This window comes from Alteromonas mediterranea DE, from assembly GCF_000020585.3.
GTDB lineage: Bacteria > Pseudomonadota > Gammaproteobacteria > Enterobacterales > Alteromonadaceae > Alteromonas > Alteromonas mediterranea.
The window spans coordinates 1,092,944-1,208,286 of sequence record NC_011138.3; the positions used below are offsets into that span (position 1 = coordinate 1,092,944).

At 45.3% G+C, this 115,343-nt stretch carries 114 protein-coding genes, 1 tRNA gene and 4 pseudogenes (2 of these 119 running past the window's edge); 92 read left to right on the forward strand and 27 right to left on the reverse strand.

Features of this window, described 5'->3' with window-relative positions; translation table 11 throughout:
- Positions 1-1,232, forward strand: the 3' portion of a protein-coding gene (locus MADE_RS04970) for a monovalent cation:proton antiporter family protein (RefSeq protein ID WP_080663257.1). 736 nt of this gene lie to the left of the window's left edge; the window shows 1,232 of its 1,968 coding nt (coding positions 737-1,968); its start codon lies off the left edge, out of view; the stop codon is at positions 1,230-1,232.
- 47 nt (positions 1,233-1,279) lie between these two features.
- Here MADE_RS04970 and MADE_RS04975 read toward each other — a convergent pair whose 3' ends face one another.
- A complete protein-coding gene (locus MADE_RS04975; protein ID WP_012517583.1) occupies positions 1,280-1,507 on the reverse strand; it encodes a hypothetical protein in 228 nt (75 codons plus the stop codon).
- A 409-nt stretch (positions 1,508-1,916) separates the two neighbouring features.
- Between MADE_RS04975 and tadA the strand changes: the two genes are divergently transcribed.
- Positions 1,917-2,588 carry a tRNA adenosine(34) deaminase TadA gene (gene tadA / locus MADE_RS04980; RefSeq protein ID WP_012517584.1) on the forward strand — a complete coding sequence of 224 codons (672 nt, stop codon included), beginning with the start codon at positions 1,917-1,919 and terminating at the stop codon, positions 2,586-2,588.
- A 70-nt stretch (positions 2,589-2,658) separates the two neighbouring features.
- Here tadA and MADE_RS20660 read toward each other — a convergent pair whose 3' ends face one another.
- Both MADE_RS20660 and mltF read right to left on the reverse strand, forming a co-directional pair.
- A complete protein-coding gene (locus tag MADE_RS20660; protein WP_012517585.1) occupies positions 2,659-2,814 on the reverse strand; it encodes a hypothetical protein in 156 nt (51 codons plus the stop codon).
- A 160-nt stretch (positions 2,815-2,974) separates the two neighbouring features.
- Positions 2,975-4,366, reverse strand: coding sequence for a membrane-bound lytic murein transglycosylase MltF (mltF, locus tag MADE_RS04985; RefSeq protein WP_020743009.1), 1,392 nt, complete (start codon positions 4,364-4,366; stop codon positions 2,975-2,977).
- Between the two features lie 176 nt (positions 4,367-4,542).
- On the opposite strand from mltF, the gene purL reads away from it, so the two are divergent.
- Together purL and MADE_RS20665 are read left to right on the forward strand one after the other, a co-directional pair.
- Positions 4,543-8,430 (forward strand): phosphoribosylformylglycinamidine synthase, encoded by a 3,888-nt coding sequence (gene purL / locus MADE_RS04990; RefSeq protein WP_012517587.1) that lies wholly within the window; start codon positions 4,543-4,545, stop codon positions 8,428-8,430.
- A 258-nt stretch (positions 8,431-8,688) separates the two neighbouring features.
- Positions 8,689-8,829 carry a hypothetical protein gene (locus MADE_RS20665; protein ID WP_012517588.1) on the forward strand — a complete coding sequence of 47 codons (141 nt, stop codon included), beginning with the start codon at positions 8,689-8,691 and terminating at the stop codon, positions 8,827-8,829.
- Between the two features lie 157 nt (positions 8,830-8,986).
- Here MADE_RS20665 and smrA read toward each other — a convergent pair whose 3' ends face one another.
- The 5 genes from smrA to MADE_RS05010 all read right to left on the reverse strand — a co-directional run bounded on the left by smrA (position 8,987) and on the right by MADE_RS05010 (position 12,429).
- Positions 8,987-9,574, reverse strand: coding sequence for a DNA endonuclease SmrA (gene smrA / locus MADE_RS04995; protein ID WP_012517589.1), 588 nt, complete (start codon positions 9,572-9,574; stop codon positions 8,987-8,989).
- Between the two features lie 160 nt (positions 9,575-9,734).
- A complete protein-coding gene (locus tag MADE_RS21075) occupies positions 9,735-9,860 on the reverse strand; it encodes a hypothetical protein (RefSeq protein WP_012517590.1) in 126 nt (41 codons plus the stop codon).
- 132 nt (positions 9,861-9,992) lie between these two features.
- A tRNA-Arg gene (locus tag MADE_RS05000) sits at positions 9,993-10,067 on the reverse strand.
- A 213-nt stretch (positions 10,068-10,280) separates the two neighbouring features.
- Positions 10,281-10,643, reverse strand: coding sequence for a hypothetical protein (locus tag MADE_RS05005; protein WP_023559537.1), 363 nt, complete (start codon positions 10,641-10,643; stop codon positions 10,281-10,283).
- Entirely contained in the window at positions 10,609-12,429 is a 1,821-nt protein-coding gene (locus MADE_RS05010; RefSeq protein WP_023559538.1) for a retention module-containing protein, read from the reverse strand. Before MADE_RS05010 ends, MADE_RS05005 begins: the two co-directional genes overlap by 35 nt.
- Before the next feature lie 260 nt (positions 12,430-12,689).
- Between MADE_RS05010 and MADE_RS20825 the strand changes: the two genes are divergently transcribed.
- From MADE_RS20825 to MADE_RS05025, 6 genes are all read left to right on the forward strand, one after another.
- Positions 12,690-13,274, forward strand: coding sequence for a TolC family protein (locus MADE_RS20825; RefSeq protein WP_023559539.1), 585 nt, complete (start codon positions 12,690-12,692; stop codon positions 13,272-13,274).
- A gap of 33 nt (positions 13,275-13,307) precedes the next feature.
- On the forward strand, positions 13,308-13,562 hold the full coding sequence (locus tag MADE_RS20830; RefSeq protein ID WP_023559540.1) for a TolC family protein: 255 nt from the start codon (positions 13,308-13,310) through the stop codon (positions 13,560-13,562).
- Positions 13,563-13,601: 39 nt separating this feature from the next.
- Positions 13,602-13,943, forward strand: coding sequence for a TolC family protein (locus MADE_RS20835; RefSeq protein WP_470207093.1), 342 nt, complete (start codon positions 13,602-13,604; stop codon positions 13,941-13,943).
- Between the two features lie 19 nt (positions 13,944-13,962).
- On the forward strand, positions 13,963-14,619 hold the full coding sequence (locus tag MADE_RS20840) for an OmpA family protein (RefSeq protein ID WP_012517593.1): 657 nt from the start codon (positions 13,963-13,965) through the stop codon (positions 14,617-14,619).
- Positions 14,620-14,621: 2 nt separating this feature from the next.
- Positions 14,622-16,721: a type I secretion system permease/ATPase gene (locus tag MADE_RS05020; protein WP_012517594.1), complete on the forward strand. Its 2,100-nt coding sequence runs from the start codon at positions 14,622-14,624 to the stop codon at positions 16,719-16,721.
- Between the two features lie 388 nt (positions 16,722-17,109).
- Positions 17,110-17,913 (forward strand): Tn3 family transposase, encoded by an 804-nt coding sequence (locus MADE_RS05025; protein ID WP_012517595.1) that lies wholly within the window; start codon positions 17,110-17,112, stop codon positions 17,911-17,913.
- A 169-nt stretch (positions 17,914-18,082) separates the two neighbouring features.
- On the opposite strand, the gene MADE_RS05030 is transcribed toward MADE_RS05025, so the two are convergent.
- From MADE_RS05030 to merR (MADE_RS05055), 6 genes are all read right to left on the reverse strand, one after another.
- Positions 18,083-18,520, reverse strand: a complete 438-nt coding sequence (locus MADE_RS05030) for a MerR family transcriptional regulator (RefSeq protein ID WP_008110853.1) — start codon at positions 18,518-18,520, stop codon at positions 18,083-18,085.
- Between the two features lie 113 nt (positions 18,521-18,633).
- Complete coding sequence (gene merA, locus MADE_RS05035; protein ID WP_008467329.1) at positions 18,634-20,073, reverse strand: mercury(II) reductase; 1,440 nt, start codon at positions 20,071-20,073, stop codon at positions 18,634-18,636.
- Positions 20,074-20,093: 20 nt separating this feature from the next.
- The gene (merC, locus tag MADE_RS05040) at positions 20,094-20,513 is read right to left on the reverse strand and encodes an organomercurial transporter MerC (RefSeq protein WP_012517596.1); all 420 of its coding nucleotides are present in this window, start codon (positions 20,511-20,513) and stop codon (positions 20,094-20,096) included.
- Complete coding sequence (merP, locus tag MADE_RS05045) at positions 20,513-20,797, reverse strand: mercury resistance system periplasmic binding protein MerP (RefSeq protein WP_008110847.1); 285 nt, start codon at positions 20,795-20,797, stop codon at positions 20,513-20,515. The genes merC and merP overlap by 1 nt, the downstream gene beginning before the upstream one ends.
- A 46-nt stretch (positions 20,798-20,843) precedes the next feature.
- Positions 20,844-21,191, reverse strand: a complete 348-nt coding sequence (locus tag MADE_RS05050; protein ID WP_012517597.1) for a mercuric transporter MerT family protein — start codon at positions 21,189-21,191, stop codon at positions 20,844-20,846.
- 190 nt (positions 21,192-21,381) lie between these two features.
- Complete coding sequence (merR, locus tag MADE_RS05055) at positions 21,382-21,753, reverse strand: Hg(II)-responsive transcriptional regulator (RefSeq protein ID WP_033011277.1); 372 nt, start codon at positions 21,751-21,753, stop codon at positions 21,382-21,384.
- Between the two features lie 350 nt (positions 21,754-22,103).
- On the opposite strand from merR (MADE_RS05055), the gene MADE_RS05060 reads away from it, so the two are divergent.
- The 7 genes and pseudogenes from MADE_RS05060 to MADE_RS05090 form a co-directional block, all read left to right on the forward strand.
- Positions 22,104-22,727 (forward strand): recombinase family protein, encoded by a 624-nt coding sequence (locus tag MADE_RS05060; RefSeq protein ID WP_008467336.1) that lies wholly within the window; start codon positions 22,104-22,106, stop codon positions 22,725-22,727.
- 344 nt (positions 22,728-23,071) lie between these two features.
- A pseudogene (locus tag MADE_RS21155) lies at positions 23,072-23,329 on the forward strand (DUF4158 domain-containing protein); the annotation flags it as partial.
- A gap of 85 nt (positions 23,330-23,414) precedes the next feature.
- Positions 23,415-23,699: an IS66 family insertion sequence element accessory protein TnpA gene (tnpA, locus tag MADE_RS05070; RefSeq protein ID WP_012516875.1), complete on the forward strand. Its 285-nt coding sequence runs from the start codon at positions 23,415-23,417 to the stop codon at positions 23,697-23,699.
- Entirely contained in the window at positions 23,699-24,034 is a 336-nt protein-coding gene (tnpB, locus tag MADE_RS05075; protein ID WP_012518757.1) for an IS66 family insertion sequence element accessory protein TnpB, read from the forward strand. The genes tnpA and tnpB (MADE_RS05075) overlap by 1 nt, the downstream gene beginning before the upstream one ends.
- A 23-nt stretch (positions 24,035-24,057) precedes the next feature.
- The gene (gene tnpC / locus MADE_RS05080; RefSeq protein WP_023559543.1) at positions 24,058-25,635 is read left to right on the forward strand and encodes an IS66 family transposase; all 1,578 of its coding nucleotides are present in this window, start codon (positions 24,058-24,060) and stop codon (positions 25,633-25,635) included.
- Positions 25,607-26,002, forward strand: a complete 396-nt coding sequence (locus MADE_RS05085; RefSeq protein ID WP_023559544.1) for a hypothetical protein — start codon at positions 25,607-25,609, stop codon at positions 26,000-26,002. Before tnpC ends, MADE_RS05085 begins: the two co-directional genes overlap by 29 nt.
- Before the next feature lie 20 nt (positions 26,003-26,022).
- Positions 26,023-27,741 (forward strand): annotated as a pseudogene (locus MADE_RS05090) (DUF4158 domain-containing protein); the annotation flags it as partial.
- On the opposite strand, the gene merB (MADE_RS05100) reads toward MADE_RS05090, so the two are convergent.
- Positions 27,735-28,367, reverse strand: coding sequence for an organomercurial lyase MerB (gene merB, locus MADE_RS05100; RefSeq protein ID WP_012517599.1), 633 nt, complete (start codon positions 28,365-28,367; stop codon positions 27,735-27,737). The pseudogene MADE_RS05090 and the gene merB (MADE_RS05100) overlap by 7 nt on opposite strands.
- 205 nt (positions 28,368-28,572) lie before the next feature.
- On the opposite strand from merB (MADE_RS05100), the gene MADE_RS05105 reads away from it, so the two are divergent.
- The 5 genes from MADE_RS05105 to merR (MADE_RS05125) all read left to right on the forward strand — a co-directional run bounded on the left by MADE_RS05105 (position 28,573) and on the right by merR (MADE_RS05125) (position 31,162).
- A complete protein-coding gene (locus MADE_RS05105) occupies positions 28,573-28,926 on the forward strand; it encodes a mercuric transporter MerT family protein (RefSeq protein WP_007106067.1) in 354 nt (117 codons plus the stop codon).
- Between the two features lie 13 nt (positions 28,927-28,939).
- A complete protein-coding gene (locus MADE_RS05110) occupies positions 28,940-29,266 on the forward strand; it encodes a heavy-metal-associated domain-containing protein (protein WP_012517600.1) in 327 nt (108 codons plus the stop codon).
- A 364-nt stretch (positions 29,267-29,630) separates the two neighbouring features.
- Positions 29,631-29,978 carry a mercuric transporter MerT family protein gene (locus tag MADE_RS05115; protein WP_007106065.1) on the forward strand — a complete coding sequence of 116 codons (348 nt, stop codon included), beginning with the start codon at positions 29,631-29,633 and terminating at the stop codon, positions 29,976-29,978.
- Between the two features lie 99 nt (positions 29,979-30,077).
- On the forward strand, positions 30,078-30,479 hold the full coding sequence (gene hisI, locus MADE_RS05120) for a phosphoribosyl-AMP cyclohydrolase (RefSeq protein ID WP_007106064.1): 402 nt from the start codon (positions 30,078-30,080) through the stop codon (positions 30,477-30,479).
- A gap of 296 nt (positions 30,480-30,775) precedes the next feature.
- On the forward strand, positions 30,776-31,162 hold the full coding sequence (gene merR, locus MADE_RS05125) for an Hg(II)-responsive transcriptional regulator (protein WP_012517601.1): 387 nt from the start codon (positions 30,776-30,778) through the stop codon (positions 31,160-31,162).
- 223 nt (positions 31,163-31,385) lie between these two features.
- Here merR (MADE_RS05125) and MADE_RS05135 read toward each other — a convergent pair.
- The 3 genes and pseudogenes from MADE_RS05135 to MADE_RS05140 form a co-directional block, all read right to left on the reverse strand.
- Positions 31,386-34,364 (reverse strand): annotated as a pseudogene (locus tag MADE_RS05135) (Tn3-like element ISShfr9 family transposase).
- Positions 34,365-34,493: 129 nt separating this feature from the next.
- Positions 34,494-34,640, reverse strand: coding sequence for a MerR family DNA-binding protein (locus tag MADE_RS20135; RefSeq protein ID WP_470207099.1), 147 nt, complete (start codon positions 34,638-34,640; stop codon positions 34,494-34,496).
- 93 nt (positions 34,641-34,733) lie between these two features.
- Positions 34,734-35,783, reverse strand: coding sequence for a DNA-binding protein (locus MADE_RS05140; protein ID WP_012517603.1), 1,050 nt, complete (start codon positions 35,781-35,783; stop codon positions 34,734-34,736).
- A gap of 205 nt (positions 35,784-35,988) precedes the next feature.
- Here MADE_RS05140 and MADE_RS05145 point away from each other — a divergent pair, with 205 nt between their 5' ends.
- From MADE_RS05145 to MADE_RS05200, 12 genes are all read left to right on the forward strand, one after another.
- Positions 35,989-36,999, forward strand: coding sequence for a site-specific integrase (locus MADE_RS05145; RefSeq protein ID WP_012517604.1), 1,011 nt, complete (start codon positions 35,989-35,991; stop codon positions 36,997-36,999).
- Positions 37,000-37,134: 135 nt separating this feature from the next.
- The gene (gene merR, locus MADE_RS05150) at positions 37,135-37,530 is read left to right on the forward strand and encodes an Hg(II)-responsive transcriptional regulator (RefSeq protein WP_012517605.1); all 396 of its coding nucleotides are present in this window, start codon (positions 37,135-37,137) and stop codon (positions 37,528-37,530) included.
- 148 nt (positions 37,531-37,678) lie between these two features.
- Positions 37,679-39,082, forward strand: a complete 1,404-nt coding sequence (gene merA / locus MADE_RS05155; RefSeq protein ID WP_023559547.1) for a mercury(II) reductase — start codon at positions 37,679-37,681, stop codon at positions 39,080-39,082.
- 13 nt (positions 39,083-39,095) lie between these two features.
- A complete protein-coding gene (merB, locus tag MADE_RS05160; RefSeq protein WP_023559548.1) occupies positions 39,096-39,731 on the forward strand; it encodes an organomercurial lyase MerB in 636 nt (211 codons plus the stop codon).
- A complete protein-coding gene (locus MADE_RS19960) occupies positions 39,721-40,143 on the forward strand; it encodes a MerR family transcriptional regulator (protein ID WP_012517608.1) in 423 nt (140 codons plus the stop codon). The genes merB (MADE_RS05160) and MADE_RS19960 overlap by 11 nt, the downstream gene beginning before the upstream one ends.
- A gap of 77 nt (positions 40,144-40,220) precedes the next feature.
- On the forward strand, positions 40,221-40,451 hold the full coding sequence (gene merE, locus MADE_RS05170) for a broad-spectrum mercury transporter MerE (RefSeq protein WP_008295681.1): 231 nt from the start codon (positions 40,221-40,223) through the stop codon (positions 40,449-40,451).
- 95 nt (positions 40,452-40,546) lie between these two features.
- The gene (locus tag MADE_RS05175; protein WP_012517609.1) at positions 40,547-40,999 is read left to right on the forward strand and encodes a DoxX family protein; all 453 of its coding nucleotides are present in this window, start codon (positions 40,547-40,549) and stop codon (positions 40,997-40,999) included.
- Between the two features lie 78 nt (positions 41,000-41,077).
- The gene (locus tag MADE_RS20140) at positions 41,078-41,332 is read left to right on the forward strand and encodes a transposase (protein ID WP_008295683.1); all 255 of its coding nucleotides are present in this window, start codon (positions 41,078-41,080) and stop codon (positions 41,330-41,332) included.
- Positions 41,308-41,703, forward strand: coding sequence for a group III truncated hemoglobin (locus tag MADE_RS05185; protein WP_008295684.1), 396 nt, complete (start codon positions 41,308-41,310; stop codon positions 41,701-41,703). Before MADE_RS20140 ends, MADE_RS05185 begins: the two co-directional genes overlap by 25 nt.
- Positions 41,704-41,791: 88 nt before the next feature.
- Complete coding sequence (locus tag MADE_RS05190) at positions 41,792-43,093, forward strand: Glu/Leu/Phe/Val family dehydrogenase (RefSeq protein ID WP_008295685.1); 1,302 nt, start codon at positions 41,792-41,794, stop codon at positions 43,091-43,093.
- A gap of 68 nt (positions 43,094-43,161) precedes the next feature.
- Positions 43,162-43,908 (forward strand): sterol desaturase family protein, encoded by a 747-nt coding sequence (locus tag MADE_RS05195; protein WP_201767779.1) that lies wholly within the window; start codon positions 43,162-43,164, stop codon positions 43,906-43,908.
- Positions 43,909-43,999: 91 nt separating this feature from the next.
- On the forward strand, positions 44,000-46,972 hold the full coding sequence (locus MADE_RS05200; protein WP_012517612.1) for a Tn3 family transposase: 2,973 nt from the start codon (positions 44,000-44,002) through the stop codon (positions 46,970-46,972).
- A 35-nt stretch (positions 46,973-47,007) separates the two neighbouring features.
- On the opposite strand, the gene MADE_RS05205 is transcribed toward MADE_RS05200, so the two are convergent.
- A complete protein-coding gene (locus tag MADE_RS05205) occupies positions 47,008-47,709 on the reverse strand; it encodes a DinB/UmuC family translesion DNA polymerase (RefSeq protein ID WP_023559549.1) in 702 nt (233 codons plus the stop codon).
- 121 nt (positions 47,710-47,830) lie between these two features.
- On the opposite strand from MADE_RS05205, the gene MADE_RS05210 reads away from it, so the two are divergent.
- Together MADE_RS05210 and MADE_RS05215 are read left to right on the forward strand one after the other, a co-directional pair.
- Entirely contained in the window at positions 47,831-49,198 is a 1,368-nt protein-coding gene (locus MADE_RS05210; protein ID WP_012517615.1) for an HlyD family type I secretion periplasmic adaptor subunit, read from the forward strand.
- The gene (locus MADE_RS05215; protein WP_012517616.1) at positions 49,199-49,795 is read left to right on the forward strand and encodes a response regulator transcription factor; all 597 of its coding nucleotides are present in this window, start codon (positions 49,199-49,201) and stop codon (positions 49,793-49,795) included.
- On the opposite strand, the gene MADE_RS20145 is transcribed toward MADE_RS05215, so the two are convergent.
- Both MADE_RS20145 and MADE_RS05225 read right to left on the reverse strand, forming a co-directional pair.
- Positions 49,770-50,153, reverse strand: coding sequence for an EAL domain-containing protein (locus MADE_RS20145; protein WP_080653170.1), 384 nt, complete (start codon positions 50,151-50,153; stop codon positions 49,770-49,772). The genes MADE_RS05215 and MADE_RS20145 overlap by 26 nt on opposite strands.
- Positions 50,154-50,425: 272 nt before the next feature.
- Positions 50,426-51,610 (reverse strand): flagellar assembly protein T N-terminal domain-containing protein, encoded by a 1,185-nt coding sequence (locus MADE_RS05225; RefSeq protein WP_012517619.1) that lies wholly within the window; start codon positions 51,608-51,610, stop codon positions 50,426-50,428.
- Positions 51,611-51,908: 298 nt separating this feature from the next.
- Between MADE_RS05225 and MADE_RS05230 the strand changes: the two genes are divergently transcribed.
- Positions 51,909-52,394 carry an LPP20 family lipoprotein gene (locus MADE_RS05230; RefSeq protein ID WP_012517620.1) on the forward strand — a complete coding sequence of 162 codons (486 nt, stop codon included), beginning with the start codon at positions 51,909-51,911 and terminating at the stop codon, positions 52,392-52,394.
- A 46-nt stretch (positions 52,395-52,440) separates the two neighbouring features.
- Here MADE_RS05230 and flgN read toward each other — a convergent pair whose 3' ends face one another.
- The 3 genes from flgN to flgA all read right to left on the reverse strand — a co-directional run bounded on the left by flgN (position 52,441) and on the right by flgA (position 54,051).
- Entirely contained in the window at positions 52,441-52,872 is a 432-nt protein-coding gene (gene flgN / locus MADE_RS05235; protein WP_012517621.1) for a flagellar export chaperone FlgN, read from the reverse strand.
- Positions 52,873-52,902: 30 nt separating this feature from the next.
- Entirely contained in the window at positions 52,903-53,232 is a 330-nt protein-coding gene (gene flgM, locus MADE_RS05240) for a flagellar biosynthesis anti-sigma factor FlgM (protein WP_012517622.1), read from the reverse strand.
- Positions 53,233-53,334: 102 nt separating this feature from the next.
- The gene (gene flgA, locus MADE_RS05245) at positions 53,335-54,051 is read right to left on the reverse strand and encodes a flagellar basal body P-ring formation chaperone FlgA (RefSeq protein ID WP_015066430.1); all 717 of its coding nucleotides are present in this window, start codon (positions 54,049-54,051) and stop codon (positions 53,335-53,337) included.
- Between the two features lie 271 nt (positions 54,052-54,322).
- Between flgA and MADE_RS05250 the strand changes: the two genes are divergently transcribed.
- The 30 genes and pseudogenes from MADE_RS05250 to MADE_RS05400 all read left to right on the forward strand — a co-directional run bounded on the left by MADE_RS05250 (position 54,323) and on the right by MADE_RS05400 (position 85,360).
- Positions 54,323-55,252: a chemotaxis protein CheV gene (locus MADE_RS05250; protein WP_015066431.1), complete on the forward strand. Its 930-nt coding sequence runs from the start codon at positions 54,323-54,325 to the stop codon at positions 55,250-55,252.
- A gap of 15 nt (positions 55,253-55,267) precedes the next feature.
- Positions 55,268-56,098, forward strand: a complete 831-nt coding sequence (locus MADE_RS05255) for a CheR family methyltransferase (protein WP_012517625.1) — start codon at positions 55,268-55,270, stop codon at positions 56,096-56,098.
- Between the two features lie 196 nt (positions 56,099-56,294).
- Complete coding sequence (gene flgB, locus MADE_RS05260) at positions 56,295-56,729, forward strand: flagellar basal body rod protein FlgB (protein WP_012517626.1); 435 nt, start codon at positions 56,295-56,297, stop codon at positions 56,727-56,729.
- Between the two features lie 2 nt (positions 56,730-56,731).
- Positions 56,732-57,154 carry a flagellar basal body rod protein FlgC gene (flgC, locus tag MADE_RS05265; RefSeq protein ID WP_012517627.1) on the forward strand — a complete coding sequence of 141 codons (423 nt, stop codon included), beginning with the start codon at positions 56,732-56,734 and terminating at the stop codon, positions 57,152-57,154.
- 31 nt (positions 57,155-57,185) lie between these two features.
- Positions 57,186-57,872 (forward strand): flagellar hook assembly protein FlgD, encoded by a 687-nt coding sequence (flgD, locus tag MADE_RS05270; protein ID WP_012517628.1) that lies wholly within the window; start codon positions 57,186-57,188, stop codon positions 57,870-57,872.
- A gap of 14 nt (positions 57,873-57,886) precedes the next feature.
- Positions 57,887-59,272, forward strand: a complete 1,386-nt coding sequence (gene flgE, locus MADE_RS05275; RefSeq protein ID WP_012517629.1) for a flagellar hook protein FlgE — start codon at positions 57,887-57,889, stop codon at positions 59,270-59,272.
- A gap of 224 nt (positions 59,273-59,496) precedes the next feature.
- Positions 59,497-60,240: a flagellar basal body rod protein FlgF gene (locus tag MADE_RS05280; protein ID WP_012517630.1), complete on the forward strand. Its 744-nt coding sequence runs from the start codon at positions 59,497-59,499 to the stop codon at positions 60,238-60,240.
- Positions 60,241-60,286: 46 nt separating this feature from the next.
- Positions 60,287-61,075 (forward strand): flagellar basal-body rod protein FlgG, encoded by a 789-nt coding sequence (gene flgG / locus MADE_RS05285; protein ID WP_012517631.1) that lies wholly within the window; start codon positions 60,287-60,289, stop codon positions 61,073-61,075.
- An 11-nt stretch (positions 61,076-61,086) separates the two neighbouring features.
- The gene (gene flgH / locus MADE_RS05290; RefSeq protein WP_012517632.1) at positions 61,087-61,767 is read left to right on the forward strand and encodes a flagellar basal body L-ring protein FlgH; all 681 of its coding nucleotides are present in this window, start codon (positions 61,087-61,089) and stop codon (positions 61,765-61,767) included.
- A gap of 20 nt (positions 61,768-61,787) precedes the next feature.
- On the forward strand, positions 61,788-62,900 hold the full coding sequence (locus tag MADE_RS05295; protein ID WP_012517633.1) for a flagellar basal body P-ring protein FlgI: 1,113 nt from the start codon (positions 61,788-61,790) through the stop codon (positions 62,898-62,900).
- 60 nt (positions 62,901-62,960) lie between these two features.
- Complete coding sequence (gene flgJ / locus MADE_RS05300; protein WP_012517634.1) at positions 62,961-63,911, forward strand: flagellar assembly peptidoglycan hydrolase FlgJ; 951 nt, start codon at positions 62,961-62,963, stop codon at positions 63,909-63,911.
- A 16-nt stretch (positions 63,912-63,927) separates the two neighbouring features.
- On the forward strand, positions 63,928-65,970 hold the full coding sequence (gene flgK, locus MADE_RS05305; RefSeq protein ID WP_012517635.1) for a flagellar hook-associated protein FlgK: 2,043 nt from the start codon (positions 63,928-63,930) through the stop codon (positions 65,968-65,970).
- Positions 65,971-65,977: 7 nt separating this feature from the next.
- Positions 65,978-67,192, forward strand: a complete 1,215-nt coding sequence (gene flgL / locus MADE_RS05310; RefSeq protein ID WP_012517636.1) for a flagellar hook-associated protein FlgL — start codon at positions 65,978-65,980, stop codon at positions 67,190-67,192.
- Between the two features lie 529 nt (positions 67,193-67,721).
- Positions 67,722-68,681: a flagellin N-terminal helical domain-containing protein gene (locus tag MADE_RS05315; RefSeq protein ID WP_012517637.1), complete on the forward strand. Its 960-nt coding sequence runs from the start codon at positions 67,722-67,724 to the stop codon at positions 68,679-68,681.
- A gap of 487 nt (positions 68,682-69,168) precedes the next feature.
- The gene (locus MADE_RS05325) at positions 69,169-70,128 is read left to right on the forward strand and encodes a flagellin N-terminal helical domain-containing protein (protein ID WP_012517639.1); all 960 of its coding nucleotides are present in this window, start codon (positions 69,169-69,171) and stop codon (positions 70,126-70,128) included.
- Between the two features lie 73 nt (positions 70,129-70,201).
- Positions 70,202-70,717, forward strand: a complete 516-nt coding sequence (locus MADE_RS19965) for a flagellar protein FlaG (protein ID WP_012517640.1) — start codon at positions 70,202-70,204, stop codon at positions 70,715-70,717.
- 28 nt (positions 70,718-70,745) lie between these two features.
- Entirely contained in the window at positions 70,746-72,161 is a 1,416-nt protein-coding gene (fliD, locus tag MADE_RS05335) for a flagellar filament capping protein FliD (RefSeq protein WP_012517641.1), read from the forward strand.
- Between the two features lie 36 nt (positions 72,162-72,197).
- Positions 72,198-72,626, forward strand: coding sequence for a flagellar export chaperone FliS (gene fliS, locus MADE_RS05340; RefSeq protein ID WP_023559551.1), 429 nt, complete (start codon positions 72,198-72,200; stop codon positions 72,624-72,626).
- Positions 72,619-72,915 (forward strand): hypothetical protein, encoded by a 297-nt coding sequence (locus MADE_RS05345; RefSeq protein WP_012517643.1) that lies wholly within the window; start codon positions 72,619-72,621, stop codon positions 72,913-72,915. Before fliS ends, MADE_RS05345 begins: the two co-directional genes overlap by 8 nt.
- An 11-nt stretch (positions 72,916-72,926) precedes the next feature.
- Positions 72,927-75,029, forward strand: coding sequence for a motility associated factor glycosyltransferase family protein (locus tag MADE_RS05350; RefSeq protein ID WP_012517644.1), 2,103 nt, complete (start codon positions 72,927-72,929; stop codon positions 75,027-75,029).
- A gap of 302 nt (positions 75,030-75,331) precedes the next feature.
- Positions 75,332-75,994: a PIG-L deacetylase family protein gene (locus MADE_RS05355; protein WP_012517645.1), complete on the forward strand. Its 663-nt coding sequence runs from the start codon at positions 75,332-75,334 to the stop codon at positions 75,992-75,994.
- Positions 75,991-76,659, forward strand: a complete 669-nt coding sequence (locus MADE_RS05360; RefSeq protein WP_012517646.1) for a formyl transferase — start codon at positions 75,991-75,993, stop codon at positions 76,657-76,659. Before MADE_RS05355 ends, MADE_RS05360 begins: the two co-directional genes overlap by 4 nt.
- A gap of 655 nt (positions 76,660-77,314) precedes the next feature.
- Entirely contained in the window at positions 77,315-78,358 is a 1,044-nt protein-coding gene (gene pseI, locus MADE_RS05370) for a pseudaminic acid synthase (protein ID WP_012517649.1), read from the forward strand.
- Between the two features lie 218 nt (positions 78,359-78,576).
- Positions 78,577-79,620, forward strand: a complete 1,044-nt coding sequence (locus MADE_RS05375) for an IS110 family RNA-guided transposase (RefSeq protein ID WP_012517650.1) — start codon at positions 78,577-78,579, stop codon at positions 79,618-79,620.
- A 468-nt stretch (positions 79,621-80,088) separates the two neighbouring features.
- Entirely contained in the window at positions 80,089-81,723 is a 1,635-nt protein-coding gene (locus MADE_RS05380) for an IS1634 family transposase (RefSeq protein WP_012516695.1), read from the forward strand.
- 335 nt (positions 81,724-82,058) lie between these two features.
- Entirely contained in the window at positions 82,059-82,211 is a 153-nt protein-coding gene (gene tnpB / locus MADE_RS21160; RefSeq protein WP_417871231.1) for an IS66 family insertion sequence element accessory protein TnpB, read from the forward strand.
- A 48-nt stretch (positions 82,212-82,259) separates the two neighbouring features.
- Positions 82,260-83,329 (forward strand): IS3-like element ISAma2 family transposase gene (locus MADE_RS05395; protein ID WP_088123849.1). Its coding sequence is split into 2 segments (ribosomal slippage): positions 82,260-82,512 and positions 82,512-83,329, totalling 1,071 coding nucleotides; the frame shifts between segments, so codons are not numbered across the junction.
- A gap of 75 nt (positions 83,330-83,404) precedes the next feature.
- A complete protein-coding gene (gene tnpB, locus MADE_RS21165) occupies positions 83,405-83,536 on the forward strand; it encodes an IS66 family insertion sequence element accessory protein TnpB (protein ID WP_080663259.1) in 132 nt (43 codons plus the stop codon).
- A gap of 140 nt (positions 83,537-83,676) precedes the next feature.
- Positions 83,677-84,536, forward strand: a pseudogene (locus MADE_RS20845) (integrase core domain-containing protein); the annotation flags it as partial.
- A gap of 179 nt (positions 84,537-84,715) precedes the next feature.
- Positions 84,716-85,360, forward strand: a complete 645-nt coding sequence (locus MADE_RS05400) for a formyltransferase family protein (protein WP_012517655.1) — start codon at positions 84,716-84,718, stop codon at positions 85,358-85,360.
- Between the two features lie 793 nt (positions 85,361-86,153).
- Here the strand turns inward: MADE_RS05400 and pseF are convergent.
- The 3 genes from pseF to pseB all read right to left on the reverse strand — a co-directional run bounded on the left by pseF (position 86,154) and on the right by pseB (position 89,094).
- The gene (gene pseF, locus MADE_RS05405) at positions 86,154-86,858 is read right to left on the reverse strand and encodes a pseudaminic acid cytidylyltransferase (protein ID WP_012517656.1); all 705 of its coding nucleotides are present in this window, start codon (positions 86,856-86,858) and stop codon (positions 86,154-86,156) included.
- Positions 86,859-86,926: 68 nt separating this feature from the next.
- Complete coding sequence (gene pseC / locus MADE_RS05410; RefSeq protein ID WP_012517657.1) at positions 86,927-88,096, reverse strand: UDP-4-amino-4,6-dideoxy-N-acetyl-beta-L-altrosamine transaminase; 1,170 nt, start codon at positions 88,094-88,096, stop codon at positions 86,927-86,929.
- Positions 88,096-89,094, reverse strand: coding sequence for a UDP-N-acetylglucosamine 4,6-dehydratase (inverting) (gene pseB / locus MADE_RS05415; RefSeq protein ID WP_012517658.1), 999 nt, complete (start codon positions 89,092-89,094; stop codon positions 88,096-88,098). Before pseB ends, pseC begins: the two co-directional genes overlap by 1 nt.
- A 226-nt stretch (positions 89,095-89,320) precedes the next feature.
- On the opposite strand from pseB, the gene MADE_RS05420 reads away from it, so the two are divergent.
- The 25 genes from MADE_RS05420 to MADE_RS05540 form a co-directional block, all read left to right on the forward strand.
- Positions 89,321-90,118 (forward strand): flagellin, encoded by a 798-nt coding sequence (locus MADE_RS05420; protein WP_012517659.1) that lies wholly within the window; start codon positions 89,321-89,323, stop codon positions 90,116-90,118.
- 204 nt (positions 90,119-90,322) lie between these two features.
- Positions 90,323-91,786: a sigma-54 dependent transcriptional regulator gene (locus MADE_RS05425; protein ID WP_012517660.1), complete on the forward strand. Its 1,464-nt coding sequence runs from the start codon at positions 90,323-90,325 to the stop codon at positions 91,784-91,786.
- Between the two features lie 136 nt (positions 91,787-91,922).
- Positions 91,923-93,065, forward strand: coding sequence for a sensor histidine kinase (locus MADE_RS05430; protein ID WP_012517661.1), 1,143 nt, complete (start codon positions 91,923-91,925; stop codon positions 93,063-93,065).
- Positions 93,066-93,081: 16 nt separating this feature from the next.
- Positions 93,082-94,419 carry a sigma-54-dependent transcriptional regulator gene (locus tag MADE_RS05435; RefSeq protein WP_012517662.1) on the forward strand — a complete coding sequence of 446 codons (1,338 nt, stop codon included), beginning with the start codon at positions 93,082-93,084 and terminating at the stop codon, positions 94,417-94,419.
- A gap of 245 nt (positions 94,420-94,664) precedes the next feature.
- A complete protein-coding gene (fliE, locus tag MADE_RS05440) occupies positions 94,665-95,000 on the forward strand; it encodes a flagellar hook-basal body complex protein FliE (RefSeq protein WP_012517663.1) in 336 nt (111 codons plus the stop codon).
- Between the two features lie 12 nt (positions 95,001-95,012).
- A complete protein-coding gene (gene fliF, locus MADE_RS05445; RefSeq protein WP_012517664.1) occupies positions 95,013-96,707 on the forward strand; it encodes a flagellar basal-body MS-ring/collar protein FliF in 1,695 nt (564 codons plus the stop codon).
- A gap of 12 nt (positions 96,708-96,719) precedes the next feature.
- Positions 96,720-97,760 carry a flagellar motor switch protein FliG gene (gene fliG, locus MADE_RS05450; protein WP_012517665.1) on the forward strand — a complete coding sequence of 347 codons (1,041 nt, stop codon included), beginning with the start codon at positions 96,720-96,722 and terminating at the stop codon, positions 97,758-97,760.
- Between the two features lie 54 nt (positions 97,761-97,814).
- Complete coding sequence (fliH, locus tag MADE_RS05455; RefSeq protein WP_012517666.1) at positions 97,815-98,597, forward strand: flagellar assembly protein FliH; 783 nt, start codon at positions 97,815-97,817, stop codon at positions 98,595-98,597.
- Positions 98,590-99,924, forward strand: a complete 1,335-nt coding sequence (gene fliI, locus MADE_RS05460; protein WP_012517667.1) for a flagellar protein export ATPase FliI — start codon at positions 98,590-98,592, stop codon at positions 99,922-99,924. Before fliH ends, fliI begins: the two co-directional genes overlap by 8 nt.
- A 72-nt stretch (positions 99,925-99,996) precedes the next feature.
- Positions 99,997-100,443, forward strand: a complete 447-nt coding sequence (gene fliJ / locus MADE_RS05465; protein ID WP_012517668.1) for a flagellar export protein FliJ — start codon at positions 99,997-99,999, stop codon at positions 100,441-100,443.
- 347 nt (positions 100,444-100,790) lie between these two features.
- Positions 100,791-103,097 carry a flagellar hook-length control protein FliK gene (locus tag MADE_RS05470; protein WP_012517669.1) on the forward strand — a complete coding sequence of 769 codons (2,307 nt, stop codon included), beginning with the start codon at positions 100,791-100,793 and terminating at the stop codon, positions 103,095-103,097.
- A 221-nt stretch (positions 103,098-103,318) separates the two neighbouring features.
- Positions 103,319-103,858 carry a flagellar basal body-associated protein FliL gene (gene fliL, locus MADE_RS05475; RefSeq protein WP_012517670.1) on the forward strand — a complete coding sequence of 180 codons (540 nt, stop codon included), beginning with the start codon at positions 103,319-103,321 and terminating at the stop codon, positions 103,856-103,858.
- 27 nt (positions 103,859-103,885) lie between these two features.
- Positions 103,886-104,944 (forward strand): flagellar motor switch protein FliM, encoded by a 1,059-nt coding sequence (gene fliM / locus MADE_RS05480; protein ID WP_012517671.1) that lies wholly within the window; start codon positions 103,886-103,888, stop codon positions 104,942-104,944.
- Positions 104,945-104,961: 17 nt separating this feature from the next.
- Complete coding sequence (fliN, locus tag MADE_RS05485) at positions 104,962-105,369, forward strand: flagellar motor switch protein FliN (protein ID WP_012517672.1); 408 nt, start codon at positions 104,962-104,964, stop codon at positions 105,367-105,369.
- A gap of 28 nt (positions 105,370-105,397) precedes the next feature.
- On the forward strand, positions 105,398-105,850 hold the full coding sequence (fliO, locus tag MADE_RS05490) for a flagellar biosynthetic protein FliO (protein WP_012517673.1): 453 nt from the start codon (positions 105,398-105,400) through the stop codon (positions 105,848-105,850).
- Positions 105,843-106,598, forward strand: coding sequence for a flagellar type III secretion system pore protein FliP (gene fliP / locus MADE_RS05495; RefSeq protein ID WP_012517674.1), 756 nt, complete (start codon positions 105,843-105,845; stop codon positions 106,596-106,598). Before fliO ends, fliP begins: the two co-directional genes overlap by 8 nt.
- A gap of 8 nt (positions 106,599-106,606) precedes the next feature.
- A complete protein-coding gene (gene fliQ, locus MADE_RS05500) occupies positions 106,607-106,876 on the forward strand; it encodes a flagellar biosynthesis protein FliQ (protein WP_012517675.1) in 270 nt (89 codons plus the stop codon).
- A 12-nt stretch (positions 106,877-106,888) separates the two neighbouring features.
- Complete coding sequence (fliR, locus tag MADE_RS05505) at positions 106,889-107,668, forward strand: flagellar biosynthetic protein FliR (protein ID WP_012517676.1); 780 nt, start codon at positions 106,889-106,891, stop codon at positions 107,666-107,668.
- Positions 107,669-107,756: 88 nt separating this feature from the next.
- Positions 107,757-108,881, forward strand: coding sequence for a flagellar biosynthesis protein FlhB (flhB, locus tag MADE_RS05510; protein ID WP_012517677.1), 1,125 nt, complete (start codon positions 107,757-107,759; stop codon positions 108,879-108,881).
- A gap of 189 nt (positions 108,882-109,070) precedes the next feature.
- Positions 109,071-111,170 (forward strand): flagellar biosynthesis protein FlhA, encoded by a 2,100-nt coding sequence (gene flhA, locus MADE_RS05515; protein WP_012517678.1) that lies wholly within the window; start codon positions 109,071-109,073, stop codon positions 111,168-111,170.
- Positions 111,171-111,199: 29 nt separating this feature from the next.
- Entirely contained in the window at positions 111,200-112,633 is a 1,434-nt protein-coding gene (flhF, locus tag MADE_RS05520; RefSeq protein ID WP_012517679.1) for a flagellar biosynthesis protein FlhF, read from the forward strand.
- A 5-nt stretch (positions 112,634-112,638) separates the two neighbouring features.
- Entirely contained in the window at positions 112,639-113,505 is an 867-nt protein-coding gene (locus MADE_RS05525) for a MinD/ParA family protein (protein WP_012517680.1), read from the forward strand.
- A complete protein-coding gene (locus MADE_RS05530) occupies positions 113,502-114,233 on the forward strand; it encodes an RNA polymerase sigma factor FliA (RefSeq protein ID WP_012517681.1) in 732 nt (243 codons plus the stop codon). Before MADE_RS05525 ends, MADE_RS05530 begins: the two co-directional genes overlap by 4 nt.
- A 36-nt stretch (positions 114,234-114,269) precedes the next feature.
- A complete protein-coding gene (gene cheY / locus MADE_RS05535) occupies positions 114,270-114,653 on the forward strand; it encodes a chemotaxis response regulator CheY (protein WP_012517682.1) in 384 nt (127 codons plus the stop codon).
- Positions 114,654-114,687: 34 nt separating this feature from the next.
- Positions 114,688-115,343 carry the 5' portion of a protein phosphatase CheZ gene (locus MADE_RS05540; RefSeq protein ID WP_012517683.1) on the forward strand. Its footprint extends 100 nt past the window's final position, so only the first 656 of its 756 coding nucleotides appear in the window; the start codon lies at positions 114,688-114,690; its stop codon lies off the right edge, out of view.

Here is a 115,343-nt window from a genome sequence, read left to right on the forward strand (position 1 = left end):
TAGCGGGTATGATGCTCGGGGAAAGTCAGTATAAGTATCAGCTCGAGGCGGATATACGTCCGTTCCGAGACATATTAATGGGGCTTTTCTTTGTTACCGTGGGAATGCAGCTAGAACTGACCGTACTGTGGGATAGCTTGTTTGAGATTGTGTGTGGTGTGTTTGCACTTATGGTGGTGAAAGTCATTTTAGTTAGGGGCGCCTCATTATTAGTAAAAACTGACCCTATAGACGGTTGGTCTGCTGGTGTAAAACTGTGTCAAATTGGTGAATTCAGCTTTGTTATAGCCGCCTTGGCGACGACCCACGGGGTGTTAACTAAAGAGCAGTCTTCATTGATTGTTAGTATGGGGGTTATCAGTATGGCGCTTACGCCATGGCTCATGAATAACAGTGTGACTATAGCCAAGCGGTTAGTGAATAACGATGTCTCTTTTGATGATAAGGCTAATTTGGGTACCGCTGGTACGTTAACGAATCACGTGGTTATCTGTGGGTTTGGCCGTGTCGGACAATCTGTGGCGCGCATGCTGAAAATGGAAGGTATTCACTTTGTAGCCATTGATATGGACCCGGTGCGGGTGCACGAAAGCCGAAATGCTGGCGAGCCGGTTATTTTTGGAGATGCGAGCCAAAAAGATATTCTCACTAATGCGAATGTGGAAGGGGCGAGACTTGTACTGGTTACGTTCGATCAAGTGGATAAAGCGAAGCAAGTTATTACACAAACTCGAAGCCTCGCAAGTACGACCGATGTCATGGTGCGTACCAAGCGAGACTACCAGCTAGAAAGCCTATACAGTGCTGGCGCGAATCAAGTGGTCCCCGAGCTTCAGGAAGGAAGCTTAATGCTAGTATCACAAGTGTTGCACTATGCGGGCGTGCCCATGTCGCGAATTTTAAAACGAGTCCGCGCTGAGAGAAAAGGGCGCTATGATCACATGCATGGCTTTTACCCGGGAGAAACCACAGAGATAACTTACGGCACGGAAGACAAATTAGAATTTATTCACGCCGTGGTGTTGTCAGAACATGCGTCTTGTATTGGTAAAGCCATTAAGGATATCGACTTTTCTAGAATGCGGGTGGCTATTAAGGGGTTACGGCGCGATGGGAACGAGGTCAAAGAACCAGACCAAAATGCTATTTTGCAGGCCCACGATGTTTTGGTTATTGCAGGCAAGCCGAGAAGAGTGGAACGCGCCGAACGCAAGTTACTAGAAGGCAACTAGCGCGCTTACGGATTAGCGCGCTGGCGGTGGAACTAGTGTAATATGGCCTACGCGACGCGGTCTTTTTCTAAATCCGCAAACTGCTTCTTTAGGTCGTAACGTTCATCGGTAACAATTTTTTCCAACACCGACACACGCTCTTTTAAGTCAGCAATTTCTTTTTTGTAGGCGTCCGTCTCTTTGCTGCTGAGCTTCTTTTTACTTTTGTCTTTTGCGCTGTCGACAATGGAAACTAATGCCCAAGCACAAATGGCTACTATCGCTATCGCGGTCATATTCACGGTGGTATCCCTCACAAATGGCTTTAAAACAGTGTAGGTGAAAATGTGGCCAATTGCCTAGTTCACCTTGCATTTAGGTTCTTTCGCGTTTCACTAAGACACGTTTAATAAAAGTACGCTAAATACTTGTTGATAAAATTACTGCTACGCTTAAGGTAATATAACGGTTATCTATCGTTATTTTAGATAAAAAATGTAACCAATTAAGTCCTATTCGTACCAGACTTGTCAGCCCTTGATTTTCAAGGAAGGCCAACATGCCTTAGCAGTGATATAATGAGAGTTTGCAAATAGGTTGCCAAGTGACAAAAGTCATTAATTATTATTGCCTTACGTTATTTTTCTTGGCTAATCAAAAACGAAAGTTAATAAATTTCACCAAGTAAAATAGCAAATTTGACGAATGAGTGACGAAAATAACAACCCTTCACCCATGCCTTCTGAACTGAATCACCAACAAAGCGTTAGGAGAGATCGGTCTCAGTCAGGTAGTGATGTGGCTAATATCAAATCGTTGAGCCACATGCATGAAAGTGACGTTAGTAACGTGGCCGTAAGTGATGAGGAGTTGGAGCAGCACATTCGTTGGATGAAGCATGCTTTAGCCCTTGCCGATAGCGCTGAGTCCATCGGGGAAGTGCCAGTTGGCGCTTGTGTGGTATTAAATGGCGAACTTATTGGGGAAGGGTACAATACACCGATTAGCGATCACGACCCTTCTGCTCATGCAGAGCTGCGCGCTGTCAAACAGGCTGCTTCCAAAGTTCAAAACTATCGGCTTATCGATGCAACGTTATACGTTACGCTAGAGCCTTGCTCGATGTGTGCGGGAATGTTGGTGCATGCTCGAGTGAAGCGCGTGGTATTTGGCGCTAAGGATGCGAAAACGGGGGCGGCGGGCTCTGTTATGAATTTGCTGCAACACCCTGCGCTTAACCATCAGGTTGATATTGTCTCTGGGGTATTAGCGTCGACGTGTGCTAATAAATTGTCAGATTTTTTTCGTAAGCGCAGGGAAGAAATCAAGGCTGCCAAAAAGGCGAAAAAACGGCTTGAAGGCAAAATGCCTGATTAAAAAGATAGTGCAGTGAAAGGGCTGAATGGAAGAACCACTATCGTACAGCGCACTCAAATCGGCCCTTTGATTAACTTGGTTTACGCGTGAGTTGAGTAAACATATCGCTGGTAACAAAAAGCTTGCGGCGTTGTAGCACTTTCTGATGGCAACGCTTTAGCATAAGACGACGTCTATTGTTATTTTTCAATTTTATTCCTTTCTTCATAAAACGGTTTTTTTTCATTTATTCTCCTTTCTCTTCTCTTTCGTTAAACATCGTAAATGTTTTTAAAAATGACGTATGTCGAGAAAGCGAGTCAGCCTTTGGCTGACTCATTCTTAGGGTAGGCTATAAAGATGACATCGAAATGACAGTTTTCAAGAGATCTACCAGACGACGAGGGTTAAATTTTTCCTTGTTCGTCTAACCACACTAAGCTGTCGTAATAGCGGCGAATGTTCTCAACATATTGCAATGCTTCATCGCCTCTAGCGTAGCCATAGCGGGTAGTGCGGTAGTACTTTTTTTGACGCAATTGCGGCAGGCGGCGTTTAACGTCAACCCAAAGATCGGGGTTACCCCCTTGTTGTTCTGTTAAAATGCGCGCATCTTCTAAATGACCCATACCGATATTATACGATGCCATCGCCATCCAGGTTCTGTCTGGTTCACTGATACGCGCAGGTATTCTATTTAATAAACTGGCGAAATAGCGCGAGCCTCCTCGAATACTTTGTTCAGGGTCGGTTCTATCGTCTACATTCCAGTCGCTGGCGGTAGCTAATGTAAGCATCATCAGCCCCCGCACCCCTGTTCTTGAAATCGCATCACTGTTCCAATGGCTTTCTTGGTAGCTCATTGCGGCTAGAAGGCGCCAATCTAAATCGCCTGCATACTTTTGAAATAAAGACTTATATTGAGTAAGGGTAGACTCTGCGGCGTAATTGAACGCTCGGCTATCTACATAATCAAACTGGCGAATATGACCAAAGTACTTATCCTCTAACACGGTAAACCATCCAGATTGGTGCACTGTGCCAAAATATTCAATTAACGCCGCTTTAACTGAGTCATCTTGTTGTAAAGGCAACGCCCATGCCATAGGCATATTTTCATTAAGCGTTCGTGCGACAGCCAAATTTGGATAACGTCTGCGCTGTAGGGCTAAGCGATTACTATCTGCAACCGTATAGGCAATATCACCGTTGGCGACCTGTTGAAGTAGTTCTTCTGAATCTGAGTCCTCAGTGGTAATTAATTGAGTCTGAACTGCTTCATCCTCTTCTTCACTTAAACGTTTAAAGAGATTAGATAAAAGGTGAGCCTGACTGCTTCCTGCTACCGCAATAATAGGAGAGTCTAGCTCTGCCAAGTCTCTAGGTCTGGTGGCGCCAGCTTGAAACACGAGTTCCTGCTCTACACGCTGGTAGGCAGGTCCATAAGCAAAACGACGTTTTAGCGCTGGCGTAACGGCGTCTCCGGTAGCGACGATGTCTAAATTGCCTTCTTCGAGTTGTTCAAGCATGACCTCGTAGCTGTAAAAAGGGTACAAATCGAGTGTTACCCCAAGATAATCGGCGAAACCAGCCAGTAATTCGTATTCGAACCCCTGCGGCCCTTCTGCACCATTGTAAAATGTGCCCGCACCGTAAACCGTGCCTACACGAATAGATTCCCTTTCTAATAACGAAGACAGAGCAGTGGGCACGTTTGGCACCCCACAACTCATTACAGCAATAGATAATATGATTATTATTTGTAGTTTTAATCGTTTTTTATAGTCTTGTGACTGCATAGACCTTTACTTAATGTCATTAAACCGTCTAAGTTTAAAAAAAAGTTCATGTAAGCGCGTTATGAGGTTACTTACTGCGCATATTTACTCTATAATCCGCGCCGAAATACTCATCAATCCAAGAGGCAACGCGTCGCATTGGTGGTCGTTGTTTCTAACAAACCAGGTAAATCAATATGTTGGTCCTTCGAGGCGCTCCTGCACTATCAGAGTTTAACCAAACTAAACTGATTGCAAAGCTGGGTCAATCCGGCGTTAGGGTTAAAAACCTATATAGCGAATATGTTCACCTAGTAGACTCCCAAGGTGACTTGTCTAAGCAGCAAATAGAGATTCTCGAGAAGCTGCTCACTTACGGCCCCGCGAGGCAAGCACAAACACCTTCTGGAACCCTCTTCCTTATTACTCCTCGCCCCGGCACTATTTCTCCCTGGTCTTCTAAAGCCACCGACATCGCTCACAACTGTAGTCTAAAAAATATCAATCGTATAGAACGCGGTTGCGCGTTTTATATCGAGACCGACGCTACATTGAGTGATGAAGATTTTGCACTTGTTGCTAGCTTCTTACACGACAGAATGACCGAGTCAGTGTTCACCCATACTGACGATGCGGCGGTGCTGTTTGCTCACACCGAAGCCAACACCTTTACCAGTGTCGATGTGTTAGGTGAAGGCAAAGAGGCACTGGTTAATGCAAACGTGTCGTTAGGCCTTGCATTAGCCGATGATGAGATTGACTACCTATTTGATAGTTTTACCAAGTTAGGCCGAAACCCTACCGATGTAGAGCTATACATGTTTGCCCAAGCAAACTCGGAACATTGTCGCCATAAAATCTTTAACGCTAGCTGGACCATTGACGGCGAAGACCAAGAAAAATCGCTGTTTAAAATGATCAAAAACACCTACGAGTTGTTGCCTGATCACGTGTACTCAGCTTACAAAGATAACGCAGCAGTAATGGAAGGCTGGGAAGCAGGGCGCTTCTTCCCGAACCCTCAGTCGCATCAATACGAATACCATCATGAAAATATCGATATTTTAATGAAGGTAGAAACTCACAACCACCCAACGGCAATTTCACCTTTCCCTGGTGCAGCAACAGGCTCAGGCGGTGAAATTCGTGATGAAGGTGCTACAGGCCGTGGCTCAAAACCTAAAGCAGGCTTGGTTGGTTTTACTGTATCTAACTTACGTATTCCTGGTGCTGAACAGCCGTGGGAAGCAGAATATGGCAAGCCACAGCGCATTGTCAGTGCCCTTGATATTATGCTTGAAGGCCCACTGGGTGGTGCTGCGTTTAACAACGAATTTGGCCGCCCAGCGCTACTGGGTTATTTCCGTACCTACGAGCAAGAAGTCAATAGCTTTAACGGCGTTGAAGTGCGTGGTTATCACAAGCCCATCATGCTTGCGGGTGGCTTAGGCAATATTCGCCGTGATCACATCGAGAAAGGCGAAATCACCGTAGGCGCTAAGCTTATTGTGCTTGGCGGCCCTGCCATGAACATTGGCCTTGGTGGCGGTGCTGCGTCTTCAATGGCCTCTGGTCAGTCGAATGAAGATTTAGACTTTGCCTCCGTTCAGCGTGATAACCCAGAAATGGAGCGTCGCTGTCAGGAAGTGATCGATGCATGTTGGCAGCTAGGGGATAACAACCCTATTCAGTTTATCCACGATGTGGGCGCGGGTGGTCTTTCAAACGCACTGCCAGAGCTTGTAAACGACGGCGGCCGAGGCGGTAACTTTGAGCTTAGAAAAGTATTGTCTGATGAGCCTGGCATGACGCCACTAGAATTGTGGTGTAACGAATCGCAAGAGCGCTATGTTATGTCGGTTGCGCCTGAAAATATGCCTGTGTTCGAAGCGATTTGCGCCCGCGAACGCGCGCCGTTTGCGGTGGTAGGTGAAGCGACTGCCGAGCAGCACTTAAACCTGAACGATAGCCAGTTTGAAAATAAACCCATCGATATGCCGCTAGATGTGCTTTTAGGTAAGCCGCCTAAAATGCATCGCGATGTGAGCTCCAAAAAAGTAAGCTCGCCTGCACTAGATGACGCGGGTATTACATTAAGTGATGCAGCGACGCGCATTCTGTCGTTACCCACAGTGGCTGAAAAAACATTCCTTATCACCATTGGCGATCGCTCGGTAACGGGCCTTGTAAGTCGTGACCAAATGGTAGGTCCATGGCAGGTACCGGTGGCCGATGTAGCGGTAACGGCAACGGCGTTTGATACCTATCACGGCGAAGCCATGACAATGGGCGAGCGTACACCCGTTGCATTGTTGTCGCACGGCGCGTCTGCACGCCTAGCAGTAGGTGAAGCGTTAACTAATATTGCGGCGGCAAATATTGGCGATATTAAGCGTATAAAACTTTCAGCCAACTGGATGACTGCAGCCGGTCACCCGGGTGAAGATGCGGGCCTTTATGAAGCGGTGAAAGCCGTGGGTGAAGAGCTTTGCCCCGAACTTGGTTTAACCATCCCAGTGGGTAAAGACTCCATGTCGATGAAGACCGCATGGAATGAAAATGGAGAAGATAAGGCCGTAACTTCACCGCTATCTTTAGTTATTTCTGCTTTCGGTGCAGTCAAAGATATTCGCAAAACGGTAACGCCACAGCTTCGCACAGACAAAGGCGCAAGTCGCTTATTGTTGCTTGACCTAGGTGAAGGTAAAAACCGCTTGGGCGCGAGTTGTTTAGCACAAGTATATACACAGCTTGGTGATAGCCCAGCTGATGTGGTGTCTGCTACGCGCCTTAAAGGCTTCTTCGATGCCATGCAGGCCCTTATCGAAAAGGGATTGGTGCAGGCTTACCACGACCGTTCAGACGGCGGTCTATTTACCACGGTCGCTGAAATGGCCTTTGCTGGTAAAACAGGTGTAAGTATTAACCTTGATAGCCTTCAAGGCAACGACATCGCTGTACTGTTCAATGAAGAATTGGGCGGCGTAATTCAAGTGCTTGAAAGCGACCTAGACGCAGTTAACGCTGTATTAGCTGAATTTGACTTAACTGAATTGACGCACGATATCGGTACGCTTAGTAGCACGGATATGATTGAGTTTAACCGCGACGGCGTTGCTGTACTTGCGGATAGCCGTGTATCCATGCGTACTACCTGGGCAAAAACTACGTTTGAAATGCAAAAGCTTCGTGATAACCCAGAGTGTGCAGAGCAAGAACACGCTGCGAAGCAGGATGCTGCAGACCCTGGTTTACATGTAGCACTGTCTTACGATGTTAACGAAGATGTAGCCGCGCCTTATATTGCCAAAGGCGTTAAGCCGAAAGTGGCGATTTTAAGAGAGCAGGGCGTTAACTCCCACCTTGAAATGGCGGCTGCATTTACCCGTGCAGGTTTTGACGCTATCGACGTGCACATGAGTGACGTGTTGGCGGGTCGTATTACTCTTGAGCAGTTTGCGGGTCTTGCTGCTTGTGGCGGTTTCTCTTACGGCGACGTATTAGGCGCAGGTGAGGGTTGGGCGAAGTCTATTTTGTTCAATAGCATGGCGCGCGATCAGTTTGAAGGCTTTTTTACCCGCAACGACACCTTTAGCTTAGGTGTATGTAACGGCTGTCAGATGCTATCGAATCTTAAATCATTGATCCCTGGCACAGAACACTGGCCGCATTTCGTGACTAACCAGTCGGCGCGATTTGAAGCCCGTGTCGCTATGGTTGAAGTGATGGAGTCTAAGTCTGTGCTGCTAGATGGCATGGCGGGCTCGCGTATGCCAATTGCGGTGTCGCACGGTGAAGGTCAGGCTGAATTTGCTAATGATAATGCGCTATCGCAAGTAGGCGAGCAGGTGGCTATGCGTTATGTAGATAACTACGGCAAGCCAACAATGCAATACCCAGCTAACCCGAACGGTTCACCGCAAGGTATCACTGGTTTAACGTCTGTAGATGGGCGCAGCACTATAATGATGCCGCACCCTGAACGTGTATTTAGAGCCGTTGCAAACTCATGGTGCCCAGACGATTGGCAAGAAGACGGTGCGTGGATGAGAATCTTCAGGAACGCCCGTAAATTCGTTGGCTAGGTAAATTGGCTATTGAGTAAAACAGGGGGAAACCCCTGTTTATTTACCTTAAATATACCGATTAATAAATGTTCATACTTTAGAATGACGTCAAACCTTTGGCAAAGTGTCAAAAATCTGATTTTTGCCCTTGTCATCAAGTTGTCACTGATCTATTGTAGTGCAAGCAAGGAATGCGGCTTGGTTACAGGAGTTGAATTAGGGTTGTACTGGCTGAAGTATCATTGCTTCGCTGGTTTAAATAATAAGAGACGACCAATGAATCGTTCTTCAAAAGGGTTTGGCTTAACCGGAGTGGCTGTAGCTGTAGTGCTGATGTTCGTAACTGCTGTTTTTAGCACATCTGCGAAATCTGCCGAAGCTCCAACAACGCTAAGTGTGCTGTCTTCAGTTAAGTAGTCTGAAAGAAAAATTCTAACGCCCGTATCAAGTCACTTGATACGGGCGTTAATCATTGGGGCTATTAAAAAGCTTTTTGCGTATTGTGTCGCATAAAAAAGCTTAAAACGAGACGAACGAAATGCACAGCCGAAGCCTGCAAAACTTGTCTCTCACTTTATCCTTTCTTATTTTTTTCTCGGTTAATCAGTTTTTGCTGAGGGTGCTTTTTCAGCAACACATAAGTAGCACCAAATCCGCCATGCATAGGCTGTGCGGTATGAAATGCAATCACTTCATCTAGCTCTCTTAGCCAGTGATTGACATAGCTTTTCTTGAGTGCTGGAAAAGGCTTGCTATTTTCACCGGTTCCATGTTTTATGAGCAGGGCACGAACCCCACGTTCGTGACTTGATTTAATGGTGCTATAAATTAGGTCGCGGCTTTGCTCCAGTGTCTTTCCTGATAGCGTTAGGTTGGTTTCCAACGGATATTTACCAAGACGCAGTTTTTTAAACACACCATCTTGTATGCCTGGCTGCTGGAAATGTATAAAGTCATCAGGCGGTATTGGCTTTACACCATCCATGCTCAGTGGATTAGCGAGTTTGTCGCGAACGCTTAACTTCAAGGCTGCTCGCTTTTGTTTTTCGGCGAGCGCCTTTTCAGGGTCGTGTAATAAAGCCTTGTCATCTGAAGTAATAGGTTTTACATCTTGCATTTCAGCAAAAAACGAATCGATATCGTCGTTTTCAAAGTGGCTCATATTAACCCCCACACTAACTACTATAATGCTATTTATATGTTATTTTGTGCCTTATGATCTATTGCAATGAGTGCTTACTGGAAAGCTAAACGCACAGAAAGAATGTCTTCTAAAAAGGCAACGGCTATAAAAGTGGGGATTAATTTTGAAATTTCATCGTTTAGAAGATGGCTCCGGGCTCAGATAGTGCCTCTATTGCATACCATTCCTCTTCGGTAAATGCTGAATCGATAGGTGTTTCAGCATCATCGCCAGTTTCTTCTTGGGGGGACGAATTGAAAGTCATTATGCTCTCCTGTTTGGAAGAGTATTGCTTAATTCGATTAAATTACAACCAAAGTAGAAAAGATAAACATGATGATAGGGGAGCGAAATGTATAGGAAGGTTTACTTTATTTCTAGTTTAAGCCAGCCAAAATGGCGTCCCCAGCTGGAATCGAACCAACATCTAAGCCTTAGGAGGGCCTTGTTTTATCCATTAAACTATGGGGACCTAATGCGTGACACCTACATTATACGTAGTTCGATAAAATACGAAACCCTTATATTAATCAATGATGTGCAGCTGCTTCGAGGGAAATCTTTTATACCTTTTAAATTCGGTGGTTGTACAGAGAAGACAAACGTTATCGGTTTATCATTTCACAAGCAAAAAAAAGCCCTGATGCAATGACATCAGGGCTTTAAGGTTTAAACGTAGGCTACGTTAAATGTCGGTAGGCGGTAGTTTATCAATGGCTGTCTTGAGCACGTCTGACTCCGTAGGTGAAGCCGTTCCAATATCGCTGCCACTTTCTTTAGACGTATCACCAACAACGGTCTCAGTCCCACTTAAGGAAGTGCTATTGCCAGTTGCGTCAGCAGACGTTGGCTCGGTAGCAGGTAGAATTAAATCTTCAGGTGGAAGATCGATATCGACTACATCAACCGTAACTTCAGTGACAGGACCTCCCGAAACAATATCACCTTCTTCAGGAAGGGTGATTGTGTCTTCCGGTATTGTTCCTGAAGTAACAGGCTCAGGCGCTGTAGTTTCAGGCGTTGTTGAAACAGGGTCGCCAATATCCACAGTCGTTGCTGGTGGTCTCTGGCGGGTTCACCGTCACCACAGGCTCACCCATATCAACGGCGTTACCGTCGTTTATAGCATCGAGGGCCTGAACGACGACATTTTGACTTGCCGTGCTCGCCGAATTACCGACCTCATCTGTCACTGTCGCCACTACGGCATAGGTGCCTGCTGGTAGCGGTGTGCCAGTTAAATCCAGGCTCCAGTTGCCGCTGCCATCAATAGTAAGTTCAGGGTCAGTGCCAAAGGTATAGGACGTTCCATCAACGGTAACAGTTAGGGTAGTATTGTCACCAAGGTCCACCGTTCCATTAAAGATAAGCGTGCTATCGCTAGTTATAAAGTCTCCAGCCACGCCAGAGTCGTTTGAAATACTATCGAACGTCACCGTTTGGCCATTATTGTTTTCATCAATACTGGTATCGATAACAATCGAACCTGTAGCTGAGTCAGAATTACCCACAGCGTCCGTAGCGGTAACCGTTGCCGTATAATTACCTTCAGCGAGTAATGCGACAATATTGTCAGCTAATGTCCAGGTACCGTTACCATTATTGGTAGCGGTGTAGTCATTCCCGTCAATAGTCACCACTACAACCGCGTTCGGATCGTTTACCGTACCGGTAAGTTCTGGCGTGGTGTCGTTGGTGGTTAGATCGTTAATGGCTACCGTAGGTGCAGTGGTATCAATTACTAAAGTACCTGTGTCGGTATCGGTATTACCCGCCTCGTCGGTCACGCTGGCATTAATCGTAAATTCACCTTCGGCCAATTCAGCCGGTACGTCTGCGCTGTAAGTTCCGTCAGCCTGCACAATGGCGGTCACGGTTTGCGTGTTGCCCGCGCTATCAGTAATGGTAAGGGTAACGGTACTGCCCTGCGTCGCGTCAGTGGTACCGGTAAGGGTTGGCGTGGTATCGTTATCCGAGCCTGGCGCATTTATAGTGATTGTCGGTGCGGTAGCGTCTATTTGGCCAGTCGTTGAGCCATCAGCGGTGTTGCCAGTTGGCTCAAGCACAGTAGCGTCGACAGTAAAATCACCGTCTGCTAAGGCATTAGGAACATCTGCGCTGAACGTACCATCATCTTGAACAATCGCCGTGAGTGTTTGAGTGTTTCCTTCACTGTCTGTCACTGTAAAGGTTACCGTGCTACCAGGAATGGCAGAGGTGATACCTGTAATGGTCGGCGTTGTATCGTTGGTTAATCCAATAGGGTCTAAGGTTAGCGATATATCTTGGGCTTGCTCTCCGGTCCCCGAGAATTCAGTTGGGGTTATGTCACCGTCATTGTTGTTATTTTGTTCAAATTGAAAGCCTACGGGGTCAACGTCTTCATTGATGCGATCTACGCGTACAAAGTTACTACCACCACCGGTACCAGCGCCGCCATCAAGACCTGCCGCTGTCGCTTCTAACGATTCCAAGATATCGCCTTCTCCGGCAAGTACGTCTAAAAAGTCACCGTTCTCTTGAGAGGCGTTCTCAGTGCCTTCAACGCCGTCGAGCAGTGCTGCAAGTTCATCCACGCTTTCATCAAAAACTGCAAACTCGTCGTCGGTATTGCTGTCCGTAAAGTCTAACTGTAGAGGGAACGATACGGTCTGCCCTGCTGGCAATGTGCGAAGTTCACCGTTTACGCTAACGGTAACGGTGGCATCTGGTGAAATATTTAAAACATCGCCCTCGTTAACCGCCATACCTGACACTGCGTTAATTTGCTCGCCTGTTTCACTACGTACTAAAGAAGCTTCACCATTTACTTCTACAATGCTTACCTCGGCCATAAGTCCCTCTCAATAAAAATAGATATTTACGCTATATAAAAAGCGTAGCAGGGCTTTTCAATCTCGTTACCGGACCGTAGTACGGATAGGCTTTAGCCATTGGTATAAAGGCGTGAGGAAAACTAGGTAATTCCCCCTAATTTATTAATTTTTCGTCTAATAATACGTAACTGGGTTTGCAGAAAATTTTACAGCGTCTACTTTTTTAAAGTAAGAAACGGCACAAATGTCGTGAAGAATTTATACAGTGAGATGCATATATGAAGTTTATTAAAACAGTGCTTTCTAAAGTTGTAATAGGAACAGCTGGCGCTGTATTGGCTCACGGCGCTTTTGCTCAAACTAGTGGTGAGGGAAGTGCCTCAGCGAGTCTAGAGAGTTACGTTCGTAAGGTTGTTAATCAAAACCCTGAAGTGCAAGCCAGCTGGCGTCAGCTTCAAGTTGCAATGTCAGATGTTGATATCGCTCGCGGAGGCTTTAGGCCCCAGGTAGACGTATTGGCGACGAGTGCCTACACAGATAGAAATTATGGTTTAGACCGAGAGTACATGGGGCACACAGCTGAAATCGCCCTAACCCAAATGCTTTATGACGGGTTTTTAACAAGTAGCGAAGTTAAGCGGTTCAAACAAGCGCAAGTGGTAAGGTACTTTGAATTACTGGGCGAGGTGGAGCAAAAATCGCTTGATACTGCGCTTGCTTACATGGACGTACAGCTGTTTAGAGAATTATTAAGACTGGCCGAAGAAAACCTTATTACTCACGTTGATGTTTTCAAACAGATTGAAGAAAGCGTTGAAGTGGGGCTTGGGCGACGGGCCGACCTAGAGCAAATCAGTGGGTGACTTTCTCTTGCTGAATCCAATGTATTAACCGAGTTGTCTAACCTTCACGACGTCACCGCACGTTTTCTTCGTTTAGTGGGAGAGAAACCTGCAGATAGATTAACGCCTGTAACGTTAAGCTCTGCTTATGTAGACGCCAGTGTGACAGATGTTAAAACGTTATTGACCAATGCCTATGGCACTAACCCGCAATTTAACGCGGCAATTTACAATATAGATGCACAACGTTATGGAGTAGACAGTGCGAAAAGTCTGTATCACTCTCAAGTTAATTTGACGGCGAGCTAAGGTGCACAAACGCGAGATCAAGCGGCACTGAATAATACAATCACTGAGGCTAGCGTAGGGGTTAATTTCTCGTACAATCTGTATAACGTGGGCTCTGACCGCGCAGCAATTAGGCAAGCATTGTCTCAGGTGGATCTTGCAAAAGATTTAAGAGACAAAGCGTGTATCGATATGCGGCAAACGGTGCAAATTGCTTACAACGACATTATCAACATTACCGAGCAGCTTCCTTCACTAAACGCGCATAGGCTGTCATCAGATAGAGTGAAGTCAGCTTACATGGATCAGTTTACTATCGGTGAGCGTTCGCTATTAGATTTACTTGATTCTGAAAACGAATACTACGAGTCGAGCTTATTTAGAGGCTCAGTATACCCTTGAGAAAGCGCGGGTTAGGCTTTTGGCTGCCTCGGGCAGTTTGGCGCAAACATTAGGTATTACAAAAGAAGGCGTACCTGACGTACTTGACATGGCAGAAGAAAAAATCAGCTATGACCCCAACTATGTTTGCCCTGTCGTACGCACTAACTTTGAAGATGAGCGAAACATTCTTAAGCGGGATTCTGATGGAGATGGCATTGTAGATTTGTGGGACGACTGTGTAGACTCAACGCCAGGGGCTATGGTTGATGATTTTGGCTGTGAGGCAAAAGAACCAGAGCCGAGCGCTGCCGATTTCACTCTTGACGACGCTCAAATAATCGACTCTTTTAAGGTAAACATAGAGTTTACATCTAACTCCACAGACGTGTTGCCAGAATACGAAAACAATTTGCAAGACGTCATTGACGCGCTAAATGCTAATCCAAATTCAGGGGTGATTATTCATGGTCACGCCTCACTTGATGGCGATGCAGCATACAATCAGCGCTTGTCAGAGCGAAGGGCCAAGGCTGTTGCGTCTCTTCTTATGACGAAAGCTGATATAGCGCCTCGTAGAATTACCGCTGTTGGCTATGGCGAAAGCCGCCCCTTGGTTAATGAAGAGTCTGAGGCTGCCAATGCGCGTAACCGTAGAATTGAGGCGGCTATTATCCAGCTTCCCTCTAACGAATAGTGATGCGGCAGACCTATATGAAGGATAAAAAGGTCGTACACGACGTATCTTATTTAGAGCAGCAGGGCGGGGTGTTGATGGATTGTTTAATGACAATCTGTCACGCACATCATTTAGATGTATCACGTGTAAGCTTACTTAGTGGGCTACCGTTAGACCACGGTGAGTTATCTCCCACGGGGTTTGAACGGGCCGCTAAAAGAGCTGGGCTTGCTAGCCGGACAGTTAAGCGTGATATTGATCACATTAACACGGCTCTATTGCCCGCTGTTTTAGTGTTAAACGAAAAGCAAGCATGTGTCTTACACGGTTTATCTCCGACGCATGCAAGGGTGTCTTACCCTGAGCTGGACGACGCTGTTGTTGAAGTGGCAAGGGAAGAGCTAAGCGCTAGATATACTGGCTACATTATTTTCGCTCGCCCTGAAATGCAGGCGCAAGAGACAAATGCAAACATTGATAAATCGTCGGTAGGGCACTGGTTGTGGTCGTCTATAAAGACTGCGAAAGGGCTATACCGAGACGTGCTGTTAGCGTCGGTTTTTATCAGTCTTCTTTCTATTGCGCTGCCTTTATTCGTGATGAACGTGTACGACAGGGTCGTACCTAACGCGGCGCTGGAAACCCTGTGGGCACTAGCAATTGGCGTTTTGATGGTATTAGCAGCCGACTTCCTGCTGCGCATGCTGCGTCAATATTTTGTGGAGCTAGCGGCAAGCCGTTTAGATGTAACTCTTTCTGCAAAAATCATGGAAAAAGTGCTATCGATAAACTTAGCGAATAAGCCTGCTAAGAGCGGCGCGTTTATCAACAGCTTACAGTCTTTTGAAAGTATCAGGCAGTTTTTTGGCTCGGTAACGCTGGTTGCTTTAGTGGACCTACCCTTCGGACTTTTATTTGTCGTCATTATTGCAATGATCGATATCTACCTGATTATCCCAATGCTTATTGGCGCTACTCTCTTATTTCTACACGCAATGAAAGCACAGCGAGTCATGCGCTCGTTGTCTGAAGAATCGATGGAAATAAGCTCGCGTAAGAGCTCGCTTGTTACTGAAAGCGTAACGTCTTTGGAAGACATAAAAGCATTTGGTTATCAAAGTCGAAACCAGAGCGCGTGGGAAAAACAGACCATATTTCTTGCTAAAGTTAATGCGAAGCTTCGCTTAGTTTCCATGTCGGTAAATAACGCCGCACTTTGGATTCAACAGTCGGTAGGCGTGGTCATTATTTTAACTGGCGTCTATTTAATTATCGAAGGCGTAATTACGCAAGGTGGTTTGATTGCCGCTTATCTTTTATCTAGCCGCGCGATGGGGCCTGTTTCACAAGCCGCATCGATGTTAGCCCAGTTCCATCACGCGGAAACCGCCAAAAATGCCCTTGATGAAATTATGGCAATGCCTAGTGAATCGGGCAGTAATAAGCAGATTAAGAACAACGTTGTACTGAACGGCAATATAGATGCAAACCAACTCTGCTTTAAATATCCCGATGAAAATGTACTTGCACTTAAAGACATTAACTTCTCGATTAAACAAGGAGAGCATGTTGCCATTTTAGGGAAAAATGGCTGCGGTAAATCTACACTTAATAAACTCATTATGGGTTTTTACCGGCCTGAATCGGGACAGCTCTTGATGGATGGTATCGATTTACAACAATACGATCCTACGCTGTTGCGCAAGCAAATTGGTTATGTTCCCCAAGAAGTGAGCCTTTTTTATGGAACGCTTAAAGACAATATCATGCCTGAAAACTTGAACATGGATGATAGTGATTTCTGGGAAATATTAAGCCAATGTGGTTTAGCAAAATTGGTCAATAGTAGCGCGAATGGGGTAGAGCAAATAGTTGGCGAGCGAGGCTCTCTACTCTCGGGCGGACAGCGACAAGCGGTCGCTATGGCAAGGGCGCTTGTTCGCGATCCATCTATATACATTATGGACGAACCTACCTCAGCGATGGACTCGACTAACGAAGCGCAAATGAAAGAGACCATAAAAGCCGCGACCGCAGGTAAAACTCTTATTATAAATACCCATCGTACGACCTTGCTTGACCTTGTAGAGCTCGTACAGTTGGCTAAGAATTCCCGCTAAAAATAGACGAGTAAGTGAGCAACCATTCTGCCGCATGGGTTGCTGGCGTCTAACACCAGAAAAATCACCCAGCCCAACCCGCTGTCTATTTTTTAAGGTGGGCATTCATCTACATGTCTAATTTTTTACCAATTTGATCGCTAAGATGTACTAATTTGATTACCGAGGGAGACTGACGGACTAATTACTTAGGGGCTTAATCGTACAATCTCCACTCGACACCACACAACTCACTTCTGGACATTTCTGAGTTGCATTTTAGCTAATTTAGAAAAACATGAATTAGATAAAGTATGGAAATTTCAAATCAATATGAGGCGGACATGAAGAAATTGAAAAAAGTAGCTTAACTGGGTTGGTCAATTTTGGTTGACCACGTCATGTTCCGGTGAGTACGCAAGTCATTGGCGCTAACGAATATGAAGGTCACTTTGCTTTTGACTTACTCTATAACAACTCTTCAGATATACAGCCTAATACCTTATCGACCGATACGCATGGTACCAATAATGTTAACTTCGCTATATTAGATTTCTTTGGTTACACATTCGCCCCTCGATACGCGAAAATGAAAAAGGTGTTTTTTGAGCTATTTGAAGTGACTGAAGAGAACGGAGGCCGTATTCAATTAAAGAAAGATATTAATCATAAGCTAATTGCTGAAGAATGGGACAATATTCAGCATATTGTTTGTTCATTGAGTCGTAAAACCACCACTCAAAGCACAATCATTAGAAAGTTGAGTAACGGCAAGAGCCGAAGATTGTCAGCATTGCATGAGTACGACCGTTTAATTAAATCTATTTATGTTTTGGAGTATGTTGATAATTCAACGTTGCGTCATTACGTCCAGCAAGCCTTGAACAGAGGTGAAGCATACCATCAGTTAAAACGTGCTATTACTTCAGTTAATGGCAATAAATTTCGTGGGGGGAATGATTACCAAGTATCACAATGGAACGATTGTGCTCGACTCATTTCAAATTGCATTATTTATTATAATTCCGCGTTACTATCGGCATTTTTACAAATCCAAGAGAGGAACGGTAGGCAAGATGTGGTTGATGTTATTTCTCGGCTTTCACCTGTTGCTTGGCAACACATTAATCTAAATGGGGAATATGCCTTTAATAAAGACCGCAAAGAAATCGACTTAGCTGGTTTACTTAGTGATGTAGAATCAATAAGTTAAAGAATGCCATCTGTTTGTATTTCTAATTCAAAAGGTACTGCGCATCAAAGTGCCATTAAAAATTGGAGGTGTTGATATTCTATATGCTTGATATATACAAGCTAACATTGATAGAAAACAGATAAGCTAACAAGTTTTTAGTCGAGCCATGAACTGTTCTATAATTGTTCTAATTGCAAAACTCTTCAATTTGGTTTGTTACTAGATTTAAAAATACTTTTCTATGCTCGATTTTAGTAAGTAGCAGCTTTTGGATGTCTTCAGGAACTTTTCTTTCTCCTGCATCTATTGCCATTAGTAATGGCTTGATATCAACTACAAGAAGACCTGCCGCCCTTGCTGCTCGAATGAACTTTAATCTCTTTAATGCACATAAGCCGTAAAGTGAATGGCCTGACTTAGTTTTTTCTTCGCAGTGTACTAAGTTCTCAAGAACATAATTTCTTACCGTATGGACAGATGTTTGTGCAGCTAGTGCCAGTTGAGAAATACTCAAAGGAAAATCCAACGCATCATCATCACTACTAATGAACTTATTGATGTCAGGTATCTCTGTCAAAAAACTGACTTCACCAACAGGAATGTTTTCAACCTTAGATTTAATCATGATTTAGCATGCTTCCAATTTGTGTTGTTAATGGAATGCCTTAAGATATCTTGATTACATTCAATCAATTGGCACTCCATTAACATTTCTGTAAGTACATTACCGTTAAATGATTACCCTGCGCAGCAAGATAGCTCTTTAACGTCTTTGCTAAAGGTTTGAGCGCATAACTTCAATCCTTCAACCATCGTCAAATACGGAAATAGTTGACCTGCCAATTCTTCGACTGTCATTTTATTATGAATAGCAAGAGCCGCACTTTGAATCAGTTCTCCGCCTTCATGGGCTAAAATTTGTGCGCCTATCAGTTTTCCCGTGGATTCTTCAGCTACCAACTTGATAAAACCATCCGTTTCAAAATTTGCTAAAGCTCTTGGTACGTTTTCCATATCAAGTACACGACTTATCGTATTTATTCCTACCGCTGAAGCTTGTACTTCGGTTAGACCTACCGTAGCAACTTGTGGGTCGGTGAATATAACAGCAGGCATGGTAGATAAGTCGAGTTGCGCATTTCCACCTGTCATATTAATTCCAGCCCTACTTCCGGCAGCAGCAGCAACATAAACAAATTGTGGCATATTGGAGCAATCTCCAGCGGCATAAATGTTAGCTGTTGATGTTTCCATCATACTATTAACAACAATGGCACCACTTTTATCTGTTTCAACACCAACATTTTCTAAACCAAGCTTTCCAGTATTTGCATGGCGACCCGTAGAGATAAGCAATTTTTCAGCGATTAATGTTCCTTCGTTAGTTTCCAATGAAAAACCATTGCTATCATAAGAAACATGACTTGCTTGCGTATTATTAAGTACCCTAATACCTTCTTTTTCAAAGCACTCTGCCAGTTTTTCACCTAATAACGGATCTTCAGCATATAAAAGGGTATGTCTGGCTAGAATTGTCACACGGCTACCTAAACGGGCATAAGCTTGCGCAATTTCCAGAGCAACAACGGAGGAGCCGATGACAACTAGACTACTCGGTAACTCTTCTGCAAATAAGGCTTCTGTTGATGTCCAATAAGGTGTATCAACTAAACCCTTAATTGGCGGAATGCTTGGTGTAGAGCCTGTTGCAATTAAAATGCGATCTGCAACCAGCTCTTCTTCACTACCATCAGACTTGTGAACTAGCAAGGTATTTTGATTTTTAAAACGTGCATAACCTTTAAGTAAAGATAGCGCGGGATTACTCTCTAAAATACGTTGATATTTAGCATCGCGTAGTTCTTCGACGCGAGCGTTTTGCTGATGTGCTAATAAGGAGCGGCTAAGTTGTGGCTGAATATTTTCTAAACCATCAAACGGGTTAGTACGTTGCTGATGCGCTAATTGCGCAGCACGGATCAATATTTTTGAAGGAACACAGCCGACATTTACACAGCAACCTCCGATTACATCGGCTCCTTCAATGATAGTAACTCTTGCTCCGCCTTCTGCTGCTTTAATCGCACTGGCAAAGGCCCCTGAACCACTACCAATAATGGCTACATGTAATTGTTCTGGCTGGATGTCATTTGACGAGCAACAACTATTCGTTGACATATTTTATTCCTCTAAAAAAGTTAAGCGGTACAAGTTTCATCATCACAGCGTTTATTCGCAGGAGAAACCATGTCCCAAATTGATACAGCAACCATTAGTCCTAGCCCCGTATAAGTAACGTATGAACTCCACCCGTACTGGAACCAAGGGTATAAAGAGAGTAAAACCAAAATGGGGCCAATTGAACCGATAAAACTACGGTACCATTGACGATGGCTAAACCAGCCTAAGATATTCATTGCCAGCGCTAATACTGCAAACAGTGGTAACAACGTATTGATAAATACCCCTTCCCACTGACTAAGAAATCCCATCCCAATTGCCGCACCAAGACTAGCTATCGCGGGAAAACACATGGCGCATCCCATTGCCGAAACAAGTGCACCTATAGAGCCTGCTTTATCTCCGATACGCGTAACTAGTTCTAAGGGGCTAAACATTACTTATTTTCACTTTTTAAATTTGAAGGGTAGCCAGCGTTGGTAGTCGCTGCAATTAATGCATTGATGTTGGTTTTAGTGTCATCAAAAGAAACAACAGCTAGCTTAGGCTTGTAGGTAACTTTCGCATTTTCAACGCCATCAACATTTTCTAATGACTTTTTAACTGTGATTGGACATGTCGCACAGTTCATCGTTGGCACTTCCAGTGTAACTGTTTTTACTTCAGCAAAAGCACCAAAACTAGAAAGTGAAAGCAGTGCGGTTAATAATAATTTTTTCATAATTAGCTCCAAATTTTAAAATGTTATAAATTTCTTGATCTGTATATTAAGCAAACAAAAGTATCCAATAATTACTGGTCACTAAAATTGTCGCAACTATAGCGCTCAGCCAGAAAATGACTTTTCGTTGTTGCTGTTTCTTAGGAATTGCACAGGCCGTTCCCGGCTCACACTCTTCTACAGGACGGTAAATTTTCCAACCTGAGTAGCCAAACAACAACACTACAAATGCGATAAATAATGGCCTATAGGGTTCAAATGCAGTTAAATTACCAATCCATGAGCCACTTACCCCAAGTAATAACAGGAGCAAAGGACCTACACAGCATACGCCTGCGCCTAATGCTGCTATGATGCCTCCTATCATTGGAAGGTTTGATTTTTTTTGATTCATATAGATACCTCATTAAGTGATAATGCAAGTGTATTGCATGTACCTAAGTACGGAGTCAAGGGTGATTTATAAAAAATTTATCTTTGATAATCTGCTACGACAGATACGGGGAATAAGCTAACTTGAATTAAGGCGCAGAAGTAAAATTGGATATGCTGTTTTAGTGGGAAATGGTAGTTAAGTGAATCATTTACTTCGGTTGCAACGAATCAATTATTGGGCAGTGGCTATCGTCATCATTATTTTGGCATTGTCCTAAATGTTCTTCCAAAGCGTGTTCTAACAACAACAAGTCAGCCATCTTTTTTTGTACTGCGATCAGTTTTTTATTAGCTAATTCTTGTACTTTACTACATGGACTATCGTTTAACGCAAGTAACCCTTCAATCTCATTTAGCGTAAAACCTAATTCTTGAGAACGCTTGATAAAATGTATTCTATTTACCGTTTCTTTCGGGTAATGTCTATAGCCCTGCATAGGCTTTGGTGGTTGTTTAATTAAGCCTTTGCGTTCATAAAAGCGAATTGTTTCGACATTTACACTCAGTTCTTTAGCCAACATACTTATGGTTCGTTTAGACACGTTATCAATTACCTTACTGACTTTTTGTTTACTTACTTTATATCTAATTAAAGTGACCATCAATGAATACCAGTTTAAACATCGCTAATTGATTTTGTTTTTTCTTCTATTAAATAAGTAAAGTTACCGTTGTTACAACAATATTAAACCACAACAATGTATGGTTTATCCTTTTTCATTATCAAAGTCCAAATTAGTGTTATTACATGCAGTTCTACATGAGTACACCCTAAAGATACTGTTAATATATCACAGGCAATTACGTAATGACACCACTTAAATAAACCTATATGATATGACACCATCTAAATAGACCTAATTAGGCAAAAATGTTCATAAGAGCATATTTACGAGCATCAACTTCTGAGCAAGATGCAAATAGAGCAAAAAGCTCATTAAAAAAATTCGTTTCTGGCTTCAGCAAACGAATTGCTTCTTTTTATATAGAAAATAAATCTGGTAATTCTTTAGATAGACCAGAGCTAATTCGTTTATTGGATGAATCAGAGTCCGGTGATGTTTTGTTAGTTGAATCAATCGATCGTTTAACAAGGCTAAGCCCTGATGATTGGAAAACTCTTGTAGCCTCAATAAATGAAAAAGGAATTAGTGTTGTTAGTTTAGATCTACCAACCAGTCATTTAACATTTGGCAGTTTTCCAAGTGATGATTTTATGAGATCAATACTTAGTGCTATTAATAATATGCTGTTAGAAATATTAGCGGCCAGTGCATATAAAGAATATCGAGAACGTGAACGTAAGCAAAAAGAAGGTATTGTAAAAGCACAGCAAAAGGGACTTTATCACGGTCGTCAGCCTGATTTAGAGGCTCATGATAGGATTGCCTCGTTTACTGAAGCTGGATTTAGTATTAATAAAACGGCTGAAGCAGTTGGAGTTAGTCGAAGTACGGTAATTAGAGTTAGAAAAAAGCTTAAAAACTTAGACTAAGGTTAATTTCGAGGGGATGGGCGCAAAACCCCTTAGAGCAACCTGTCGGACCTAATTGCATCGTGATTTGAATTTGACAGGTTGAGTCCAGACTAATCCAGCTAAGAACATAAGTCTCGGAGCTAATCTAGCTTCTCTCGCTTTTTGAATTCTAGAACGTTGCCTGTTGCCCCCGTTGTTTCCACATCGATCATTAACTCAATATGGGGTTCTAGGGATTTTCCCCTCTAAAAAGACTTAATCCTCTGTAGACCACACCAATAAATGGCTGCGGAGGTGGGTTACTACTTATAAGTGTGGCAAATTAGGTAAATATCGTACATTTAATACGGAACAGCCCTGATATGGCCATCAAAAACGAAATTACTATTCTCACGAGAGCAGAACAGGCAGATCTTTATTCCCCACCCATTTTTTCAATCGAAGAACAACGTCTGTACTTTTCTCTGAACGATGCGGAATTGGCAGTTTTTCGGTCAATTCGTCTCAGAGCTCATAGATGTTACTTTGTCGCGATTTTGGGATACTTCAAATCAAAGCCCGTCATCCTAGATATCGCTTACTCGCAGGTTTCTAAGGATTTAATGTTCATCAGTAAAGAGTAAGCGATCATTTTAGACTGTCTTTTCCCTGCGGTGCTACTCCGTAAAATAGCCTCCGTAGATTTTACTAACGGAGACTTTACTGATGGCAACAAAAAGACGTACACGTGAGCAATGGCAAAGATTGGTTGACAAGCAAGCAGCAAGCGAGCTGACAGTCAGTGAATTTTGTGCACAGCATGCGTTAACAGTATCAAATTTTTATCTGTGGCGTAAAAAGCTGAGCGATGATAGTCAACCGTTTGCGCAGCAGGATAACTGGCTTGCTTTTGATATGCCAGCGAGCGGAAACCAGAGTATAGATTCAGCGTGGGAGATAGAACTGGTATTACCCGGTGGTGTGGTGCTGCGGATGAACCGAGCCGTCTGATGTTACCCTTATCTAATGGGCGTATTTGGTTGTACACCGGCAATGCCGATATGCGCAAACAGTTTGATGGGTTGGCAGCGCTGGTACAGAGCAAGTTGGGCATGCAGGCGCATTGTGGTGACTGGTTTGTGTTTATCAATAAACGCCGCACCCAGCTAAAGGTATTGTATTACCATCAGGGCGGTTATTGTTTGTGGAGCAAACGTCTAGAAAGAGGTACCTTCGCCAAAGTCACTGACGGCACAGCAAAAACACCATTAAACAGCGCTCAGTTACAGTGTTTGATTGATGGGATTTACTGGCAAAAAGACAAACAAAACAGGCGATTTAATTAACTGATTTTGTTATAATTTAGCCCATGAAAACACGCTCTATTAGTCACCTTTCACCGTCTGAAATTGAGGCTGCCTTTGCTCATCAAGCCGATGAAATTGCGCAACTCAAGCAGCAACTCGACTGGCTTAAACGTCAGTTGTTCGGGCGTAAGTCTGAAAAGGTGTTAGCGGATAATCCGGCGCAGAGCAGTTTGTTTGATGAGGGGGAAACCCTCACCTTACCGGCAGAAACAAAACCGGTGAAGGCACATACTCGTTCCTCACAAAAGCAACGTCGCGACTCGGATTTGAATGATGAAGGCCTGCGTTTTGATGAGACAGTGCCGCAACAGATTATTGATATACCTGCGCCAGAATTACAGGGGGCGGATGCCGACCAGTATGAATTAGTGGATACCAAAGAAACCTGTCGCTTAGCACAACAGCCTGGCAGTTATGTGGTATTGAGATTCCGTCGACAGGTCGTGCGTCATAAAACCACGCAAACCATTAAGGAGACGCCTGCCCCCACCAATGTGCTGGAAGGCTGTTACTGCGATGTCTCACTGCTCGCCGGACTGATGGTTGATAAAGCGGTGTATCACTTACCGCTTCACCGCCAACATCAACGGATGCTGGATAGCGGTATTACCCTTAGCCGGGCCACCTTAATCAACTGGATACAAAAAGGCATTGAGCTGCTTCGACCCATCGCCAAAGCCCAGTGGCAACACATTCTGCAAAGTAAAATACTGGCCATGGATGAAGTGCCCATTAAAGCAGGTCGCACTAAAGGCGCTGGCCGAAAACCCGGACACATGAAACAAACCTACTTCTGGCCCCTGTACGGTGACAGTGATGAAGTGGCGTTTACTTGGAGTAACAGCCGGGGTATGTTGCATGCCCAAGCACAGTTACAGGACTTTACCGGTACCTTGCTCACCGATGGCTATGCCGCTTACACCAAAACGGTAGCGCAGATAAACCAACAAGAACAACAGATTGTGCACGCAGCCTGTTGGGTACACATGCGCAGGGGCTTTGAAAAAGCCCTCGACAGTGAGCCGCAAGCCGCACAGCAGGCACTGGATATTATCGCTGCGCTCTACCGACATGAAAAACACATCAGGCATAAACAATTAGACCTAGCCGATATCCATGCTTACCGGCAACAACACAGCGAGCCACTCGTTACCGACTTCTTCCGGTGGGTCTATCAACAGCGACAACGCACTGATTTACTGCCCAAATCTCCCTTCGCCAAGGCACTCCATTATGCGCATGAGCGAGAAAGCCAACTCAAAGTGTTCCTGGGTAACCCCGCCTTACCCATGGATACCAATCATCTTGAGCGGGCACTGCGTGTTATTCCCATGGGGAGAAAAAACTATTTGTTCTGCTGGTCTGAACTTGGCGCTGAACAACTGGGCATACTGCAAAGCCTGATGGTGACTTGCCGCCTGCAAGGCGTTAATCCCTACCATTATCTGGTGGATGTATTACAACGCGTGGCATTACATCCGGCCAGGGACGTAATCGACCTCACGCCGCGGCTCTGGAAACAAAAATACAATCAAAACAGGTTAGTCAGCGATGTCAAAATACTCACTTCCCAACACTAAAATCTCAGCCACAATTATGGAGTTCGGTAAAGGAGTGTTAAATGCACTCCCTGCTGATTACAGCCAGGCAGAAATGGAAGATGCTATGCTGACGATAATAACCGTGTGGAATGCCATCGTACTGGACACTTGGCACAACACAGACAAAAATGAAAAAATGGTGCTTGATGCACTCTCTCAAGCGCCTAAAGAAGGACAACTTCAAGTAAAACGATTGATAAAAAGAAAGAAGACCAAGTTTAGCGATGATATCCGCGCGGTTGGAGATCACTGGATAAGAGAAGAGCAAGGGGACTTTATCTTCGGCTGTGAAGCACGGTTAGATATAGAACGCACCTCCTTAAACGAAGATAGCCTCAAACACTAAACGAATCACAACGGTCTATATTGATCGCTTACAGTAAAGAGCTGCTTGGCGGCAAGGGGCTCAGACCATTCACTCCCTCACAAAAACAAAAAGATCGACTCTACGCAAAAGTATTAGACCTTGCTGGTTATCACAAATGGGACGAAAGTCAGCACTTCAATTCTCTTTTCGACCACCTTGTTCAGGTGGGCAATGCCTGGCTGGAGCCGCGTTACCTCTTTGATACTGCTATTGAATTCCTAACCAGTCACAGCATTGCTATCCCTAGGTACACCGTACTCCAGAGACTGATAAGCAGAGCGATGCAGCAGGTCAGAAAAGACCTGGCGCACCAACTTAATCAACTCACCAGTCCTGAACTTCACGTCTTTCTGGACAGCATAACAGCCATTGATGACGGACTAAGCCTGAACCAGCTCAGAGGCGGTGCAAAAAGTCTGACCGTACCTGAACTTAAAAAAGAGCTTGCCCTTTATCATCAGTTAGCGCCATGGCGCACGCAAATCAATGGCGTTATCGATGGGCTTAATCTGTCTCTTAAAAATCGACAACACTTCGGTGAGCTCATCAACTATTACGGCAGTAAACTCAAACGATTCAAACGCGCACAGCAGCATCTATGGTTGCTATGTCACCTGACAGAGCGGATACAACTGGCACTGGAACGGTTAACTGATGGGTTCATTTACCATATCCGCAAGCAACAAGAAGCTGCCAACACCTTTGCACAACAAGCAGTGTTCCTGTCCTGGCAGTCAGCCGCGGACAATGTCACAAAAGCGGCAGAGTTACTGCATCTGTTTGTGGATGAGAACATTGATGATAATCAACCCTTCTCAGTAGTCAGACAACAGGCATTGAAGGTCATGAATGACAGGGATATCCAGACGCTCTGCCTTTACCTGAAAAAACAGAAACGGACCGTGGAAGAGTACCAGTGGCAACATTACGATGAACAATGCAATCTCCTGGAGCAACTGTTAAGGCAGGTGTTTTTGTGCCTTGAATGTGAGGCCGGTAAAGGCTCAGAAGCCGTCGTCGCCCAACTTCAACAGATGCAGACGGAAATCGCATTCGGTGGACCACTGAAGACGATGGATACGTCGCTCATCCCGAAAAAGCACCTCCCATGGTTGGTTAAACAGGATAACGTTAACCCGCAACGTTACGAATGGCTGCTCTANCNGCAGNTAAACCCACGACTGAATGGACGCATTTATTTCACGACTGATGACGCATTATTGCAAATGTACTAATACGCGCACTGAGACGACTGATCCCCAGACATCGCAGGATACCTTGCTGCCTCATCAACACTGGACAGACTAAAACAGCCCGCAGAGTTATTGTTACAGGAGAAACAACACCGGCTGGAAAGTGCACTCAAAGACGTTGCTCTCCATATTGATGAGGGAGACAATCGAAATGTGATCATGAAAAATCGTACCGGTACCCGCTGGCGTCTGCCGACCAAAAGCGCTACATCTCTGGTCAACAATCCCTTTTTTAAGCGAATGCAACCGGTCGGTATCGCGGATGTACTGCGGTATGTAGAGCGCGAAACCGGGTTCATGAAATGTCTGACTCATGTACTTCCGATACAAAAACAAGGGTTCACTCATCAGGATGATTTACTGGCCATTCTGATTGCCAACGCCACTCACCGTGGTGTGTATGGCATGGCGCAGATCTCCGATCGAAGCTATGAACACCTGAGTACGGTGCAGGCCAACTATATCTGCAGCAGATGTCGATTAAGCTCTTGGCCCAAGCGGAAGCCATCTTGGACGCTTACGATCTCCACTCCTTCATGCTTGGAGGCCCAATCTTTCGCCGTCACGGCCGATGCAAAGAAATGGACGTGGCAACAGAATGACCGACGAATGTCCGCTGTTTCCTGCGGCAGTACCAACGACACTGCGGCGTCGGTCGGTGCGATATCCCGGATTTCGTTCGGCGAAACCGTGAGGGAAACTGGCGCCCCGGTTGCAGCGCAATGCGACGTCACGCGCGCCGTCTGGCCGATGAGGGCCGGAAGCATCAGAGTGTCCAGTGCGCACCAAGCGTATAGACGGCGGCCGTCAATCTCAAAGATATGCGAAGTCTCGCGCAAGGTGAGGACATAACCAACAATATTCCCATCACTATCGTACTCGGTACTAGTCGTCCGTTCGAGTACCGCATTCACTTGCTGAGCAGGCCAGTCGAGAGACTTGGCAAGCGTCGTTCGTGAAACTGGACGCCCCTTGGCAAGCTCACGCAGCAGCACGACGAACAGTTCCCCGAAGCCTTGGGGCTGATTGGCTGGCGTCAGACTTTCTGCAATCTTGGTGAGGTAGCGGGTATGTTTCATACTAATTTTCATACTAATTTCCTTTAAGAATGGTTAAGTTTGATTGTTACAAACGTGCGTGAATATAAACTCGGTACCACGGTACTGAGTCAAGTATCCCAGAGCATTAAAATAGAAAAAGGTCACTCTGGCAGTGAACTTTCAACCCAAATAATTGACTAAGAACCTACAAAGCTGTACCAATCTTACTGAAGGAAATAACGATGGAATTCTATTTATGATACAACGCAGTGAATCCAAAAAGTCACTTTTGGTAGCCAGTCTAACTGCAATAGGCGCTTCAGTTTGTTGTGTTGGCCCATTGGTTTTGCTGACGTTAGGTGTTGGTGGAAGCTGGGCGAGTACCTTGACTGCGTTTGAGCCCGTACGACCTATATTTATTTTGATAACGCTTGGTTTGTTAGTGTGGACGTTCAGAAAACTATATATCGCACCACGTCAATGTAATGAAGGTGAGCTATGTGCAATTCCGAGAGTACAGCGGAATCAACGTATTATTTTTTGGGTCGTGTCAGTACTAATTATGCTGTTGCTGACTTTCCCCTACTATGCAGAATTTATTATCACTTAACTTGGAGATTTTTATGATGAAGATAACGACTGATTTCGTACGGTACCTTAATATTTTTATATTTGCCGTTCTTCTTGGGACGTCTTTCAATGCCGCTCAGGCAGAGGAAAGTGTTAGTACGGACGTTAGAACTGCAACATTAGCGGTTGAAAATATGACCTGTGCCATGTGCCCAATTACAGTGAAAAAGTCATTAACCAATTTAGAGGGCGTAATAGATGCCGACGTGAATTTTGACCATAAAACGGCGAAGGTTGTCTATCATGAGAATAGTGTCAGTATTGAACAGCTAACCAAAGCGACAACAAATGTAGGCTACCCCTCGGTCGTATCAAAATAATAGGAGTTCCGTGAAAATAGGAAGGTTAAGAGAGGCATTGCTTTTTTCATGATCTCTATTAAAGCAACCTCGGCATTTTAGGTCGATGTGTACATTTGCATGACTTATGAATTTGAATTTCTTGCCACGTGAGTATGGGTAATAAAATTCTGCCGGCAGTAGCACCGTCCAAAGCAGAAGACTTCAAACGCATTACAAAGGCACTTGAAGTCTTTATTTGTAATAATATAATCTCAGCTAGAAGCAATTTGTTCCTCGTTCCCTTCACAGTACTAACTTGAACCCCAATCACCAAAACACTTGACAGCGTACATTAGTACGGCATTTAGACTTTCTCCATCAACTAACACTCGAGGAGTAAGTTATGTCCCAAAAAGAAACAAGTCTACCACTTATTGGCGGATTTATTGCTGCCGTAGGCGCAGGCATTTGCTGTGCAGGACCACTCATTTTACTCATGCTGGGTGTCAGTGGTTCCTGGATTGGCAGTCTAACGTTCTTTGAACCATACCGGCCCATCTTTATCCTGTTCGTTATATTATTACTTGGTTTTGCAGGATGGAAAGTCTATCGCCCTGTTGAGGATTGCAACCCAGGTGATGCATGTGCCGTGCCTCAAGTTCGCAAGCGTCGACAGTATATTTTTTGGTTAACCGTATTATTTGCCATAGTGTTAGTGACTAGTAACTATTGGGTTGTCTTGCTTGCCTAATAAAAATTGCACAGCAAGCAATGTACTTTGAGAGCCGAGAGAGATACTCGCGCAACTTCTCTTGCTGGCCACTTTTAAGAACGCACACGAGTAAGTAGTATGAAACACTGGTTTAAATCCATTGAAAACGATGTGGCTGGTACGAGCTATTCCTTAGACAAGGTGATAGCAGAGCTAAACTTTGATGCCGATGGGCTCATTCCTGTGATTGCTCAAGATGAGAAGTCAATGAAGGTACTTATGTTTGCCTGGATGAGCAAAGAGTCTTTAGATGAAACACTGAGAACAGGGAAAATGTGCTACTGGTCACGTTCAAGACAAGGCTTGTGGCGAAAAGGTAGCAGCTCTGGCCACTCGCAAACCGTGAAATCCATTGCAGCCGATTGCGATGGCGATGTTCTTCTCGCCGAAGTAAGCCAAGTTGGGTTTGCATGCCATACAAGGCGCCATAGCTGTTTCTATCTAAGGTTTTGGGAAGATAAGGTGACACTGATCGAGTAGTAAGCCCTACAGGGTTTAATTTAGTCACTTTTAATGTGGTGATAGCTCACATTGAGCATCATTGGAACAACCAATAATTTTCCTAACTAATCAGAAGCCCCAGAATTTAGTACTTTTCATTGAGGGAAAACAGATATCGGTCTAACTAACACCTGCCTAGTTTTCTCTTTCAAATACCGGTTAACAAGGACTAAGCTATATAGTGGGAGGTCAATTGTCGACAATAATACCATCCAAGATTTTTGTGGGTGTAAAAATAGCTCATAGGTACCGTTTGTGAAAAGAGGAGGTGAAAAATGACACGAAGTATCAGCAAAGTTGCCAAAGAGCTCGATATAAACGTTGAAACAGTTCGATTTTATGAGCGTAGAGGCTTAATTCTGCAACCGACTAAACCCGAAGTGGGATACCGCCACTATCCCGATGACACAGTGAGTCGAATTCGCTTTATCAAACGCGCACAAGTGCTTGGATTTACGCTAGATGAAATTGCCAACCTCTTGAGTTTGAATGATCACCCATGTGGACAGGTTCAAGAGCTTGCAGAATATAAGTTGAGCACCGTCAAAGAAAAGATGGCAGACCTGAAACGGTTAGAAAGTGCGCTAATGGAGTTATTAACACAATGTAATAGCAATGACGATGATAGTTATTGTCCTATTATCGACTCCCTACAACCCTAGTGACTTTTTCTTATTTTGTCACAAATAACGCTTGACTCCGTACATTGGTACGGCTCATAGACTTATTCAATCGACAACTAATACGAGGAGTAAGCAGTGTCAAAAAAAGAAACTAACCTACCACTTATTGGGGTTCTAGGGATTTTCCCCTCTAAAAAGACATAATCCTCTGTAGACCACACCAATAAATGGCTGCGGAGGTGGTTTACTTTCAGCTTGGAGCCTAATCATCCACTATCGGCCTTGTTATTTCGCCAATATTGGGCAATTTCCCAGTATTAGTGAAGTTATACGTTCCGCTTAAGTTGATATTTTGCCACGCAACGGGCGAAACAGCACGAGTGATACCCGCTTTCTCTTCATCTCCTCTCGCTTCAAAGTGTCCCAGAAGATGACTCAGTATCGCGGAGTTGAAGTAGATGATCGCGTTGGCAAGCAATCTTGCGCATTCATTCCAGATAGCGATTTCAGACTCGTTTTTGCCACGGAACTGATCACCATTCACCGACGCAATGGCTCGTCTAAGGAAGTGCCATGCTTCTCCCCGGTTCAGGGCACGTTGCACATACTGCCGCAAACTGGCATCGTCGATGTAGTCAAGTAAATATTGCGCTTTAACCAGTCGATTATACTCCGTCAGAGCCTGTAATATTGGGTGTCCAGAAGGGTAACCAGACAACTTTCTTACCAGCATTGCCTGTGTCGTTCACTTTGTCTGAAGTGACAGAACAATGCGCCTAATATCCTGCCATCCCGTTTCGATGACATTCGTCCTGATGGGCTTTTTCAGGGCAAGGTTGGTGCCGCCGTGTTCATTTTCAGTTACGTCAAACAGATCATTGATGACACTACTGAACTGCGCGTATCGCGGTGCAAAACTGTAACCGCATAGATCCAGTAAGGCGAAGTTAACATGATTGACACCGTGTGTATCTGTCGAGAGTACGTCAGGTTTGATTTCACTGCTGTTGGATTGTAACAGGTCATAAATATAGTGTGATTCGTGCTCGTTGGAACCGATGATCCGAGCATTGAGGGCGCTGTGGTTGGCCACCAGTGTCATGGCCGTGATCCCTTTGTTGGTGCCGAAATACTTAGAGGAGTACCGGGTTTTAAAGGTTTCCAGATGGGTTTCGAATTTCTGACCATCCGCACTGGCATGCAGCTGGTCCTCCTGAATATGGTAGTGGCGGAAGATGGGTAGCGCTGCAACCGCATTATTGATCACGTCGCTGGCGTCATGCAGCGTTTCAGGCCGGATATAGTTGGCCTGCACCGTACTCAGGTGTTCATAGCTTCGATCGGAGATCTGCGCCATGCCATACACACCACGGTGAGTGGCGTTGGCAATCAGAATGGCCAGTAAATCATCCTGATGAGTGAACCCTTGTTTTTGTATCGGAAGTACATGAGTCAGACATTTCATGAACCCGGTTTCGCGCTCTACATACCGCAGTACATCCGCGATACCGACCGGTTGCATTCGCTTAAAAAAGGGATTGTTGACCAGAGATGTAGCGCTTTTGGTCGGCAGACGCCAGCGGGTACCGGTACGATTTTTCATGATCACATTTCGATTGTCTCCCTCATCAATATGGAGAGCAACGTCTTTGAGTGCACTTTCCAGCCGGTGTTGTTTCTCCTGTAACAATAACTCTGCGGGCTGTTTTAGTCTGTCCAGTGTTGATGAGGCCAGCAAGGTATCCTGCGATGTCTGGGGGATCAGGTCGTCTTCCAGTGCGCGGTATTTGGTAACATTTGGCAAATAAATGCGTCCATTCAGTCGTGAGGTTAACTGCCGGTAGAGCAGCCATTCGTAACGTTGCGGGTTAACGTTATCCTGTTTAACCAACCATGGGAGGTGCTTTTTCGGGATGAGCGACGTATCCATCGTCTTCAGTGGTCCACCGAATGCGATTTCCGTCTGCATCTGTTGAAGTTGGGCGACGACGGCTTCTGAGCCTTTACCGGCCTCACATTCAAGGCACAAAAACACCTGCCTTAACAGTTGCTCCAGGAGATTGCATTGTTCATCGTAATGTTGCCACTGGTACTCTTCCACGGTCCGTTTCTGTTTTTTCAGGTAAAGGCAGAGGGTCTGGATATCCCTGTCATTCATGACCTTCAATGCCTGTTGTCTGACTACTGAGAAGGGTTGATTATCATCAATGTTCTCATCCACAAACAGATGCAGTAACTCTGCCGCTTTCGTGACATTGTCCGCGGCTGACTGCCAGGACAGGAACACTGCTTGTTGTGCAAAGGTGTTGGCAGCTTCTTGTTGCTTGCGGATATGGTAAATGAACCCATCAGTTAACCGTTCCAGTGCCAGTTGTATCCGCTCTGTCAGGTGACATAGCAACCATAGATGCTGCTGTGCGCGTTTGAATCGTTTGAGTTTACTACCGTAATAGTTGATGAGCTCACCGAAGTGTTGTCGATTTTTAAGAGACAGATTAAGCCCATCGATAACGCCATTGATTTGCGTGCGCCATGGCGCTAACTGATGATAAAGGGCAAGCTCTTTTTTAAGTTCAGGTACGGTCAGACTTTTTGCACCGCCTCTGAGCTGGTTCAGGCTTAGTCCGTCATCAATGGCTGTTATGCTGTCCAGAAAGACGTGAAGTTCAGGACTGGTGAGTTGATTAAGTTGGTGCGCCAGGTCTTTTCTGACCTGCTGCATCGCTCTGCTTATCAGTCTCTGGAGTACGGTGTACCTAGGGATAGCAATGCTGTGACTGGTTAGGAATTCAATAGCAGTATCAAAGAGGTAACGCGGCTCCAGCCAGGCATTGCCCACCTGAACAAGGTGGTCGAAAAGAGAATTGAAGTGCTGACTTTCGTCCCATTTGTGATAACCAGCAAGGTCTAATACTTTTGCGTAGAGTCGATCTTTTTGTTTTTGTGAGGGAGTGAATGGTCTGAGCCCCTTGCCGCCAAGCAGCTCTTTACTGATGAACATTAAATCCTTAGAAACCTGCGAGTAAGCGATATCTAGGATGACGGGCTTTGATTTGAAGTATCCCAAAATCGCGACAAAGTAACATCTATGAGCTCTGAGACGAATTGACCGAAAAACTGCCAATTCCGCATCGTTCAGAGAAAAGTACAGACGTTGTTCTTCGATTGAAAAAATGGGTGGGGAATAAAGATCTGCCTGTTCTGCTCTCGTGAGAATAGTAATTTCGTTTTTGATGGCCATATCAGGGCTGTTCCGTATTAAATGTACGATATTTACCTAATTTGCCACACTTATAAGTAGTAACCCACCTCCGCAGCCATTTATTGGTGTGGTCTACAGAGGATTAAGTCTTTTTAGAGGGGAAAATCCCTAGAACCCCACACTGGCGAGCTTCTGCTCGCCCAGTACCCGTGCTTCATCGCAATGGGTGCCGTCTTGCAGTGTTAGCAGTCCTCCGATTTCATCCAGGCTGAAGCCCAACCATTGGGCCGTTCGAATGAACTGAAGACGCGCCAACGCCTGATCGTCGTAATGGCGGATGCTTCCATAGGGTTTGTCAGGGGGCCTGTGGAAGAACCGACAAATTTGACAAGTTTGGCTCTAACGCGATCACAGCGAGCCCTGTAGTTGTTTGAACTGTCCCAGGATCATCGCCTTTTCCTGAAGTATTACCTTGTTCTCGTCAGTCAGAAATGCAATTTTGTCCTGACAGACTTTTAGTTCGGCTTTGGTGGTCTCCAATGCTTGAGTTAACACAGCCACTTGCTTATCGACATCTGCTTTCTGAGTGGTAATCACTGCCGCGTTTTCCGCCAGTTGTTCATTTTTATGCTGAAAATCCCGGCACTTCGTTAAGGCATCTTCAAGATCACGCTTCAGATTTTGAATATCCTCTATCTTTCCGTTTAGCTCCCTGTTTAGCGTTGCATTGGCCTGTTCAAGTTTACCAGCGTCACTTTGTAACTGAGCATTGGCATCAAATAACTCGGACGCTTTGAACTCGGCCTGGGTGAGCCGGTGTTGCAGATCCCGAACCTGGTCTTTTAATCCCTGAGTAACTGTACGAAACTGTTCGCGCTCCTGCTGACGGTCTTCCGCTGTGCGCTGCTGATAGTGTTCAAAGTGTTCTCGAATATCCTTGTTTTCCTGCTTGAGTTCAGCAACGCTTTCCTTCAGTTCAGTGGTCCTCGCAATCGCTTCGTCTCGTTGGGACTCGGCTTTAACCAGGCTAATACGGACATCTTCCAGAGACTTTTCTGTCTCACCTTTTTCTTTGTTTTGCCGCTCAATCTGGCTATCAAGGTCTTGCTGTCGGGCAGTTAGCTGCACGATGGTGTTTTTGGCATCGGACAACTCTTTGCGAAGCGCTTTATTGAAACCTTCAAATTCCTGACGGACCTGCTCGATACGATGGTCGGCCATTTGTTGTACCCGCTCATGCAGTGACTTTACCACTTCGATCAAATCGTTCGGTAACCCGCCGGTATCGACCGCCTCTCCGTTATCGGATCGCCAACGTTTGAGCAGTGGCGCGATGGTGCTTTTGCTGCCGGTGCCGAGATGTTCACGCACCCGGTCTACAGTAGGTTCTTGGCGCTGACTTTTGATGGCCTCAGCGGCTTTGGCAACGTCGTGGTAAGTGACACCGGCACGGGCCATGGTGAATTCCTCATAGATTATTTAATAACGTATTACGTATCACGTAATATAACATTATATATGTGAAATTCAACTGCACTTGAATTGCAATTATTAACCCTCGATAATGAGTATTATCGTTGGTTATAATAGTCAGACAGAATTTTTCCACTTGTAACGCCGGTACATAGCCGCCTTTTGAGCGACTCCGGTAGGAATCCGATACATGATCAATAAACCGACCAAATTAGCTACTGACTTATCGTTACGTAATGATGAGCCAGGTCAGATTGCCCGCCAGGACTCCGAAGCGCTGCGTCATTACCTCCAGGCAGCCACCTCCGACAACACCCGCAAGGCGTATCGGTCGGCCATCCGACAGTTTGAAAAATGGGGTGGGCGTCTGCCCACGGATCGGGATACGCTAATTCGTTATCTGCTGGCCCGTGCGGAGTCGCACAACTCTCGAACCCTGGATCTCCATTTGACGGCTATCAGCCAGTGGCACCACTACCAGGGCATCATTGACCCGGTGAAAGATCCGCTCGTTCGAAAAACAATGGAGGGCATTCGACGTACCCATGGCCTGCCCAAACGCAAAGCCAAGGCACTGCGCCTGTCGCACATTGCGCAGATGGTGGATCACCTGAGGCATTTGCCAGACTGTAAAAAGAAATGTAGAGATATTGCATTGGTGTTGACTGGCTTTTTCGGTGCCTTTCGCCGCAGTGAACTGGTCAAAGTGCAGGTTAGTGATCTGGTGTGGGAACCGGAGGGGCTGATCATCAAGTTACCCCGTTCCAAAACTGACCAACAGGCGATGGGTTTGATACGAGCTTTACCCTTTGGTGAGCAAAGCTGCTGTGCTGCGACGGCAGTTAAAGTGTGGATGGAAACGGCAGGCATTGACGAAGGGCCACTCTTTCGACCAGTAAACCGATGGGACCAGGTTCAAGCAAGACAACTAAATCCGGGCGCGATTAACGACTTGCTCAAGTCTTTGGGCAAAGCCTGTCGCTTCGATTTTGTGCCGGATCTAAGCAGCCATAGCTTTCGTCGAGGTTTGTCCACCTCAGCAGCTCGCGAGCGTATAGACTTTGAACTGATCAAAAAGCAAGGTGGCTGGAAAAGCGATGCCACCGTGTGGGAATACATCGAAGAAGGACAGCAATTGTCCGAAAATGCCTCTTTGATACTTATGGAAAAGATGGCAGCGATGATTTCAACTGATAGCTAAGCGAATCAGACCCTCCACTTGACTCCGTATCTTAGTACAGAGTTTACTATATTCTACCCTTTCCACTAATCAGCATGTTGAACAGGGTTTCTCAAACGAATTGCAACCTTAGTCACGAGGAATAATAGAGCACGAATGAACAGAACGATCAGCAAATTGGCCAAAGCACTCAATATAAATGTCGAGACGGTTCGTTTTTATGAGCGCCGGGGGTTAATCACACAACCACCCAAACCGGATACTGGTTATCGTCATTATCCAGAAGAGACGGTTAATCGCATCCGCTTTATCAAGCGTGCGCAAGAGCTTGGTTTTACCTTGGATGAGATCTCCAACCTGTTAAGCCTGAATGATTACCCCTGCAGCCAAGTGCAGGATCTAGCCGAGCTCAAGCTCATCGCCGTGAAAGAAAAAATGGCCGATTTACGGCGTTTGGAAAAGGCGTTAAAGGCGTTAAAGGCGTTATTAGCGCAATGCCAAAGCAATGACGACGACAGCCATTGCCCCATCATCGATTCCCTACAACCCTGATCAGATCGACCGATAATAAAATTCCACTTGACTCCGTACATTGGTACGGCGTTTAAGCTTTACGATATGCAACGCTCGCCCAATTGTTGATGCGCAACAGTGGAGGCATCTTGCATACCATTTACCAATGAACCTAGGAGTAACGTTTATGAGTGACAACAACCTGCACATTGCGGTGATTGGCAGCGGTGGCAGTGCCATGGCTGCGGCCCTGAAAGCGACGGAGCGCGGTGCCCGGGTGACGCTGATTGAGCGCGGCACCATCGGCGGAACCTGCGTCAACATTGGTTGCGTACCGTCCAAAATCATGATCCGGTCGGCGCATATCGCCCACCTTCGCCGGGAAAGCCCGTTTGACGACGGACTGAGTGCCCAGGCACCGGCGGTGAATCGTTCAGCCCTTCTGGCTCAGCAACAGGCCCGGGTGGAGGAGCTGCGCGAGTCCAAGTACCAGAGCATTCTCAACGACAATGCCGCGATTACCGTCCTCAAGGGCGAGGCGCGGTTCGTGGACGAGCGCACACTGACGGTTACGCTCAACGACGGCGGCGAGCAGACGGTGCACTTCGACCGGGCCTTTATCGGCACCGGTGCCCGGCCCGCCGAACCGCCTGTTCCGGGGCTATCCGAGACGCCCTATCTCACGTCCACCAGTGCGCTGGAGCTGGATCACATTCCCGAGCGCCTCGTTGTGATTGGTGCCTCGGTGGTGGCCATAGAGCTGGCTCAGGCCTTTGCCCGCCTTGGCAGTCGGGTCACCATTCTGGCCCGCAGCCGGGTGCTGTCTCAGGAAGACCCGGCGGTGGGTGAAGCCGTGGAAGCGGCCTTCCGTCGCGAGGGCATCGAGGTGCTCAAGCAGACCCAGGCCAGTGAGATTACCCACAATGGCCGGGTGTTCACCCTCCAAACCAACGCCGGCACCCTGGAGGCGGAGCAACTGCTGGTGGCCAGTGGCCGCACACCCAATACCGAGAACCTGAACCTGGAGGCCGTCGGCGTGGCTACCGAGCGCGGCGCGATCCGGATCGACAACCACCTGCAAACGACCGCGTCCGGCATTTATGCAGCCGGGGACTGCACCGATCAACCCCAGTTCGTCTACGTGGCTGCCGCCGGTGGTAGTCGGGCCGCCATTAACATGACCGGCGGTGACGCCAGCCTCGACCTCAGCGCCATGCCCGAGGTGATCTTTACCGATCCACAAGTGGCCACCGTCGGTCTGTCCGAGGCGGAGGCCCAGGCTCAGGGATACGACACCGACAGCCGCACCCTGACCCTCGATAACGTGCCCCGGGCCCTGGTTAACTTCGATGCCGGGGGCTTCATCAAGATGGTCGCTGAGCGTGGCAGCGGACGATTGCTGGGTGTCCAGTCCGTCGCGGGCGAAGCCGGTGAGCTGATCCAGACGGCCGTCATGGCGCTGCGTGCGCGTATGACCGTGAACGACATTGCCGATGAGCTGTTCCCGTACCTGACCATGGTGGAGGGGCTCAAGCTCTGTGCCCAAACCTTCACCAAGGACGTGAAGCAATTGTCGTGCTGTGCGGGATAAGACGGTGCCGCCAATGTATAACATGGATGAGATCGTGGAACGGCTGGGTCTGACCGGCGAAAGGGAAGCCGCGCTTCATGTGACGCTGTTGCGCGAGCTTGCCCTGGGACAACCGGTCACTGTTGAGCGGCTCGCGAAGTCGCTCAACTGGACGACTGATGAGGCAGAGTTGGTGCTGGAAAAACTGCCCTGCGGGACCATCGAGTACGACGGCCAGGGACGGCTGATCGGCTCCGGCATCACACTGCGAGAAACCCCGCATGCATTTGTTGTCAACGATCGGCCACTTTATACCTGGTGTGCACTGGATGCCTTGATGTTTCCAGCTGTCATCGGCGAACGGGCGCAGGTGCAATCGCGTTGCCCGCAGACGAACAACCCGGTCACCTTGACGGTTACGCCACAGGGAGTGGTTTCGCTTGAGCCGGAGGACGCGGTCGTCTCTTTAGTCTCGGTGGCCGCAGCGGGAGACATTCGAAGTGCGTTTTGTTGCGACGTCCATTTCTTTGCTTCACGGCAGGCCGGGGAGGCCTGGGGGCGGGATAAAATGCATGTGCACATGGTGAGTGTTCAGGAAGGTTTCGAACTGGGGCAGCGGATTGCGCACCTTATACTCAACAGGGCAAGGAGTGACCAACATGGGAGCTAATACCCGAATGGTAAACCCCAACCTTGAAGGTGGGCCGGGGGCGCAAAAAGAAGGCTGTGTCATTTCCGAAGCGGCCCGTCTCTGCGGCCTGTCAGTGCATCAGATCCGGACTTATCTGGACATGCGATTGGTGTACGCCTGTGGCACCACTCAGGGGGGCTCTCGCTTGTTCGATGACGGCTGCCTGCAACGGTTGGCGTTGATCCGCTCCTGTCGTGAAGCCGGTCTCGGTCTCCCCGAGATTGCCGAATTTATACAGGCGCTCGACAACGGGGATAAAGGGCAGTGTCGAGCCGTCGAACGGCAAATTCAACACACAATTGCTGTTAAACGAGCCGCACTGAATCGCTGCACCCAGGCACTCACCAAGGCGGCGCATGGAGTGAAGTTGAGCGCTCTCAAAGGGCCGTAAGTTGAGGTGGCACCGGACAGTGGCCGAATTGGGCTTTTGCAGGGAGTCGTAACTCTTCAATGCATTGGAGGTGGTTTATGACGAACAATGAGCGCGAACCGACAGAAGTATCCCGGTCGCGCAATGGTTACTTGTGGGGGATATTGGCCGTGCTCAGTTGCCCCTGTCATTTGCCGATTCTCGCCATCGTGCTGGCTGGCACGAGCGCCGGCGCTTTTCTCGGGGAGCACTGGGTAATCGTGGGTATCGCGCTGACCGGCCTGTTCGTGCTGTCGCTGAGCCGACTACTAAGGGCCTTCAGCAAGTAACGGTCCGGTGTCGTATCCGGTATGGATCGCGGCCCACTGTATGTCAGATGCTAATCACGCGAGTTTACATTTACATAATAGCTGGAGAAAACTAAATGAATTTCGACAATCAACTGTTAAGTAAAGAGAAATACATACCACTTATACTCCGGGTCATTGTTGGCCTATTGTGGGTTTGGATGGGCATCGTTCCCAAGCTAATTTATCCTGAACCGAGAGTTGCGATGGTGAGTAAAAGCTGGGTAATTGATTTGCTACCCATGAGTCCGGCGCATTTCATCTTTATTCTGGCAATAGCCGAAATAATAACTGGAGTAATGCTTCTCTTAGGCCTGTTCACAAGACTTGCTTCAATAGCACAAGCATTAATGATTATTATGATTATTGTCGGTGTTTGGAATATCGCTGCGATGCATGGCATTACTTCTCCTCATGCACATTTGCTTATGAAAGATATTCCATTATTCGGGATAAACATGGTGTTAATAATTACTGGCGGAGGTCTGTACTCCATAGACAATTGGAGAAAACAGAGTAAGGGTGTTTAAAACTCTGAAGACTCTGATTGAAGTGTTCGACATAGGCGATAATATAGCTCTCGTCAACCGCATAGGATCGTTGCCGCCATGAACCAGTTAACCCTCTCCGAAGCCGAGTACCAGACCAAGAAGAGCAAAATTCGCCGCGAAATCTTTCTCGAACGAATGGACACGTTGATTCCCTGGAAACAGCTGGAGAAGAACGTAGCGCATTATTACCCAAAAGGTCAGGACGGACGGCCTCCTGTCCCGTTGTCTTCCATGCTGCGCGTTCATTGTATGCCATTGTTCTATAACCTGAGCGATCCGATCTTGAAATGCAGTCAACGCCGCGCGATCTAGACTCGCCCGAGGCTATCGCCGAAATGCTGGACGCCTTCTACCGGAAGGTCCTGGCCGATGATCGCCTGCGTCCGCTGTTCTTGGATGTGGCAGAAATTGACCTCAGAACGCACCTGCCGTGTATCCGCGCCTATTGGTGCAAGCTGCTGCTCGGCGAACGCGACGGCTACCAGAGCAACATGGTCGCCCGCCACTTGGCGTTGCACGAGCAACACCCTTTGCAGCTAGATGACTTTGAGCGCTGGCTGGAGCTGTTTCGGGAGACCGTGAACGCAGATTTTACAGGGCCGAGCGCAGACCGCGCCAAGACATTAGCAACACGGATCGCGGGGAATCTTGTGCGACTTACACGTTCACCTATCAGCACGTAACGGACGATCGCACAACCCACTTGCATCGGGAAGCTGAATCATAAGACATCGCAAAACACTTTTTCGGGTTCGATAAGGAGTCACAACCATGAGTCATTCCAACGACCAAAGCTTCGGTGACGACGGTCACCTGAACGGGATTTTTGACCAACTTGACGTCCCTGAGGACGTTCGCAGGCGTCTGGCCCAGGCGCAGCAAACCGTACAAATCAACATCCCGATCCGCATGGACGACGGCGCCTTGCAATTCTTTCCGGCCTGGCGCATTCGTTACGACGACACGCGTGGGCCGGGCAAAGGGGGCATCCGTTTCCATCCGGACGTGAGCTCGGAAGAAGTCACTGCGCTGAGCTTCTGGATGACCATCAAGTGCGCCGTGGTGGACCTGCCATTCGGCGGTGCCAAAGGTGGTGTTCGGGTCGATCCCAAGGCGCTCTCCCGACTGGAACTGGAACGTCTGTCGCGTGGCTATATCCGCGCTTTTCATGACCTTATCGGGCCGAACAGTGACATCCCGGCACCGGACGTCAACACCAACGACACCATCATGGGCTGGATGGCCGACGAATTTGCCCAGATCGAACGCCGTCAGGTACCGGCCACCATCACCGGCAAGCCTTTAGGGCTGGGCGGTTCCAGGGGACGCACCGCGGCCACCGGACGTGGCGCGCTGCAGGTGCTTGATCTGTGGGCCGAGCGCCGCGGCAAAACCCCTGAAGAACTCCGTGTGGCGGTCCAGGGTTTCGGCAATGCCGGTTATCACTTCGCCCGACTGGCCCGCGAGCGCGGCTATCGGATCGTCGCGCTGTCGGATTCCCAGGGTGCCATTCATGCCGCTGACGGACTTGATCCAGACCCGATCTGGCGCCATAAACACAAAAACCGGGAGCTCAAGGGCATGGTTTACTGTGATGAATCGATCTGCCAGGAAGCCGACGTCGAGCAACTGACCAACGACGAGCTGCTGGCGATGGATGTCGATGTACTGGTACTAGCCGCACTGGAGGACGCCGTCACCGAGCAAAATGCCGCGACCGTGAACGCCGCCACGATCCTGGAAATCGCCAACGGGCCCGTCAGTAATGAGGCCGATGATCAACTAGCCAAACGCGGCGTCGAAGTGCTACCGGATGTATTGGTCAATGCCGGCGGTGTGATCGTCAGCCATCTGGAATGGGTGCAGAATCGCATCGGTGATACCTGGTCCGAAGACGAAGTCAATCGGCGCCTCACCGAACGCCTGGCCCGCGAGGCCGCCGCCTGTTTCGACCGGGCGGAGGAAGATAACATAACGCTGCGGACTGCGGCCTATACACAGGCCATCGGCCGCATCGCCGAGGCCATGACCCAACAAGGCACTCAGGGCTATTTCAACCATCATCAAGGATAGACGGTAAAGTCGTGCTCGGTAATGAGGTGGTCATACGGCTCGGGGTCTTCACGGGCATTCTGTGTGTCATGATACTTGCCGAAGCCGCCGCGCCACGTCGCGACCAGCGCTACACTCGCCGGCAACGGTGGCCACATAACCTCTTGATGGTCGTGGTGGATACCCTGGTGGTTCGGCTATTGTTTCCCGTGGCCGCCGTCGGAGCGGCGGTGATGGCGAATGAGCAGGCGTGGGGACTGTTAAATCTGGCCAATCTGCCAGTTTGGTTGTCGGTCCTTCTGGGGACGATCGCGCTTGATCTCGCAATCTACTTTCAGCATCGCATCTTTCATGCCGTGCCCTGGCTCTGGCGCTTGCATCGTATGCACCACGCGGATCTGGAATTTGACGTAACGACGGGCCTGCGTTTCCATCCTCTGGAAATTGTGCTTTCCATGGTCATTAAAATCTCCGTCGTGGTTGCGCTGGGAGCACCTGCGATCGCGGTACTGATTTTCGAGGTGATTCTCAATGCGACCTCAATGTTCAACCACGGAAACGTACGATTGCCTCAAGGACTGGAGCAAAAGTTGAGACCGGTGGTTGTTACGCCGGAAATGCACCGCGTGCACCATTCGATTGTTCCTGAAGAGACAAATAGCAACTTTGGTTTTAATTTGCCTTGGTGGGACCGGCTTTTTGGCACCTATCGCGATCAGCCTGCCGCTGGCCATATTGGAATGATCATCGGCATCGAGGATTTTCGCGAGCCGCAGGACCTCCGGTTGGATCAGATGCTGATTCAGCCATTTCGTCGGACCCACCGACGGCCTTGATTGTAATGGGCAATAGGATTTTCAGGAATTATTGATCTTTTATTCGGCCAGAGAGGTCCCTTAAAAGGGCCGAAATATCAAGGGATTGTCCATGAGTAGCCTCCATGAAACCGCCTATCCAAGATTGAAAGCGGCCGTCTCCGACCAGGAACTGGCAGAAATTTATACACCCACGGTCAAGGAACGATCTTTTGCCAGACAACATGGTCGAACACCCGCTGCTCGGGGCGCTCTGCTCATTCTCCTGAAAACAGTTCAGCGTTTGGGCTACTTTGTCAGTCTCAAAGCCGTTCCCAAATCGATCACATCACACATTCTCGCCTGCGACGACCTCTCACATCTCGCACTAAGCCGACTCAGGGAATACGACCGCAGCGGCGGCGTCCGTCAGCGGATGTTGGACGCGATTCGTCAACAGGTGGGCATCAAGGCGTTTACCGTCGAAGGCAAGGCGGTCGTGCGGGACTTGGCACGAGAAGCGGCGACCACCAAACAGGATCTGGCAGACATTATCAATGTGGTGATCGAAGAGCTGGTGCGCCAGCGTTTTGAGCTACCCGGTTTTTCAACGCTGCAACGGACAGCCCGTCAGGCTCGCAGCCAGGTCAACACGGGGTTCTTTCGGACACTCAATGCGGCTTTGACGGAGCAGCAAAAACAGGAATTTGACCGGCTGCTGCGTGTGCCTGACGATTCACCTCATACCAGTTGGCATAAACTGAAACAGGAACCCAAAAAACCGACCAATACAGAAGTGAAGAAGTATCTTCAGCATCTGGAGTGGCTTCAGGGCTGGTGTCAACGATTGCCCGCTGTTGATCACATTCCAGCCGCCAAGTATCACCACTTCATACTGGAAGCGCGCGCGTTGGACGCAGCCAACATCAAGGCCATGCAGAGCACCAAACGCTATGCCTTGATGATTCTGCTGGTCCATGCTCAACTGCGTCGCGCAATGGACGATGCCGTCGACATCTTTGTCCGCAAGATGCGCAACATCAAGACCAAGGCGGAAGCGAACCTGAACCAGTATCACCTGGATCACATGAAGCGGATGGACAAACTGGTCGCACAACTGCGTGACTTGCTGACCGTCGTTCAGGAAGCGCCGACGGATTCCGAGCGAGGTGCCCGTGTCGCGGCCGCCATCCAGGGCGATCCTGATGAATTGCTGGCCGAGTGTGAGGAACACATGGCCTATGCCGGCAATAACTTCATCCCGTTCATGCTGCACCCCTATCGCCCGTTACGCCCGCTGTTATTCAATTGCCTTGAACTACTGGACTTGACGGCGACCAGCCACGACCAGTCCTTGGTTGACGCGATTGCTATCTTGAAAAAGCACCGGCACAGCCGTAAAGAATGTCTTGTTCTGAGCACTCATCCTATTGATGTGGCCTGGTTACCAGAGCGCTGGCGCCGTTTGATTTTGGGTACTGGGTCAAGCCTGCTACCACCGGGCATGGTCTACCGGAAGTATTTTGAGCTGGGCGTATTGATGCAGGTGAAGCGTGAACTGATGTCCGGCGACCTCGCGGTTGCGAACAGCGACCAGTACAGCGATTACCGAGAGCAACTGGTGAATTGGAGTATCTATGAGGCGCAAATAGCCGACTACAGCAAGATGGTCGGCATTGCCTCCGAGCCCGCTGCATTTGTGGCGCAAGCCCGCTCACGGTTGAGCGCAACGGCAGAGCGCATCGACCGTGACTTCCCGGAGAATGAACACGCCGTCTTCAATGGCGAAGAACTGGTGATCCGGAAGCACCGTCGTACAGCACCTCCGGATGGGTTGGCTGAGATTGATAAGCAGTTATCCCTGAATCTGCCCGAAAAGAATATTCTCGACATTCTGGTGGAAGCCGAAAAATGGCTCGGGCTCCATAAACGCTTTGGGCCACTGTCCGGCTACGAAAGCAAACTGGAGGACCCCCGTACCCGTTTTGTTTCGACCCTCTTTTGTTATGGCTGCAATCTTGGGCCGACCCAGACCGCTCGATCCATCACAACGCTTAATCGCCGGCAGGTGTCCTGGCTCAACCTGCGGCACGTCACTGAAGAGCGCTTGGAGCAGGCTATTGCGCAGGTCATCAATGCCTACAACCGCTACCGGTTACCGCGACACTGGGGAACCGGACAACATGCCGCCGCCGATGGCACAAAATGGAACCTGTACGAACAGAACCTGCTATCGGAATACCACATACGGTACGGCGGTTATGGCGGGGTGGGCTACTACCACGTTTCGGACAAATACATCGCGCTGTTCAGCCACTTCATTCCTTGCGGCGTCTATGAGGCCATTTACATTCTTGATGGGCTGATCAAAAACGATTCCGATATCCAGCCTGACACCCTGCATGGCGATACCCAGGCGCAAAGCGCGCCCGTCTTCGGGTTGGCCTACCTGCTGGGTATCAACCTGATGCCCCGAATCCGTAATCTGAAGCAGTTGGTGTTCTACAGGTCCGATAGACGCCAACGTTACGAGCACATCGATGCCTTGTTCAGCGAGACCATCAACTGGAAACTGATCGAAACCCATGTGCCGGACATGCTCCGGGTGGCGCTATCGATTAAGGCTGGAAAAATCGCACCGTCCACCATATTGCGACGCCTGGGTACCGCAAGCCTCAAGAACAAGCTCTACTTTGCTTTCCGGGAACTGGGGAGGGTCGTTCGAACAACCTTTCTTCTGGACTACATTGGCAGCGTGCAGTTGCGGCGAACCATTCATGCGGAGACGAACAAAACCGAAGAGTTCAACCAGTTCGTGAAATGGCTGTTCTTTGGCGGCGAGGGGGTGATCGCCGAGAATATCCGCCACGAGCAACGGAAAGTGATCAAATATAACCACTTAGTGGCCAACCTGGTCATTCTTCATAATGTGGAGTCGATGACGTTAACCCTTAAAGATCTCAAGGAGCGCGGCCATCATATTGATCACGATATTCTCAAAGGATTGGCTCCATACCGCACGGACCATATCAATCGATTCGGCGATTATACGCTTGATGTTGAACAGCAAGTTTCACCCATGAGCCACCATATAAAAATAATTTAAAGCCAATAGGTTAGTTCACTTTTTGGAGGATTTCGTCAGAATCGTTGCCGACCCTCGAACTGGTGATACGCTGATTTCCGGTAGAACGCGGTATCATCATGCGGTGAGTTTGAAGCAAAGACGGTCATCGCACCGGCTAAACTATTTTGCTTTCGTAATTTAGCCATTGCCGCCTCACAATGGCCTACAAGCGCTCTATGTAACTCATTGCTGCTGGTCACGCGCTCCCCAAATGTTCTGGTGCTGTATATTTGCTGCTTGTCTGGCCTTACATCGTCCCACGCTATTCGAACTTCACCATTAAGCTCTCTGATAGTATTTTCCACCAGAATAGAAAACTGTTTGCGCATATACGTCGGCGATTTTTTAGAGAGTTCATAAGCACTGTGGATACCCATAAATTCAAGTTTTTTCCCCAATCGGCTTCCAATGCCCCAGACGTCCGTCACTGCCATTTGTTTAAGTATGGCCACTCGCTCTTCATCTGAAGAGATAACGGCAACGCCGCGGTATCCCTCAATGCGCTTTGCTGCATGACTGGCTGCTTTCGCTAATGTTGGTGTTGGTCCTCCACCGGCGCCAACGGGTAGGCGCACTTCTTTCCAAACGGTCTTTCTTATCTCGAGGCCTAGGGAAAGCCAGCTTTCATGATTTAGTGGTTTATCAAAACGTGCGAACAGTTCGTCAATCGAGTAGATATGAACGTCATCTGCAAACCGAGCAATCGTATCCATCATTTTATTACTCAGTGACTGATAGAGCGATTGTGGTTGAAAACGGAAAAGTCATTGCAGATGGTAAAAAGGAAGACGTACTTGTGCAATTTAGAAAGCCAAGTCAAACACTTAAGAGGGCACCATGATTTTAAAAAGTGGTGGTGAGAAAAAAGACTGGCTTCAACGATTAATGCGCGGGTGGCTTGCGCCACCTCCGGGGCAAGATTGGGTGTTAGAAGCCGAGTGGTCACGGATTATGCAAACGCCAGTAAAGGCAAAGGGGCTATTGTACCTCGTATCCATCGTACTTTTTCTTTTAGTGGTTTGGTCGTATTTTGCCGAAATCGACGAGGTGGCAAAAGGCGACGGGAAGGTTATATCGTCTCAACAGCTTCAGGTGCTGCAATCGTATGATGGCGGAATTGTTCAAGACATTTTAGTGGCAGAGGGGCAAACCGTAAAAGCGGGGCAAGTTTTGCTTAGGGTTGACCCGACGCGATTTCTATCCAGCCTTGAAGAGAACACCACACAATTTGCTGCGCTCGCAGCAAAAGTGCAAAGACTGTCGGCGCTTACTCAAGGTAAGGCACTGAGGTTTAATAAAGAGTTGCAAGAGCAGGCCCCCAGCATTATCGAAAACGAGCGCAAGCTTTATAACTCGAATCTGGCGGAGCTTGACGAAGTAGCCGCTGGCTCAGATTCACGTATTATGCAGCGCCGCCAAGATGTGGAAGAGGAACGTGCAAACCTTTCCCAATATCAAAATGTACTGTCTCTAACGAGAAAAGAGTTATCCGTTACAAAGCCGCTGCTTGCTTCAGGTGCCGTTTCGGAAATCGAAATTCTCAGGTTAGAGCGACAAGTGGTAGAACTTGAAGGCAATATCACGAAGTCTAAGGTGGCCATCGAACGCGGACTTAATGCCATCGAAGAAGAAATCATAAAAAAGGAAGAAAGCCGATTAAGATTGGTAAATCGTTGGAATCAAGAGCTTACTGATGCTACCGGCGAGATGGCTACTTTGCAGCAATCCCAAACCAGCTTAGAGGATGTGGTATCACAAGCTGATATCAGATCACCCATTAACGGCACGGTTCAGCGGTTACTCATCAATACGGTTGGCGGTGTTATAACGCCAGGTAGTGCCGTGGTTGAACTTGTACCCCAGGATGACCAACTTATCGTAGAAGCCAAAGTTTCGCCGAAAGACATCGCGTTTATTCGACAAGGCCAGCCAGCTATTCTTAAGTTCAGCGCTTACGATTTTACCATTTATGGTGGCATGTCAGCAGAAGTACAACATATTAGTGCCGATGCTATTACTAATGATAAAGATGAAACTTACTACTTAGTAAGATTGGAAACAAAAAGGAGCATAGCAGATGAATCCCTCGACATTTTGCCGGGGATGATAGTTCAGGTTGATATATTGACGGGGAAGAAAACCGTGCTTAATTATATATTATCGCCATTGTTCAACGTAACAGCCTCTGCGCTGAGGGAGCGTTAAATGAGACATTTTATTGCCGAAAAAGATTTACAAGGCGCGCTAACTCAGTACTCATGGACAAAATATAATACCGTTACCAGTATTGAGTGTAAGGAAAGTGACTGCATCTGGATATTAGCTACCGACGACGACTGGCGCCAGCAACTTATCGCCGCAAAACAGAAAGTTTCTCAGGTGGTATTACTTACCTACAAGTATGATCGTTTAGAAATGCAGACAGCGCTGGTGCTAGGAGCAAGAGCGTATTGCCATGCCCTTGGCGCTGAATCTTTATTAGCATCGGTTGCTCGCGTTATAGAAGCCGGAGGCATGTGGCTACCTAACGAGTTATTGTCTGTTACGACGTCAAACGTTGCTTCAAACCTCCAAACGAAGCGAATACTACCAACCCTTAAAAGCCTAACAAACAGAGAAAGGGATGTATTAAGCTGTATCCTAGATGGGCTTAGTAATAAGGAAATAGCGCGGGAACTCGGTATCACCGAGCGTACCGTCAAAGAATATGTCGGTACGCTGCTCAACAAATTCCAAGCTAAAGACAGAATTAGTCTGCTGCTTCGCTTAGGTGAGTTTAGTCATCTAAAAGATGCTCTATAACCTCAATATGAGAAACCACCCCGTCAATACCAAGCTCGATAAATAAATCTTGGTGATCAGCACGTTTAACGCCATCAGCGTATACATTAATACCAAAGGTGTGAGCTAACGAGCAGAAGCCTCTGATAAATGCGTGATTGGCGGGATTAAAGTCGATGTCCGCCATAAAAGCAGAATCAATCTTCACATAATCTAAGCCCATCTCTTGTACGTTTAATAATTGAGAGAAAGACTCGCCAACGCGCTTAAGGCCAATCATGCAATCTTTGGCTTTTAGCGTGTTACAAAAATCTTTAAATTCATCTGGGAAACGCGTGGCGGTAGACTCACGTACTTCAAAACATAATCTGCTCCAAATTTTTCTTTAACTTCCTGTTCGAGTTTTGGAAACTCGATAATATAGTGATCCTTGATTTGCTGGCCAGCTAGTAGCAGAGCTACGAAAGCTAAGCAGTGCGACGCAAATAGGGAAAGGGTCATGGTTTTTGATTATTTTTAGACTAAAGTATAAATGAGGTTACTAGGACGAACATTAAACTTAAGTATTGATTGTTATACGTTGTTATAGATATAGCACGGCTATGCTGATAAACCAACCATGAATTTGCTAGGGGATTTATTTGTTAGAGGTTATTTTTTTACTACAAAATCGTTTTCTTGGATGTTCGCGATAACGCCTGTACCTGTGTTTACCACCGTTGATGAATTGCCAAAGGCACGGTCGACAATAAACGTGCCAGGGTAGACAGCATACTGAAGGTACGTCCTGCCAAGGTTATCTATTACTTCTTTAGCTTGATAAAGATATAGTTCATCTTTCTCAGAAATGCCATTATCTCTCCCTAAAGAAATTGAAATTTTGTTGTTCGCAACGCTAATTACCCTACCTGTTATAGGCTGGCAAGCAGTGGATTCTTTGATGTCTTCTATTGCCTCGCTGATGCTTACGTCAATGGCTTGACCATAGCGGGACTGCCAAAAGGTTGACGAAAACTCATCAACATCTTCGAATCTGTCAAACGTCCATTCTTCTTGGTTTCTATACGACGAGGTATAAAGCAGGCCCCCATTTATTCCATCATAAACCTGAAGTGACATTGAGAACGCGCGCTCTGGTGTACTATCACGCCACGGTGTAAACACAGGCGGGGTATCTTTTGGGCCCATACTTAAATCGTCGATAACACCAATAATCACAAACTGAGTGTTACTTTGGGCCGATAGGGTGCGTATATTCTCTGCGGTAAACCGGCTGTCAAATTTTGCCGTATGAGGTGCAACATAAGTAATGCTAAGGTTGTTGGTTTGAGCTTTCATTGCCTCTACGAGTCGCTGAGTGAAAGCTTTGTCGAAATTAGGCATATTGCCATGGGTCAAATGACCTCTATTTCTAATTCTAAAGTGTGTAGTGGCGAAGTGTTTCTCATCAAGCTGTGCATCGCACGTCTTACCTTTAGGAAAAATATCGGCTCGGACACGCACGGTAATTACCTCACCGTTAAAGGTTTCGTTAACTAGCTCAAGCTGATTAACTTCGCCGGTAGAGCGGATTGTCATTTCTTCGTTTTTAAGCAATCCATTGGTGAGTTTGGCAACACTGTGCACTGAAGCGCCGGCAAACAGCATTGCTTGTTTTAACGCTTCTTGCGTGGCCGTGCGTTTAGCTGCTTCTTTATTACCATCTAGCACAACTGCTTGCCCCGTGGCCTCATACCACGCGGCATGCGCTTGCCCAATAAAAAAAACTAATAGGCAAACTACCGCCACAGCAATATTAAAAAATTTCGCCAGAGTTGTTCTGCTTATGCGTTGCACCACACACTCCTATTGTTGCTCAGTCTATGCGCCAGATTAATACCACGAACTATGCGAAAAAAGTGCCAAGTGATGTGGGTTTTCTATAATAAGTTAAAATGGGCGCACATCTTGCTTTCTTTGGGCTATATCAGCGAGTAAATGCGTGCCTGATGTAGGCAGGCGAATCGGTGAATACCGAAAAATTAGGCGTTAGGTCAAACAGGCCATCGAGCGTTGTCATAGCGTATCTAATAGAAGCTAACAAATAGTTAAGCCGTCAGTAACCTGTTATTGATGCAAATTGAGGTTTAGATTCATGTGCTTGAATAAATTGAAAAAATCGAAAGTGTTTATTCAGTCTTCCATTCTCGGTTTCGCTCTCAGTATAAGTGGCTGTGGCATTATTGATAAACATGTCGAGTGGGAGACGGTTGAGCCAGAAAGCTATCCCGTTCTGAAGGCCATTGGCTATGCGCCGATTTCATCTCAGCGAGGTGAAAGTGATAGTATGAAATTGATAATGGCAATGAAAGCGTCAAAATTAGATGCATACAGAGAACTCACAGAACAAGTTTATGGTCAAAAAATTGAAGGCAGCCAATCAGTTTCCCATCTTGTTGTAGAGTCGGAATCGTTGCGAGCCTCAGTTGAAGGCGTGATAAGAGGCGCTGAAGTCGTCAAAACTTATCCGGTAGGGGAGGACACCTACGTGACAGAACTCTCTTTAGATATGCAGCAAGTTTATGATATTTATTTATCTACCGCGAAGCCAAGAAGAGTCAAAGACGTAAAATACTATTAGGAATGGGGCGATATAAAGCAGCGCAGGCTACCTTGGTATATAGGGCCTAAGCGCTGACGCCAGAACCTAAGGTTCCGCCTTTTGGCTTTCCCTTCTTATCATAAGTAAGCGACTCTTTCGCACGCACTTCCATCATCAAATTCCGCAGGTGTGTGAGGCGTAGCTGTCCTTGCTCCACGGCTTTTTGATTGACTTGTGTGCGGTACTTGCAATCGTCAAGTAGACGCTTTGCTTGCTCCATTAAACCTTCATCGTATTGGGACAATGAGGCAGAGCCGGCAAGAGTACGTTCAATATCACTATCAAGTGTCTGAATGGACGTAAGTAGCTGCGTTTTTTCGTCTAGTACTTTCATCAACGATTCAGCGTCACGAGAGCTTATAAGCTGAAGCTCCTTCTCAAGCAAGGCAACAAGTGTAGAGAGTTGCTCTACTTGCTTAGCTATTGCTTGTGATAATGGGCTGTTTTGTTCAGTCACTCTTACGCTCTACTATTCACTTGATTATTTTTATTTGGTACCGAAAATTTCACCTTCAAGTTTCGCTATTTTGTTAGCGAGCACTTCTGGATTCACTTTATATTCGCCACTTTGAATCGCTTTCTTTAAACGATCTACTTTGTCTTGATTAACAGGCGCTTCAGTTCCTTTTTTCTGCACTTGATTTAGCTGCTGTGCAGATTGAGTCAGCGACACTGAGTCTTGACGTGGCGCTGGAGCCGTCTGCGCGCTTTGTGCCGCAGCCTGTTGCTGAGACTGCTGCGTCTGGTTTTGTTGCGCAACCTTCCCATTATCAACGGGTGTTTTAGGTAACCCATTGTTTATATTATTAATAGCCATAATAAGTCCTCACTACTTTTTTGCCTCTGTAAAGTATATCGGCCTTTACGCTTATTTCTTTAGCCAAATTATGCACAAAAAAGTAGATATTTACTGCCTCAATTACAAGTGTATCACGACTTCTTCAGGGCTTGCGACTCTAGCGATTACTGCTTTTCTGCTGCTTGCGTTTAAAACCTTAATATTATCACCCACGACGCCGTCTTGTTGCGCAATACCGGCAGTCTTAACTTCCATGCCAGCTACCTCAGCAGTAATAGTAATTCTATCGCCTTTGCAGACAAAGCATAGCATATTCGATTGGATTGCTTGTCCGTTAGTTACTCGGCGCTTCATTCTAGCGCCAATAAGGGCTTCTAAATCGGTAAAAGCGGTATGCCGCAATCGTCTAACGTCAACTTTTGCCAGTGTTAAATTAGAAGAAGTAAGAACCGTGCCAGGACTGACGGCTCCTTGGGTAACAACGATTTCTTTTGTGCGTGTAACTTGGCCGCTGGTAAACAGATACCACTCATTATTTTGACAGCTAACGCGCACCGATATATACGACTGACTTAGCGCTTCTTGCGAAGCATTATACTGAAAACCGGTGGGGCAATCTGGAATATTTATCCTATCGTCTATCTTCACAATAGCCACATCAATGCTAGTATCCTGCGCATTATCAGTAAGTTGAGAGAGCAAATATTGCTTTGCGCCTTCTTCTACGCGTACGTGATTAGTCATTGCCGCTAAGCAACTTATTGAAATCACACTAAGTACCACGCATAGAAGTAAGCGAGTAAGTGATTGGTGCATTGTAGCGTTATTTGGTTTCATAGTGACTTTTCGTGTTCAGTTTACGAGTTATTGACTATGCTTAGTAACACCAGTGTAAATCCGCATTGGATTTAATTGCAAAGCGTACAGTAAGGTCAATAGGTGCTAGTCTCAACGCAGGCTTATTAACGCTGTAATAATTGGCTATTACAAAAACAAAAATGACATTAAGTGTCATTTTTCTGTCGTTTGACCTGCAAAAATTTAGTGATATTGTCTATCTTTATTATCAGAGGCAATGATCATGCCCAGTATTATTTAGAGGTGACCTATGTCGGGGATTTTAGATTCAGTAAACCAGCGCACGCAGCTTGTTGGGCAGAATCGCTTGGAGCTGTTGCTGTTTAGACTGAACGGCCGCCAACGCTTTGGGATCAATGTTTTTAAAGTGCGGGAAGTGCTGCAATGTCCTCCGCTAACCGCTATGCCAAAACTCAATCCTCTGGTGCGGGGGGTGGCACATATTCGTGGGCAAACTATTTCAGTTATCGACTTAAGCATGGCAACGAGAGGCCGACGGATTGAGGACCTTTCTAATGCCTTTATCGTTATCGCAGAATACAATCGTTCGGTGCAGGGGTTCTTAGTGGGCGCTGTGGAACGTATTATAAATACCAACTGGGACGCAATTATGCCTCCTCCACAAGGTACGGGGCGAGCAAGTTACTTAACCGCGGTTACTGAAGTTGAAAATGAATTGATTGAGATCCTTGATGTAGAAAAAATTCTCAATGAAATTTCGCCGCTTAATGCAGAAGTAAGTACTGAGGTAGCTGAAGGCTTAACCACAGAGGGCCAAGAAAATAAGATTATCTTTATTGCAGATGATTCTTCAGTGGCTCGAAATCAGGTTAAAAAAGCATTAACGTCGCTTGGCCTTGAAATTGAGCTTGCGAAAAACGGCTTAGAGGCTTTGAAACGGTTGAAAGAAATCGCTGAAGAGTATGGCGATGTAACTAACCGTGTTGGGGTTTTAGTGTCTGATATTGAGATGCCGGAAATGGATGGTTATACGCTGACGGCGGAAATAAAAAATACGCCGGAATTGCAGAAGCTTCACGTCGTGCTCCACACTTCACTTAGTGGTGTATTTAACCAAGCAATGGTACAGAAAGTCGGCGCTGATGACTTTATCGCAAAATTTCATCCTGATGAGCTTGCGACCGCAGTACAAAAATGGCTAATGACAGAGTGCGAATAACGGAGCAATATAGGATTGGCTAATAAAGACGTTTCGCCAGCAAGTTACCTGAAGTTCAGAGAATTCTTAGAAAAGCAGTGCGGTATAGTACTAGGTGATAATAAACAATATCTAGTGCGCAGCCGCTTGGCTTCTTTGCTCTTCAAATATAAATACGAGTCGGCTGACGAACTGATTGATGTCGTTGTACGAGGTTTTGACAGATCTTTACTTCAAAGCGTTATAGATGCAATGACGACCAATGAGACCCTTTGGTTTCGCGACAACTATCCTTTTGACCTTCTTGTTAAAGACCTGCTTCCTAAGTTATCGGCAAAGAACCAAAAGATACGGATTTGGAGCGCAGCATGCTCTTCCGGTCAAGAGCCATACTCCATCGCTATGTCTGTACTTGAGTATCAGCGTCAGCGTCCCGGCGCTTTGCGTGCGGGGGTTGAAATTGTTGCCACTGACTTGTCCTCTGAAATGTTGCAAAAGTGCGAATCGGGCATCTATGACGAGCTGTCGTTGGCTCGGGGTTTATCGCCCCAACGACGACAAGCATTTTTTCAAAAAAATGAAAGCGGTTTGATGCAGATAAAGCCTGATGTTCGCCGAATGGTAAACTTCAGAAGCCTTAACCTTCTTTCAAGCTATGCCGCCCTTGGCCGCTTTGACATCGTTTTCTGCCGCAACGTGCTCATTTATTTTTCAGCAGACATCAAGCAGCGCATACTGCAACAAATTGCCGGACAACTGCAGTCTGAAGGCATACTTTTCCTTGGCGCTTCTGAGTCTATCAGCGCGGCAAGCGATACATATAATATGGTGAAGTGCCACCCTGGCCTCTACTACCAGAAAAAATGATCTCACTTATCGGTCTGATAAATAATAATTTTTTATCGATCAGGTCGACCACTATTTAAAAAACCTCCGTCAAAAACTCATTATGGCATCTGCCTTGCTAACTATTTTCATAGACGACATTTAACGGAAACCGTCACATCTTAATTCCGTCAAATTGTCACCATGAAATGTTTATAAGTATGTCAGAGGTCATGTTATGGCTATTAACCTAGATAAACTGGTTGGCTTTAACGAGTCGGCGCTCAAGATACGCACAGAGCGTATGGAAGTTATTTCAGGGAATCTAGCAAACGCAAATACGCCAGGCTACAAAGCGAGAGACATCGACTTTAATAAAGCGATGCAGTCGGCAATGCATGAGGCATCAAGCAGCTCATCAAGCCGGGCTTCTTCAGGTCTAGTGCGGACAAATGATCGCCACTTAAGCGGCAATTCTACGTCAGTAGCGGCAAACTTTGACATGCAATACCGCATCCCAACACAACCAGACACTGGCGACGGTAATACGGTTGAAGTTCAAGCGGAAAGAAATCGGTTTTTAGACAATGGATTGCGCTACCAAGCCAGCCTAGAATTTTTGAACGGAAAAATTAAAGGCATGAAAAAAGCGCTTAGCTCAGGAGGTCAGTAGTCATGAGTTTATTTAATGTAATGCAAATTTCGAGTACGGGTATGGAGGCGGAGAATGTACGTCTTAATACTACGGCAAGTAATATTGCCAACGCTAACTCGGTTAGCAGCAGCTATGACGAAACATACCGAGCTCGCCATCCAGTTTTCGCTACGGCGTTGCAAGATGCAATGCGCGACCAGTCGAAAGGTGCAGGTGTTCAAGTAAAGGGTATTGTAGAAAGTGATGCTCCTTTGCAAGTGGAGTATTCACCTAACAACCCGATGGCAGATGAAAACGGCTACATCTATAAACCCAACGTGAACATTGTGGAAGAGATGGCGAATATGATGTCAGCGTCCAAAGCGTATGAAACTAACGTGCAGGTTGCGGACACCACAAAGCGTATTTTCCGTCGCGTACTGCAGCTAGGTCAAGGGCAGTAACTTGCCGCTTGAATAATGTGAGGATTACTCAGTGAATACCATAAACAATACTGGCTTAAATACTGATCTGTATTGGCAAGAGGAAACCGTCAAAATAGCTGACGGCACCGAGCAGCAGTTAACCCAGGAAGATTTCTTCTCAATGTTAACTGAGCAGTTAGCCAATCAGGATCCCACTGCACCCGTTGATAACGATCAAATGGTAGCGCAGATGACATCATTTACGATGGCCGACGGTATTTCCCAGCTTAACGAAAAGTTTGAGTCGTTTGCAGCTTCAATGACATCGAATCAAGCGTTACAAGCTTCTAGTCTTATCGGGCAAAACGTGCTGGTTCAAGGTAACGTGGGTTATATGGCCAATGAAGGCGATGGCATTTCGGGTGTCATCGTGAATGAAAAAACAGTTCAGAATATGACGATCACTATTGAGAACCAGTTTGGTGAAGTCATAAAAACCATTGATGCAGGCACACAAAGCGCTGGCAACATTGAGTTTGAATGGGATGGCAAAGATAAGCATGGCAACCAGATGGCACCGGGTGAATATGTTATCAGTGCCACTGGCGAGTTGAATGGAGAAGGTGTTCAGCTGAATACCGCCGTTAATCGCCATGTTGGAAGTGTAAGCTTGGCTGGTAGTGGTCAAGGCGTAATTTTGAATTTGGATGGTGATGTCAGTATCAATCTTGATGACGTCATTCAAATCGGCAGTTAGTAGGAGAATCAATAATGTCTTTTAATATTGCACTGAGTGGCGTATCGGCCGCACAAAAAGATTTGGATGTAACCGCCAACAACATCGCAAACGTAAATACTGTTGGCTTTAAAGAATCTCGTGCTGAATTTGGCGATGTTTATGCGGCATCACTGTTAGCAGGTGGTAAAACGAAAGTGGGTGACGGTGTACTAACTCAGGAAGTTGCACAGCAATTTTCTCAAGGTAGCCTTCAGTTTACGAATACGTCGTTAGACCTTGCGATTACAGGTAACGGTTTCTTTGCGACAGTACCTGAAATTACATCACGTGACTTTTCATTTACTCGTGCCGGCCAGTTTAAGCTCGATAGTGACAACTTCGTGGTAAACAGTAATGGTGACAACCTTCTGGGCTTCCCGGTAAACGCTGATGGAACCAGTGCATCTGTTGCGCTAAGTACTACCGAGCCTGTTCGTATTCCTGACTCTTCGGGTTCACCGCAACAAACCTCAGAGGTTGATATTCGTATGAACCTTCCTGCTGGCGACGCTGGTCTAGACCCACAAGACTTCAACCCTGAAGATCCGTTGACTTATAACGCAGCAACCTCGGTAACTGTTTATGATTCACTGGGTGATAGCCATGTTATGACCTATTACTTCATAAAAGACGGTTCACCAGGCGTTGATAACGAATGGTATGTCGCTACCGCGATTGACGACACACTTGTTGATATGACCGACTCTGCTGGTAATGATACCGACCCAGCTACAGCGGTTAACTCAGTAGGTGGAAATACAGGTAATGCAGTAACTGCGTCTAAGCTTATCTTCTCTCAAGGCGGTGACTTTTCTGGTATGGAAACACCAGACGGCAATGCTACGTTAGACTTTAAAATGCAAACTGAAGCGCTAGGTGCTGGCATATTGGCAAATGGTTCTGACCCAAATCAACAAATTAGCATCGATTTTAACTTGGACGTGAACAGCGCCACACCTAATGAGCCGACTCAGTTCGCCTCTGCGTTTGAAGTTACTTCACTAGAACAAGACGGTTTACCTGTAGGTCGATTAACGGGTATCGACATTGGTCCGGATGGCTTGGTTCGTGCAACGTTCTCTAATGGTACGTCTGAACCTATTGTTCGTGTCGCTTTGGTTCGCTTTTCTAATGAACAAGGCCTAACTCAAGAGAGCAGTACTCAGTGGAAGGAAAGTATTCTTTCAGGTGAGGCACTAGCAGGGGAAGCAACAACCGGTACTTTCGGTGAAATTAACTCTTCGGCGCTGGAACAAGCCAACGTTAACCTTACCACTGAGCTCATCGACATGATTATCGCTCAGCGTAACTTCCAGGCAAACTCGCGTGCGCTTGAAGTGAACAACTCGCTAAACCAGACTATCCTTAACATTCGATAGTTTGCAGTAAGCCACATTAGCAGATTGCTAAGCGGCAAATTTTAGGCGCGGAAAACCGTACCTATTTGACCCGATTTAGAAAGGTCGCAACAATGCGACCTTTTTATTTTTCTATATATATCAATTCAATACCGCCCTTATTTTTCAATTGCACTAAATATCCACAGATTGGCACTGCCTTTGCAAAATCTTGTTTAAGGTTTAATCAGAGTCAAAAGTCAGTCATGGACAAACTTCTCTATATTTCAGCAAGTGGTGCCTCCCAAGACCTACTAGGAACAGGGATTAGGGCCAATAACTTGGCTAATGCACAGACAACGGGATTCAGAGCGCAGTTAGAGCAGGCAAGGTCAATGCCGGCCTACGGCGAAGGTTTGCCGACTCGCGTGTTTTCCATGACAGAAAGCCCGTCGAATAATTACGAGTCGGGTCCGATGATTAAAACAGACCGCGATTTAGACGTAGCCATTCAAGGTGATGGTTGGTTCGCTGTACAAGATCAAAATGGTCAAGAAGCTTACTCGCGTGATGGAAATTTCAAGTTGGGCGATGACGGAATTTTGACAGATATCCACGATCGCGTCGTGCTTGGTGACAATGGGCCAATATTCCTTCCTGTTCCTTTAGATAATCTCAATATTGCGGCCGATGGCACGTTGTCAATGAGACAGCTAGGTGCCCCTGCCAATGTTATTGAAGAAGTGGGGCGACTTAAATTGGTTAGCCCAAACTATGCAGACATGGAACGTGGGAACGACGGCTTATTTAGAATGGAAGATGGCTCAATAGCGCCAGCCAATGCCAACGTAAAAGTAATGTCAGGCATGCTTGAAGGTTCCAACGTCAATGCGGTTGACGAAATGGTAGACATGATAAGTCTGCAGCGTCACTACGAGCTTCAAGTCAAAATGATGAAGCAAGCAGAGAAACTAGATCAAAGTGGCAATGCGTTATTACGCATTCTGTAAAAGAATTTTTATCACCGTTGCCCTATGAGCAACGTCGGAGGTTAACATGCATCCAGCATTGTGGATTAGTAAAACCGGACTAGACGCCGCACAGACCGATGTGGCAGTGGTGTCTAACAACCTAGCAAACGCATCAACAGTGGGCTTTAAAAAAGACCGCGCGGTGTTTGAAGATTTGCTTTATCAGAATATCAATCAGCCAGGCGGTCGTTCGTCTGCTGACACGGAACTACCTTCTGGGCTTATGCTTGGTTCAGGCTCGAAGGTCGTTGCTACTCAAAAAGCACACACGCAAGGTAACCTGTTAACCACTGAAAACGCGTTGGATATGTCAATTCAGGGCCGTGGTTACTTTGAAATATTGCAGCCAGACGGCACCATTGCATATTCGAGAAATGGTCAGTTTTCACTGAACGACCAAGGCCAAATTGTTACATCTGGCGCGGGCTTTTTGCTTCAGCCTGAAGTGGCTATTCCCGAAGATGCGCAACAAATCACAATTTCTCAAGATGGTGAAATTAGCGTAAGTATTCGAGGACAAGCAGAGCCTCAGGTATTAGGGCAATTAAATATTTCTGATTTTGTGAACCCAACGGGCCTTCAGCCTACGGGACAGAACCTTTTCGTAGAGACAGCGTCAAGCGGTGCACCTATTCAGGGGATCCCTGGTCTGCAAGGTTTGGGTTATATCTCACAAGGCACGTTGGAAACGTCTAATGTAAACGTGACCGAAGAGTTAGTAAACCTTATCGAAAGCCAGCGCTTGTATGAGATGAACTCAAAGGTTATCTCATCGGTCGACCAAATGCTTGGTCAGGTTATTCAGCAACTTTAGTAGGTAGCATCATGCGTATTTTAGGTTTATCTGCTGCACTTCTGATACTTGGCGGTTGCGCCAGTACAAACGAGCCTCCCGTTCAGGCAAACGACCCGTCGTTTGCACCGGTAGTGCCAGATTACCCGCGTGAAACGGTAGTAGAAGATGGCTCGCTTTTTCGTTCGCAGCTTGCTAACAACTTATATTCTGACGTTACCGCAAGAAGAGTCGGTGACATCATCACTGTAACGTTAAGCGAGAATACCCAAGCGAGTAAGTCCGCGGATACATCTACTGCTAAAGACACGAACGTGAATCTTAATCCTATTACAGGGTTGGCAGGTCAAGCCATTAACATAGGCGGTGAGTCCATACAGTTAGGCGTAAGTTCGTCACGGGACTTCTCAGGAGATGCCGCAGCGAATCAAAGCAACAGCTTAATCGGCGCTATTTCCGTTACCGTAGTCGACGTTCTGCCTAACAGCAATCTTGTTATTCGTGGTGAGAAGTGGTTAACGCTAAACCAAGGTGACGAGTACATTCGGCTTACCGGTATTATTCGCCCCGCAGATATTAGCCCTGAAAACGAAATCGTTTCGACTAAAGTGGCCAATGCACGCATCCAATATTCAGGTACCGGTTCCTTTGCGCGTGCGCAAGAAAAGGGTTGGTTAACCAAGTTTTTTGATTCCACTTGGTGGCCTCTTTAGGTTTAGGAAGGAGAGTGAATATGCGTTTATTTTCAGTTGTACTTGCCGTTTTCACACTGCTTTTACCCTCGCAGGCATTTGCCCAGCGCATTAAAGATGTAGCGAGTATTCAAGGCGTACGTAGTAACCAATTAGTGGGATATGGTCTTGTTGTAGGTTTGCCTGGAACGGGTGAACAAAGCCCGTTCACCGAACAAAGTTTCAGAACCATGCTGCGTAACTTTGGTATCAGCCTTGACGCCAATACCAAGCCAAAAATACGAAACGTGGCCGCAGTGGCGGTACACGCCGACCTGCCTGCTTTTGCAAAACCCGGACAAACCATTGATATTACGGTTTCTTCAGTTGGCGAAGCGGCCAGTCTTCAAGGCGGAACGCTGCTCCAGACGTTTCTTCGCGGTGTTGACGGTAAAGTCTACGCTGTAGCGCAAGGCAGCTTAGTCGTGAGCGGGTTTGGCGCACAAGGCGGTGACGGCTCTCGTATTGTCGTTAATACGCCAACGGTAGGCAGAATTCCAAACGGTGCGATGGTAGAGCAATCTGTACCAACAGGCTTTGCCAATGGCGACACGTTAACGCTTAACCTCCATTATCCAGATTTCTCAACAGCCAAGTCGCTTGCAGATACGATCAACGAGCGCTTAGGTGCACAGCCGGAAAATGGCTATGTTATTGCTAAGCCCATTGATGCAGCGTCTGTTCGCGTGTCGGCCCCGCGAGATGTCGGTCAGCGCGTGGGCTTTTTGGCTACCTTAGAAAACTTCGAATTTACACCAGCTGATGCGCCAGCGCGCGTAGTGATAAACAGCCGAACAGGCACCATTGTGATTGGTAGTGACGTTCGCTTATTACCAGCAGCAATTACCCATGGCGGCTTAACGGTGACTATTTCTGAGAATCAACAGGTGACGCAGCCTAATGCATTTGCAGATGGCCAAACTGCCATAACCACCCAATCTATTGTTGATGTGGACTTGGCTGATAGCAGAATGTTTAAGTTTGAGCCTGGCGTTACCCTCGACCAGTTAGTGCGTGCAGTTAACGAAGTGGGCGCGGCACCGGGCGACTTGATGGCAATTTTAGAGGCACTGCGTCATGCGGGGGCTTTACGCGGTGAACTTGTAATTATCTAAAGCGAACAGTTTTTAACAGTATCTGGTGGGAATAAAACGGGTTACAACGGAATAAATACGATGGAATCACTTAGCACAAAAAGTCAGCTTGATATGGCACGCAATGTCCACGATATGGGCAGCATTAATAAAATGCGCGAAGCTATCGCATCAGGTGACGAGACAGTATTGCAAGAGGCTGCCCAGCAGTTTGAAGCGATTTTTGTGCAAATGATGTTGAAGTCTATGCGTAAAGCGCAAGATGCCCTTGCTGATGAAGATAGCCCGTTTAATTCTCAGCAAGTTAAGTTTTATCGTGATATGCATGACCAACAATTAGCGACAGACCTTACCTCAGGTGGGGGATTAGGTCTCGCTGATGTCATTGTTAAACAGCTAGGTCAGACCGAGGATAGCTATACGCCTGCCAGTGTAATCAGAAGTGACGGCGACTTATCATCACTTAACAGAAACCGTGTGTACAACGTAGCTGAGGCGCAGGATATTGCCCTTTCTTCACAGTCTATTCGTAGCCAGTCAGCACAAAAAGATGCCATGTTCGAAAGTCCCGAGCAGTTTGTAGAGAGCCTAATGCCAATAGCTGAGAAAGTGGCAGAAAAATACGGAATGGATCCTAAAGCAATAATTTCCCAAGCCGCGGTTGAAACCGGGTGGGGCAAATTTGTTATCCATAAAGCGGATGGGGAAAGCTCGCACAACTTATTTGGCATCAAAGCAAATAAGGGATGGCAAGGAGAGCAGGCTGTAGTCGACACGTTGGAATTTAACAATGGACTACCGCAAAAACAAAAGGCTGCTTTTAGGTCCTACTCGTCAGTAGAAGACGCAATGGAAGACTATGGACGCTTTATCACATCACAGCCTCGCTACAGCCATGCTGTCGAGAATGCTTCTGACGCAGCGCGTTACACCCATGCGCTTCAGGAAGCGGGCTACGCTACAGACCCTGAATACGCAAGCAAGATAATGGCAGTGTATAACAGCGACCGTCTTAGCGCGTTAATGCCATAGCATTGGAGATGATATAGTGAGTTCTGTTGATTTATTTTCATTAGCGACCAGTGGTGTAAACGCCAGCAGTAAGCTTTTACAAACGACCAGCAACAATATTGCCAACGTCAACACGCCAGGGTACGTTCGCGAGCGCACTGAGCTTCAAAATAGTCAGGTTTTCGGTGTAGAAATCGGCAATACCGAACGCATCATCAACGTATTTGCACAAAACCAATTGCGCAGGGACATAACAGCGGTAGGAGAACTGGAAGCCTTTTCTAGTAAAACTACGGCAATTGACAATCTTCTGGCCAGCGAAGCCAACTCTATTTCTCAGGGGTTAAGCGAATATTTTTCTGCCCTCCAAACTGCTGCAGATGACCCTACGAATTTGGCATCAAGAGAGCAAGTGCTTGGTAAATCAGAATCATTATTCCAAAGGGTAAAAACACTTTCTGACTTCATGATTGAAAAAGAAGAAGAGCTGAATTTAGAGTTCACAGCACTCGTAGACAGGGCAAATACCCTTATAAGCAATATTGGTGAGTTGAATGAAGGGATAGTGATAGCAAATGGGAATAGTACAAGCGACCAACCCGGCGCCTTACTTAATGAACGAGATAAAGCTGTGGACGAATTATCGTCTATTATGGGTATAAACGTAAAAGAGAGCAAAACGCAGAATGGTGCCGTCAGCATTAACTTGACTTCAGGTGAGTCATTAGTCTTAGAGAACGGAGAGTTAAACCTATTTGAAGTTAGTTCTAATGCTGATACGGCTTCCAAGCAGTTATCTCTTCAGAATGTGTTTAGTTCGGAATTTGATGAAGAAAAATCATTGCGAATTAGAGAAAGTGATTTAGGTGGCGCGCTGGGGGGATTATTTAGATACAGAGACGAGGTTCTAGGTCCCGCTATGCGTGATGTCGGCCAGCTGTCCATCGCATTTGCAGATGCGATGAATCAGCAGAATAAGCTTGGTATGGATCTAGATGGCCAATTAGGTGGCAATATTTTTGATATTCCGTCTTTTCGCGGCCTTCCTTACGAAGATACCGATGGCGACCTAATAGTGACTGGAAGGGTAACTGAAGGCAAGGGCGCCGAGCTGACAGATGCAGACTATAAAATTAGAGTAACTGCCGTTTCGGGCGGAGTACCAACTGAGATAGAAGTTACATTTTTAAATGCTGATGGCACCATTAAGAAAGCCAGTGATGGACAGGAAATTCCACCAGAGACAGTAACAATCAGCTCAGGCTTTAACGAACTGCCACGAGGTATTGAAGTCGATTTCTCTGGAACGGATCCTTATCAGGTAGATCATGAATTTTTGATAAAGCCAGCACAAACGCTTGCCTCCAAAATCGACTTGGCAACCTCAAGACCAGAAGATTTAGCCTTTGCAGCTCCAATTCGGGGGCAGGCTGATGCATCAAACCTTGGCGATGCAAACGTAGTTGATGTATCAGTGAATAACACTGAGGTGGGAACCTCAGCTTTTGACGGCGCAGGAGGGATACTTAACACAGCGCCCTCGCAGATTCGTTTTACCGCAGCGGATTCTTATGACGTACTTGACGGCACAGGTAATGTACTAGCCTCGGTTTCTGGCACCTCTGATTTAAAAAATCTCATAGATCAAGCCGCTATAACTCCAGCACCAGGTTATGACATAAGTTTAGATGGTGTACCAAGAGCGGGAGACACATTCACAATAGAATATAATACCGATGGCTTTAACGACAATAGCAATGCCCTTAATTTAGCAGATCTTCAAAATGAGAGTTTAGTGCAGTTAAGCAGCGAAGCTACTAACAAGCCGAGGACTTTTCAAGATGCTTATGCCTCAATGGTCGGCCGTATTGGTGGTGAGGCTTCTATGGCAAAAGTGTCGTTAGCTTCTGCAGAGGCAATGAAAGTGCAATCAGAGAACTGGTTTCAGTCTGTTTCTGGCGTAAGTTTAGATGAAGAAGCGGCGAATTTAATTAAATATCAACAGAGCTATGCTGCCGCTGCTCGTATTCTTACCACGGCTCAAGAGCTTTTTAACACCATATTACAGTCTGCGAGGTAGTTAAAAAATGCGTATTTCTACAAACCAAATTTATGATCAAAACATACGCTCTATCTTGAATAATCAAAGCGATTTAGCGAACACTCAAGAACAGCTTGCGTCTGGGAAAAAACTGTTGAAGCCAAGTGATGATCCTGTTGGGGCTGCAAAGGCACTTAGGCTAACCGAGGAACTAGATAGTCTCACTCAGTATCAAAGAAATAATGACTTGGTTACTGGCTCTCTCGAGTTACAGGAGACAGTGCTCACAAACGTTACAAACTCTATCAACCGCGCTAGAACCTTAGCCATTCAAGCTGGAAATGGAGCATATTCTTCTGCAGACAGAGCAGCAATAAGTTCTGAACTTAAACAAATCAAGTTAGAAATTTTAGATCTGATGAATACAAAAGATGCCAACGGCAATTATCTTTACTCTGGTTATCAATCTGGTAAACAAGCTTTTGAATTTGAACCATCATCTAATGGAAATGCTGTGTCTTTTAATGGCGATCAGGGCGTAAATTTTGTGCAACTTTCTGATAGTGCCAAAATACAGTCGACTAGTAGCGGCTTTGAAGTCTTTGAAAATGTGCAAAGCAGGTACAAATTTACTGTAGACCCTGCGTCTGTTGTTGTTCCGACCGTGAGTGAAATAGCAAATCAAGATAACTTCGATAATTTCTTTAAGGCAAACTATGACGCTACTAATAATGATTTTCGTGTGAATTTTTTAGCGAGCGGACAAGCAGAACTTGTCAATCAAGGAACTGGGGCGGTCTTAGATAGCGTTGATTTTTCCTTTGGTGTGCCTTTTACACTTCAAGGAATGAAATTCGAAGCTAATGCAAGCCCAGGAGATTCGTTCGATTTCTCACTCGATGCGCCGCAAAATAAAAGTATGGCACAAACATTACATGAACTTGAAACTTTGCTAAGCAACTCCTCTGCTAGTAATGATTTGTTAGAAGAGGGAATCGCTGACGCATTGATAGGGTTAGATAACGGGCTTGAAATAATTTCTCTGGAACGTGCATCAATCGGCGGAAGGTTAAATATTGCTGAGAGTATATCTAAAAGCAATTTTGACTTAGAAATAGCAGCCCAAGCTTCGCGCTCGTCCATTGAAGATGCAGATTTTGCAAAGTTATCAACCGAATTTGCCAAACAAGAGGCTGCCCTCAATGCCGCGCTCGCCACCTTCCCAAAAGTAAGTGAACTTTCGTTATTTAATTTTATTTAGGCGCACTAAGACTTAAGAAGTGGTCAATAAATATTATTTTCGTCAATAAATTTTATCTTTATTGGCGTGCTTTAAAGTTATCCGTTCGGTATAACATCACATCAATTTCTCCGATGCTGCCAGCTCAAGCCTATTTTGCTTCATTCAGAACAATGTTCTATTTCGACTTTCTAACATGTTGCATGTAAAAATTGTTGTCTAGCGGTAAGTTGATAAGCCTGCGAAATTAAAAATACAATTTTTGTTTTAAATAATTTTTTGCATGTCGGTATCATTGCAATGCTTTACTCATCCGGGTTTCTTTTTTTAATTTCCTATCTAATTGATTTTAATTGTTTTATTTTCTTCTTTTGTTTGCTGGAGGCCACTGTCGATAATTTATGATTGCAATGCGAAAAAGTGCTTAAGTTATTTTTTTGATTGCCGTTATAAATATTAACTGGGGCATATACCCAAACGTAAATGCTGAGATAGTGTGTAAAGGTAAATCTAAAAAACCTCGGCACACGCTTTGAAAGAGGAAAATACAATGGCTTTAACTGTCAATACAAATATCAGTTCATTAAATGCACAACGTCAAATGATGGGTTCAAGCCTTGGACTCGACCAAGCATTCGAGCGTTTATCGTCTGGTTTACGCATCAATAGCGCGGCAGACGATGCTGCGGGTTTGCAAATCACAGACAGATTACAATCTCAAATTCTCGGATTAGACCAGGGTAATAGAAATGCGAACGATGGTATATCTTTAGCTCAGACCGCTGAAGGAGCGATGGAGGAGATTACATCCTCCTTCCAACGAGTGAGAACTCTTGCGGCTCAAGCAGCTAACGGCTCTAATTCTGATGTAGATAGGCTAGCCATCCAAGATGAAGTTCGAGCTTTGATGGAGGAGGTTAATAGAATTGCGGGAGATACTACATTTGGTGGAGAAAATATCTTAGATGGTTCGTATAACGGCGTTTTTCAGGTGGGCGCAGACGCAATACAAACTATCGGCTTTGATATGAGAAATGTAGATGGAAACACCATCAGCGCCACCGGTGGCTTTACTCTTTCGGGTATTGCAAGTATCGCAAGCGCTATCGGAAGTGATGGATTATCAGTACTAGCTGCAGAAGTAAGTGAAGCTGGGGGAACTGAACAGGCTAGTGAGTTTTCCTTTGCCGGTGTCTTTACGGCAGGCGGTATTAGTGTATCTACCCAAGGGAATGCACAAGGTGTTTTGGCTGGAATGGACAGCCTGATTGCAGTTGTCGACAAAAAGCGAGCAGAGCTTGGTGCTGTTCAAAATCGTTTTCAGTCAACTATCAGCAACCAAGCTAACATTTCTGAGAATTTATCAGCAGCCAAATCTCGCATAAAGGATGCTGACTTTGCAGCTGAAACCGCAAAGCTTACTAAAAATCAAATATTGCAACAGGCTTCTCAGACAATCCTTGCGCAGGCCAATCAGCGCCCTCAAGCCGCATTGAGTCTATTACAGTAAAAGAGAAAAGCGCCCTTGATTTGTAAGGGGTAGTAACAAGGGCGCTTAGAATGGACAGCAAAAGTGGAGACTAAAGCTTTATCCATGTATGCCAAAGCTGTGTCATAGTTTTGGCATACACAATTTTAAAAGCAGAAATGATGCCATTATTTTTGGCCAAACAATCAATGCCCTACCTAGTTCTTCGAAAAGCTCTAAAAATATACTGAAAAAGAACGTCGCTAATTTTCCGTTTTTAGACGCTTTCCGGCAATGGTTTGCCGTGTTCATGGTCTGTAAAGTGAATAGTGGCCATAAGCAAAATTATTTACTCCACAGACTCCATCCTCAAAAATCTAAATTTTTTCACCTCAAATACTAAAGATAGAAGTTTTGTAGTCGATACATAAAATAGCGAATTCTAATTTGTATTCGTTAATACACACTTGAACACGTTACTTAGGGGTAGGTAGGTGTCTCAAGATTTCTAAAAGAAGTGGAGGCTACTATGGCTTTAACCGTAAATACCAATGTGAGTTCATTGAATGCTCAGCGTCAGCTAATGAATTCCGGAAATAGTTTGGATCAAGCGTTTGAGCGTTTGTCATCAGGGCTACGTATCAATAGCGCAAAAGATGATGCTGCAGGTTTACAAATTTCAAACCGCTTAGAAGGTCAAATCAATGGTTTGAACCAAGGTAATAGAAATGCCAACGATGGCATATCTGTGGCGCAAACTGCTGAAGGTGCGCTAGAGCAGGTAACTGATTCTTTTCAGAGAGTAAGAACGCTCGCGGCACAAGCTGCGAACGGCTCAAATACTGATGCTGACAGGCTAGCTATTCAAGACGAAGTTCGAGCTTTGATGGAAGAAGTAAATCGAATTTCTGAGGATACTACATTTGGTGGAGAAAATATCTTAGATGGTTCGTATAACGGCGTTTTTCAGGTGGGCGGAGACGCAATACAAACTATCGGCTTTGATATGAGAAATGTAGATGGAAACACCATCAGCGCCACCGGTGGCTTTACTCTTTCGGGTATTGCAAGTATCGCAAGCGCTATCGGAAGTGATGGATTATCAGTACTAGCTGCAGAAGTAAGTGAAGCTGGGGGAACTGAACAGGCTAGTGAGTTTTCCTTTGCCGGTGTCTTTACGGCAGGCGGTATTAGTGTATCTACCCAAGGGAATGCACAAGGTGTTTTGGCTGGAATGGACAGCCTGATTGCAGTTGTCGACAAAAAGCGAGCAGAGCTTGGTGCTGTTCAAAATCGTTTTCAGTCAACTATCAGCAACCAAGCTAACATTTCTGAGAATTTATCAGCAGCGCAGTCGCGAATCAAAGATGCTGACTTTGCAGCTGAAACAGCAAAGTTAACTCAAAGTCAGATATTGCAGCAGGCATCTCAAGCAATTCTTGCTCAGGCAAATCAGAGGCCGCAGGCAGCATTAAGCTTATTAGGCTAAGATTAATGCTTAAAAAACATGAGCGCCCTTTGAGGGCGTTTATGTTTTCTCTAAAATACATGTGAGGTGGGATATGTCTGTTAACAACCCTTTGGAATTTAGTAATTCATCCGTCTATTTAACTGACAGGGAAGTTACAAAGCGAACTTCCTTAGATGATTTTGGCTCGAAACTTGCAGAAGCAGATGGCGCGGCTGCGGTTGATAGTAATAGAAGCACAGGTAATACTGTTGTTTCTGAAAATATCGTAAAAAAAGATTTTGACAATTCTCCGAAAAATGACGGCTCAGAAAATTCTCAGCAGGAAAGTGCTCTCGCGCTGAGTACAATTGACGACAAATTGAAGATAGTTAATGAACAGCTTTCATTTAAATCTACAAGCTTAGTTTTCGAGTTTGATGATGCTAACGACCCCCCTATCGTCAAAGTGATTGACAAAGAGAGTGGGGATGTAATAAGAGAAATTCCACCAAAGGACTTACGGGAAATCGCTAAAGCTTTAACGGAAATAGCAGATAATATAAATGAAAACGATTTGAAGAAACCAAATAAACTGTCATCTGGCATATTTATCGATGAGAGGTTCTAAATTTTATTTAAGTTGAGGAGTTTTCTTTATGGCAACTATAACAAATGCTGGCGTTGGGTCGGGCTTGGACCTAGAAGCCATTATTTCTGCAACTCTACAAGCCTCCAATCAGCCAAAGCTTCAAAAGTTTGCTTCTCGAGAATCTGAGTTGGAAGTTCAGCTCACAGGTATTGGTGGAATTAAGTCAGTTATGAGCAAGCTTCAAGATGTTTTTGAAGAGCTTGCTTCCCCAGAAGAGTTCAACCAAAGAGTCGCTAGCGTTCGCCAACCTAGTAATTCAGCAGAATTAGGTGATCTTGTTTCGGTTAGTTCAGATAAAACTGCTACTACAGGGGCATTTGAAATCAATGTATTGCAACTAGCCAAGGGCAGCCGCGCACAAACAGACGCAACAAACCCAGCAAACGCATTTAATTCGGCTGATGAAGTTGTCACAACTTCCGCTGGTATTTTAACATTTACAGCGGGTGAAAATTCATTTGATATCGACATAGAAGCTGGTTCCACATTGGAAGATATTCGCCAAGCTATTAATAGTGACTCATCATCCGGTATCTCTGCCAATATTATCAACACAGGAACTCAGACTTTACTGGTTATAGAAGCTGCAGAAACCGGGAGTGGTAACGATTTAGTTATCACAAACAACAACGCAGAACTAGACAGACTGTCTACTGTTGCAAACGGTGGTGGAGCTGGAGGGTTGGAAATTGGTGCTGAAGACCAAGCCCAAGATGCGATAATTGAAGTTGACGGAATCCAAATTAGTAACACAAGTAACGTTTTTAGTAATGCTGTACAAGGTTTGACCATAACAGCAGAAAGACAAAGCGAAACGAACGAAACTGCAAATGTTAATGTTGCCTTTGATAGAGAAGGGGTCACTGAAAAGATTGATGAATTTATTTCTGCATTCAACAACACAATCGATATGATTGGACAACAGTCTTCTGCAGTAAGCTCTCCTCTGTTCGGAGATGCTACCGTACGCGCTATAAAAGATCAGCTAACTAACGCGCTAACTACAACGGTTGGAAACGCAGGAGACTTTGAGACCATTTTTGACATAGGTTTATCCTTGAATGAAAACGGTAAGTTAGAAAAGGAAAACGTTGTTAGAAGTTTAAGTGAAGCATTAGACACGAACTTTTCGGATATTGGTAAGTTATTTACGAATCCCGGAGGTATTGCTGATACTTTTGGAAGTATATTGGAAAACTATGTGGATTCGTCAGGCGTATTAAAACAGCGCCAAGATATTTTGAACCTTCAGAAAGACGACCTTGAGGATGACCGACTGGATCATCAATTTCGAATGGAGCAACTTGAATCCAGTTTGCGAAAGAAATATGCATCACTAGATACACTGATAGCTTCGATGAGAAGTTCGGGCGATTACTTAATGGGGCAATTGAGTTCCTTACCCGGTTTTACTCGAGAATAGAGAGTACCTTGTTTTTTTGTATAAAGTGAGATTAATATGAACGGTAAAATTAAGCATTATCAACGTGAGGCGTTGAAAACACGTCTTGCAAGCGCAGATCCTTTTGAAGTTACACAAATGCTAATGGAAGGTGCGCTGGAGTCGATGAAAATAGCGAAGATCAATATACAAAATAACGATTTAGAGAATAAGAGCAAATTTATAGCGAAGGCAACCTCAATTATTGACTCTCTCCGACTTTCTTTGAACCACAATGTTGGCGGCGAACTTTCATCTAATTTAGAATCCCTGTATGTTTACATGTCAGATTCATTGCTTGAATCAAGCATAAATAACGACATAGCAAAAATCGAAGAAGTGGTAGAATTGCTATCTGATATTAAAGTGGCGTGGGATCAAATACCTGAGCGTGACCGTCAATCAGCCTTCAATCAAATGCAGAATAAGACTGCTGTAAGTGGATAAAGACGCTTATGACCGCATTTATTCGTCATCGCAAACGCTGGTAGAGTATATTGCTGATGAAAAGTATGACGAAGCAAACGACGAGTTAAAGCTTATAGAGCTCAATATAAGAAGTCTGGATGAGGAAACTCTTTTTTCGTTAAACAAGAATCAAATAGATTTTTTGAAAGAATTAGCTGAGTGGCTATGTGATGTCGACGGTAAAATGGAAGAGCGTAAAGAAAAATTAATTGACATGATCGCTCCATTAAACAATGCAAGTGCGGTTAACAAAAGAAAGCAATATTAGAGATAATCCGAATGGACGATATACAATTAACGCTGAAAAACTTGGAGGCCAAGATAGAATCGGCGTTGCAAAATCAAAAGCTTCAGCTGGCCTTCGAAAAAGAGTCAGATACAAGATTTAAAAAAAATTTATTGGCGTTTGAAAAGTATTTTCCCGCACTCTGCAAAGAAATAAAAAATTTTGAACCAAGAGACGATTTTAAAGTTTTTGCTGCTAAGTCTGGCGCAGGCAATTTTATTCCAAAGGATAGTCCTGTACCATTGTATGGAGACGAGCCTATTGCACAGTGCGAAGCGCAGGTTGAACATTATACTCAATCTGCTTTTTTTGGGCGCTCAGAGATATATAAGGAAGTTCCAAAGGGGGCCGGTATCGACGACAGGCTTCACTTCCGCTATATGGTTGAGCTTGCACAGACGTTCGTGAATGCAGACCTACGTAGCGAAGATAAACTTTCCTCACTGCCACCCCATTACCCCACATGCATGATGTTTGGTCTTGGTTTAGGCTATCCGCTTAAAACTATCATGGAAAGGTTTTCATTTGATTATGTATTTGTTTGTGAACCCGATTTTGAAGTTTTTTACGCTAGTCTTTTTTGCATCGATTGGGAAAAAATATTTCTAGATTCCGATGCGAAAAGCGGCTGCTTATTTCTTAAGGTTGGTATCAGCTATGACACTTTTTTTGATGAATTAACTAGCGTGGTTCAAAGCGTTGGCAATTCTTCATTGATAAGCAGTTTTTGCTATCAGCACACTCCCGGCGCTGAAATAAACTCTTTAATAAAACGTTTTTTCGATGATTTTAGTCATCTTCAAGCCGGATATGGTTTTTATAACGATGCAATAACAGGCTTAGCGCACGGTTTAGAAAATTTCAACGAGCATAAGTGTCCAGTTTTTTTACCAAATAGAAATTGCACCGAGAAGCTTAAAAGCCTAACAGCTTATGTAGTCGCAAACGGGCCCTCTTTAGATGAAGCTATTGATGTTATTCGAGACAATCAACACCAGGTTGTTATCTTTGCTGCTGGAACTGCGTTAAATTCACTTCTAAAGTTAGGGGTTACACCTGATTTTCACGTGCTTGTAGAAAGACCGAAAACAACTTACGACTATTTATTGCAAACCTTAAATCCTGATGTTCTTGGGAAGATAAACCTGCTAAGCGTAGACGTGATGTATCCGGAAGTTCCTCTTCTTTATAATTGGTCGGGGCTCGCATTAAAAGGGCCAGAAGCGTCTTCTCTGCTTTGCCAATATGATTATTTCACGAATTATAGAAAAGTGCTTCCAGCAATTCCTCATCCTGGCCCATTAGTTGCGAATACGGCGCTTTCCTTTGCTGCATCTCTTGGTTTCGGTGAGGTATATATGTTCGGTGTTGATAATGGATACCCAACGAGCGGAAAAACACACTCGGAACATAGCATATACAATGAGAGGGACCGTCACGCGGCTTTCAACGTTGATACCAAGGGCGCTGTTTACGAGTTGGATGGTAATTTTGAGGGGACGGTAAAAGCAACTTCGTTAATGGCACAGGCACACCAACAAATGGAGTTGCTTGTTAAAGTTGCAGCTAATACACAGTTTTATAATGTGGGAAGTGGTGCAAAAGTAAAAAGAGCAATACCGCTAAAAAGCGAAGACGTTCTTCGCACCCCGAAAGTGTTTGAAAAGGAAGATGTTGTAGAAAAAATTAAATCTGAATTTTTCCAGAAATTTGAAGTTACTAAGCCATCAAAATTAGTTGGTTTAGATGAGTTTGAATCTCTATGTGATTATTTAATCGAAATATGCAACAGACCTTATAGTACGAGAAAAGAGGCCTCTGATATGCTTAAGGCTCAAGCACGTGTTGTCTTTGCGTACAAAGGACGGAAGTTTGGGCATCTATACCATGTTATAAAGGGAAGCATGATGTATTTTCATTGTCCTCTTATTAGTCTGTTGTATTTGTATAATGATGAAGAAAAAACTCTCGATACCTTTGCAAACGCACTGGGTGTATGGAATCGGTACATACTAGCAATGAAATCCGACTTTAGAAGATCCTGGCAAAAGCGTTGTGAACATTCTCTTGAAAAAGCAGCAATGCTAAAAATTTAAGTCGTCATATAGCACTATCTGAATATGTTGGACCCACGATGCTCAGACTATATAATTACCCTTATGTTTGCTGGAGCAATTTGCGTCAAAGCTTAAGTGAATTCTCAAAGGTCCTTTGAATTTGTTCAACCGAAAGAGTTAATCAAACAAGAGCTAAAGTTGAATCTGATGTCTATGTAGTATCAATGCAGTCTATACCTTGTTATCTCATTAGGTAATCAAAAAATTTTTAAAGTAACTTACTAAACGAGCGTTACAATAAAGCTCGAAAAAAGCCGAGTAAAATAATGAAGGAAGTTGTCTTGATAGTTATTGCACATCCAGATGATGAAGCAATTTCAATGGCAGGAACAATCTTTAAACACACCGAACAAGGTGATAGTGTTGTAGTAATGTCGATGACCAATGGAGTTGGTTCAAGATACGGCCAAGCTTCTTTTGATGTCGAGAACAGGAAGCAGGCTGCTAAGCTGGCAAGCAAAATTTTGGGTTTTGAGTGGGGCGATTGTTACAATTTTAATGATAATGCAATGGATTCTTACCCCCTGATTGAAATTGTGAAAGTAATCGAGAAAGCCAAACAAGAAGTCGGGCCTACGATTGTTTACACACATAGCGGTGCGGATTTGAATGTAGATCATAGAGTTGTTGCTAATGCTGTGTTAACTGCTTTTAGGCCTCAACCAAATGAAATTTGTAAAGAGTTGAGATTATTTGAAGTGGCATCTGCAACGGACTATGGTTGTGAAGCAATTACAGGCAGATTTTCTCCTAATTTATACATCGATATTACCAACGAATGGCATAAAAAAGTTGAAGCATTGGCAGCCTATTGCGCTGAGATGAGGCAATATCCCCACAGCAGATCGGTTCAATCTATCAAAAATTTAACAAGAATCCGAGGAAATCAGGTTGGGTTAGAGTTTGCAGAAGCATTTGAAGTCGTGAGAAGAATTGAGCGATGAGAATTGTAATCTGTAATTCTAAAACTTGGTTTGAGCTAAGACCTGAGATTTCAGCAATCCACGATGTTCTCAATATTGAGACAAAGTCTGATTTGAGTTTAGACGTTTTGACTAACTTCCAACCAGAGCTCATTTTTTTTCCACATTGGAATTGGCTGGTTGAGAAACAAATATTCACTAAATTCACGTGCATCGTTTTTCATGTTGCGCCTCTCCCTTACGGACGTGGCGGCAGTCCAATCCAAAACTTAATAAAGCGCGGTTTCACGAGCTCGCCTGTTTGTGCACTAAAAATGGCTGGTGGAATCGATGATGGCCCGATCTACGATAAAGAAGAAATAAGTTTAAAGGGGACATTGTCCGAAATACTTGCTAATTTAAATAGTGTCGTAAATAAATTAATCTTTCAGCTAATTAATCATCTTCCAACTCCAATTGAGCAAAGTGGAGAGGCTGAGACATTTAAGCGATTAGGTTATGAAGATAATAAAATCAGTTGCGAAGCTAATATCGGTGAGTTTTACAACGCGATAAGAATGTTGGATGACTCAAGTTATCCAAGTGCTTATTTGTCATTTAAAAAGGTCAATATCGAATTCTCAAATGTCAAGAAAGAAAACGGTGAGCTAATTTGCGAGGCTAGAATTTTAGCAAAGGAAAGGTAAAAAACAATACAAGTGAAAGTTCTTATTACAAGCTCAATAATCAAATACTAAGGGTGCTAGTTAGTTTTGCGCTGAGATTTTGCAATGAGATAGTGAAGTTTGTCACTAAAACCTATGAAATTGTTCGTACATTTTGGGGAAGCTTGGGATTTGTTAATGCTTTGCAAAAAAAACGCTTAACGTATTCGCTAAGTTTTGAGAGTAAAAAAATTGGCTAAAAATTAAATAATTCTATGAAATACCATTTCGAACGCGTAATCGCTACTTCAGATCAGACTAGGAGGTTATATGAATTGCTTGAGCGAAGAGAGTATAAAATTAGTCATACAAACCTTCCGAGCTACGAAGAACATTGTGATTTTGTAAAGAAAAATCCTTACCTGCATTGGTACATAGTCAGTGACGGACCAGAGCACCTTGGCTCATTTTACATAAAAAAAGATAATTCAATCGGTTTGAATATATACAGTCCGAGTCGAGCAGTATTAACCGCTTGTTTAGATTTCATCAAACGTAATTTTACCCCGCAAAATTCAATAGCCTCTATGGTGCCTGATTATTTTTACATAAATGTAGCGTACTCAAATAAGAAAGCGATAGATATTTTGGAGGACTTAGGGTTGTCTCCTATACAAATAAGTTTGAGGTTTTAAGTATGAAAATAGATCAAACGAATATAAATGAAGCTCACAAGCCTTATATAATTGCTGAGTTATCGGCGAATCATGGTGGCGACCTGTCTAGGGCAAAAGAATCTATTACCAAGGCTGCTGAAGTAGGAGTTTCAGCTATTAAAATACAAACATATACTCCTGATACAATGACTTTAGATAGTCTGCAAGATGATTTTATCGTCAAGGATGGCTTGTGGGCCGGTCGCAGTCTTTACGAGCTTTATACAGAAGCTTACACGCCTTACGAATGGCATGAGGAATTATTCAATCATGCAAAAAATTGTGGTGTCACTATTTTTTCTACGCCATTCGACGAAACTGCCGTAGACCTTCTCGAGTCGCTCAACACACCTGCTTATAAAATTGCATCTTTTGAAATTGTTGATTTACCGCTCGTTAAATATATCGCCAGTAAAAATAAGCCAATTTTGATGTCTACAGGTATGGCATCACAAACCGAAATAGAAGAGGCAGTAACTAGTGTTAGGGCGAATGGGGACTGCGAATTACTTTTATTTCACTGCATAAGCAGCTATCCAGCGGTAACGGAAGATTCAAATTTAAGAAATCTCAATTGGTTAAGAGAAAAATTTGGAGTAGAGGTTGGCTTGTCAGACCATACAACAAACAATATTGCTGCATTGACAGCTATTGGCATGGGAGCTGTCGCAGTCGAAAAGCACTTCAAATTAGATACAAATGATTGCGGACCCGATTCAAGTTTTTCACTTTCAGTAGAAGAACTACAAAGCTTAGTGATTGAGTGCAACGAGGCATGGACTGCAAAAGGTTCTTTCGGATTCAAAAGGGCACATTCAGAGGCTCAAAATATGGTTTTTCGTCGCTCGCTGTATTTTGTCAATAGTCTTAAAAAAGGTCAGTCAATTAGTAGAAATGATATAAGACGAATTCGGCCTGGATATGGTCTTCCACCGAAATACTTTGATAGTATTTTAGGAAGGGAAGTGACCAAGGATGTCCATCCTGGAGAAGCTGTGACTTTAAAAAATGTTTCAAAAATGTAAGTGGCTATATGTCAGAAATAATTCTTCCGTAGTCTTTGTTTCTATTAATTTATTCTAGCTATTTTTAATAAGTGGGCTTACAGAGTGAAGCGAATGATATGCTTCCTCTTGCTATGAAAGTGAGCAATGGGATGGACTCCTCCTCAACTTGAATTGTTGTCCTTTTTTTGGTCAATATGGTGATGGTGAGTTACCAGCATTCAAATTAGGAGAAGCCCATGGGTAAGATTACTCGAGTCGGTGTTGATATTGCAAAAGCCGTTTTTCATGTGCACGCGGTAGATAGGTTTGGTGAACGGCAGTGGAAAAGAAAATACTGTCGAACAAAGTGGTTGGATGCTATTGAGGACAGGGTCCCTAAAGGGACTGAAATTGCAATGGAAGCCTGTGGTTCATCTCACTATTGGGGGCGAGAATTACAAAAACGGGGTTTTAAAGTCAAAATCATTCATGCGCAATTTGTTAAGCCTTACGTGAAAAGTAATAAAAATGATGCGATTGATGCAGAGGCAATATGTGACGCTATGAGTCGTCCGAACATGCGCTTTGTAAGTGTGAAATCAAGTAAGCAACAAGACATACAATCTATACACCGTATCAGGGACAAGTTGATGGTTCAAAAAGCATCCAAAGCAAATCAAATACGAGGAATGGTAAGCGAATATGGGCTAGTTGCGCCAATGGGTATCAACAAACTGAGAGAAGCCATCCCCCTTTGGTTGGAAGATGCGGAAAATGGTTTGTCGGCGCTTTTTCGCTTGTTGCTACGTGATTTGTTTGATGACTTAAGGCAACTCCAAGAGCGAGTCGATACGCTCGACACGCTTATTGAGAAAGAAGTCAAAAATGACCCTGTGGCAAGTTCGCTACTTCAGTTACGGGGTATTGGTATCCTGTGTGCCAGCGCATTGTCTTGCGCTATTGGTGATGCGAAAGGATACCGTAAAGGTAGGGATTTTGCTGCTTCTATTGGTTTAACACCGAGACAGCACAGTACCGGTGGCAAGCCTAGGTTACTAGGTATCAGTAAGCGAGGCGATGGTTACTTAAGAAAACTACTTGTTCATGGTGCACGGTCAGTCATCCGGCATGCTCATCGACATGATGATAATTTAAGTAAATGGATTGAAAAGCTTTGCGCATACAAGCACGTTAATACGGTAACTGTTGCGTTAGCAAACAAAACAGCGCGTGCAGCTTGGGCTATGGTGAATACAAACGAAAGTTATGATCCAGAGTTAATAGCAAGCACTCAAGTTTAAACGAATTAAAAAATACGAAAAGTTTTCATCCCAGTTGCAAAGTAAAATGTGAGATGGCTAACAGGTAAGACCGACACTTGAAAAACCTTACCCGGACGAAGAGCCTTTAAGCTCGTGTGAGCGCTAAGGAGCAAGTGTGCGAATAGCCCATAGAGGTTCGATGCAGTAAATGAAAATGCATCATTGAGAAACCGGATACACGTTGGCAATCATACCCAGAGTTATCGAACAAATTACTTGCAAAAGAGGAGGAGTCCATACACGTCCGGTAATCCCCACATTCAATTTATACATTAGCTACGGCATGGTGCTCTTTTTTGCTAAGGAGAATAATCATGCAGCGATTTCAACGATGAGATATACGAGACTGTATCAGTCTATCCGTCATTCCGCACCTAATTAACTGATTTATTTTTCTTGACACCGATCCCCCATTTTGATCTATTACTCATCTTTGGGTGCAGCAAAATGGCTATTTCTACTTCCTCCCTATCAGGGTTAACTATCAAACGCATGGACCATCTTGGTTTAGTATCCGGTATGTGTCGGGAGCTTGGTATCGCTAAGATGATTGATGCGGTTATCCCAAAAAACAATGAGCATAAGGTGACTCATGGAGAAGCCTTTGTCGCCATGCTTCTCAATGGTTTGGGTTTTCACAGTCGCACCCTACACATGTTTGCAGATTTTTTCGCTGACAAACCCACTGAACGCCTGATTGGTCCGGGTGTACAGGCCAAGCACCTAAATGATGATGTACTTGGTCGGTGTCTTGATGCCCTCTATGAAGCAGACGTGTCGTCGCTATATCAAGTCATGGCTGAGCGAGTGGTCGACACGCTGGGGTTAGCCAGTAACGCTGTGCACCTGGATATCACCAGTTTTCATGTCGATGGTGAATACGCTGTTGATGAACAAGATAGCGAGACTAAACGCATTGAGCTGGTTAAAGGTTACAGCCGGGACCACCGGCCAGAATTAAACCAGGTGATACTGGAGCTGATTTGTGAAAATCAAGCCGGTATCCCTGTCTATATGCAGGCTTTAAGTGGCAATACGAATGACCAGAAAGCTTTTGCAGAAGTCACCCGTCACCATATTCAGTGTTTAAAGGCCGCACAACAATGCCGATATTTTGTTGCCGATGCGGCGCTTTATACCGAAGAATCTATCACTGCCCTGGCAACACAGAACCAATTGTTTATCTCACGAGTCCCCATGACCATCAAAGACGCCAGGCAGCACGTAAGCAACGTGACGGAAGCCAGTCTCACTGCCATGGGTAACGGTTACCACGGTTGTTGGGTGGATGCAGACTATGCCGGAGTGAAACAGAAATGGTTGATTCTGCGCAGTGAGCAGGCGACTAAACGGGAGCAGCAGACGCTGGCCCGCAATTTACTTAAAAGCAGTGAAAAAGAGCACAAGCAATTTATTAAATTGTGTAAGCAACGCTTTGCCTGCCAGACCGATGCCGAGACGGCAATGAAAGTCTTTAGCAAGACGTTAAAAACAACCCGCATCAGTGAGTTTGACTGTATAGCCCACCCCGTGTTCTTAGGTAAAGGTCGCCCCAAAAAAGGACAACAGCCAGCATACTATGAATACCAACTCGATGGGCTGATAGCCACCTGTTTGGATAAAGTTGGAATAGCTCAGGCGCAAACCGGGATGTTTATCCTCGCAACCAATGATTGTAGCGGGGAACTCAGTATGCAGACATTGTTAGATACCTACAAATCCCAGCAACATGTTGAGCGGGGATTTCGTTTTCTCAAAAGTCCGGAATTTTTGACATCCTCACTGTTTCTAAAGAAACCGGAAAGGATTGAAGCGCTGCTCATGGTGATGACGTGCAGTCTGATGATATACGCCGCCCTTGAACACCGGATCCGAACGTCATTAAAAGAAAGACAACAATACTTCCCTGACATGAAAAAGAAACCGTCCCAGAAGCCAACGGCACGATGGGTATTTCTGTGTTTTAGTGGGATCCACGAAGTCAGCATTGGTGACTCTCCCCCCGTAATCACAGACAAACAGGAGCGCCAGCAGGTGATCATTGATGTACTTGGCACATTATACCAAGAGATTTATTCCTGAATTTGATGCGGAATGTCGGGTCTATTTGAGCAACAAAAATAAAGTGGCCTCACTGCGGTGGATTCTTGTCGCCAGTAGAAGATTAATGGTCAAACTTACTACACCAGACGTCGTGATCTTCGGCTGCAACGAACAAGCCGCAAGGTCGTTCATGTGAAACGTGAAGTCACGAAAGTTGAGTCGTACACTGATTAAATGGGTTGCGACCTCCTCCTGAAATTAGGAAACGTGCAACTTAGCATGCCAACCAATTTTAACCCTCACTGTGTTGGTAACGTAATGAAAGCATTGGCCGAATGAAGATGTTTGTTGAGCCTGCCGACATTTATTTATACATGGCTATAGTCGACTTTCGCAAATCGATTAACGGTTTAATTGTCGTTGTTGAGCAGAATATGAGCCTTAATTCGTTTCGCGATGCACTGTTCGTGTTTTGCAATAAAAAGCGCGATAAGGTCAAAATACTCTGTCCACTTCCCGTAAACTGAGACAGACAAAATTAGAGTTTTCTGTAATTATTAATGCAGGAGACGACTATGAAAAAATCACGCTATACAGAATCTCAGATCATCGGAGTCTTAAAAGAAGTCGATGCTGGTAGAAAAGTTGAAGAAGTGTGCCGCCAACACGGTATTAGCAGTGCCACTTATTACAACTGGAAGTCCAAATACGGTGGCATGGAAGCGTCTGACGTTAAAAGACTGAAAGAGCTTGAAGAAGAAAATGCCAAGCTAAAGAAGATGTTCGCTGACGTTAGCCTAGAAGATAATGCGATTAAGGAGCTTGTCGCAAAAAAGGGTTGGTGACAGCAGAGAAGCGAGAGTGCGCCAGCATACTAGTTGATGCGGGGCTGAGTATCGTAAAGGCTTGCCTATTTGTTGGTATTAGCCGTTCGACCTTCTACCGCCCCGAACGAGACTGGCGCAAAGCAGATGCTGCTGTCATTGATGCTATCAATGCTGTGCTTGATAAGTCGCCACGAGCAGGCTTCTGGAAGTGCTTTGGCCGAATGCGTTTCAAAGGCTTTCCGTTCAACCATAAGCGCGTTTATCGCGTGTATTGTCAAATGGGATTGAATTTAAGGCGCAGAACCAAACGTGTGCTCCCTAAACGAATAGCACAGCCGCTGGAAGTCTTGGAGCAAGCGAACTACCAATGGGCGTTGGACTTTATGCATGACACTTTATACTGCGGTAAGCGGTTCAGAACATTAAATGTGGTGGATGAAGGAACACGGGAATGCTTAGCCATTGAAGTAGACACCTCATTACCTGCTGGCCGCGTAGTACGCGTATTAGAACAGCTTAAAACTGAACGCGGATTGCCTAAGCAACTGCGCATGGATAATGGCCCCGAGCTAATTTCAGCGACGCTAACAGATTGGTGTCAGAACCATAATATTGAACTGTTATATATTCAGCCAGGCAAGCCACAGCAAAATGGCTTTGTAGAACGCTTTAATGGTTCATTCCGCAGAGAGTTTCTCGATGCCTACTTGTTTGAGAATATCGGCCAGGTGAGAGAAATGTCTTGGTTCTGGCGACTAGATTATAACGAAGAGAGAACTCATGAAAGTCTCGGAAATCTGCCTCCGGCAGCTTACTGAGAAAAACTGGAAAACTCTAACTTAGAGTTGTGTCATTAATGGGGAAGTGGACAACTCTACTGGGATAAAACAGGCATTGCACTCTGGTATGAACGCCTCGAGAAGCAGCGGTTTAAGTGGTCTGTCGATGCGGAATTACAGCAAATGCATATGAGTGAACAGCAACTGCAGTGGCTGTTATCGTGCTACGATGTCATAGGCCATTAGTCGTTGCTCTATAGGGCATCAGGCTTATAACCTGTGATCATAAGTAGCGATTATCGTTCATGAGACGTTATCAATAATTTCGGGTAATTAGTGCCTTTTTGCATGATAATAACGTTATAAATAGTGATATCGAAAGCTTATCTGACCCATCGAAACTTGAAAAGATGTATGCTGAAGAACGTATCAAAGCGTATATTCGCTAGGAAATCATCGAGGGAAAGTTCTAAGGTCATTCCAAAAGCACGAGATGGCAATGGAGTTAGTCAAGCAGCGTCAGTTCAGTGCTCGTCTGGCCAGGGATTGCGTGGAAATAATTCAAAGTTGCCATCGGTATGTGGCAACGCTGTCGAGCGAAAATGCGCTTATTGCCGATTGGTTATTACGGCTAACTGCCCACTACCCATAAACGGTGCGGTTTTGGGCTGTGCTTTTTATGCTTGTGCTACGCGAAAGACTTCAGGTGTAATCACGAATGTGTGTATCGCATCTATAAAGAACTTGAGCTGAACCTTCGTATCAAGCCAAGAAAAAGGCTCATACGAGATAAGCCTGACACACTGAGTGTACCGATAAAACCTAATCAAGTATGGTCAATGTCATTGACGATCATAACCGCGAAGGACTCGCGATAGATGTTAGACTTATCGATGCCAAGTGCCCGCGTTATCCAGTCGTTGGTGCGGACAATTGAATGGCGAGGAAAAGCAGCAGCGATCCGATGTAATAATGGTCCAGAATACGTTTCAAACCAATTAGTTGAGTGGGCAAATTATCAGCGAACCTCGTTATTGTATATCCATCCGGGTAAACCTATGCAGAATGCATATCATATGTAGAAAGGTTTAATCGGACGGCAAGGCATGAATGGTTAGATATGCATGAATTCGTTTCAATTGATGCACAATCGATAGCTACAAAATGGTTATCTACGTACAATAAGGAAAGGCCTAACTCGGTGATTGGCGGTGTGCCGCCAGCCACTATTTTAAAGGCAGCGTGATTATTTTTGGAATCGATGCTAGTTAAAATGGAAGGATTAAAATTGTAACTACTCTTGTTTTTTGGCGATTACAGAGTACTACCAACAGGCAGGTGCTCTCTTCTCACCATTTAACCAAGAGCGATGCATTTATTATATGAATTCGGTAGTCTTATGTACTTCAATTTTTATGGTGGTTTATGTATTTTTCTAGTGTAAATATTCTAGTTGATAATCAGTCATGGATATTACAACATGCGACAATTCTCTATAATAAATTAAAAGAGTTAAATCTAAAGGTAAGGCTTGTGAGATCTCATAATGATTTGGATTATGCTGATGTGACTTTTTTATTGGGCTGTACACAAATTGTTTCAACTGAGAACTTATCTAAAAGTAAATATAACTTAGTTGTTCACGAAAGCGCACTGCCGCAGGGTAGAGGGTTTGCACCTATGGCATGGCAGATTATCAATGGGGTTAACACTATTCCAATATCCTTAATTGATGCTACAGATAAAATAGATGGTGGGAAAATCTGGCTACAAAAACAGATGTACTTAAATGGTGATGAACTTTACGATGAATGGCGAAGCATTCAGGGTGAGTACACTATAGCACTGTGTTTGGAATTTATCGTATCTTATGACACTTTAGTTGCTCAACCCCAGAAAGGTGAAGCTTCATACTACAAGCGAAGAACACCTGAAGATAGTGAACTAGATGTCAACCAATCTATCGCTCAGCAATTTGATTTACTAAGAACTGTTGATAATGAAAACTTCCCTGCATTTATTGATTACCGCGGTAGTAGATATACAATCTTAATTAATAAACAAAAATGAGTCACTTTTTTGATTTATATGTCAGAGCAGATGCATTGAGTGTAATTGAATTAGGTCACACATATAGAACGCTCGTTTTGACAAATACGTAATGCTGCATGGGTGTAAAGCGCATTATTTTGCGGAGCCCATGATAATTATGATTAGAACTGGCTACTAGAGTATGGCGTTAAGCTCCATTCAGGAAAGTCACACACAGAGCAGAACTAGACGGTATTTAAAATAAGACTGGCTACAAAAGCTGGTTAGGTGCAAAAGTATTTATGATAGCAATGAGTTTATTTTGCTTTTGTTTCAATTTCAAAAAGATGAAGCTATTGTACTAATTGACCATGATGGAGTTGACCTGTATTGGGAAAAGCACGTTAGACAACATCGTTACCAGTTAGTAACAATAAATAATAAGGCGTCATGAATCATTTGCTGCATATATGCTCGATAATCTAACATTTAATCGAACGGCTCAAGAGTTCTCAATTTGTGTTAATCATAATAAGCACGTTTTAGCTGGTGCAAGGATGTGCTTTATAGACGATAGCTTTCTTGAATTACAGAAAAAACATTAAATAGACGAGGTAAAATAACGTCAGTTAGAAATGTTTTGGTAATGTTTGGTGGTTCAGGACCATTAAACGCGAATTCAAGTCCGAAGTGCACCACTCGCTAAATTAGGTTGCATCGAGTAATTTGTTAAAGACGACTTCAGGCTGTTTGTAACCGAAGCACTCTCTTGGTCTCAAGTTCAGAGGTGCCCAGTTCAATTTTTAAATAATCTTCAGGTTGACTAAACCTTTTATTTAAAATGGCTCATCTCTTTCAGTACTTTATACATAACCTCTGCTCGCTTCCAATCTTCGGGCGTATCAATGTCCTGAACGATATATGAAGGAAGCTTAAACATCTGCGAGTTTTCCGAAAAGATTTCTTTCGAAGAATCAAGCCACGTAGAAGTGTGAGCAATATAAAGCTGACCCGCGTCATGGAAGGTATGCGGTAAATCTTGGGAGCGCTTATCGATATTTTCCGGATCAAATACGCGAATTTTACCATCCTCATTTTCAAGTAAGGCTCTTTGGATTGGAAACGAAAATTGATTTGCAGTAAATAAGTAATCAGGTTTACCTTGTTGAAACAGTGCAAAAGCTTTTTCGATAATATCGCGCGTGACAAAAGGAGCGGTCGCATAAAGACATAAGCAATTTTCAACCTCATTCCCAAGAGCTATATATTTAGTGATCGCATCACGAATTACCTCGGTTGTTCCTGTCATATCGTCAGCAAGTGCTTTATTTCGAATAAAAGGCACCTCTGCTCCCAATTCAGTGGCAATTTCCGCAATCTCAAAGTCATCAGTGGATACAATAACTTTTTCAATAACGTCAGTTTCCAATGCTGCTTTTATGGAGTAAGAAATAATTGGCTCGCCGCAAAAGCTGAGAGCATTTTTCCTTGGAATGCGTTTGCTACCGCCTCTAGCCGGTATTATTGCTATGTTCATAAAAGTTGGCTCTTTTGGTTAAAGATTGTGATACGCTCGCATTTACAAATAGAAAAAAGTTGAAGAAGTTACTTTTCAAGTTCGTCTAATAATGTCTTTACTTTATTGGCGACAAATTTAACTTGTGAAGGTTTTAAACTAGGAAAAATAGGCAACGTAATTGCCTGTTGATAATATAGCTCTGCGCTTGGTAAATCCCCACATTTAAACCCTAAAGCTTTGTAATATGGTTGAGTATGAATAGGAATGTAGTGTACGTGCGCAAGTATTCCCTCGTTTCTAAGGGATTCAATCAGTTCCTTTTTTTTCACAAAATTCAAATTAGTTACACGAATTACATAAAGATGATAGCTTGAGTAGCTCCGGTTGTTGACTATTAGTGGATAAATTTTCGGGCAAGACTTGAAAAGCTCATCGTAATTTTTAGCTATGGCATTACGTTTACCTATAAATTCAGAGAGTTTTTTTACTTGGCTAATACCCAGCGCTCCTTCAATATCGTTCATTCGGTAGTTATATCCGAGACTTATTTGCTGGTAATACCAAGGCCCATGAGAAGGTTCCGTCATTGACTGTTCTGTATTGGTTACGCCATGGCTTCTGCCCATCCGCATTGATTCGGCTAGTGCTGGATTATTTGTCATTGCCATTCCACCTTCCATAGTGGTTATAATTTTTACTGGATGAAAACTAAAAACGCATATGTCGGAATATTCGCAACTACCTACAAAGCTGCTATCGTATTTTGCTCCCACGGCATGAGATGCATCTTCTATAATTCGAAACCCATAATGGGAAGCAAGAGTCGCTATACTCTCCATGTCACACGATTGCCCTGCAAAATGCACGGGAATGACGACTTTTGGTAAAGTGTTTGTCTTTTTTGCCTTTCTCAACTTGCTTTCTAACGCAGTGATACACATGTTGCCGGTTTCAATATCAATGTCTACAAAATCAACGATAGCATTGCAGTAAAGAGCGCAGTTTGAAGAGGCTACAAACGAGTTGGGAGATGTCCAAACTCGATCCCCTTCTCCCACCGATAGTGCCAGGCAAGCCAAATGTAACGCTGACGTAGCGCTATTAACCGCGACAGCATATTTCGCACCGCAGTATTCGGACATCGCTTGTTCGAACATAGGAACTGTTGGGCCTTGCGTAAGCCAATCAGATTTTAGTGTTTCAACAACTGCTTTGATGTCTTCATCATCTATATGCTGTTTGCCATAAGGAATCATTACTTCTCTTCCCGATCAAACGAAGAGATTTCATCTACCGTAAGGAAATGTGGGTTTGTGTCTGAAACGTATTCAAAACCTTCAATCACTGCATTTCCTTTTTCTCCGAGAGCGTTAGTCTTAAAATCATTACTTCTATTAAAAAACTTTATTGCTGGTGCAATGACATAATGGTCTTCATATTCAAACGTATGGAATGCCATATCACCTGGGCACATCATCTCGTGAAGTTTCTCACCTGGACGAACACCTACAATTTTAACCGGAATTTCTGGTGCCATGGCTTTTGCTAAATCTGTAATTCGGATAGACGGAATCTTTGGAACGAAAATTTCGCCGCCGAGCATACGCTCAAAGTTCTTTAAGACGAAATCCACCCCTTGTTGAAGTGTTATCCAAAATCTCGTCATATTCTGATGTGTAATAGGTATATGATCAGTGCCTTCCCCTATTAAGCTTCTGAAAAAGGGTACAACGGATCCTCTTGACCCAACTACGTTACCGTATCGAACCACCGAAAACCTGGGTTTCCTCGCCCCCACCATATTATTGGCTGCGACAAAAAGTTTGTCAGAAGCTAATTTAGTCGCACCGTAAAGATTGACAGGGTTAGCAGCTTTGTCTGTAGATAATGCAATCACCTTGCTTACATTATTGTCGATTGCGGCGTTAATAACGTTTTCTGCACCATCTATGTTGGTTCGAATACATTCGGTAGGATTATATTCGGCAGCCGGAACCTGCTTCATAGCAGCAGCATGTATTACAAAATCAACACCTTGCATAGCTCTCGTTAGGCGATCCCTATCCCTAACATCACCAACAAAATAACGCATGCAGTTAGAGTTAAACTTTTGTTGCATTTCAAATTGTTTTAATTCATCACGAGAATATATAATCAAACGTTTCGGTTTGTACTTAGCTAAAAGTGTTTCGGTATATTTGTGGCCGAACGAACCTGTTCCACCAGTAATCAGTATTGATTTGCCATCGAACATATATATGTCACTATTTTAACACCTATGACAATAAATATATCATGAGTCGACTGCATTGCCATAAATCATTAGTTTTTAAATCAAAATTGAAGTTTATAAAGTTGTAACATTTGCCTATTTTAGTAAGAGAAAAGCCTTATTGGAGGGATAGGTGACAGCACAATTGAATAGATTATAAGCAGTATTGTGTTATAGTTTACACAGTAAAATTCTGGAGGATAGCCTTATGCAAATAAACAACGTTGGTTCCTCGTCGTTATTAGGTCAAATTCAAGAAAAACAAGAATCACTATTTGAAAAGTTAGCGTCGGGTAAAAAGGTAAATAACGCTATCGATGGTGCCTCAGCTCAACAGATTATAGAACGCTTAACCTCTGAGGTTGAGGGAAAGCGCCAAGCAATTACCAATGTGTTTGATGGTATTTCTTTTACCCAAACTGCAGAGAGTGGGCTGAGTAATATTAATTCAGACGTTGAAAGAATAAGAGAGCTAACTGTCCAGTCTGGTAACGGTATTCTGAGTGCAGCAGATCGCGATGCGATTCAATCGGAAATTACACAGCTGCAGAAAAATATTTCTCAGACCATAGAGCAAACGAATTTTGCAGGAAGGCCACTTCTATCAGAAGATGATTCAATAAGTTTTCAAGCTGGCGTGGGAGCGAATCAATCTATTAGCGTGGATACACAGAATGTAGCTTCTGAAATTGATGGTATTCTTAATATCAATATTACTTCCGGTACTAGTGTGAATGATGCACTAAGTGCGGCAGACCAAGCCTTGGAGTTTATTGGAAGCGCTCGAAGCGAGCTTGGTGCGACACAGAATCGCTTTGAGAGCGTGGCAAGGGTTTTAACTCAAGGCGATATAGATGCAGCAGAATCTCGCGGTAGAATACAGGATTTAGACTTCGCACAGGCTACTTCTCAAAGCGTTATTAATAATATTCGCTCGCAAGCAGCACTTACTGTACAAGCTCAGGCAAACATACAGGAAGGTCAAGCGTTAGCATTACTAAGTTGATAGATTGTTTTTTCTCAGCGTTAAACGGTGAGTCCGCAATGTTGCTTACCCTAAAATTTTCTACAAATTAACCAAAAGAAGCAGGGTAACCTGCTTTTTTTATTGCTATATTTCCGCAAACATTGGTTGCAGAGTTATCTTTTACCGTTACAATTTGCTTATGCGCTACACTATAAATAATAACAAAGCGTCATTGGGGAATAGATGAAGGACATATTGCTGGTTAGTGATAATCAGGAACTTATTCAAAACTTGGAAACTATCGTTACCTTCATGGGAGAGTCGTGCCAGTCACGAGGCTTCAGTGAATGCGAGCGATACCTCCATGAAAGTGGTGCAGACGCCGTGCTTATCGAGTACCGCTCGCCCACTGCAGTAAGTAATCTGGTAGAAAAGTTTCCACACATACCGTTCGTCGCTTTAGTTGAGAGTAATACACAGGCATCTGCAAGCTGTAACCTGGTTAGTGTTATCGCAACACCATTAACTTACCCAGTTTTAACGCAGGCTATACATCGCTGCCAAGAGTACTCTAGACGCAAACCCGGTTTATCTCGTGCGGCAGGCACGAAAACCCGATTGTTCAGAAGCCTTGTTGGCAAAAGTGAGCAAATCCAAATTGTGCGGCGCTTAGTTGAGCAAGTCGCACCGACCGACGCTACCGTATTGATTTTAGGTGAGTCTGGTACGGGTAAAGAGGTGGTTGCACGTAATGTTCACTTTTTATCTGAACGTAAAGACGGTCCGTTCATTCCGGTAAACTGCGGCGCTATCCCAGGCGAGCTGCTAGAAAGCGAGCTGTTTGGTCATGAAAAAGGCGCCTTTACTGGCGCCATCAGCGCGCGTAAAGGGCGCTTCGAGCTAGCCGAAGGCGGCACATTATTCCTTGATGAAATCGGTGATATGCCCCTTCAAATGCAGGTTAAGTTATTACGTGTGTTGCAAGAACGTATGTTTGAACGGGTAGGTGGGAATAAGCCCCTTCAATGCAACGTACGCATTATAGCTGCGACGCACCGCAATTTGGAAACCATGATCAGTGAAGACAAGTTCCGTGAGGACTTGTATTACCGACTCAACGTATTCCCAATCGACAGTCCTGCACTTAGACAAAGAAAAGACGATATCCCCTTACTACTCCAAGAGCTAAATAGTCGTATCCAAGGCGATGGGGTGGAAGGTGTGCGCTTTACCGAGCAAGCGGTTGCCTCGTTAATGGAGCACGAATGGGCGGGGAACGTTCGCGAACTTTCAAATTTAGTTGAGCGATTAACCATTCTTTACCCTGGGCAAATTGTTGATATTGCTGATTTACCCGAAAAGTATCAGTACGGTGATGTTCAGGCGTACGAGCCTGATTATCCAGAAGAAATTCTTGAGCGTGAAGCATTCAATGCACTCTTTGCTGAAGCGGCCGCGCAAGAGCCAGAAGAAGACCTTAACGAGCAAAACCACGAGGGTTTCAACGGAATGGTTTCTTCATCTTTACCTGAGGAAGGGGTTAATCTCAAAGAGTACCTTTCTGAGTTGGAAGTAAATCTCATTCGACAAGCGTTAGACAATCAAGATTGGGTGGTGGCTCGAGCTGCCGACAAACTCGGAATGCGTAGAACAACGCTTGTTGAGAAAATGCGGAAATACGATATTCAGCGCACTGAAGAAGCGTAATGTCAGGTAATTGACGTTACGCTTTTCTTTTAAATTCTTCTCTATCTAATTGATAAATAAGCCAATGATGAATTGGCACATCTTCTGCTTTATCTAAGCCATAGTTTAACAGCGTCTGCAATTTGACGAGGGCAATATGGCTTTTGACAGCACACCCCAATCAACTGAGTACTCAGCATCAAGCTATGCGTTAGATAGTATTGATAATGCGATATCTCGTGATGAATACGACCCTTCAAGCAGTGACGATATTTCGTCTTTACGGTTGCAGGCGAGTCGACTTGAACACTTACTTCAGGTAATGCCTGCGGGCGTTATTGTTATAGACGGCAAAGGGATCGTACGCCAAGCCAATGAACAAGCGAAAGCACTGTTAGGTGAACCGCTTGAAGAGGAAGTGTGGCGAAGTATTATCACGCGCTCATTCAAGCCCCGCGCTGACGATGGCCACGAAGTTTCACTTGTTGACGGTCGCCGAGTGAAGCTTTCTATCACGCCATTAGAAAATGAGCCTGGGCAATTAATTGTTATTACCGACTTAACCGAAACGCGACAGCTGCAAGCACGCGTGAGTCATATGCAGCGTCTGTCCTCTTTGGGAAAAATGGTGGCATCCCTTGCTCACCAAATTCGTACGCCTCTTTCTGCGGCCATGCTCTATGCGTCTAATTTAACGCGCAAAGGCTTAGGGCAAGAAGCACAAACTCAATTTGCAAACAAGCTAACTGACAGGCTTAAAGAGCTAGAGAGTCAGGTTAACGACATGCTGCTTTTCGCTAAGTCAGGGGAAGAACAAGTTGTCAGCCAAATTAGCTTGGGAGAGTTGTTTACTTCAATTGAAGGCAGTGCCCAAACCATGATAGTGCAAGCACATCAAACATTAGGGTTTTCTGGTTTTGAACAAGAGGTGTCGATAACCGGCAACCTTACTGCACTTCAAGGTGCGCTATTAAACCTTATTCACAACGCCAGCCAAGTAACACCAAAAGGTGAGCTTGTGGCTGTTGACGCTTCGGTCTCTGGAAATCGTTTAAATATCGCTGTAACTGATAAAGGCCCAGGCGTACCTGAAGGCCTCAAACACAAAATATTTGAGCCATTTTTCACCACAAAAAACAACGGCACCGGCCTTGGTTTGGCGGTGGTTAAGTCGGTCGTCAATGCGCACAACGGTACCCTTAGTGTATTTAATACACCTGAAGGCGGCGCTTGCTTTAGCGTTTCTTTGCCATGCAAAGCGAGTACTCAATCATCACATACATTGACCCATGTTGCGTAAGCCATAGGAGAGGATCATGTCTAAAACTACTATCTTAATTGTTGAAGATGACGCGGGGTTGCGCGAAGCACTCTTAGACACGCTTTTACTCGGCAACTACAACGTGGTTGAAGCCGACTGTGCTGAACAAGCGCTAATGATGTTATCAATGCAAGCGATAGACTTGGTTGTTAGCGATATCCAAATGGGTGAAATGAGCGGCCTTACGCTTCTTAAGAGTATTAAAGCAAAATATCCGAATATGCCAGTATTGTTAATGACCGCTTACGCCACTGTTAACGATGCGGTGCAAGCAATGCGCGACGGTGCGACTGATTATTTATCTAAGCCATTCGCACCAGAAGTGCTGCTAAACCTTGTAGGGCGCTACGCACCAGCACAAAAAATCGAATCTCGCACGCCAATCGTCGCAGACCCCTCTAGCTTGAAGCTGCTTGAACTCTCTCGAAAAGTCGCCAAGTCTGAAGCGACGGTAATGGTGATGGGGCCTAGCGGTTCAGGTAAAGAAGTGTTATCCCGCTATATACACGACCAGTCACCGCGCAGCGATGCGCCTTTTGTGGCCATTAATTGTGCTGCCATTCCAGAAAATATGTTGGAGGCGACGCTATTTGGTTATGAAAAAGGGGCGTTTACCGGCGCTATTCAGGCTTGCCCGGGTAAGTTTGAACAAGCCCAAGACGGTACGCTTTTACTCGATGAAATTACCGAGATGGATCTGGCGTTACAGGCGAAACTACTTCGCGTACTGCAAGAGCGTGAGGTGGAAAGGCTTGGCGGTCGCAAAACGGTTAAGCTAAACGTGCGCGTTATCGCTACAAGCAATAGAGATTTGAAAAAAGCGGTAGAGGCAGGTGAGTTCAGAGAAGACTTATATTACCGCTTAAATGTGTTTCCAATTGAATGGCGACCCTTAAGTGAGCGCCCCGGCGATATTGTTCCTCTTGCTGAACACCTTGTGCAGCGCCACGCCAGTTCACAAGGGTTAGGTTCAATAAGGCTGAGTGCTGCTGCCCGTAACAAGTTGTCGCAGTACGGCTGGCCGGGTAATGTGCGCGAATTAGAAAACGTGGTACAACGCGCGCTTATCCTTTGTGAAAATAACGAAATAGACGCCAGTGATCTCATGATTGACGAAGATATCTCAGCGCCCGTTGAAGCTGTACAAGAGCAGGCTGACGAAAACAGACTAGGCTCAGAGCTGCGTTACCAAGAGCATCAAATTATTCTCGATACACTGGTGTCGTGCAACGGCAAGCGTAAAGATGTCGCTGAAAAGCTGGGTATTAGCCCTCGTACGTTGCGTTATAAACTTGCTCGAATGCGTGAAGACGGCATCGAAGTACCTGCATAACGTTAAATACTGTAACCCCTTGCTTCCCCTCAAACCTACCCGTCGCCTTTGCTACTAAAAAGGCGGCGGTTTTTTGTTGCTCCTATGTGGTACAACGTCATTAATTTGGCTGTACGCCAAAAATTATTGTTAAGCTTTTGAAATTAAATGGTTTTTAAAGTTGGCAAGCCCTTTGCTAAATCACTCTTATATATTCGCTATTCGCCGCCGCATTGCCGGTAAATGAAGAAACACTAGGAGTGGTTATGGACGTTAAAGCCAACAGTTTGTATCAAGAAATGCAAAATATGATCGGGCAAACTCGTCTTCAAGTTAATGAACCTCAACAGCAATCGCTTAATGAGATCAATACCTCTGCAAGTGACTTCTCGACCATGCTAAAAAATGCGGTTGATGGCGTGAATAATATGCAGCTAGAGTCAAAAGATGTGCAGCAACGTTTTGAGATGGGTGACCCTAGTCTAAGTTTGGCGCAGGTTATGTTAACTAAAGAAAAATCGGGCATTGCCTTTGAGGCAACTGTTCAGGTACGAAATAAAGTACTTGAAGCCTATAAAACAATAATGAACATGCCGGTGTAGGTGGAGTAGGTTATGGCTGAAGCAACAGGTACAAACCTAACGGTTCCTGACCAAAATCAAGCGGTGGACAACGAGCCAGAGAATAAATCTGGCTTTATGGACACCCTAGGCAGCGCTGACATGATGCGTCAAATGGCGCTCGTCGTCGTCCTCGTTATTTGTGTGGCTATCGCTATTTTTATTCTGATTTGGTCACAAGAGCCTGATTATCGTCCACTCGCGAAAATGGAAACTCAAGAGCTTATAGAGACGCTTGATTACATGGATGCGAATCAAATTGAATATAAGCTTGAAGGCAATACGGTTTATGTGAGAAGCGATGAGTTCCAAAATATTCGGTTAGGTATGACCCGTCAGGGATTAACCAATAGTTCTGATGCGGGCACAGACATTATCATGCAGGACATGGGCTTTGGGGTAAGCCAGCGGGTAGAGATGGAGCGCCTTAAACATGCCCGAGAGCAGCAAATCGCCGCGACAATTGAAGATATTGCCAGTATCCAAAAAGCGCGGGTATTGCTCGCCACGCCCAAAGAAAACGTGTTTGCACGCAGAGAGAAAAAAGCGTCAGCCACTGTGGTGCTAACCGCAAAGCGTGGCGCAGTAATCGCCGGTGAAGAAGCTGATGCGGTTGTTGATATCGTGGCATCAGCGGTTCAAAACATGGAGCCGTCTAAGGTGACGGTGACCGACAGTAACGGCCGCTTGCTAAATTCCGGCTCACAAGACTCGATGAGCGCTCGTGCTAGAAAAGAATACGAAATTGAGCGCCAGCGCGAGCAAGAGTACTTAGAAAAAATTGATGCTATATTAATACCCGTACTGGGTATTGGGAACTACACGGCGCAAGCCGATGTTGCGATGGATTTCACTGCGATTGAACAAACCCAGCGTAGCTACAACCCAGACCTTCCGGCTGTTCGAAGCGAGATGATTGTAGAGGAAAACAGCGTAGGAGGCGGTGTTGGCGGTATTCCTGGCGCATTATCAAATCAACCTCCGCTGGATTCTAATATCCCAGAAAACGCCGTGGGCGGTAGTCAACAAACTATGCCTGGACGCACGGCAAAAGAGTCAACGCGCAACTACGAACTTGATACCACCATTAGCCATACTAAAAAGCAAACGGGCGTTATAAGAAGGCTTAGCGTCTCTGTAGCGGTTGACTATACTCAGGTAGCAGGCGAAGACGGGGCAATGACTCCTACACCGCGTAAACAAGAAGAAATCTTAAATATTCGAAGACTTCTACAAGGCGGTATTGGTTTTGACGTGACCCGAGGCGACTCGTTAGAAGTGGTAAGTGTACCCTTCACGCGAATGGATACCGGCGAGATTGAAGACGCACCACTGTGGGAGCAACCCGGTTTTCTGCCAATTCTTAAGTTAGTTATTGGTGGCTTGGTTATAATCGTGCTTATCATTTTTGTGATTCGACCTATGCTGCGCCGTCTTATCAACCCAGATGAGACTAATGAGGCCGATGAGTTTGATGCCGATGAAGGCTTAGACTTAGGCGATGACACAATTAGCATGTTAACGTCTGACTTTGACGAAGGACAGGTTGGCTTTGCGCCAGATGGCTCACTTATGCTGCCTGACTTGCACAAAGACGAAGATGTACTTAAAGCCGTACGCGCCCTAGTGGCCAATGAACCAGAATTATCAGCCCAAGTAGTGAAGGGCTGGTTAATGCAAGACGAGTAGTGAGATAAGATTATGGCTGAAGAACTTGCCAATGTTGAAGAACCGTCATACGACGTCAGTAAATTAGAAGGCGTAGAGAAAGCTGCCATATTACTACTAAGCTTATCTGAAGAAGACGCGGCGCAGATATTAAAGCACCTTGAACCGAAACAAGTGCAGAAGCTGGGTTCTGAAATGGCGAAAGTGGACGATATGACGCAAACCAAAATCACGTCAGTTCACAAACACTTCATTGAAGAGATTCAGAACTACAGCACTATTGGCTTCCAGAGCCAAGACTTTGTTAAGCGAGCGCTAACTGCGGCGTTAGGTGAAGATAAGGCGGCAAACCTTATCGATCAGATCCTAATGGGCAGTGGCGCAAAAGGTCTAGATTCACTGAAATGGATGGACTCTAAACAAGTTGCCAGCATTATTCGAAACGAACACCCGCAGATTCAAACCATTGTCATGTCGTATTTAGAGCCAGAGCAAAGTGCCGAAATCTTGGCGCAGTTCCCTGAAAAAGTTCGACTTGATTTGTTAATGCGTATTGCGAATTTAGAAGAAGTACAGCCTGCTGCGCTTCAAGAGCTAAACGAAATTATGGAGAAACAGTTTGCTGGTCAAGCGGGTACGCAAGCAGCCAAAATGGGCGGCCTGAAGTCTGCAGCGAACATCATGAACTATCTAGATACCGCAATAGAAGGTCAGCTGATGGACGCCATTCGCGAGCAAGACGAAGAAATGAGTCAGCAAATTCAAGATCTTATGTTCGTATTCGACAACTTAGTCGATGTGGACGACAAAGGTATTCAGGCAATATTGCGCGAAGTTCAGCAAGATGCGCTGCTTAAAGCCATTAAAGGGGCTGACGAAGAGCTTAAAGATAAAATTATGCGCAACATGTCAAAACGCGCTGCTGAAATGCTTGGCGATGATCTGGAAGCCCTTGGTCCTGTGCGAATCAGTGAAGTGGAGACCGCGCAAAAAGAAATTCTGTCCGTTGCTCGTCGACTTTCTGACTCAGGTGAAATCATGCTCGGTGGCGGTGGTGGTGAAGAGTTCCTGTAAGCCTTTCATAGGAATGTCTTTCAACGCTATGACCAATAAAGCCTAGGTAAATATATGACCGGTAATAAAAGTTTCAGTGAACACGAAATAAGTGAAGCGAAGAAGTGGGATTTACCCTTCGTAGACGACGCGACCGCGCCTAGGAAAGATGAGCCAACTAACGCCTTAAATAAACGTTCTGATTGGAAGTACGAGCCTCCTGAAGTGGAAGAGGAAATACTTCCACCCACTGCCGAAGAAATTGAAGCTATACGACAGGCAGCCTATGACGAAGGGTATCTAGAAGGCAAGGAAAAAGGGTTTGAAGAGGGCAAAACAGAGGGGCTTGAAACAGGGCTTAGTGAAGGCCAAGAACAGGGCCATGCCAAAGGGCTTGAACAAGGCTTAGATGAAGGCCGTCAGCAAATGGCTACCCAGGCAGAAGTGTGGCAAATGCTTGCGGACAAACTTCACGATCCACTCTCACAAGCCAATGATGAAACTCGCGACCAACTGGTTAAACTTGCGGTTACGCTTGCAAAGTCAGTTATTAAGGTAGAGGTAAGCACTAACCAACAGGTTATTCTGCAAGCGCTAAGTGAAGGCATAAAAGCCCTTCCTATTAATCAAACCGAATACCAAATTCATATGCACCCTGACGATATTGCATTGGTTAATGCGCACTTTGGTGACGAAGAAATGTCCAAAAAAGGCTGGAATTTGGTGGAGGCTCCCGCCATGGAAAGGGGCGGGTGTGATATTACCACGGTGCACAATGCCGTTGATGTGTCGATTGAGCGCCGTTGCCGTGATGTTATTGAAAAATTTTTGCTAAACCAAGGGCTATCCGATGACTAGCCCGTGGCATAGTCACTTTGAATCACTGACTAAGCAGGTCACAACGCCACCTGTAGTCGCAGCAGGGAAACTCGTTCGCGGTATCGGCCTTACCCTTGAAGCGGTAGGTTGCCAGCTGCCGGTGGGTAGTCAATGTTTAGTGCAGACTGTGGAAGGCGAGATAGAAGCAGAAGTGGTTGGCTTCGGTGATGATATTACCTATTTGATGCCGACAGAAGCGGTGCGAGGGATAGTGCCCGGTAGCCGCGTTATGCCATTAAACCGTCAAAGTGGTTTGCCTGTTGGAATGGGCCTTTTAGGCCGCGTGGTAGACGGAAACGGACAGCCACTCGATGGACTTGGTGAAATTGATGCTGAAGCGAGAGCCCCCACCACGCGTCCTCCTATGAACCCGCTTATTCGTCGTCCTATCAATGCGCCAATGGATGTGGGCGTGCGCGCCATTAACGCACTCAATACGGTAGGCGTAGGCCAGCGTATGGGGCTGTTTGCCGGTAGTGGCGTGGGTAAAAGTGTACTGCTTGGCATGATGACCCGCGGTTGCGAAGCCGATGTGGTGGTGGTCGGGCTCGTCGGTGAGCGTGGGCGGGAAGTGAAAGAGTTTATACACGACATACTCACCGAAGAAGAGCGTCAGCGCGCCGTTGTTGTCGCTGCCCCTGCAGACACCTCCCCGTTGATGCGCCTTAAAGGCTGCGAAACAGCGGTTACCATTGCTGAATATTTTCGCGACAAGGGGATGAAAGTTCTTCTTCTGATAGATTCCCTTACGCGCTACGCGATGGCGCAGCGTGAAATTGCCCTTGCCGTTGGCGAGCCGCCTGCTACTAAAGGCTACCCACCGTCGGTGTTTGCTCGCCTACCTGCATTAGTCGAGCGTGCCGGTAACGGCAGCGAGCGACAGGGTTCGATAACGGCTTTTTATACCGTATTAACCGAAGGTGATGATTTGCAAGACCCCATTGCTGATGCGGCGCGCGCCATTTTAGATGGCCACGTTGTACTATCGCGCACTTTAGCCGATAGCGGCCATTACCCGGCTATAGATATCGAAGCGTCAATAAGTCGTGTTATGCCAATGGTGGTGAGTGAAGAGCACCAGCTTATGGCGCGTCGCATTCGCCAGGTTTACTCAAATTACAAACAAAACCAAGACCTCATTTCTATTGGTGCTTATGCCAAGGGCTCAGACCCACGTATAGACTTAGCGATTCGTGCAGAGCCAGCGATTAATGCATTATTGCAACAAGGTATGAAGCAAGTCATTCCTTATGACGAAAGCTTAGAAGGTATGGCTGCCCTAGCTAAAGGGCTAGGGCAGGGGTGATGTGCTTTGTAGTAGAGCGTAGGTGGTCATTTGTGAACATGAAGCCAGAATCCTTTATCAAGGTATCGACAAATGTCTAAACAACTAGAACGTTTAGCCGAGTTTGAGCGAGAAAAAGAGCAGCGAGAAGCGCGGTATTACCAGCAGGCTCAGCAGAATGTTAATCAGCAAAAGCAAAAACTAACCAGCCTTGAGCAGTATCGCATCGACTATATAAAAGGTATTCAGCAAACCGGGCAATCGGGTGTGACGGCTACCTACTATCAGCAGCATCTATCCTTTGTGGGAAAATTAGATAAAGCGTGTGAACAACAGATGCAGGTGATTGCTCGCGCGCAAATGGCGGCAGACCAGCGTAAGCAAATGTGGCTTAAACAACAGCAAAAAGTGAAAGCGGTTACCTTGCTGCTTGATAAAAAAAAGCTAGCTCAGCAGAAAAAAGAAGCAAAAGCAGAGCAAGCAATGATGGATGAATTTGCTACCCAGCGTTTTTTTCGTGCCAAGCGCTCACCTTTTTGACATTTTTTCGCACACATAGCCAGTTTGGCGCAACCCTTGCAAAACTCTTCTTAGAATGTACCACCACAACTTATTTACGTAACGATTTACGCTACTTTGCCGTTGGCTAATGCGATTTAAAGGCCTAGGCGATTAGCATTGGCAAAGACATTATTTAAGAAATATTACGCCTTATGAAATGTCGAGTAAGTCATTAAAAAAACGTAAGTGTATGTAAAGTATATGGGTGTTGGTCGTTTAGTGGTTTTTATTTTTGCTTAAGGCTTGAAGCGTTTGGCGCAAAGAAACCACTTCGGGTTTACGCCTTCTATGATGAAGTCGAATTAAATGTAGGACGGTAGGACATTATGCAACAAGTTGCCGCACAAAAAACAGACATTGCCGCATTACCCTTTTCTGCCTCTAGCACAGCAAAAGCAGTAGAGACTGGAATCGGTTCACAACAAGATGCTAATAGCGAAAATAATCAGGCATTTAATCGACTTTATCAAGATGCTAAAGCTTCGCGCTCAGACTTCGTGCTTAATGATAAGTCGAGTCAAACTCCGAGCAGCCGAGCTCAAGACCGAGCTGCTTCTGAACAAATGGCTAAAAGCGCAAAAGATAAAGACGCCGGCCATACGGACCTACCCGATAATCACCGAGCGACCGACCGGGCAGACGAATACGATAGCAGCGCACAAGCCACTGAGGCAGAGGCGCAACAAGGTCGCGTTCGATCAGAAATTGAAGATACTCGGGAAACCCAAAAGCGTGAACTTGCGCAGCAGCTTGTCGCTGATGGCGAGGCAGTGGAACAGCGCAGCGTTACCGAGGCTAAGTTTGTTTTAGGCGAAGGCGGTAAAAAAGATGCTGAAGCTGGGGTAATTACCACTCCTGGAACGCCGGATGCAAAACCCATTAAAGAAGACGAGGCTGAGCCTGATTGGATTGCCTATGTTGAAACCGTGGTAAACGGTATGGCAAAGGGTGAGCAGCAAAGTGACAATAATAAGGGTAATACACCCACTAGCCAGGTTGCCGAGTTAGTCGAGGATAACGTTGATGTGCTGTCGGTTAATGAGGCGGGGAAGCTTTGGAAACTGCCTGAAAACGTAGACGCTAGCGATGCGCCTTCTTTACTTGCACACTTTCTTACGCAGCTAAATAGCGAGGGTGAAGCTAGCTTAGAAAAATTTTCCGATAGCGCCCTGTCACATGAAGCAAAGCAAACGCTTAGTGCGTTAGCTTCCCTGTTATCTAAGCAAAGTAGTGAAGGCGAACACAACGGTAGTGACACGTCATTTGAACCGTCAACAATTCAACAGTTTTCAACTGACGGTGAAGCAGAAAGTGAAGATAGCCTTTCGGCACTTTTGGCGAAGCTCATGGAAAGTAGCAGTGCTGAAGAGACAAGTAAGCCTGTTGATGCAGGCGCACTTGCATCTAACGAGCTAGATGCCGAAGCCCTTGATTTAAAAGAACTTGGAACGGACGAGCTAGATGCCGAAGCTCTTGATTTAAAAGAACTTGCAACGGACGAGTCGTTAATTTTAAGTTTGATCGCCGATGAACTTAATAACGTGCAAGAAGAGGGCGCTGAAGAAAGCGAGGCGTTAATTGATGAAACCCTTACAGAGTTAGCTAGCGATCCTACCATCACGCAAGGTGTTAATGGTAGCGTCATTAGTCGCGGTGAAACTAACAGTGCCAACGCTGCCAATGCAGCAGGCGTATCAGCTCAATCAAGTACAAATGTGCAAAGCGCTGTGATAGATCAGTCTCAGCAAGCGACAGAAATACCATCTGACTTGCTAACGGCTATCAGTGAGCTTTCGCCTCAAAGTGCACAGAAAGCAACAGAAGCCTTCGCAGAACGCATGGTTGCAACCATGCCCAGCGGTCAACAGCAACAGGCCGTTAAGGCGAATATCATAGCCGGTATTAATGAATTTCAGCAGCAAGTTGAGCAGGGCATAGAGCCGGGTATTGACTTAAGTGGTATCGTGGCTGACGCGGCAAAAGACGCGGCGGTGAGTACTGAAATGGTGGCATCTATGACTGCCAAAGTAGATAGTCAGGCGAGTCAGTTTTTAAACTTAATGTCGCAGACACAAGCAAGTGCACAACACGCTATTTTAGGTCTAGTGGCGCAAACTGACACCGTTATGCAGGAAAATAGTCAGCTTCGCGCTGAAGCGTCAAAAACTCAGCAGCAATTTGAAGGCTTTGATAAAGCGGTCAATATTCATAAAAGCGAAGGACAGCAACAGCTTAACGAGAAAATTCGCTGGATGGTTAATGCTAGAAACACGATGGCAGAAATTCGTTTAGACCCGCCTGAGCTTGGCAGTATGCAGGTTCGCGTTAACGTTGCGGGAGACGCCGCAAGCGTTAGCTTTGTGGTGCAGTCACAGCAAGCAAAAGACGCACTGGCAGAGGCCATGCCGAAACTGAGAGATATGCTGTCAGAGCAGGGCATTGAGTTAGGTGATGCTGAAGTGCGAAAAGATAACTCGTCGAACAATGAACATGGCCAGCAACTTGCAGGAGAGGCTAATCAAGGCCGTGGCGAGCGTGGAGAAAATGACGGCCTAGATGAAATGGAAGGTACACGTGTTATTGAACAGCCCGTTACGCGTGCAGCGAAAGGCGGTATCGATTTTTATGCGTAGGTCTGTGAGTTTTGAAGGCGGCACCACAATTACCAATAGGTAGCATGGTGAGAATACCCCTAGGCTGCTATGGTTGATGTAATTATCAATGAGTGCCTTGCAAAACCTGTAAATTGCTTTCTAACTTCTTAGATAAAGATAAGCATATACAAACAATGGCATTGCCATTTTTGAAGGAACCTTGATAATACGCTTTTTCTAGGACTACTGACGAGTTACACATGGCTGATGAAGAATTACAAGTAGAAGACGGCGGTAAAAAGAAAGGCAAAATGATGTTGATCATTATAATTGCTGTCGTTCTTGTTGGGGGCGGAGCTGCCGCTTATTTCCTACTGTTCGCAGGTGGCGATGAGCCCGCGGCTGAGCAGCTTGCTGAAACTGATGCTGCAGCCGCAGCCGCTACCGCACCAGCCGCTGGCCCAGGAAATGCAGAAATGGGCACCGCACTTTATGTTGCTATGCCTCGCCCCTTCGTTTTTAACGTACCTGGGTCGGGAAGAGACCGCCTCGTGCAGATAAAGGTTCAGCTATTGGTACGAGGTTCTGACAATGAAGAGTTAGCGAAAACGCACATACCGCTTATCGAAGGTACATTGCTACAGGCATTTAGCACATCTAATGCAGACGATTTGGTCACTGAGGCGGGCAAAATAGAACTTCGCGAGCAAGCGGTAAGTGAAGTCCAAAAAGCATTAAAAGACATTACGGGTAGCGACGTGGTAGAGCGCGTATTGTTTACTGGTTTTGTCATGCAGTAATGCATTGATTTGGTAAGGTAGAAGACGGTGAGTGATTTATTATCTCAAGATGAAATCGATGCCCTATTACACGGGGTAGATGATGTAGAAGAGGAAGAGGTTGGCGATAGCGACTCTGATGCTTCTACGCTCGAGTACGACTTCTCCTCGCAAGACAGAATTGTGCGTGGGCGAATGCCTACGCTCGAAATTGTGAATGAACGCTTCGCGCGCCATATGCGGGTGAGTTTATTCAACATGATGCGCCGCTCTGCTGAAGTATCGATTAACGGTATTCAAATGATTAAGTTCGGCGAATACATCCATACGTTATTTGTTCCGACCAGCCTAAATATGGTGCGCTTCCGTCCCCTTAAGGGAACTGGGCTCATTACCATGGAAGCGCGTCTTGTTTTTATTTTGGTAGACAACTTCTTTGGTGGCGATGGCCGCTATCATGCAAAAATCGAAGGCCGAGAATTCACGCCTACGGAACGTCGTATTATTCAGATGCTGCTTAAAATCATTTTCGAAGATTATAAAGAAGCATGGGCGCCGGTCATGGACGTGTCTTTCGAATACTTAGATTCGGAAGTCAACCCGGCAATGGCAAACATTGTAAGCCCCACCGAAGTAGTGGTTATCAGCTCGTTTCATATAGAGTTAGACGGTGGTGGTGGCGACTTCCACGTGTCGTTGCCATACTCAATGCTAGAACCGATACGCGAACTGCTAGACGCCGGTGTTCAAAGCGATAAAGAAGATACGGACTTGCGCTGGAGCAAAGCGCTTCGCGACGAAATTATGGATGTGAAAGTGGCATTAACTACCCACATGTTGGATGTCGATGTGCCTTTACGCGATGTGATGGAGTTTAAGCCAGGCGATATAATTCCGGTGGAAATGCCTGAAACTATCACAGTGCTAATCGAAGATTTACCTACGTTTAGGGCTAAGTTAGGCCGAAGCCGAGATAACTTGGCGCTTAAAATAGTAGAAAAAATTGCAAGACCGACTTCAGTGAAGTCTGAGCTACAGTTATTAACCCGCGGTGGGCGCATTATAGATAATGACGCAGAACTGCAAGTACTCGAAGAAGACCTGTAAGGTAGAGGGGAGTTCCCATGAGTGAAGATGGTATGGACGATTGGGCTGCGGCCATGGCCGAGCAAGCCGAATCTGAAGCTGATCAAGAAGCCGGTGACAACGAAGATGTTCAGGTTGCCGAACTTGACGAGTTAACCGACGATGCGCCGATCACCCAAGAAGAAAAGAAAAAGCTTGATACGATCCTAGATATTCCCGTGACTATTTCAATGGAAGTAGGTCGTAGTCAAATAAGTATCCGAAATCTGCTACAGTTGAACCAAGGGTCTGTGGTGGAGCTGGATCGTGTTGCCGGTGAGCCATTAGATGTATTAGTAAATGGCACGTTGATTGCTCATGGTGAAGTAGTAGTGGTCAACGACAAATTCGGTATTCGATTAACGGATGTTATTAGTCAAATTGAGAGAATCAAGAAGCTCAGATAAAACTTCTTATATACTAAGGGGTTGCGCCTTGCTGCCCCTTTTATTTAGCCAGCTAGCTGTCGCTCAGTCGACCCAGTCAATTACCAATCCCACGTCCGTACTGTCAATTTTCCTATCTTTGTTGCTGGTTGTCGGCGTTATTTTTGCGTTAGCCTATGTTATGCGTCGATTTAATGTCACTGCGATGGGAAACAACCAAATGAAAGTGGCGGCGAGTATGGTGGTGGGGACCAAAGAAAAAATAATGGTCATTCAGGTGGGCGATGAGCAGCACCTAATTGGCATCACCGGTCACAACATTTCTCATCTAAGTAAGCTTGAAAAAAATCTCGATATACCTGCTAAAGGGATGAGCAAGTCAACCGGTGAACAAGAAAATGGAGCCGATGCTTTTAAGCAAAAGCTCGTAGCGGCGATGGCGGGTAAACTCAACCCTAATATGGATAAGAATAAACCGAAGGAAGAATCGAGCGATGCGTAAGTTTGCCTGGCTACTTTTAACCCTGCCATTACTTTTATTTGTAGAGCCAGTGTATGCGCAACAGGGCATCTCAGCGGTTACAGTTACGACAAATCAAGATGGCTCTCAAGACTACACCATGACACTACAAGCGCTGTTCATTATGACGGCGCTCAGTTTAATACCCGCCTTTATCATGATGATGACGTCGTTCACACGGATTATTGTGGTGTTGTCCATTTTGCGTCAGGCAATCGGTTTACAGCAGTCACCGTCGAACCAAATACTCATTGGGGTAAGCTTATTTCTCTCTATGTTTATCATGGCGCCGGTGTTTGAAGAAGTGAATGAGCGGGCTTTACAGCCCTACCTCAATGAACAGCTTACAAGTTTAGATGCACTGGAACAGGCAAAGGGCCCTATGCGCGCTTTTATGCTTTCCCAAACCCGTGTTAAAGATTTAGAGACCTTTGTACGAATAGCGGGAGACGAGGGAAAATACGCTGATACAGATGAAGTGCCGCTGACTATTCTTATTCCAGCCTTTGTAACCAGCGAGCTTAAAACCGCCTTTCAAATTGGCTTTATGCTGTTTATTCCGTTTCTTATTATCGACTTGGTTGTAGCTTCAATATTGATGGCTATGGGTATGATGATGCTATCCCCCATGATTGTATCTTTACCTTTCAAACTCATGTTATTCGTACTGGTGGACGGCTGGAATCTCATTTTCGGCACACTCGCGACGAGTTTCGGTATGGGCGTCTAGGAGGGCTTATGTCACCAGAAGTCTTTGTAGAGATACTGCGAGAAGCCATGTTTATGGTAATCGTGCTGGTATCGGCGGTGATTGTTCCAAGCTTGATTGTAGGCTTGGTCGTCGCTGTATTTCAGGCCGCTACCAGTATCAACGAACAAACCATGAGTTTCCTGCCTCGCTTACTCGTTACGCTATTGGCATTGAGTTGGGGGGGGAACTGGCTGGTACAACAACTGATGGATTTCACCTTTAGAATGGTCGATATGATCCCTCAGGTTGTAGGCTAGAAGGTCTAATTCGTGGAAGTCGAACTCGCCACTATCAATCAGTTTCTTGCCGACATGCTCTTACCTTTTATGCGTATAAGCGGGCTGTTTGTAGCTATGATTGGCTTAAGTGCAAAGTCTATCCCTCCGCAGGTTAGGGCGCTTTTAGGAATAATGCTAACCCTTGTCATTATGCCGGTTGTACCTCCTTCACCTATTGAAAACTTAGTGAGTGTCGGTACCTTTTTAATTGTTATTCAACAATTACTGATAGGCATCGCTATTGGTTTTATTTCGATGATGGTATTGAACACCTTCGTGTTAGCAGGGCAGATCATCGCCATGCAAACCGGTTTGGGCTTTGCTTCGATTGTCGACCCGGTTAATGGTATTAACGTGCCGGCGGTCGGGCAGTTTTACCTTATTTTAGCGACCTTGTTGTTTTGGACACTCGACGGCCACTTGTCGATGATTCAAATGATAGTGATGAGTTTTGAGGCTTTTCCAATCGGCGAGGCGTGGTGGACAGGCGAACAGTTTCGCGATATTGCCCATTGGGGAGGCTGGATGTTCGTTTCCGCTATTACGCTTTCATTGGCGCCTATCGTCTCGCTGTTAATTGTTAATTTGGCCTTTGGTGTAATGACAAAAGCTGCGCCACAGCTGAACATTTTCAGCATTGGTTTTTCCATTGCTCAGCTAATGGGGCTGCTGATTATTTGGATAACGCTAGATAACTTTACTGCGCACTTTGAAACCCAATGGTTTAGGGCTGAACAGTTTATGTGTGAATTATTGAATATTTGTCCTTAGACAAGCAATACGCGTCGTTCGCAGAATATGGTATGACTGCGATCAGGTTAGGTGAGTAAACTCGTAACAGAGAAGAACAGACTCGAGCATGGCAGATTCAAGCGAAAAAACAGAAGACCCCACGGGGAAGAAACTCGATGATGCCCGAAAAAAAGGGCAGCTAGCCCGTTCCCGTGAACTATCTACCACCTTGGTGTTAATAGTCAGTGCCGTCATGTTTCTATTTGTTGGTGGCTGGATAGCGGAGTCGGTATTTAAACTTACCCGCAGAATGTTCATTTTATCTCGTGATGAAACCTATGATATCACCCACATGTTTGGCGCGTGGGGCGAGGCATTTTCAGCAGTGGGCCCTGCCGTACTGCTATATATGGTTGTCGCAATGATTGCAGGGATCTACGGCTCTATTGCCCTTGGCGGTTTTAACTTTACGTGGGAAGGGGCAAAGCCTAAAGGCTCTAAAATGAGCCCGATTCAAGGCTTCAAACGCATGTTTGGCACCAATGGCTTAGTTGAGCTTCTTAAGTCTATTGCAAAAGTAGTGGTTATTATCGGCATGGCCATTGGCGCGCTGCTGTTCTTTGAAGATGAAGCGCTGCATTTAGATATGGAGCTTTATCCGGGCAACCTGTTTCACGCTATGGACATACTTAAATGGGCTTTTCTCATTCTAGTATGTGGCATGATCCCCATCGCGCTCATCGATGTGCCTTATCAAATGTATAAGCACAACAAAGAAATGAAGATGACCAAGCAGGAGGTGAAAGACGAAAGGAAAAATGCTGAAGGCGACCCCATGGTTAAAGGGCGTATCCGTCGATTGCAGTATCAGGCTGCAACGAAAAGAATGATGCAAGAAGTCCCTCAAGCTGATGTCGTGGTGACTAACCCTACCCATTTTTCAGTGGCCATTAAATACGATGAAAAAGGAATTAGGGCACCTGTGGTTGTCGCAAAAGGCGCCGATGAGTTGGCCATGCATATCAGAAAAATAGCCACAGCGAATGATGTTCCGCTCATTCCTTCTCCTATGTTAGCGCGGGCAATCTTCTATTCCACAGAAGTGGATGATGAAATACCCAACGCCTTGTTTATGGCGGTAGCGCAAGTTCTCGCCCACGTGTATCAGCTTAAAGCTCACAGAGCAGGTAAAGGTAAACGTCCCAAGCCATTGAAACGGGATCTGCCCATCCCTCCCGAGTATCGCCGATAACACAGCCTTCCCCGCCAAGTTAGCATGAAAAAGATGCGGGAAAATGGACGGTTGTTAAAATAAGAAATGCCGTTAATTTAGGCAGTTAGTGCTGCTGCAGAAGGTGTTTGCTAAAGCTGGCACGTATGTTGAAACCCGCCTATCAGAATAGAATTAAGCGTCAATTTTCTGATAGAGAGACAATACGCAATGCAGTTATCCGGTTATCTTCAGCGTTTCGATAAAAATCAGCTGCAAAATTTCACCAGTGGTTTAGGCGCGCCTATCGTCCTCTTAGCCATAATGGGCATGGTTATTTTACCTATGCCGCCGTTCTTATTAGATGTGCTGTTTAGTTTTAATATTGCCTTGTCTCTGGTCATAATTTTGGTGGCAGTACTCACACAAAAACCTGTCGATTTCGGTATTTTCCCGCTTGTGTTGCTTATCGCTACAGTACTGAGACTGGCATTGAACGTAGCGTCTACCCGTGTTGTTCTGCTTTATGGGCACGAAGGGGGGGATGCTGCAGGTAAGGTTATCGAGGCCTTTGGAGCAGTGGTTATCGGTGGTAACTATGCGGTGGGTATTGTTGTTTTTGCTATTCTTCTAATTATTAACTTCAAAGTGGTTACCGCGGGTGCCGGGCGTATATCTGAAGTAAGTGCTCGCTTTACTTTGGACGCCATGCCAGGTAAGCAGATGGCAATTGATGCCGACTTGAACGCCGGCTATATCGACCAAGACCAAGCCCGTCAGCGCCGAGAAGAAATCACCGCAGAAGCCGATTTTTACGGCTCGATGGACGGTGCGTCAAAATTCGTAAAGGGTGACGCGGTCGCCGGTCTTTTCATTATGTTGATTAATATCGTCGGCGGGTTATTCATCGGCATGATCCAGCACGATTTGAATTTTGGTAGTGCTATTGAAATTTATACCATCCTTACTATCGGTGATGGGCTGGTTGCTCAAATACCTTCACTTCTGCTTTCTGTAGCGACCGCGATAATTGTTACTCGTGAAAACGAAACCCAAGAAATGGGTAAAGAGATCCGCGGACAATTAGGCAACACACAAGCGCTTTATATTGCATCGGGCGTGCTATTTGTGATGGGTATTATTCCAGGTATGCCCCACATTGCATTTTTAGGGTTCTCGTTTTTAATTGCGGGCGTTGCCTATTGGCAGACAGTTCAGGAAAAGAAAAAGGCTGCGGCACCGTCGGTCCCTGATAATGTGATGAAAGACGACACGGTGGCCCCAGAGGTTAAAGAGCTGGGGTGGGATGACGTTCAGCAGGTTGATACTATCGGGTTGGAGGTCGGCTATCGATTAATACCACTGGTTGATAAATCTCAAGGTGGCGAATTGTTGACGCGCATAAAAGGGGTGCGTAAAAAGCTCTCCCAAGAACTTGGTTTTCTTATTCCCCCAGTACACATTCGCGATAATTTAGATTTAGAGCCTAATACCTACACTATTGCTATGCTTGGCGTCACCATTGGCGACTCTGTTATCAGTCATGATGAAGAGTTGGCTATCAACCCCGGGCAGGTCTTCGGCAAATTAGAAGGTCGCGCCACCAAAGACCCTGCGTTTGGTTTAGATGCGGTGTGGATCAAGCCGAATAAACGAGAACACGCGCAAACCTTGGGGTACACCGTTGTTGATGCAGCTACCGTTGTGGCTACCCACCTTAGCCAGTTGTTAACTAACAATGCTTATCAGCTACTTGGTCACGAAGAAGCGCAGCAGTTACTTGATATGCTGGCTAAGCAGCACCCTAAATTGGTGGAAGGTTTAGTACCAGATATCTTGCCGCTAAGCACGGTGGTAAAAGTGCTTCAAACCCTACTATTTGAGGGCGTGCCTATTCGCGATATGCGCACTATTGTTCAAACCTTAAGTGAATACGGCACTCGCAGCCAAGACCCGGATGTATTGGTCTCTGCCGTTCGTATTGCGCTTAAACGTCTTATTGTCCAAGAAATTACCCAAGGGGCAAAAGAGATACCTGTCATAACCTTGGCGCCAGAGTTGGAACAGATGTTGCACCAGTCACTTCAAGCAGGTGGCGAAGATGGCGCTGGTATCGAACCAGGTTTGGCAGACAAGCTGCAAAAATCATTGCAGCAAGCCAGTCAGCAGCAAGAGTTAGAAGGAGAGCCTGCAGTACTCCTAACCTCTGGCATGCTGCGACCCGTTCTGTCTCGCTTCTTAAAGTATTCGGTTGTTGGGCTCCATGTGCTTTCTTACCAAGAAGTGCCTGACGACAAACAAATAAAAATAGTCAGTTCGGTCGGTCAATAATCTGACACTGGGTGATTGGAGAGGTTGCAATGAAAATTAGACGTTTCTTCGGCAAAGATATGCGTGAGGCGTTAAGCCAAGTTAAAGCTGAGTTAGGCAGTGATGCAGTGATCATGTCGAACCGCAAAGTTGCCGATGGCATTGAGCTTGTTGCCGCCTATGATAAAGAGCCTGAAGCAAAACTCTTCACTCCAAAAACATCGCCTAAAGCAACCCCTAAAGCATCAGGTCAAAAAGCCGTGCCTAGCTTAAGTGAGATTATCGGTGATGATGGCCCCGACAGTTTAAAAGCTCTGTTAGAAAAGCAGCACGGCGGTAGTGCGCCTTCATCAAGTAATGCTTCAGCATCGCAGTCGCATTCAGCCAACCATAATCAGCCTATGTCTGCAAATGCGAGACATGCCAACGAAATTGCGTCACACCTTGATTTCTCAGAAGCCTTTATTGATGACGTAGAAAGCCAGCACCTTGCACAAGACGAAGGCAGAGCAACAACATTTCCCGACCACCAAGCGTCCAGCATAGACGAGGCACCCGTCTCTCAATCTGCAGAATTGGCGCAAATTAAAGAAGAGTTAGCGTCGTTGCGCGATGTTTTACAATATCAGGTTGCAGACTTGATGGAAGCGAAAAACAAGCGTCAAAAACCGGTACATCAATACTTGATTACCCGTCTAACGGATATGGGGTTAAGCAGTGCACTTGCCAGTCAGCTAATTAACTATACACCAGCACACTACAATGAACGAGACGCATGGGTGTATCTTCTTAACCTATTGGCTAATCGCATAAATGTGACAGGAAACGATATACTTAGTGCGCAAGGTGCAGTTGCCTTAGTCGGACCGACGGGCACAGGTAAAACAACGACGGTTGCAAAACTAGCTGCTCGCTATGCACAAAAGTACGGTGCAGATTCAGTAGCAATGATTACCATAGATACGTATAGAATTGCGGCCTATGAGCAGCTCGCGACATACGGAAAAATTATTGGCTGTACGGTGAGAAAAGCGCAGACTAGTGAAGAACTTGCGGATTTATTATTCCAACTTCGTCATAAGCGTCTAGTATTGATTGATACGGCAGGGTTTAGCCAACGGGATAGCCGTTTAATTAAACAGATTAAGCAGTTTGATAATGGTCAAATGCCAAAAGTTAAAAAATATTTGGTAGCGCAGGCAAATACACAATATCCTGCCCTACAGCGCATCATTAAGGCTTATGATGATATCGAACTAAGTGGCTGTATTTTCACAAAGTTAGATGAATGCTACTCTTTAGGAGAGGTATTGAGCGCTGCAGTTGAATATCAACTGCCGGTTAGTTATGTCACCGACGGTCAGAAAGTACCTGAAGACATTAAGATTGCGGAGGCAAAATCTTTAGTTTCTGCCGCTGCAAAGCTTTATAAAAAGTACGGTTTGAATCATACTAGTAGCAACAACGCAATTAAAACAGCATAAGCAGTATGATTGACGACCAAGCGAGTAGCTTAAGAAAAATGAAGCAATCACGGTTAATCAAAGTTATCGCCGTCACCGGAGGTAAAGGTGGCGTAGGTAAAACAAACATTACGCTAAACACCGCTATCGCTATGGCGAAGCAGGGTAAGCGAGTTATGGTTCTCGACGCCGACCTCGGACTGGCGAACGTAGACGTAATGCTAGGTTTGCGGGTTGAGAAAAACCTTTCCCACGTGCTATCTGGCGAGTGCACGCTTGATGAAGTGTTAGTCACCGGCCCCCACGGTATTAAAATTGCGCCTGCCACCTCTGGCACGCAATCAATGGCAGAATTATCGCCAACGCAGCACGCGGGTCTTATCAGAGCCTTTAGTGAATTGCGTTCGCAAATCGATGTACTCATCGTAGATACCGCGGCCGGTATTTCAGACATGGTGTTGAGTTTTTCAAAAGCTTCTCAAGACATCATGGTAGTGGTTTGCGATGAGCCCACCTCGTTAACTGACGCCTATGCCTTAATAAAGATTCTTAATCGTGAGCACGGTGTATTTCGCTTTAAAGTTGTGGCGAATATGGTTCGCGATGTACGGGAAGGTCAGGAATTATTTAGCAAATTAAGCAAAGTGACAGGGCGTTTTTTAGATGTTGCACTAGAATTAGTGGCAACCGTACCTTTTGATGAGAATATCCGCAAAGCCGTGAGAAAACAAACGGCTATTGTTGATGCGTATCCGGGTTCTCCCGCCGCTGTTGCGATTACTCAGCTTGCGAGTAGAGCCCTTACGTGGCCCATTCCGGCACAACCGGGCGGTCACCTAGAGTTTTTTATTGAACAACTCGTTGCAGAAAAAGCAGTAGGAAGTCAGCGTTGAACAGCAAGGCCGCCGCTTATCGTCAACAAACCGATAAATCGCAGTTAGTCGAACGACATGCGTCATTGGTTAAGCGCATTGCGCATCACTTGATTGCGCGATTGCCGGCCAGTGTTCTTGTTGATGACCTGATCCAGTCGGGTATGATTGGTTTGCTAGAAGCTGCGCGTAACTTCGACGGGTCGAAAGGCGCGAGCTTTGAAACTTTCGCAGGCATTCGCATTCGTGGTGCTATGTTAGATGAGATACGTAAAGGCGATTGGACCCCGCGTTCAGTACATAGAAATGGACGTGCTATTACCGAGGCTATTTCACAGGTAGAGAGCGAAACAGGCCGCGATGCGAGAGATTCTGATATTGCTGATAAGCTTAATGTAAGCTTGCAGGACTATCACCAAATGCTTAATGAGGTTAATGCGGGAAAGCTGGTAGGTATTGAAGATTTAGGTGTGTCGGAAGATGTAATTACTACTGAGCAGAGTAGAGGTAGTGATGCGCCGCTTGAAGATTTAATGCAAGGCGCGTTTCAAAAAGCGCTTGCCCATGCCATTACGACATTACCTGAACGAGAAGCAATTGTTCTTTCACTGTACTATGATGAAGAACTGAACTTAAGAGAAATTGGCGAAGTTCTTGATGTTAGTGAGTCAAGAGTCAGCCAAATTCACAGTCAGGCCATGTTAAAACTCAAATCACGAATGAAGTCGTGGCAAGCTGACGAAGAATAGAAATTAATAACAATTAACCCCTCATTGGAGGCTATTTTGGACAAAAGCATGAAAATTCTTGTGGTTGACGATTTTTCAACCATGAGACGTATCATCAAAAACCTGCTTAAAGATTTAGGTTTTTCTAACATCCAGGAAGCGGATGACGGAAGCACTGCATTGCCTATGCTGCAGCAAGGTGATTTTGATTTCGTTGTTACCGATTGGAACATGCCAGGAATGCAAGGTATCGATTTGCTGCGCGCAATAAGAGCCGACGACAAACTTAAGCATTTACCTGTACTAATGGTAACTGCAGAAGCGAAAAAAGAGCAAATTGTTGCCGCTGCACAAGCGGGCGTTAACGGCTATGTCGTTAAACCATTCACCGCTGCAACTTTAAAAGAAAAATTAGATAAAATTTTCGAACGTTTAGGTTGATCCAGACGCTCACCAGATAAATGAGGTTTACTGGATGACAACGAATGTAAACGTTCCAATTTCGTTAGAAGAGGCCAAACAGCTTGTCACCTATCTGGAAGAAGGTGACAACGCGTCTGCTAACGCTCTACTTGAAGCTGCCTCAATGAAGGAAAACGTTGAGCTATTTGCTGAAGTAGGAAAGTTAACGCGTCAACTCCATGACGCGTTAAATAATTTTCAAATTGACGACCGCATCAAAAACTTAGCTACCGACGATATTCCCGATGCACAATCCCGCCTAACCTACGTAATTGAAGAAACCGAAAAAGCAGCTAATACTACAATGGACGCTGTGGAAGCGAGTATGCCGATAGCGGAAATGCTGTCGGTGCGTATCGAAAAAGTGATGCCTGAGTGGAAAAAGCTCATGAACCGCCAAATCGAGTTGGGCGAGTTCAAAGCGTTATGTGCAGATTTAGACGAATTATTGGAAGACGGTTCGCTTCAGTCAGCTAAACTTACACAGTTACTTACCGAAGTATTGATGGCTCAAGGCTATCAAGACTTAACGGGTCAAGTTATCCGTCGCGTTATCGACCTTGTAAAAGAGGTAGAAGATAGCTTAGTTAATATGCTAACCATGTTTGGCGAGCGCGAAGGTGAAGAACAAACTAAACCATCTAGCGTTAAGGCCGATAAGGTTGATGG

Excerpts from the sequence above, each read along its gene's own strand:
- MADE_RS04975 (WP_012517583.1), bottom strand. The coding sequence starts at position 1,507 with ATGACCGCGATAGCGATAGTAGCCATTTGTGCTTGGGCATTAGTTTCC.
- tadA (WP_012517584.1), top strand. The coding sequence starts at position 1,917 with ATGAGTGACGAAAATAACAACCCTTCACCCATGCCTTCTGAACTGAAT.
- MADE_RS20660 (WP_012517585.1), bottom strand. The coding sequence starts at position 2,814 with ATGAAAAAAAACCGTTTTATGAAGAAAGGAATAAAATTGAAAAATAAC.
- mltF (WP_020743009.1), bottom strand. The coding sequence starts at position 4,366 with ATGCAGTCACAAGACTATAAAAAACGATTAAAACTACAAATAATAATC.
- purL (WP_012517587.1), top strand. The coding sequence starts at position 4,543 with ATGTTGGTCCTTCGAGGCGCTCCTGCACTATCAGAGTTTAACCAAACT.
- MADE_RS20665 (WP_012517588.1), top strand. The coding sequence starts at position 8,689 with ATGAATCGTTCTTCAAAAGGGTTTGGCTTAACCGGAGTGGCTGTAGCT.
- smrA (WP_012517589.1), bottom strand. The coding sequence starts at position 9,574 with ATGAGCCACTTTGAAAACGACGATATCGATTCGTTTTTTGCTGAAATG.
- MADE_RS21075 (WP_012517590.1), bottom strand. The coding sequence starts at position 9,860 with ATGACTTTCAATTCGTCCCCCCAAGAAGAAACTGGCGATGATGCTGAA.
- MADE_RS05010 (WP_023559538.1), bottom strand. The coding sequence starts at position 12,429 with ATGGCCGAGGTAAGCATTGTAGAAGTAAATGGTGAAGCTTCTTTAGTA.
- MADE_RS20825 (WP_023559539.1), top strand. The coding sequence starts at position 12,690 with ATGAAGTTTATTAAAACAGTGCTTTCTAAAGTTGTAATAGGAACAGCT.
- MADE_RS05020 (WP_012517594.1), top strand. The coding sequence starts at position 14,622 with ATGCGGCAGACCTATATGAAGGATAAAAAGGTCGTACACGACGTATCT.
- MADE_RS05030 (WP_008110853.1), bottom strand. The coding sequence starts at position 18,520 with ATGATTAAATCTAAGGTTGAAAACATTCCTGTTGGTGAAGTCAGTTTT.
- merA (WP_008467329.1), bottom strand. The coding sequence starts at position 20,073 with ATGTCAACGAATAGTTGTTGCTCGTCAAATGACATCCAGCCAGAACAA.
- merC (WP_012517596.1), bottom strand. The coding sequence starts at position 20,513 with ATGTTTAGCCCCTTAGAACTAGTTACGCGTATCGGAGATAAAGCAGGC.
- merP (WP_008110847.1), bottom strand. The coding sequence starts at position 20,797 with ATGAAAAAATTATTATTAACCGCACTGCTTTCACTTTCTAGTTTTGGT.
- MADE_RS05050 (WP_012517597.1), bottom strand. The coding sequence starts at position 21,191 with ATGAATCAAAAAAAATCAAACCTTCCAATGATAGGAGGCATCATAGCA.
- merR (WP_033011277.1), bottom strand. The coding sequence starts at position 21,753 with ATGTTGGCTAAAGAACTGAGTGTAAATGTCGAAACAATTCGCTTTTAT.
- MADE_RS05060 (WP_008467336.1), top strand. The coding sequence starts at position 22,104 with ATGTTCATAAGAGCATATTTACGAGCATCAACTTCTGAGCAAGATGCA.
- tnpA (WP_012516875.1), top strand. The coding sequence starts at position 23,415 with ATGGCAACAAAAAGACGTACACGTGAGCAATGGCAAAGATTGGTTGAC.
- tnpB (WP_012518757.1), top strand. The coding sequence starts at position 23,699 with ATGTTACCCTTATCTAATGGGCGTATTTGGTTGTACACCGGCAATGCC.
- tnpC (WP_023559543.1), top strand. The coding sequence starts at position 24,058 with ATGAAAACACGCTCTATTAGTCACCTTTCACCGTCTGAAATTGAGGCT.
- MADE_RS05085 (WP_023559544.1), top strand. The coding sequence starts at position 25,607 with ATGTCAAAATACTCACTTCCCAACACTAAAATCTCAGCCACAATTATG.
- merB (WP_012517599.1), bottom strand. The coding sequence starts at position 28,367 with ATGAAAATTAGTATGAAACATACCCGCTACCTCACCAAGATTGCAGAA.
- MADE_RS05105 (WP_007106067.1), top strand. The coding sequence starts at position 28,573 with ATGATACAACGCAGTGAATCCAAAAAGTCACTTTTGGTAGCCAGTCTA.
- MADE_RS05110 (WP_012517600.1), top strand. The coding sequence starts at position 28,940 with ATGATGAAGATAACGACTGATTTCGTACGGTACCTTAATATTTTTATA.
- MADE_RS05115 (WP_007106065.1), top strand. The coding sequence starts at position 29,631 with ATGTCCCAAAAAGAAACAAGTCTACCACTTATTGGCGGATTTATTGCT.
- hisI (WP_007106064.1), top strand. The coding sequence starts at position 30,078 with ATGAAACACTGGTTTAAATCCATTGAAAACGATGTGGCTGGTACGAGC.
- merR (WP_012517601.1), top strand. The coding sequence starts at position 30,776 with ATGACACGAAGTATCAGCAAAGTTGCCAAAGAGCTCGATATAAACGTT.
- MADE_RS05140 (WP_012517603.1), bottom strand. The coding sequence starts at position 35,783 with ATGGCCCGTGCCGGTGTCACTTACCACGACGTTGCCAAAGCCGCTGAG.
- MADE_RS05145 (WP_012517604.1), top strand. The coding sequence starts at position 35,989 with ATGATCAATAAACCGACCAAATTAGCTACTGACTTATCGTTACGTAAT.
- merR (WP_012517605.1), top strand. The coding sequence starts at position 37,135 with ATGAACAGAACGATCAGCAAATTGGCCAAAGCACTCAATATAAATGTC.
- merA (WP_023559547.1), top strand. The coding sequence starts at position 37,679 with ATGAGTGACAACAACCTGCACATTGCGGTGATTGGCAGCGGTGGCAGT.
- merB (WP_023559548.1), top strand. The coding sequence starts at position 39,096 with ATGTATAACATGGATGAGATCGTGGAACGGCTGGGTCTGACCGGCGAA.
- MADE_RS19960 (WP_012517608.1), top strand. The coding sequence starts at position 39,721 with ATGGGAGCTAATACCCGAATGGTAAACCCCAACCTTGAAGGTGGGCCG.
- merE (WP_008295681.1), top strand. The coding sequence starts at position 40,221 with ATGACGAACAATGAGCGCGAACCGACAGAAGTATCCCGGTCGCGCAAT.
- MADE_RS05175 (WP_012517609.1), top strand. The coding sequence starts at position 40,547 with ATGAATTTCGACAATCAACTGTTAAGTAAAGAGAAATACATACCACTT.
- MADE_RS20140 (WP_008295683.1), top strand. The coding sequence starts at position 41,078 with ATGAACCAGTTAACCCTCTCCGAAGCCGAGTACCAGACCAAGAAGAGC.
- MADE_RS05185 (WP_008295684.1), top strand. The coding sequence starts at position 41,308 with ATGCAGTCAACGCCGCGCGATCTAGACTCGCCCGAGGCTATCGCCGAA.
- MADE_RS05190 (WP_008295685.1), top strand. The coding sequence starts at position 41,792 with ATGAGTCATTCCAACGACCAAAGCTTCGGTGACGACGGTCACCTGAAC.
- MADE_RS05195 (WP_201767779.1), top strand. The coding sequence starts at position 43,162 with ATGATACTTGCCGAAGCCGCCGCGCCACGTCGCGACCAGCGCTACACT.
- MADE_RS05200 (WP_012517612.1), top strand. The coding sequence starts at position 44,000 with ATGAGTAGCCTCCATGAAACCGCCTATCCAAGATTGAAAGCGGCCGTC.
- MADE_RS05205 (WP_023559549.1), bottom strand. The coding sequence starts at position 47,709 with ATGATGGATACGATTGCTCGGTTTGCAGATGACGTTCATATCTACTCG.
- MADE_RS05210 (WP_012517615.1), top strand. The coding sequence starts at position 47,831 with ATGATTTTAAAAAGTGGTGGTGAGAAAAAAGACTGGCTTCAACGATTA.
- MADE_RS05215 (WP_012517616.1), top strand. The coding sequence starts at position 49,199 with ATGAGACATTTTATTGCCGAAAAAGATTTACAAGGCGCGCTAACTCAG.
- MADE_RS05230 (WP_012517620.1), top strand. The coding sequence starts at position 51,909 with ATGTGCTTGAATAAATTGAAAAAATCGAAAGTGTTTATTCAGTCTTCC.
- flgM (WP_012517622.1), bottom strand. The coding sequence starts at position 53,232 with ATGGCTATTAATAATATAAACAATGGGTTACCTAAAACACCCGTTGAT.
- flgA (WP_015066430.1), bottom strand. The coding sequence starts at position 54,051 with ATGAAACCAAATAACGCTACAATGCACCAATCACTTACTCGCTTACTT.
- MADE_RS05250 (WP_015066431.1), top strand. The coding sequence starts at position 54,323 with ATGTCGGGGATTTTAGATTCAGTAAACCAGCGCACGCAGCTTGTTGGG.
- flgB (WP_012517626.1), top strand. The coding sequence starts at position 56,295 with ATGGCTATTAACCTAGATAAACTGGTTGGCTTTAACGAGTCGGCGCTC.
- flgC (WP_012517627.1), top strand. The coding sequence starts at position 56,732 with ATGAGTTTATTTAATGTAATGCAAATTTCGAGTACGGGTATGGAGGCG.
- flgE (WP_012517629.1), top strand. The coding sequence starts at position 57,887 with ATGTCTTTTAATATTGCACTGAGTGGCGTATCGGCCGCACAAAAAGAT.
- MADE_RS05280 (WP_012517630.1), top strand. The coding sequence starts at position 59,497 with ATGGACAAACTTCTCTATATTTCAGCAAGTGGTGCCTCCCAAGACCTA.
- flgG (WP_012517631.1), top strand. The coding sequence starts at position 60,287 with ATGCATCCAGCATTGTGGATTAGTAAAACCGGACTAGACGCCGCACAG.
- flgH (WP_012517632.1), top strand. The coding sequence starts at position 61,087 with ATGCGTATTTTAGGTTTATCTGCTGCACTTCTGATACTTGGCGGTTGC.
- MADE_RS05295 (WP_012517633.1), top strand. The coding sequence starts at position 61,788 with ATGCGTTTATTTTCAGTTGTACTTGCCGTTTTCACACTGCTTTTACCC.
- flgJ (WP_012517634.1), top strand. The coding sequence starts at position 62,961 with ATGGAATCACTTAGCACAAAAAGTCAGCTTGATATGGCACGCAATGTC.
- flgL (WP_012517636.1), top strand. The coding sequence starts at position 65,978 with ATGCGTATTTCTACAAACCAAATTTATGATCAAAACATACGCTCTATC.
- MADE_RS05315 (WP_012517637.1), top strand. The coding sequence starts at position 67,722 with ATGGCTTTAACTGTCAATACAAATATCAGTTCATTAAATGCACAACGT.
- MADE_RS05325 (WP_012517639.1), top strand. The coding sequence starts at position 69,169 with ATGGCTTTAACCGTAAATACCAATGTGAGTTCATTGAATGCTCAGCGT.
- MADE_RS19965 (WP_012517640.1), top strand. The coding sequence starts at position 70,202 with ATGTCTGTTAACAACCCTTTGGAATTTAGTAATTCATCCGTCTATTTA.
- fliD (WP_012517641.1), top strand. The coding sequence starts at position 70,746 with ATGGCAACTATAACAAATGCTGGCGTTGGGTCGGGCTTGGACCTAGAA.
- fliS (WP_023559551.1), top strand. The coding sequence starts at position 72,198 with ATGAACGGTAAAATTAAGCATTATCAACGTGAGGCGTTGAAAACACGT.
- MADE_RS05350 (WP_012517644.1), top strand. The coding sequence starts at position 72,927 with ATGGACGATATACAATTAACGCTGAAAAACTTGGAGGCCAAGATAGAA.
- MADE_RS05360 (WP_012517646.1), top strand. The coding sequence starts at position 75,991 with ATGAGAATTGTAATCTGTAATTCTAAAACTTGGTTTGAGCTAAGACCT.
- pseI (WP_012517649.1), top strand. The coding sequence starts at position 77,315 with ATGAAAATAGATCAAACGAATATAAATGAAGCTCACAAGCCTTATATA.
- MADE_RS05375 (WP_012517650.1), top strand. The coding sequence starts at position 78,577 with ATGGGTAAGATTACTCGAGTCGGTGTTGATATTGCAAAAGCCGTTTTT.
- MADE_RS05380 (WP_012516695.1), top strand. The coding sequence starts at position 80,089 with ATGGCTATTTCTACTTCCTCCCTATCAGGGTTAACTATCAAACGCATG.
- tnpB (WP_417871231.1), top strand. The coding sequence starts at position 82,059 with ATGGCTATAGTCGACTTTCGCAAATCGATTAACGGTTTAATTGTCGTT.
- MADE_RS05400 (WP_012517655.1), top strand. The coding sequence starts at position 84,716 with ATGTATTTTTCTAGTGTAAATATTCTAGTTGATAATCAGTCATGGATA.
- pseF (WP_012517656.1), bottom strand. The coding sequence starts at position 86,858 with ATGAACATAGCAATAATACCGGCTAGAGGCGGTAGCAAACGCATTCCA.
- pseC (WP_012517657.1), bottom strand. The coding sequence starts at position 88,096 with ATGATTCCTTATGGCAAACAGCATATAGATGATGAAGACATCAAAGCA.
- pseB (WP_012517658.1), bottom strand. The coding sequence starts at position 89,094 with ATGTTCGATGGCAAATCAATACTGATTACTGGTGGAACAGGTTCGTTC.
- MADE_RS05420 (WP_012517659.1), top strand. The coding sequence starts at position 89,321 with ATGCAAATAAACAACGTTGGTTCCTCGTCGTTATTAGGTCAAATTCAA.
- MADE_RS05425 (WP_012517660.1), top strand. The coding sequence starts at position 90,323 with ATGAAGGACATATTGCTGGTTAGTGATAATCAGGAACTTATTCAAAAC.
- MADE_RS05430 (WP_012517661.1), top strand. The coding sequence starts at position 91,923 with ATGGCTTTTGACAGCACACCCCAATCAACTGAGTACTCAGCATCAAGC.
- MADE_RS05435 (WP_012517662.1), top strand. The coding sequence starts at position 93,082 with ATGTCTAAAACTACTATCTTAATTGTTGAAGATGACGCGGGGTTGCGC.
- fliE (WP_012517663.1), top strand. The coding sequence starts at position 94,665 with ATGGACGTTAAAGCCAACAGTTTGTATCAAGAAATGCAAAATATGATC.
- fliF (WP_012517664.1), top strand. The coding sequence starts at position 95,013 with ATGGCTGAAGCAACAGGTACAAACCTAACGGTTCCTGACCAAAATCAA.
- fliG (WP_012517665.1), top strand. The coding sequence starts at position 96,720 with ATGGCTGAAGAACTTGCCAATGTTGAAGAACCGTCATACGACGTCAGT.
- fliH (WP_012517666.1), top strand. The coding sequence starts at position 97,815 with ATGACCGGTAATAAAAGTTTCAGTGAACACGAAATAAGTGAAGCGAAG.
- fliI (WP_012517667.1), top strand. The coding sequence starts at position 98,590 with ATGACTAGCCCGTGGCATAGTCACTTTGAATCACTGACTAAGCAGGTC.
- fliJ (WP_012517668.1), top strand. The coding sequence starts at position 99,997 with ATGTCTAAACAACTAGAACGTTTAGCCGAGTTTGAGCGAGAAAAAGAG.
- MADE_RS05470 (WP_012517669.1), top strand. The coding sequence starts at position 100,791 with ATGCAACAAGTTGCCGCACAAAAAACAGACATTGCCGCATTACCCTTT.
- fliL (WP_012517670.1), top strand. The coding sequence starts at position 103,319 with ATGGCTGATGAAGAATTACAAGTAGAAGACGGCGGTAAAAAGAAAGGC.
- fliN (WP_012517672.1), top strand. The coding sequence starts at position 104,962 with ATGAGTGAAGATGGTATGGACGATTGGGCTGCGGCCATGGCCGAGCAA.
- fliP (WP_012517674.1), top strand. The coding sequence starts at position 105,843 with ATGCGTAAGTTTGCCTGGCTACTTTTAACCCTGCCATTACTTTTATTT.
- fliQ (WP_012517675.1), top strand. The coding sequence starts at position 106,607 with ATGTCACCAGAAGTCTTTGTAGAGATACTGCGAGAAGCCATGTTTATG.
- flhB (WP_012517677.1), top strand. The coding sequence starts at position 107,757 with ATGGCAGATTCAAGCGAAAAAACAGAAGACCCCACGGGGAAGAAACTC.
- flhA (WP_012517678.1), top strand. The coding sequence starts at position 109,071 with ATGCAGTTATCCGGTTATCTTCAGCGTTTCGATAAAAATCAGCTGCAA.
- flhF (WP_012517679.1), top strand. The coding sequence starts at position 111,200 with ATGAAAATTAGACGTTTCTTCGGCAAAGATATGCGTGAGGCGTTAAGC.
- MADE_RS05525 (WP_012517680.1), top strand. The coding sequence starts at position 112,639 with ATGATTGACGACCAAGCGAGTAGCTTAAGAAAAATGAAGCAATCACGG.